Source organism: Streptomyces sp. NPDC043952, from assembly GCF_056435325.1.
Window position 1 is genome coordinate 89,181 of sequence record NZ_JBWKES010000011.1, and the last position, 115,343, is coordinate 204,523.

The 115,343-nt window shown below is 71.6% G+C and carries 97 protein-coding genes, 1 tRNA gene and 1 pseudogene (2 of these 99 cut by a window edge); 55 read left to right on the forward strand and 44 right to left on the reverse strand.

Annotated elements, in window-relative coordinates:
* Together nhaA and acs are read right to left on the reverse strand one after the other, a co-directional pair.
* Positions 1-7: the 5' portion of a Na+/H+ antiporter NhaA gene (gene nhaA / locus AC069R_RS15515; RefSeq protein WP_478767313.1), read on the reverse strand. It extends 1,436 nt beyond the left edge of the window; only the first 7 of its 1,443 coding nucleotides appear in the window; the start codon lies at positions 5-7; its stop codon lies off the left edge, out of view.
* A gap of 205 nt (positions 8-212) precedes the next feature.
* Positions 213-2,171, reverse strand: coding sequence for an acetate--CoA ligase (gene acs, locus AC069R_RS15520; RefSeq protein WP_478767314.1), 1,959 nt, complete (start codon positions 2,169-2,171; stop codon positions 213-215).
* 358 nt (positions 2,172-2,529) lie between these two features.
* Between acs and AC069R_RS15525 the strand changes: the two genes are divergently transcribed.
* Positions 2,530-3,801: a polysaccharide deacetylase family protein gene (locus tag AC069R_RS15525; protein WP_478767315.1), complete on the forward strand. Its 1,272-nt coding sequence runs from the start codon at positions 2,530-2,532 to the stop codon at positions 3,799-3,801.
* Positions 3,802-3,928: 127 nt separating this feature from the next.
* Here the strand turns inward: AC069R_RS15525 and AC069R_RS15530 are convergent, their stop codons facing one another.
* Positions 3,929-4,996: an ATP-binding protein gene (locus AC069R_RS15530; protein ID WP_478767316.1), complete on the reverse strand. Its 1,068-nt coding sequence runs from the start codon at positions 4,994-4,996 to the stop codon at positions 3,929-3,931.
* 101 nt (positions 4,997-5,097) lie between these two features.
* Here AC069R_RS15530 and AC069R_RS15535 point away from each other — a divergent pair, with 101 nt between their 5' ends.
* Positions 5,098-5,922 (forward strand): Fic family protein, encoded by an 825-nt coding sequence (locus tag AC069R_RS15535; protein WP_478767317.1) that lies wholly within the window; start codon positions 5,098-5,100, stop codon positions 5,920-5,922.
* A gap of 396 nt (positions 5,923-6,318) precedes the next feature.
* On the opposite strand, the gene AC069R_RS15540 is transcribed toward AC069R_RS15535, so the two are convergent.
* Positions 6,319-7,149 (reverse strand): HAD family hydrolase, encoded by an 831-nt coding sequence (locus AC069R_RS15540; RefSeq protein WP_478767318.1) that lies wholly within the window; start codon positions 7,147-7,149, stop codon positions 6,319-6,321.
* Positions 7,150-7,750: 601 nt separating this feature from the next.
* Here AC069R_RS15540 and ssd point away from each other — a divergent pair.
* From ssd to AC069R_RS15575, 7 genes are all read left to right on the forward strand, one after another.
* Positions 7,751-8,848: a septum site-determining protein Ssd gene (gene ssd / locus AC069R_RS15545; RefSeq protein ID WP_478767319.1), complete on the forward strand. Its 1,098-nt coding sequence runs from the start codon at positions 7,751-7,753 to the stop codon at positions 8,846-8,848.
* A 56-nt stretch (positions 8,849-8,904) separates the two neighbouring features.
* Positions 8,905-10,218 carry a TadA family conjugal transfer-associated ATPase gene (locus AC069R_RS15550; RefSeq protein ID WP_478767415.1) on the forward strand — a complete coding sequence of 438 codons (1,314 nt, stop codon included), beginning with the start codon at positions 8,905-8,907 and terminating at the stop codon, positions 10,216-10,218.
* 7 nt (positions 10,219-10,225) lie between these two features.
* Positions 10,226-11,071 carry a type II secretion system F family protein gene (locus tag AC069R_RS15555; protein WP_478767416.1) on the forward strand — a complete coding sequence of 282 codons (846 nt, stop codon included), beginning with the start codon at positions 10,226-10,228 and terminating at the stop codon, positions 11,069-11,071.
* A gap of 34 nt (positions 11,072-11,105) precedes the next feature.
* Positions 11,106-11,888 (forward strand): type II secretion system F family protein, encoded by a 783-nt coding sequence (locus AC069R_RS15560; protein ID WP_478767320.1) that lies wholly within the window; start codon positions 11,106-11,108, stop codon positions 11,886-11,888.
* 128 nt (positions 11,889-12,016) lie between these two features.
* Entirely contained in the window at positions 12,017-12,154 is a 138-nt protein-coding gene (locus tag AC069R_RS15565; protein WP_397987225.1) for a DUF4244 domain-containing protein, read from the forward strand.
* 22 nt (positions 12,155-12,176) lie between these two features.
* Positions 12,177-12,515, forward strand: a complete 339-nt coding sequence (locus AC069R_RS15570) for a TadE family type IV pilus minor pilin (RefSeq protein WP_478767321.1) — start codon at positions 12,177-12,179, stop codon at positions 12,513-12,515.
* Positions 12,512-13,024 (forward strand): Rv3654c family TadE-like protein, encoded by a 513-nt coding sequence (locus AC069R_RS15575; RefSeq protein ID WP_478767322.1) that lies wholly within the window; start codon positions 12,512-12,514, stop codon positions 13,022-13,024. The genes AC069R_RS15570 and AC069R_RS15575 overlap by 4 nt, the downstream gene beginning before the upstream one ends.
* Before the next feature lie 143 nt (positions 13,025-13,167).
* Here the strand turns inward: AC069R_RS15575 and AC069R_RS15580 are convergent, their stop codons facing one another.
* Positions 13,168-15,744 (reverse strand): DEAD/DEAH box helicase, encoded by a 2,577-nt coding sequence (locus AC069R_RS15580; protein WP_478767323.1) that lies wholly within the window; start codon positions 15,742-15,744, stop codon positions 13,168-13,170.
* 81 nt (positions 15,745-15,825) lie between these two features.
* Between AC069R_RS15580 and bldG the strand changes: the two genes are divergently transcribed.
* The 11 genes from bldG to AC069R_RS15635 all read left to right on the forward strand — a co-directional run bounded on the left by bldG (position 15,826) and on the right by AC069R_RS15635 (position 32,979).
* Entirely contained in the window at positions 15,826-16,167 is a 342-nt protein-coding gene (bldG, locus tag AC069R_RS15585; protein ID WP_010986038.1) for an anti-sigma factor antagonist BldG, read from the forward strand.
* A 203-nt stretch (positions 16,168-16,370) separates the two neighbouring features.
* The gene (locus AC069R_RS15590) at positions 16,371-16,808 is read left to right on the forward strand and encodes an ATP-binding protein (protein ID WP_478767324.1); all 438 of its coding nucleotides are present in this window, start codon (positions 16,371-16,373) and stop codon (positions 16,806-16,808) included.
* 317 nt (positions 16,809-17,125) lie between these two features.
* Positions 17,126-19,537 (forward strand): sodium-translocating pyrophosphatase, encoded by a 2,412-nt coding sequence (locus AC069R_RS15595; RefSeq protein WP_478767325.1) that lies wholly within the window; start codon positions 17,126-17,128, stop codon positions 19,535-19,537.
* Positions 19,538-19,753: 216 nt separating this feature from the next.
* Positions 19,754-20,386: a small secreted protein gene (locus AC069R_RS15600; RefSeq protein ID WP_478767326.1), complete on the forward strand. Its 633-nt coding sequence runs from the start codon at positions 19,754-19,756 to the stop codon at positions 20,384-20,386.
* 136 nt (positions 20,387-20,522) lie between these two features.
* A complete protein-coding gene (locus AC069R_RS15605; RefSeq protein WP_478767327.1) occupies positions 20,523-22,043 on the forward strand; it encodes a DUF7059 domain-containing protein in 1,521 nt (506 codons plus the stop codon).
* A gap of 717 nt (positions 22,044-22,760) precedes the next feature.
* The gene (locus tag AC069R_RS15610; RefSeq protein ID WP_478767328.1) at positions 22,761-22,958 is read left to right on the forward strand and encodes a hypothetical protein; all 198 of its coding nucleotides are present in this window, start codon (positions 22,761-22,763) and stop codon (positions 22,956-22,958) included.
* Between the two features lie 268 nt (positions 22,959-23,226).
* A complete protein-coding gene (topA, locus tag AC069R_RS15615; RefSeq protein WP_478767329.1) occupies positions 23,227-26,061 on the forward strand; it encodes a type I DNA topoisomerase in 2,835 nt (944 codons plus the stop codon).
* Positions 26,062-26,174: 113 nt separating this feature from the next.
* The gene (gene tmk / locus AC069R_RS15620) at positions 26,175-29,585 is read left to right on the forward strand and encodes a dTMP kinase (RefSeq protein WP_478767330.1); all 3,411 of its coding nucleotides are present in this window, start codon (positions 26,175-26,177) and stop codon (positions 29,583-29,585) included.
* A gap of 146 nt (positions 29,586-29,731) precedes the next feature.
* Positions 29,732-30,937, forward strand: coding sequence for a DNA polymerase III subunit delta' (locus AC069R_RS15625; protein WP_478767331.1), 1,206 nt, complete (start codon positions 29,732-29,734; stop codon positions 30,935-30,937).
* 246 nt (positions 30,938-31,183) lie between these two features.
* Positions 31,184-32,794: an alpha/beta hydrolase gene (locus tag AC069R_RS15630; RefSeq protein ID WP_478767332.1), complete on the forward strand. Its 1,611-nt coding sequence runs from the start codon at positions 31,184-31,186 to the stop codon at positions 32,792-32,794.
* Between the two features lie 108 nt (positions 32,795-32,902).
* A tRNA-Thr gene (locus tag AC069R_RS15635) sits at positions 32,903-32,979 on the forward strand.
* A gap of 43 nt (positions 32,980-33,022) precedes the next feature.
* Here the strand turns inward: AC069R_RS15635 and AC069R_RS15640 are convergent.
* The 15 genes from AC069R_RS15640 to AC069R_RS15710 form a co-directional block, all read right to left on the reverse strand.
* On the reverse strand, positions 33,023-34,420 hold the full coding sequence (locus AC069R_RS15640) for a tyrosine-type recombinase/integrase (RefSeq protein ID WP_478767333.1): 1,398 nt from the start codon (positions 34,418-34,420) through the stop codon (positions 33,023-33,025).
* A gap of 65 nt (positions 34,421-34,485) precedes the next feature.
* On the reverse strand, positions 34,486-34,689 hold the full coding sequence (locus AC069R_RS15645; protein ID WP_478767334.1) for a helix-turn-helix domain-containing protein: 204 nt from the start codon (positions 34,687-34,689) through the stop codon (positions 34,486-34,488).
* A 458-nt stretch (positions 34,690-35,147) separates the two neighbouring features.
* Positions 35,148-36,620: an ATP-binding protein gene (locus AC069R_RS15650; protein WP_478767335.1), complete on the reverse strand. Its 1,473-nt coding sequence runs from the start codon at positions 36,618-36,620 to the stop codon at positions 35,148-35,150.
* 2 nt (positions 36,621-36,622) lie between these two features.
* The gene (locus AC069R_RS15655; RefSeq protein ID WP_478767336.1) at positions 36,623-37,477 is read right to left on the reverse strand and encodes a bifunctional DNA primase/polymerase; all 855 of its coding nucleotides are present in this window, start codon (positions 37,475-37,477) and stop codon (positions 36,623-36,625) included.
* Positions 37,474-38,166, reverse strand: a complete 693-nt coding sequence (locus tag AC069R_RS15660; protein ID WP_478767337.1) for a class I SAM-dependent methyltransferase — start codon at positions 38,164-38,166, stop codon at positions 37,474-37,476. The genes AC069R_RS15655 and AC069R_RS15660 overlap by 4 nt, the downstream gene beginning before the upstream one ends.
* Before the next feature lie 90 nt (positions 38,167-38,256).
* Complete coding sequence (locus tag AC069R_RS15665; protein ID WP_478767338.1) at positions 38,257-38,694, reverse strand: NUDIX domain-containing protein; 438 nt, start codon at positions 38,692-38,694, stop codon at positions 38,257-38,259.
* 25 nt (positions 38,695-38,719) lie between these two features.
* The gene (locus AC069R_RS15670) at positions 38,720-39,313 is read right to left on the reverse strand and encodes a hypothetical protein (RefSeq protein WP_478767339.1); all 594 of its coding nucleotides are present in this window, start codon (positions 39,311-39,313) and stop codon (positions 38,720-38,722) included.
* An 8-nt stretch (positions 39,314-39,321) separates the two neighbouring features.
* On the reverse strand, positions 39,322-39,525 hold the full coding sequence (locus tag AC069R_RS15675; protein ID WP_478767340.1) for a hypothetical protein: 204 nt from the start codon (positions 39,523-39,525) through the stop codon (positions 39,322-39,324).
* A 237-nt stretch (positions 39,526-39,762) separates the two neighbouring features.
* Positions 39,763-41,925 carry a hypothetical protein gene (locus AC069R_RS15680; protein WP_478767341.1) on the reverse strand — a complete coding sequence of 721 codons (2,163 nt, stop codon included), beginning with the start codon at positions 41,923-41,925 and terminating at the stop codon, positions 39,763-39,765.
* Between the two features lie 96 nt (positions 41,926-42,021).
* A complete protein-coding gene (locus tag AC069R_RS15685; protein ID WP_478767342.1) occupies positions 42,022-44,028 on the reverse strand; it encodes a hypothetical protein in 2,007 nt (668 codons plus the stop codon).
* A gap of 86 nt (positions 44,029-44,114) precedes the next feature.
* On the reverse strand, positions 44,115-44,450 hold the full coding sequence (locus AC069R_RS15690; RefSeq protein ID WP_478767343.1) for an RRQRL motif-containing zinc-binding protein: 336 nt from the start codon (positions 44,448-44,450) through the stop codon (positions 44,115-44,117).
* A complete protein-coding gene (locus AC069R_RS15695; protein ID WP_478767344.1) occupies positions 44,450-45,457 on the reverse strand; it encodes a DUF2637 domain-containing protein in 1,008 nt (335 codons plus the stop codon). Before AC069R_RS15695 ends, AC069R_RS15690 begins: the two co-directional genes overlap by 1 nt.
* Positions 45,454-46,050 carry a hypothetical protein gene (locus AC069R_RS15700; protein ID WP_478767345.1) on the reverse strand — a complete coding sequence of 199 codons (597 nt, stop codon included), beginning with the start codon at positions 46,048-46,050 and terminating at the stop codon, positions 45,454-45,456. The genes AC069R_RS15695 and AC069R_RS15700 overlap by 4 nt, the downstream gene beginning before the upstream one ends.
* The gene (locus tag AC069R_RS15705; RefSeq protein WP_478767346.1) at positions 46,047-46,310 is read right to left on the reverse strand and encodes a DUF6284 family protein; all 264 of its coding nucleotides are present in this window, start codon (positions 46,308-46,310) and stop codon (positions 46,047-46,049) included. The genes AC069R_RS15700 and AC069R_RS15705 overlap by 4 nt, the downstream gene beginning before the upstream one ends.
* Positions 46,311-46,401: 91 nt before the next feature.
* Complete coding sequence (locus AC069R_RS15710; protein ID WP_478767347.1) at positions 46,402-46,854, reverse strand: protein kilB; 453 nt, start codon at positions 46,852-46,854, stop codon at positions 46,402-46,404.
* 775 nt (positions 46,855-47,629) lie between these two features.
* Between AC069R_RS15710 and AC069R_RS15715 the strand changes: the two genes are divergently transcribed.
* Positions 47,630-48,397 (forward strand): GntR family transcriptional regulator, encoded by a 768-nt coding sequence (locus tag AC069R_RS15715; RefSeq protein WP_478767348.1) that lies wholly within the window; start codon positions 47,630-47,632, stop codon positions 48,395-48,397.
* Complete coding sequence (locus AC069R_RS15720) at positions 48,394-49,002, forward strand: GNAT family N-acetyltransferase (protein ID WP_478767349.1); 609 nt, start codon at positions 48,394-48,396, stop codon at positions 49,000-49,002. Before AC069R_RS15715 ends, AC069R_RS15720 begins: the two co-directional genes overlap by 4 nt.
* A gap of 1,089 nt (positions 49,003-50,091) precedes the next feature.
* Here AC069R_RS15720 and AC069R_RS15725 read toward each other — a convergent pair.
* The 4 genes and pseudogenes from AC069R_RS15725 to AC069R_RS15740 form a co-directional block, all read right to left on the reverse strand.
* On the reverse strand, positions 50,092-50,964 hold the full coding sequence (locus AC069R_RS15725) for a pentapeptide repeat-containing protein (protein ID WP_478767350.1): 873 nt from the start codon (positions 50,962-50,964) through the stop codon (positions 50,092-50,094).
* An 879-nt stretch (positions 50,965-51,843) separates the two neighbouring features.
* Positions 51,844-52,905, reverse strand: coding sequence for a type II toxin-antitoxin system antitoxin DNA ADP-ribosyl glycohydrolase DarG (darG, locus tag AC069R_RS15730; protein WP_478767351.1), 1,062 nt, complete (start codon positions 52,903-52,905; stop codon positions 51,844-51,846).
* A gap of 37 nt (positions 52,906-52,942) precedes the next feature.
* On the reverse strand, positions 52,943-53,602 hold the full coding sequence (gene darT, locus AC069R_RS15735; RefSeq protein ID WP_478767352.1) for a type II toxin-antitoxin system toxin DNA ADP-ribosyl transferase DarT: 660 nt from the start codon (positions 53,600-53,602) through the stop codon (positions 52,943-52,945).
* Positions 53,603-54,238: 636 nt separating this feature from the next.
* A pseudogene (locus AC069R_RS15740) lies at positions 54,239-55,128 on the reverse strand (aldo/keto reductase).
* Positions 55,129-55,532: 404 nt separating this feature from the next.
* On the opposite strand from AC069R_RS15740, the gene AC069R_RS15745 reads away from it, so the two are divergent.
* Entirely contained in the window at positions 55,533-56,426 is an 894-nt protein-coding gene (locus AC069R_RS15745) for a glycosyltransferase family 2 protein (protein WP_478767353.1), read from the forward strand.
* 633 nt (positions 56,427-57,059) lie between these two features.
* The gene (locus AC069R_RS15750) at positions 57,060-60,194 is read left to right on the forward strand and encodes an AfsR/SARP family transcriptional regulator (protein WP_478767417.1); all 3,135 of its coding nucleotides are present in this window, start codon (positions 57,060-57,062) and stop codon (positions 60,192-60,194) included.
* 183 nt (positions 60,195-60,377) lie between these two features.
* Here AC069R_RS15750 and AC069R_RS15755 read toward each other — a convergent pair whose 3' ends face one another.
* Together AC069R_RS15755 and AC069R_RS15760 are read right to left on the reverse strand one after the other, a co-directional pair.
* On the reverse strand, positions 60,378-62,084 hold the full coding sequence (locus tag AC069R_RS15755; RefSeq protein ID WP_478767354.1) for a bifunctional 3'-5' exonuclease/DNA polymerase: 1,707 nt from the start codon (positions 62,082-62,084) through the stop codon (positions 60,378-60,380).
* A gap of 48 nt (positions 62,085-62,132) precedes the next feature.
* Positions 62,133-62,876: a Clp protease N-terminal domain-containing protein gene (locus tag AC069R_RS15760; RefSeq protein ID WP_478767355.1), complete on the reverse strand. Its 744-nt coding sequence runs from the start codon at positions 62,874-62,876 to the stop codon at positions 62,133-62,135.
* A 114-nt stretch (positions 62,877-62,990) separates the two neighbouring features.
* On the opposite strand from AC069R_RS15760, the gene AC069R_RS15765 reads away from it, so the two are divergent.
* Positions 62,991-64,130 (forward strand): DUF2786 domain-containing protein, encoded by a 1,140-nt coding sequence (locus AC069R_RS15765; RefSeq protein WP_478767356.1) that lies wholly within the window; start codon positions 62,991-62,993, stop codon positions 64,128-64,130.
* Positions 64,131-64,154: 24 nt separating this feature from the next.
* Here the strand turns inward: AC069R_RS15765 and AC069R_RS15770 are convergent, their stop codons facing one another.
* Both AC069R_RS15770 and AC069R_RS15775 read right to left on the reverse strand, forming a co-directional pair.
* Complete coding sequence (locus AC069R_RS15770; RefSeq protein ID WP_478767357.1) at positions 64,155-64,673, reverse strand: DUF4232 domain-containing protein; 519 nt, start codon at positions 64,671-64,673, stop codon at positions 64,155-64,157.
* A gap of 169 nt (positions 64,674-64,842) precedes the next feature.
* Positions 64,843-65,334 carry a hypothetical protein gene (locus AC069R_RS15775; protein WP_478767358.1) on the reverse strand — a complete coding sequence of 164 codons (492 nt, stop codon included), beginning with the start codon at positions 65,332-65,334 and terminating at the stop codon, positions 64,843-64,845.
* Between the two features lie 386 nt (positions 65,335-65,720).
* Here AC069R_RS15775 and AC069R_RS15780 point away from each other — a divergent pair, with 386 nt between their 5' ends.
* Complete coding sequence (locus tag AC069R_RS15780; RefSeq protein WP_397984749.1) at positions 65,721-65,990, forward strand: DUF397 domain-containing protein; 270 nt, start codon at positions 65,721-65,723, stop codon at positions 65,988-65,990.
* A gap of 88 nt (positions 65,991-66,078) precedes the next feature.
* Here AC069R_RS15780 and AC069R_RS15785 read toward each other — a convergent pair whose 3' ends face one another.
* A complete protein-coding gene (locus AC069R_RS15785; RefSeq protein WP_478767359.1) occupies positions 66,079-66,576 on the reverse strand; it encodes an ATP-binding protein in 498 nt (165 codons plus the stop codon).
* Positions 66,577-66,920: 344 nt separating this feature from the next.
* Between AC069R_RS15785 and AC069R_RS15790 the strand changes: the two genes are divergently transcribed.
* The 3 genes from AC069R_RS15790 to AC069R_RS15800 all read left to right on the forward strand — a co-directional run bounded on the left by AC069R_RS15790 (position 66,921) and on the right by AC069R_RS15800 (position 69,937).
* Positions 66,921-67,745: a helix-turn-helix domain-containing protein gene (locus AC069R_RS15790; RefSeq protein WP_471062900.1), complete on the forward strand. Its 825-nt coding sequence runs from the start codon at positions 66,921-66,923 to the stop codon at positions 67,743-67,745.
* A gap of 75 nt (positions 67,746-67,820) precedes the next feature.
* The gene (locus AC069R_RS15795) at positions 67,821-69,281 is read left to right on the forward strand and encodes an aldehyde dehydrogenase family protein (RefSeq protein ID WP_478767360.1); all 1,461 of its coding nucleotides are present in this window, start codon (positions 67,821-67,823) and stop codon (positions 69,279-69,281) included.
* Between the two features lie 113 nt (positions 69,282-69,394).
* Positions 69,395-69,937, forward strand: a complete 543-nt coding sequence (locus AC069R_RS15800) for a DinB family protein (RefSeq protein WP_478767361.1) — start codon at positions 69,395-69,397, stop codon at positions 69,935-69,937.
* 55 nt (positions 69,938-69,992) lie between these two features.
* Here the strand turns inward: AC069R_RS15800 and gad are convergent, their stop codons facing one another.
* A complete protein-coding gene (gad, locus tag AC069R_RS15805) occupies positions 69,993-71,399 on the reverse strand; it encodes a glutamate decarboxylase (protein WP_478767362.1) in 1,407 nt (468 codons plus the stop codon).
* Positions 71,400-71,577: 178 nt separating this feature from the next.
* Between gad and AC069R_RS15810 the strand changes: the two genes are divergently transcribed.
* A complete protein-coding gene (locus AC069R_RS15810; protein WP_478767363.1) occupies positions 71,578-72,339 on the forward strand; it encodes a MerR family transcriptional regulator in 762 nt (253 codons plus the stop codon).
* Positions 72,340-72,447: 108 nt separating this feature from the next.
* Positions 72,448-73,479, forward strand: a complete 1,032-nt coding sequence (locus AC069R_RS15815; protein ID WP_478767364.1) for a DedA family protein — start codon at positions 72,448-72,450, stop codon at positions 73,477-73,479.
* A gap of 14 nt (positions 73,480-73,493) precedes the next feature.
* Here AC069R_RS15815 and AC069R_RS15820 read toward each other — a convergent pair whose 3' ends face one another.
* Together AC069R_RS15820 and AC069R_RS15825 are read right to left on the reverse strand one after the other, a co-directional pair.
* Positions 73,494-75,149, reverse strand: coding sequence for a threonine/serine exporter family protein (locus AC069R_RS15820; RefSeq protein ID WP_478767365.1), 1,656 nt, complete (start codon positions 75,147-75,149; stop codon positions 73,494-73,496).
* 114 nt (positions 75,150-75,263) lie between these two features.
* On the reverse strand, positions 75,264-75,755 hold the full coding sequence (locus AC069R_RS15825; RefSeq protein ID WP_397984741.1) for an inorganic diphosphatase: 492 nt from the start codon (positions 75,753-75,755) through the stop codon (positions 75,264-75,266).
* A 124-nt stretch (positions 75,756-75,879) separates the two neighbouring features.
* Here AC069R_RS15825 and dacB point away from each other — a divergent pair, with 124 nt between their 5' ends.
* From dacB to folE, 6 genes are all read left to right on the forward strand, one after another.
* On the forward strand, positions 75,880-77,436 hold the full coding sequence (gene dacB, locus AC069R_RS15830) for a D-alanyl-D-alanine carboxypeptidase/D-alanyl-D-alanine endopeptidase (protein ID WP_478767366.1): 1,557 nt from the start codon (positions 75,880-75,882) through the stop codon (positions 77,434-77,436).
* Positions 77,437-78,075: 639 nt separating this feature from the next.
* The gene (locus AC069R_RS15835; protein WP_478767367.1) at positions 78,076-79,209 is read left to right on the forward strand and encodes a zinc-dependent metalloprotease; all 1,134 of its coding nucleotides are present in this window, start codon (positions 78,076-78,078) and stop codon (positions 79,207-79,209) included.
* 192 nt (positions 79,210-79,401) lie between these two features.
* Positions 79,402-80,469, forward strand: coding sequence for a tRNA lysidine(34) synthetase TilS (gene tilS / locus AC069R_RS15840; protein ID WP_478767368.1), 1,068 nt, complete (start codon positions 79,402-79,404; stop codon positions 80,467-80,469).
* Between the two features lie 111 nt (positions 80,470-80,580).
* On the forward strand, positions 80,581-81,120 hold the full coding sequence (gene hpt, locus AC069R_RS15845; protein ID WP_478767369.1) for a hypoxanthine phosphoribosyltransferase: 540 nt from the start codon (positions 80,581-80,583) through the stop codon (positions 81,118-81,120).
* A gap of 220 nt (positions 81,121-81,340) precedes the next feature.
* Complete coding sequence (ftsH, locus tag AC069R_RS15850; protein WP_397987221.1) at positions 81,341-83,380, forward strand: ATP-dependent zinc metalloprotease FtsH; 2,040 nt, start codon at positions 81,341-81,343, stop codon at positions 83,378-83,380.
* 122 nt (positions 83,381-83,502) lie between these two features.
* On the forward strand, positions 83,503-84,108 hold the full coding sequence (gene folE / locus AC069R_RS15855; RefSeq protein ID WP_478767370.1) for a GTP cyclohydrolase I FolE: 606 nt from the start codon (positions 83,503-83,505) through the stop codon (positions 84,106-84,108).
* 36 nt (positions 84,109-84,144) lie between these two features.
* Here folE and AC069R_RS15860 read toward each other — a convergent pair whose 3' ends face one another.
* From AC069R_RS15860 to AC069R_RS15885, 6 genes are all read right to left on the reverse strand, one after another.
* A complete protein-coding gene (locus tag AC069R_RS15860; RefSeq protein WP_478767371.1) occupies positions 84,145-84,636 on the reverse strand; it encodes a DUF3180 domain-containing protein in 492 nt (163 codons plus the stop codon).
* Between the two features lie 80 nt (positions 84,637-84,716).
* Positions 84,717-85,328, reverse strand: a complete 612-nt coding sequence (folK, locus tag AC069R_RS15865; RefSeq protein WP_397984735.1) for a 2-amino-4-hydroxy-6-hydroxymethyldihydropteridine diphosphokinase — start codon at positions 85,326-85,328, stop codon at positions 84,717-84,719.
* On the reverse strand, positions 85,325-85,684 hold the full coding sequence (gene folB, locus AC069R_RS15870; RefSeq protein WP_037660356.1) for a dihydroneopterin aldolase: 360 nt from the start codon (positions 85,682-85,684) through the stop codon (positions 85,325-85,327). Before folB ends, folK begins: the two co-directional genes overlap by 4 nt.
* A 271-nt stretch (positions 85,685-85,955) precedes the next feature.
* The gene (locus tag AC069R_RS15875) at positions 85,956-86,492 is read right to left on the reverse strand and encodes a nuclear transport factor 2 family protein (protein ID WP_478767372.1); all 537 of its coding nucleotides are present in this window, start codon (positions 86,490-86,492) and stop codon (positions 85,956-85,958) included.
* On the reverse strand, positions 86,489-87,391 hold the full coding sequence (gene folP / locus AC069R_RS15880) for a dihydropteroate synthase (protein ID WP_478767373.1): 903 nt from the start codon (positions 87,389-87,391) through the stop codon (positions 86,489-86,491). The genes AC069R_RS15875 and folP overlap by 4 nt, the downstream gene beginning before the upstream one ends.
* Positions 87,392-87,459: 68 nt before the next feature.
* Entirely contained in the window at positions 87,460-89,274 is a 1,815-nt protein-coding gene (locus AC069R_RS15885; protein ID WP_478767374.1) for a phosphatidylglycerol lysyltransferase domain-containing protein, read from the reverse strand.
* Positions 89,275-89,502: 228 nt separating this feature from the next.
* On the opposite strand from AC069R_RS15885, the gene AC069R_RS15890 reads away from it, so the two are divergent.
* From AC069R_RS15890 to AC069R_RS15900, 3 genes are all read left to right on the forward strand, one after another.
* Positions 89,503-90,627, forward strand: a complete 1,125-nt coding sequence (locus AC069R_RS15890; protein ID WP_478767375.1) for an alpha/beta hydrolase — start codon at positions 89,503-89,505, stop codon at positions 90,625-90,627.
* Positions 90,628-90,723: 96 nt separating this feature from the next.
* The gene (locus tag AC069R_RS15895) at positions 90,724-92,160 is read left to right on the forward strand and encodes a hypothetical protein (RefSeq protein WP_478767376.1); all 1,437 of its coding nucleotides are present in this window, start codon (positions 90,724-90,726) and stop codon (positions 92,158-92,160) included.
* 85 nt (positions 92,161-92,245) lie between these two features.
* Positions 92,246-93,397 carry an NADH-quinone oxidoreductase subunit D gene (locus tag AC069R_RS15900; protein ID WP_478767377.1) on the forward strand — a complete coding sequence of 384 codons (1,152 nt, stop codon included), beginning with the start codon at positions 92,246-92,248 and terminating at the stop codon, positions 93,395-93,397.
* 108 nt (positions 93,398-93,505) lie between these two features.
* Here the strand turns inward: AC069R_RS15900 and AC069R_RS15905 are convergent, their stop codons facing one another.
* Positions 93,506-94,528 (reverse strand): SAM-dependent methyltransferase, encoded by a 1,023-nt coding sequence (locus AC069R_RS15905; RefSeq protein ID WP_478767378.1) that lies wholly within the window; start codon positions 94,526-94,528, stop codon positions 93,506-93,508.
* A gap of 118 nt (positions 94,529-94,646) precedes the next feature.
* Between AC069R_RS15905 and AC069R_RS15910 the strand changes: the two genes are divergently transcribed.
* On the forward strand, positions 94,647-95,852 hold the full coding sequence (locus AC069R_RS15910; RefSeq protein WP_478767379.1) for a sensor histidine kinase: 1,206 nt from the start codon (positions 94,647-94,649) through the stop codon (positions 95,850-95,852).
* 31 nt (positions 95,853-95,883) lie between these two features.
* A complete protein-coding gene (locus tag AC069R_RS15915) occupies positions 95,884-96,555 on the forward strand; it encodes a response regulator (RefSeq protein ID WP_478767380.1) in 672 nt (223 codons plus the stop codon).
* Positions 96,556-96,592: 37 nt separating this feature from the next.
* Here the strand turns inward: AC069R_RS15915 and AC069R_RS15920 are convergent, their stop codons facing one another.
* The gene (locus tag AC069R_RS15920; RefSeq protein WP_478767381.1) at positions 96,593-97,831 is read right to left on the reverse strand and encodes a threonine aldolase family protein; all 1,239 of its coding nucleotides are present in this window, start codon (positions 97,829-97,831) and stop codon (positions 96,593-96,595) included.
* A 185-nt stretch (positions 97,832-98,016) separates the two neighbouring features.
* On the opposite strand from AC069R_RS15920, the gene AC069R_RS15925 reads away from it, so the two are divergent.
* From AC069R_RS15925 to AC069R_RS15970, 10 genes are all read left to right on the forward strand, one after another.
* Complete coding sequence (locus AC069R_RS15925; protein WP_478767382.1) at positions 98,017-99,051, forward strand: Rossmann-like and DUF2520 domain-containing protein; 1,035 nt, start codon at positions 98,017-98,019, stop codon at positions 99,049-99,051.
* Positions 99,048-100,049, forward strand: a complete 1,002-nt coding sequence (gene panC, locus AC069R_RS15930) for a pantoate--beta-alanine ligase (RefSeq protein ID WP_478767383.1) — start codon at positions 99,048-99,050, stop codon at positions 100,047-100,049. The genes AC069R_RS15925 and panC overlap by 4 nt, the downstream gene beginning before the upstream one ends.
* On the forward strand, positions 100,046-101,743 hold the full coding sequence (locus tag AC069R_RS15935) for an L-aspartate oxidase (RefSeq protein WP_478767384.1): 1,698 nt from the start codon (positions 100,046-100,048) through the stop codon (positions 101,741-101,743). The genes panC and AC069R_RS15935 overlap by 4 nt, the downstream gene beginning before the upstream one ends.
* Before the next feature lie 29 nt (positions 101,744-101,772).
* Entirely contained in the window at positions 101,773-102,750 is a 978-nt protein-coding gene (gene nadC / locus AC069R_RS15940) for a carboxylating nicotinate-nucleotide diphosphorylase (RefSeq protein ID WP_478767385.1), read from the forward strand.
* Between the two features lie 5 nt (positions 102,751-102,755).
* A complete protein-coding gene (locus AC069R_RS15945) occupies positions 102,756-103,553 on the forward strand; it encodes a type III pantothenate kinase (RefSeq protein ID WP_397984720.1) in 798 nt (265 codons plus the stop codon).
* Between the two features lie 117 nt (positions 103,554-103,670).
* Complete coding sequence (locus tag AC069R_RS15950; protein WP_478767418.1) at positions 103,671-104,276, forward strand: hypothetical protein; 606 nt, start codon at positions 103,671-103,673, stop codon at positions 104,274-104,276.
* Positions 104,277-104,416: 140 nt separating this feature from the next.
* A complete protein-coding gene (locus AC069R_RS15955) occupies positions 104,417-104,596 on the forward strand; it encodes a hypothetical protein (protein WP_478767386.1) in 180 nt (59 codons plus the stop codon).
* Positions 104,597-104,765: 169 nt separating this feature from the next.
* Positions 104,766-105,185 (forward strand): BlaI/MecI/CopY family transcriptional regulator, encoded by a 420-nt coding sequence (locus tag AC069R_RS15960; RefSeq protein ID WP_397987219.1) that lies wholly within the window; start codon positions 104,766-104,768, stop codon positions 105,183-105,185.
* Positions 105,186-105,194: 9 nt separating this feature from the next.
* Positions 105,195-105,728, forward strand: a complete 534-nt coding sequence (locus AC069R_RS15965) for an amino-acid N-acetyltransferase (RefSeq protein ID WP_397984718.1) — start codon at positions 105,195-105,197, stop codon at positions 105,726-105,728.
* Positions 105,729-105,942: 214 nt separating this feature from the next.
* Positions 105,943-106,278 (forward strand): histone-like nucleoid-structuring protein Lsr2, encoded by a 336-nt coding sequence (locus AC069R_RS15970; RefSeq protein ID WP_478767387.1) that lies wholly within the window; start codon positions 105,943-105,945, stop codon positions 106,276-106,278.
* Between the two features lie 60 nt (positions 106,279-106,338).
* On the opposite strand, the gene AC069R_RS15975 is transcribed toward AC069R_RS15970, so the two are convergent.
* Positions 106,339-106,968 (reverse strand): SCO3374 family protein, encoded by a 630-nt coding sequence (locus AC069R_RS15975; RefSeq protein ID WP_478767388.1) that lies wholly within the window; start codon positions 106,966-106,968, stop codon positions 106,339-106,341.
* A gap of 460 nt (positions 106,969-107,428) precedes the next feature.
* Here AC069R_RS15975 and AC069R_RS15980 point away from each other — a divergent pair, with 460 nt between their 5' ends.
* Positions 107,429-109,951: an ATP-dependent Clp protease ATP-binding subunit gene (locus tag AC069R_RS15980; RefSeq protein ID WP_397984716.1), complete on the forward strand. Its 2,523-nt coding sequence runs from the start codon at positions 107,429-107,431 to the stop codon at positions 109,949-109,951.
* A 94-nt stretch (positions 109,952-110,045) separates the two neighbouring features.
* Here the strand turns inward: AC069R_RS15980 and AC069R_RS15985 are convergent, their stop codons facing one another.
* Entirely contained in the window at positions 110,046-110,678 is a 633-nt protein-coding gene (locus AC069R_RS15985) for an HAD family acid phosphatase (protein WP_478767389.1), read from the reverse strand.
* A gap of 457 nt (positions 110,679-111,135) precedes the next feature.
* On the opposite strand from AC069R_RS15985, the gene AC069R_RS15990 reads away from it, so the two are divergent.
* Entirely contained in the window at positions 111,136-111,684 is a 549-nt protein-coding gene (locus AC069R_RS15990) for a M23 family metallopeptidase (RefSeq protein WP_478767390.1), read from the forward strand.
* Positions 111,685-111,749: 65 nt separating this feature from the next.
* On the opposite strand, the gene AC069R_RS15995 is transcribed toward AC069R_RS15990, so the two are convergent.
* Positions 111,750-112,349: a TetR/AcrR family transcriptional regulator gene (locus AC069R_RS15995; protein WP_478767391.1), complete on the reverse strand. Its 600-nt coding sequence runs from the start codon at positions 112,347-112,349 to the stop codon at positions 111,750-111,752.
* Between the two features lie 125 nt (positions 112,350-112,474).
* Here AC069R_RS15995 and AC069R_RS16000 point away from each other — a divergent pair, with 125 nt between their 5' ends.
* Positions 112,475-114,037, forward strand: a complete 1,563-nt coding sequence (locus AC069R_RS16000) for an MDR family MFS transporter (protein ID WP_478767392.1) — start codon at positions 112,475-112,477, stop codon at positions 114,035-114,037.
* A 233-nt stretch (positions 114,038-114,270) separates the two neighbouring features.
* Here the strand turns inward: AC069R_RS16000 and cseC are convergent, their stop codons facing one another.
* Positions 114,271-115,343, reverse strand: the 3' portion of a protein-coding gene (gene cseC / locus AC069R_RS16005; RefSeq protein ID WP_478767393.1) for a two-component system sensor histidine kinase CseC. The gene runs 286 nt beyond the window's last position; only the last 1,073 of its 1,359 coding nucleotides appear in the window; its start codon lies beyond the right edge, outside the window — the gene reads right to left on this strand; its stop codon occupies positions 114,271-114,273.

Genomic DNA, 115,343 nt, shown 5'->3' on the forward strand with positions numbered 1-115,343 from the left:
CGGTCACGGTGGGGGCCTCCGGGAGTGGGCAGGACGGCTTGCCTGCCGACCAGACTTCCCGGCGCACCTCGGATGGATCTTGTTGAGTTCTTGACGCTTTGGTTACTTTACCTAACTTCTCCGGCGAGGGAAAGACAAGCGGGACGGATGGGCCCTGACGTGCGCGAGGGGCGCCCGGCGGGTGCCGGGCGCCCCTTCACCGTCGTACCGGGTCAGTCCTCGCTGGGGGCGGCGGGGAGCTTGGACTGGATGAGGTCCATGACGCTGGAGTCGGTCAGCGTCGTCACGTCACCGAGCTGGCGGTTCTCGGCGACGTCGCGCAGCAGGCGGCGCATGATCTTGCCGGAGCGGGTCTTGGGGAGTTCGGCGACGGGGAGGATCCGCTTGGGCTTGGCGATGGGGCCGAGGGTGGCGCCGACGTGGTCACGGAGGCCCCCGATCAGGGACTCGTCGTCCGCCGACGCCGTACCGCGCAGGATGACGAAGGCGACGATGGCCTGGCCGGTGGTCTCGTCGGCGGCGCCGACCACCGCCGCCTCGGCGACCGCGGGGTGCGAGACGAGGGCGGATTCGACCTCGGTGGTGGAGATGTTGTGGCCGGAGACCAGCATCACGTCGTCCACGCGGCCGAGGAGCCAGATGTCGCCGTCCTCGTCCTTCTTGGCGCCGTCGCCGGCGAAGTACTTGCCCTCGAAGCGGGACCAGTAGGTGTCCTTGAAGCGCTGGTCGTCGCCCCAGATGGTGCGCAGCATCGACGGCCACGGCTCGGTGAGCACCAGGTAGCCGCCACCGCCGTCGGGCACCTCGTTGGCCTCGTCGTCCACGACGGTGGCGCTGATGCCGGGCAGCGGACACTGGGCGGAGCCGGGCTTGGCGTCGGTGACGCCGGGCAGGGGCGAGATCATCATGGCGCCGGTCTCGGTCTGCCACCAGGTGTCCACGACCGGGGTGCGGTCGGCGCCGATGTGCTTGCGGTACCAGATCCACGCCTCGGGGTTGATGGGTTCGCCGACCGAGCCGAGGACGCGCAGGCTGCTGAGGTCGAACTTGGCGGGGATGTCGTCTCCCCACTTCATGAAGGTGCGGATCGCGGTGGGCGCGGTGTAGAGGATGGACACCTTGTACTTCTGGACGATCTCCCAGAAGCGGCCCTGGTGGGGGGTGTCGGGGGTGCCCTCGTACATGACCTGGGTGGCGCCGTTGGCCAGCGGCCCGTAGACGATGTACGAGTGGCCGGTCACCCAGCCGACGTCGGCGGTGCACCAGTAGACGTCGGTTTCGGGCTTGAGGTCGAAGACGGCCCAGTGGGTGTAGGCGGCCTGGGTGAGGTAGCCGCCGGAGGTGTGCAGGATGCCCTTGGGCTTCCCCGTCGTACCCGAGGTGTACAGGATGAACAGGGGGTGTTCGGCGTCGAAGGCCTCGGGGGTGTGCTCGGCCGGCTGGGCGGCGAGGAGGTCGTGCCACCACACGTCGCGGGTGTCGTCCCAGGCGACGTCCTGGCCGGTGCGGCGGACGACGAGGACGTGCTCCACGTTGCCGGCCTTCTCGACGGCCTCGTCGACGGCGGGCTTGAGGGCGGAGGGCTTGCCCCGGCGGTAGCCGCCGTCGGAGGTGATGACGACGCGGGCGTCGGCGTCCTTGATGCGGGTGGCCAGCGCGTCGGCGGAGAAGCCGCCGAAGACGACGGAGTGGGCGGCGCCGATCCGGGCGCAGGCCAGCATGGCGATGGCGGTCTCGGGGATCATCGGCATGTAGACGGCGACCCGGTCGCCCTTGCGCACGCCGAGCTGGAGGAGGGCGTTGGCGGCGCGCGAGACCTCGTCCTTGAGTTCGGCGTAGGTGAGGGCTCGGCTGTCGCCGGGTTCGCCCTCGAAGTGGATGGCGACGCGGTCGCCGTGGCCGGCCTCGACGTGCCGGTCCACGCAGTTGTAGGCGACGTTGAGCGCGCCGTCCTTGAACCACTTCGCGAACGGGGGGTTCGACCAGTCCAGCGTCTCGGTCGGTTCCTTGGCCCAGGTCAGTCGGCGGGCCTGGGTGGCCCAGAAGCCGAGCCGGTCAGCCTTGGCCTGCTCATACGCCTCCGCCGTGACGTTGGCGTGTGCGGCCAGGTCGGCGGGGGGCGCGAACCTGCGTTCTTCCTTCAGCAGGTTGGCCAGGCTCTCATTGCTCACGACATCCGCCTTTCGAGGGTGTCCGATGTGTCCCAGGCCACAGCTCATCAGACGTCAGGGGCCGGTGACAAGGGTCGGCGGAAAAATTGGTTTAGACCTGTGCGCGCCGGAAGGGAAGGGGTGGAGCAACGGTTCGTAAAGGACGGGCAATGCCACGTAAAGATCATTCATAACATTCCGGGGCAAATGGTCTAGGTGATCCCCCGCGATGGTGGATAAATCATTTGATCGGCTTGTCATCCTTATTCCTCCTCGGGTCCGTGTGATCTTGGGCGGTGCCGTCGGTTCAAACCCGGTGGATCACCACAAAAAGCCCTCGTCAGCGTTCGTCTGAGAGAAGGAAGAAGGTGGGCGGAACATGGCCGCCAACCAGAGGATCGCCGTCGGCGTGGTCGCCGCGGCCTGTGCTGTCTCGCTCGCGGCGTGCGGGACCGGCACCCATGGCGTGCAGGAGAAGACATCCGGACCGCGGAAGGGGGCGCCCGCGGCACCCGCGCCCAAGAGCGTGCTCCGGCTGATCGGCGACGGATCGACCGCGTACACCGGTGCGCAGCCCCATCTGCCCAGGCCCGAGCGGCTGAAGCCCGGTCAGAAGCCTCCGCAGTTCGTCGTCTTCTCCTGGGACGGCGCGGGCGAGGACAGCCAGAAGCTGTTCTCCCACTTCCGCAAGGTCGCCAAGGAGAACAACGCCAATATGACGTTCTTCCTCAGCGGTGTTTATCTGCTGCCTGAGGACAAACGCGACCTCTACAAGCCCCCGCAGCACTCGCCGGGCAGCTCCGACATCGGCTTCAACGACCAGCAGGGGATCAGCGACACCGTCAAGCAGGCCCGGCTCGCCTGGCTGGACGGCAACGAGATCGGCACCCACTTCAACGGCCACTTCTGCGGGCCCGACGGCGGGGTCGGCACCTGGTCGGTGGACGAGTGGAAGAGCGAGATCGCCCAGGCCAAGCAGTTCGTGGAGAACTGGAAGACGAACTCCGGCATGAAGAACGCGGCCCCGCTGCCCTTCGACTACGACAAGGAGCTGATCGGCGGCCGCACCCCCTGCCTGGAGGGCCAGAAGAACTTCGTGCAGGCGGCCCGCCAGCTGGGCTTCCGCTACGACTCCAGCGGGGTCGACAACCAGCTCTGGCCGAAGAAGAAGGAAGGCCTGTGGGACCTGTCGATGCAGCTGGTCCCCTTCCCCGGACACAACTTCGAAGAGTTGACCATGGACTACAACTACATGATCAACCAGTCGGGCACCCAGACCCAGGGCGACCCCGACAAGTTCGACGCCTGGGGCGACCAGGTGCGCGACAGCCTCCTCCAGGGCTTCGACCGAGCCTACGACGGCAACCGCGCGCCCCTGGTCATCGGCAACCACTTCGAGTCCTGGAACGGCGGCACGTATATGCGCGCCGTCGAGGACGTGGTGAAGAAGGCCTGCAACAAGCCCGAGGTGCGCTGTGTCTCCTTCCACCAGCTGGCCGACTGGCTGGACGCCCAGGATCCCAAGACGCTGGAGAAGCTGCGGAGTCTGAAGGTGGGCGAGGCCCCCAAGCAGGGCTGGGCGTCCTTCCTCTCCGGCCGCCCGGCCCCGGCGCCCAAGGGAGTCCCCGGAGCGCCGGCCGTCAAGGGGTAGCTGCCGGGCGGTGGTTGTCAGGAGTCGTCAGGCGGGAGTCTGCCGCGCGGGAGCTGCCGGGTGGGGGCTTGCCGCGCGGGAGCTGCCGGGCGGCAGCTGTCGGGCGGCAGCTGTCGGGCGGGAGTTGTCAGGCGGGCGTCGACACGCCCGCCTCGGCACCCGCTGCGACGCCGCTCGCTGTGACGCCGGCCTCGACGCCGCCCGCCGCGACGCCCGCTTCGAGGTCTTCGACGCCTTCGCCGAGGACGAAGCCGGGGTCGACCTGCGCCGCCAGGTCGAGCCCGGTGCGCTCATTGCCCCACGACTCGGCGTTCTTCAGGTGGAAGTGCACCATCTGGCGCATGTAGCGCTCCGGGTCCCGCCGCTCGTACATGGCGTCCGCGGTGGCCCGCAGGGTCGCGAGCGCACGGGCGTTGGCCTCCTCCAGGAGGTCGAACCGCGGCGGGCGGCCCTTCTCCATGGCCCGCACCCAGTCCGAGCGCCCGACCGTGACCAGCAGGTCGTCCCCGACCTCCGCGCGCAGGAAGTCGATGTCGTCCTGCTCCTGGATCTTGTTGCCGACGACCTTCAGGGCGATGCCGTAGTCGCGGGCGTACTCCTTGTACTGGCGGTAGACGGAGACGCCCTTGCGGGTCGGTTCGGCGACCAGGAACGTCATGTCGAAGCGGGTGAACATGCCGGAGGCGAAGGAGTCCGAGCCCGCGGTCATGTCGACCACCACGTACTCGTCGGGGCCGTCGACGAGGTGGTTCAGGTACAGCTCCACCGCTCCGGTCTTGGAGTGGTAGCAGGCGACGCCGAGATCGGCGTCGGTGAAGGGGCCGGTGACCATCAGGCGGACGGCGCCGCCGTCGAGCTCCACCGGGCGCGCGCAGGCGTCGTAGACCGGGTTGGGCTCGCGCACCCGCACCAGCCGCGAGCCCCGCCCCGGCGGGGTCGTCTTGATCATGCTGGCGGCGGAGGCGATGCGCGGGTTGCCGCCGCGCAGATAGTCCTTGATCAGCGGCAGCCGCTCGCCCATGGCGGGCAGCGCGGCCGCCTCGGCCTCGTCCAGGCCGAGCGCGGGGCCGAGGTGCTGGTTGATGTCCGCGTCGATCGCGACGACGGCGGCCTTGGCCTGGGCGAGATGGCGGATGAAAAGGGAGGAGAGCGTGGTCTTGCCACTCCCGCCCTTCCCGACGAAAGCAATTTTCATGTTCACCAAGCGTAGTTGAGTGATAGCTGTATGTGGCATGACTGAGTGAAGAAGACCACTCCTTCGTGGGGTCTGCCGGTCGGGTGCGTAGGGTCGTACTCATGAGTACGACAGGCGCGAACGCCGATCCGCTCGCGGCCCTGGGCGCACTGCCCGGCGTGGCCGAGTCCGTGGAGTCCGTGCGCAAGGCCGTGGACCGGGTCTACGGGCACCGGATCATGCGGCGCCGCAGCAACGAGATCACCTCCGAGGCCGCCCTGCGCGCCGCCCGCGGCTCGGCGGCGCTCTCCGGCGCCGACTGGGCGCTGGAGGAGGTGCGGCGGCGCACCGACTTCGGCACCGACGACGAGGCGCGGGTCATGGGCGCGGCCCTGCGGCTGACGGCCGAGGCGGGTCAACTGCTGTCCATCTGGCGGCAGTCGCCGCTGCGGGTGCTGGCCCGGCTGCACCTGGTGGCCGCGGCGAGCGACGAGAGCCGGGTCGGCCGGCCGCGCCAGGCCGGCGAGGCGGTGGACGAGCCGCTGGTCGAGATGCCGCTGCCGGACGCGCGGGAGGTCTCCGGGCGGCTGGACGGACTCGCGGACCTGATCATCGCGGGCAGCTCCGCCCCGGCCCTGGTGACGGCGGCCGTGGTGCACGGCGAACTGCTCGCACTGCGCCCCTTCACCTCGCACAACGGGCTCGTCGCGCGCGCCGCCGAGCGGATCGTGCTGATCGGCAGCGGCCTGGATCCCAAGGCGATCTGCCCGGCCGAGGTCGGCCACGCCGAACAGGGGCGCGCCGAGTACCTGGCGGCGCTGGACGGCTATGTCTCGGGCACTCCCGAGGGCATGGCGGCCTGGATCGCACACTGCGGGCGCGCGGTCGAGTTCGGGGCGCGGGAGTCGACGGCGGTGTGCGAGGCGCTTCAGCGCGGCGCGGCCTGAGGTTTCGCGGCCGGGCGCGGGCAGAGGCCGGCCGGGTGCGGACGAAGATGCGGCGGTACGAGTGCTCGTACCGCCGCTGGCATGAACGCCCGGTTACCAAGCGTCCTCGATAACTCGCCCATCAGGACGGGGACTTTGCCCGTACCTGGTGCGGCTGGCCCGTAATCGACGGGTCGACGTCGCGTGGGTGCCCGGTGTTCATGCGGTGGTCCGTGGGCCATTTGCGTAGTGGTTGGGGATCCTCTCGGATGTCCATGGTCGCGCGGGCCGCTGATTTCTTTGTACCGCGCGGTGCGGACAAGCGGAACCCCTGCCCGCACTTCTTTACTTTCGGGTGCAAGCAGGGGCGAAAAGGGCGCTCAGGGGCGCGCGGTACGTGCCGTCAGCCGGGGCTCGTCATACGGTGCCCCGGCGCCGGTTGGCGTACCAGACGAGGCCGGCCGTCGCGGCCGCCGCTCCCACGGCCGCCGCCGCGACCAGTGCGGGGCGCGGCGGCACGGAGAGGGTGGGCAGCCGCTTCTTGAGCGGGACGGGGCGGCGGAACTCCAGGACCGGCCAGTTGCGCGCGACGGCCTCGCGGCGCAGCGCCCGGTCCGGGTTGACGGCGTGCGGGTGCCCGACCGCCTGGAGCATCGGCAGGTCGGTCGCCGAGTCGCTGTAGGCGAAGCAGCGGTCGAGGTCGTAGCCCTCGGAGGCGGCCAGTCCGCGGATCGCCTCCGCCTTGGTCGGGCCGTAGGCGTAGTACTCCACCTCGCCGGTGAAGCAGCCGTCCTCGCCGACGACCATGCGGGTGGCCACCACCCGGTCCGCGCCCAGGAGTTCACCGATCGGCTCGACCACCTCGGCGCCGGAGGTGGACACGATCACCACGTCCCGGCCGGCCGTGTGGTGCTCCTCGATGAGCGAGGCGGCCTCGTCGTAGATGATCGGATCGATCAGGTCGTGCAGGGTCTCGGCCACGATCTCCCGCACCTGCTGCTGGTTCCAGCCCCGGACCATGTCCGAGAGATAGGCGCGCATCCGCTCCATCTGGTCATGGTCCAGACCGCCGGCCAGGAACACGAACTGGGCATAGGCGGTGCGCAACGCGGCCCTGCGGTTGATCAGCCCGCCTTGGTAGAAGGACTTGCCGAAGGTGAGTGTGCTGGACTTCGCAATGACTGTCTTGTCCAGGTCGAAGAAGGCCGCCGCGCGGGGCAAGGAGTGGTTTTCCACGCCCCTGAGCATAGGCGCCCACCATTCGGCGTAAGGTGGGGCGTGTGGGTTTGCCTGAGAAGGCTCTCGGGTACACCATGGAAGTCACGGATCGTTCGCGACCGTGCTAACCCGGTCCGGCTCCTCCCCCCCCGAGTCGGCCGTGGGGACGACCCCCGCTCTCCCCCCCGGCGGGGGTCGTCGCATGTCCGGACGGGTTTTTCCGCCTCTTTCCTTCCCTCGTACGGCCGAGCGGCCGGCGCTTCCGCGTCGCGACCGCCGCTTTCGCGCGCCCATGATCCGTTACTCCGGGTAATCGTAGGGCTGCGCTGTGGATGCCGCACAGCGGTCGGTACCGGCGTCACCGGTTCGGGTGACGCAGTTATTCACAGGGCCTGAGTTGTCCACGGTTTTCGACCAAGATCCACACGATTTCGCGGATCGGCGCACGGTGATTCCCACGCGCTCCCGCCGCGGCGAGTTCACGGCCGGTTCCGTTTGCGGGAGGCGTATGGCCGATTCCGGTCGGCCGTTCATGTCGCCGTTCATGACGTTCATATGGAAGCCGCCCGCCGGTTCTCCACATGTCGGGAAATCGCGTGGCCGCGGGGCCGCGCGGCGAAGGGGGAACACCGTGTCCGGAACCATCACCCATGACCCACCGGCCGCCCGCGGCGGCGGTCCGCTCATCGTCACCGAGGACGCCGCGCTCCTGGACGACCTGCTGCGCCTGTGCGCGGCCGCGGGCGCGACACCCGAGGTGCACCACGGCGTCCCCGACCAGGGCGACACCTGGGCGGCGGCCCCGCTCGTGCTGGTCGGGGACGACGCCGCCCACCGGCTGCTCGGGGCCGCGCGCCGGCGCCAGGTGGTGTTGATCGGCCGGGACAAGGAGGACCCGGACGTATGGCGGCGCGGCATGGAGATCGGCGCCGACCATGTGCTGATCCTCCCCGAGGGCGAGCAGTGGCTGGTCGACCGGATCGCCGATGTCGCCGAGGGGGTCGGCCGCCCGGCCCTCACCGTCGGCGTGATCGGCGGCCGGGGCGGGGCCGGCGCGTCCACCCTGGCCTGCGCGCTCGCCGTCACCGCCGCCCGCGAGGGGCTGCGCACCCTGCTCGTGGACGCCGATCCGCTCGGCGGCGGCCTTGATGTGCTGCTCGGCGGCGAGGGCGCCGAGGGCCTGCGCTGGCCGGCCTTTGCCGCCTCCCGCGGCCGGGTCGGCGGCGGCGCCCTGGAGGAGTCGCTGCCCGCGCTGCACTCCCTGCGGGTGCTCAGCTGGGACCGGGGCGACTGCGTCGCCGTGCCGCCGCAGGCCGTGCGCGCGGTGCTCGCCGCCGCCCGGCGTCGCGGCGGTGCCGTCGTGGTCGATCTGCCGCGCCGCCTGGACGACGGGGTCGGCGAGGTCCTCGCCCAGCTCGACCTGGCCCTCCTCGTCGTCCCCGCCGAACTGCGGGCACTCGCCGCGGCCGGCCGGATCGCCACCGCCGTCGGCATGGTCGTCCGCGATCTGCGGGTCGCGGTGCGCGGGCCGTACGCGCCCGGTCTGGACGACCGCGAGGTGGCCCGCCTGCTCGGCCTGCCGCTCGCGGGGGAGGTGCCGGTGGAGCCCGGCTTGCTGCGGCCGAGGGGCGGCGCGAAACCGCCGGGCGCGAGCGGACGCGGCCCGTTGGCCCGGTTCTGCACGGGGTTCTGGGAGCGGGCGCTGGTGGAGTCCGGGGGTGCGAGGTGAGCGGGCTCGGGGGGCGTGAAGTGAGCGGGGTCCGGGGGCATGGGACGAGCGGGGTCCTGGGACGCGGGGCGAGCTTCGACGTGCCCGGCCAGGCCGCCCTGCTCGACGGGGTGCGCCGGCGGCTCGCCGAGAGCGGCGCCGAACCCACCCCGGCGCGGGTCGCGCAGGCGCTGCGCGCACAGGGGCGGGTGCTCGGGGACGCCGAGGTCCTCGGGGTGGCCGAGCGGCTGAGATCCGAACTGGTCGGCACCGGGCCCCTGGAGCCGTTGCTCGCCGATCCCGAGGTCACCGACGTACTGGTGTCCGCGCCCGACCGGGTGTGGGTGGACCGGGGCGGCGGCCTGGAGCTGACGCCGGTGACCTTCCCCGACGCGGCGGCGGTACGACGCCTCGCGCAGCGGCTCGCCGCGGTGGCCGGACGCTGGCTGGACGACGCCCGGCCGTGGGCGGACGCCCGGCTCCCCGACGGCACCCGGCTGCACGCGGTGCTGCCCCCGGTCGCCGTCGGCTGTACCTGTCTGGCCCTGCGGGTGGTACGGCCGCGGGCCTTCACCCTCGCCGAACTGGTGGCGGCCGGCACGGTCCCGCCCGGCGGCGACCGGATCCTGCGCGCCCTGCTGGCCGCCCGGCTGTCCTTCCTGGTCAGCGGTGGCACCGGCAGCGGCAAGACGACGCTGCTCAGCGCCCTGCTGGGCCTGGTCGGCGCGGATGAGCGGATCGTGCTCGCCGAGGACTCCGCCGAGCTGAGACCCGACCATCCGCATGTCGTCCGGCTGGAGACCCGGCCCGCCAACCAGGAGGGCGCGGGCCTGGTCACCCTTGAGGACCTGGTGCGCCAGGCCCTGCGGATGCGGCCGGACCGGCTGGTCGTCGGAGAGGTGCGCGGGCCCGAGGTCGTCCATCTGCTGGCCGCGCTCAACACGGGCCATGAGGGCGGCTGTTGCACGGTCCACGCCAACACGGCCGGGGACGTACCGGCCCGCCTGGAGGCGCTGGCCACGGCCGCGGGGCTCGACCGCGCCGCCCTGCACAGCCAGTTGGCGGCGGCCCTGTCCGTGGTGCTCCACCTGGTGCGGGACCGGTCCGGACGGCGCCGGATCGCGGAGGTGCACGTCCTGGAGCGGGACGCCACGGGGCTGGTGCGGACGGTGCCCGCGCTGCGGTGGGGTGAGCGGGCGTTCGTGCGGGAGAAGGGGTGGGGGCGGTTGGCACGGCTGCTGGGTGGGGCCGGGGAGTTCGAGGACGGCTTCGGTGACGGCGTCGGCGGCGGCGAGGGTGACGGGCCCGGCGACAGCTTTGGCGGCGATGGTGACGGCTTCGGTGGGGGCGAGGGTGACGGGGGCTTCGGTGGGGGCGAGGGTGACGGGTGAGATGTCGATGGGGGCCGCGCTGATCTGCCTCGGCGCGCTGGGATGGCTGCTGTGCGAGCGGCACCACGGGACGCGGCGGGCGCGGCTGCTGCTGGCCGGGGGCGGGGGACCGGGGGCCGGTCCGTCGGTACAGGACCAACTCGTCTCGGCGTTACGGCGGTTGCGTGCCCGTTGGGGAATCGAGTGGTGGGCCCTGGCCGCCGGGCTGCTGCTCGCCCTGCTGGGCGCCTCGGTGATTCCGGTCGTCGCGGGAGCGGCCGGGGTGCCCGTGCTGCGCCGGGTGCGGCTGGCCGGGGAAGCGAGACGCGACCGGGAGCAGCGGGTGGACCGGGTGATCGCCCTGTGCGGGGCGTTCGCCGGTGAGGTGCGGGCCGGACGGCAGCCCGGCGAGGCGCTGCTGCGGGCGGCGCGGGACTCGGGCGGGCTGGGCGAGGCAGAGGCAGCCGTGGTCGCGGCGGCCCGCTTCGGCGGGGACGTGCCCGGCGCCCTCGCCGCGGCGGCCCGGCAGCCGGGCGCCGAGGGGCTGCTCGGGCTGGCCGCGTGCTGGCGGGTGGCCGTCGACCAGGGCGCGGGGCTCGCGGCCGGCCTCGACCGGCTGGACGGCGCCCTGCGTGCCGAGCGGGACCAATGTGCGGATCTACGCGCCCAGTTGGCGGGCGCCAGGGCCACCGCCGTCCTGCTCGCCGCCCTTCCCGCCCTCGGCCTCCTGCTCGGCGCGGCCATGGGCGCCGCCCCGCTGCGGGTCCTCCTGCACAGCGGCCCCGGCCTCGGCTGCCTGCTGACCGGCGCGGTGTTCGAGACGGCCGGGCTGTGGTGGTCCGCGCGGATCGTGCGGGCAGCGGGGGCGGCGTGAGCGGCTGGTCCGGGACGCGGAGAGAGGTGAGGGCGTGAGCGGGGATGTCGTGCACAGGCTGGGGACGGCCGCGGTCCTGGCGCTGGCGCTCGGCTGGGGCGGCCGGCTGGTGGTGTCGGTCCGGCGGGGACGCCGGGCGCGGCAGCGGGCGGCCGGGCTGCTGGCACCGGGGGCCGGGACGGAGAAGCCGCCGCCCTGGCCCGTCCTGGACGCGGTACGGCGATGGCTGCCGCCCGTGGGCGCGGCGGGCGGGGTGTGGGTGCTGGTCGGCGGCGCCGTCGGGGCTTTGCTCGGGCTCGGCGTCGGTGCCGTGCTCTGGCGCTGGCGGGCCCGTCAGGTGGCCGGGAGCGGGGCGACGGCCGTCGATACCGCCGAGGCCGCGCGCCAACTGCCGCTCGCCGCCGATCTGCTGGCGGCCTGCATCGCGGCCGGCGCCGGGCCGGTGGTCGCCGCGCAGGCGGTGGGGGAGGCCCTGGGCGGTCCCGCGGGGCGGGCGCTGGCGCGGGGCGCGGCGGAGGTGCGGCTCGGCGGCACACCGGCGGACGCCTGGCGCGACCTGGCCGCGCTGCCGGGCGCGGGCGCCCTGGCACGGCTGCTGGAGCGGGCCGACGAGTCGGGGCTGCCCGCCGCCGCTCCGGTGGCCCGTATCGCCTCGGACACCCGCGCGGAGTGGAGCCGCACCGCGACGGCACGGGCCCGGCGGGCGGCCGTACTGATCTCCGCGCCGGTGGGGCTGTGCTTCCTGCCCGCCTTCGTGGCGCTCGGGGTGCTGCCCGTGGTGATCGGACTGGCGGGCGGGGTGATGGCGGGGAGGTGAGGGGCGGCGGTGGACGCCGTGGAAGACGACCGACCAGAACGTACATGTGAGGCAAGGGAGTTGAAGTGAACAGGAAGATCGTCAAGGTGCTGGCGGGGGTGCGGCGGGTGTGCCGTCGGGACTCCGGGATGGTGACCTCCGAGTACGCGATGGGGATCATCGCGGCCGTCGGATTCGCGTTGCTGCTCTACGAGGTCGTCACCAGCGGCCAGGTGCGGGCGGAGCTCCAGTCCATCGTGAAGAAGGCCCTCAGTGCGCGGATGTGAACGGGGCTCGGACGGTGGGTTCGTGACGGCGGAGGCGGCCATGGTGCTGTGCGTGCTGGTGGCGTTCACGATGGCGCTGGTCTGGGGGCTGCTCGTGGCGGCGGCGCAGATCCGGTGCGTGGACGCGGCCCGCGCCGGCGCACGGGCCGCCGCCCGCCAGGACCCGCCCGCCGCGGTGCTGTCGGTGACCCGCCAGGCGGCGCCGCGCGGGGCCCGCGTGACGGTCGGGCGGGAGGGCGACCAGGTCCGGGTGACGGTGGTCGCGAGACCGCCGGTGCTCGGCGGGCTGCCCTTCGAACTCCGCGAGGAGGCCGTGGCGTTGGCGGAGGAGACGGTCGGAGAGAGGGGTGCGGTGCCGTGAGGCGGCAGGGGGCGCGGGCATGGAGCCGCTGGAATCGGGCGCGGGCCCGCGGCCGGCACTGGAGTCGGGGCCGGGACCGGGTTCCGGCTCGGCGGCCGGCGGGACGGTACGGCTCCGACCGGGGTTCCGCCTCCGTCTGGGGGCTCGGGGCGATCGCGGTGCTCTGCGTGGTGTTCGGCGCGGTGCTGGCGCTCGGGCACGCCGTCACCGTCCGGCACCGGGCGGCCGGCGGCGCGGACCTGGCGGCACTCGCGGCCGCGGACCACTGGGCCGAGGGCGGCGGGCCGGCCTGCGCCCGAGCCGGCCGGGTGGCGTCGGCCCAGGGGGTACGGCTGGTGCGCTGCGCGGTCGAGGGCGAGATCGCGGACGTGACCGCGGCCTCGGGAAGCGGCCCCTTCACGGCGGAGGTCCGCTCCAAGGCCGGCCCGGCAGGCCCACCGCCCCCCGCCCCGCCGGAACCCGCTCGGCAGCTCCTCGAACCGCCACACTCCGCCCCGGAGAACCGGTGACGCGGGCACCGGGCGAGCCCGCCCACCGGCACTCGGGCCGCCGCTCCAGGTGCGCAGGTACTCGGGGCCGCCGGTTCCAGGCCCCGTGGCCCCGGCCTGGTTGTCAAAGCGTCCCCGTCACCCGATCCGCTCTGCCCCCGGCGTCAGCCCCCCCGTCCCGAAGCGGGCGCCGGTTCCCCCGGTGGGGTTTCTGGCTCCGGCTTCTCCTCCGGTGGTTGTGGTGCGTCGCGCAGCAGGGTCGTCAGGAGGCGGACCGCACCGCGTTTGTGGAGGGGGTCGTTGCCGTTGCCGCACTTGGGGGACTGGATGCAGGAGGGGCAGCCGGCATCGCACTCGCAGGAGGCGATGGCCTCGCGGGTGGCGGTGAGCCAGGCGCGGGCGGTGTGGAAGGCGCGCTCGGCGAATCCCGCGCCGCCGGGGTGGCCGTCGTACACGAAGACCGTCGGAAGGAGGGTGTCGGGATGCAGCGGCACGGAGACGCCGCCGATGTCCCAGCGGTCGCAGGTCGCGAAAAGCGGCAGCATGCCGATGGAGGCGTGCTCGGCGGCGTGCAGGGCGCCGCCGAGGATCTCCGGGCTGATCCGGGCCTCGTCCAGCTGGTCCTCGGTGACCGTCCACCACACCGCGCGCGTGCGCAGCGTACGGGGAGGGAGGCCGAGTTTCGTCTCGCCCAGCACCTCGCCGGTGATCAGGCGCCGGCGCAGGAAGGAGACCACCTGGTTGGTGACCTCGACGGAGCCGTAGCAGAGCCGGCCCGCGCCCCAGGGGATCTCGGTGTCGGTCTCCAGGACGGAGATGGCGGTGGTGTCGCGGGCGACCGTGGAGTACGGCGGCTCGGCCTGCTCGACCAGGGCGACCGACTCCTCCAGGTCCAGGGAGCGCACCAGATAGGTGCGGCCCTGATGGAGGTGGACCGCGCCCTCGTGGACGGTGGAGTGCGCGGCGGCCTCGTCGACCGTGCCGAGCAGGCGCCCCGTGCCCTCCTCCACGATCTGCACCGGGCGCCCGCCCGCGCCGCGGATGTCGGTGAGGTCGGCGGCCCGTTCCCGGCGGGTCCAGTGCCAGGCGCGGGTCCGCCGGCGCAGCAGCTTCGCGGCCTCCAGCTGCGGCAGTACGTCCGCGCAGGCGGGACCGAACAGGACGAAATCCTCCTCGGTCAGCGGGAGTTCCGACGCGGCGGCGCACAGGTGCGGGGCGAGGACGTAGGGGTTGTCGGGGTCGAGGACGGTCGACTCCACCGGCCGGTCGAACAGGGCCTCCGGGTGGTGGACGAGGAAGGTGTCCAGCGGATCGTCCCGCGCGACGAGGACCGCGAGGGCGCCCTGCCCGGAGCGTCCCGCGCGCCCCGCCTGCTGCCACAGGGAGGCCCGTGTGCCCGGATAGCCGCAGATCACCACCGCGTCCAGCCCGGAGACGTCCACGCCCAGCTCCAGGGCCGTGGTGGCGGCGAGCCCGAGGAGTTCCCCGGAGTGCAGGGCGCGTTCCAGGGCGCGCCGCTCCTCGGGGAGGTAGCCGCCGCGATAGGCGGCGACCCGCCGGGCCAGGGAGCGGTCGACCTCGGCCAGTTTCTCCTGGGCGATCACCGAGATCAGCTCGGCGCCGCGCCGGGAACGTACGAAGGCGACCGAGCGCACGCCCTGCACGGTCAGGTCGGTCAGCAGATCGGCGGTCTCGGCGGTGGCGGTGCGGCGTACCGGCGCGCCCTTCTCGCCGTGCAGCTCGGTGAGCGGCGGCTCCCACAGGGCGAAGACCAGCTCGCCGCGCGGGGAGGCGTCGTCGGCGACCTCCACCACCGGCAGACCGGTCAGCCGGCGGGCGGCGACGGCGGGTTCGGCGGCGGTCGCGGAGGCCAGCAGGAAGACCGGGGAGGAGCCGTAACGGGCGCAGACGCGGCGCAGCCGGCGCAGCACCTGGGCGACGTGCGAGCCGAAGACGCCCCGGTAGGTGTGGCACTCGTCGATGACGACGTACTTCAGCGACTTCAGGAAGGAGGCCCAGCGCGGGTGGGCGGGCAGTATCCCGCGGTGCAGCATGTCGGGGTTGGTGAGGACGTAGTTGGCGTATTGGCGTACCCACTCGCGTTCCTCGTACGGGGTGTCGCCGTCGTACACGGCGGGGCGGACCGCGCTGCCCAGCGGTTGTGAAAGTTCCTTCACCGCCCGGCACTGGTCCGCCGCGAGCGCCTTGGTGGGGGAGAGGTACAGCGCGGTGGCGCCTCGGCCGCCCGCCCGTCGCCCGTCACCACCCCCGGCAAGCGCTTCGCGCTGCTGTGTCCATCGGGTGGGTGCTCCGGAACCCTCCAGAAGGGTGGACAGCACGGGCACGAGGTACGCGAGGGACTTGCCGGAGGCGGTGCCGGTGGCGACGACCACCGAATCGCCGTCCAGGGCGTGCTCGGCGGCCAGCGCCTGGTGCGCCCAGGGATGCTCGATGCCGCACTCCTGTACGGCCGCGATCACCTCGGACCGAATCCGGTCAGGCCAGACGGCATGGCGGCCCGTGCGCGGGGGCAAGTGCTCCGTATGAGTGATGCGCGCAGCCCGGCTCGGACCGGAGGCGAGCCTGTCCAGGACAGCGCCCGGCGACGGGCGGGACGCCGGGTCCGGCACGGGTCGATCGGATCGGTGATTCTTGGCCATCGGCACCGAGTGTGTCACTGGCGTGACGGACAATGGAGTCAAGGCGTCGTACACGCACGCCGGTAAGTGATTGAATGCCATCGCGGCTGGCGTTGCGTCCCGAGGGCCGCACGTCAAGATGCCCGAGGGGCGACCGCTCGATAGCAAGGTGCTGGAGGATCCGTGGACCTGTCCCTGTCGACCCGTACCGTCGGCGATCGTACGGTCGTCGAGGTCGGTGGCGAAATCGATGTATACACCGCGCCCAAGCTGCGCGAGCAGCTGGTCGAGCTGGTGAATGACGGCAATTTCCACCTTGTCGTCGACATGGAGGGCGTGGACTTCCTCGACTCCACCGGACTCGGCGTGCTGGTCGGCGGCCTGAAGCGAGTGCGTGCCCATGAGGGCTCGCTGCGCCTGGTCTGCAACCAGGAGCGCATTCTCAAGATCTTCCGTATCACCGGCCTCACCAAGGTGTTCCCGATCCACACCTCGGTCGAGGAAGCGGTGGCGGCCACCGACTGACCCGATCCGGCCGACCCTGCCGCCGACGTCTGCCCGCGGCGGGGCCGCCGGTGGGTCATGCCCGGTTCCGGCCGTCGTGCCCTGTCTCGCACCCCGTAGGGGGCTGTGCCGGGTGCGTCCGGGTGGATCCGGGTATCGAAGTTCATGAGGGGCGGGTCCGGCGAGCCCGCCCGACCGCAGTCCCGTAGTCGTGAGGGGGATGCATGGCCACCGTCGAACTCCGCTTCAGCGCGCTGCCCGAGCACGTCAGGACCGCCCGCCTGGTGGCGGCCGCGGTGGCACGCAGGGCCGGAGTGGACGAGGCCGTTCTGGACGAGGTGCGGCTCGCCGTGGGCGAGGCGTGCTCCCGTGCCGTGGGGCTCCACCAGACCAGCGGCATCGACGCGCCGGTGAAGGTGGCGCTGATCGAAGAGGAGAAACAGTTCTCCATCGAGGTCGGCGACGAGGCTCCGCACGCGGTTCCCGCCGAGCAGGTGACCCATGGCGCCGCCGCGGACGCGGACGTGGAGGCCGAGGAGGACGAGATGGGCCTCGCGGTCATCAGCGGCCTCGTGGACGACGTCGAGGTCACCACCGGGGAGAACGGCGGACTGATCCGCATGACCTGGCCCGCCGCCTCGTCGACGGTCACCGTCGGCTGAGGCCGTCCCGCCACGCGACGACCCGAACACACGACCGGATCAGGGCCCTGCTCGGCAGGGCCCTGATCGTGTTTCAGGCAGATCATTTCCGGCGCCTCCCGGAATTCGTGAAGGAATTCACGATCAATAGCCGTATCATTCGATCAAGATTCCATGGGATCGACGGCGTCCGTCAATGCTTTTGAGGCATTACCTCTTTCGAAGTCGGTCACCGGTGCATGCAGGCCACTTCCGTTTACCGTGCTCTTTTGGCATCACCCTGGGGTACCTACAATCCGTCCACATCTTGAGCTCAGCCCAAGCGTCAAGGAGGACGAATGGCGGGGCTTTCTTACCCCTCTGAGTTTGACCACCCCACATACCTCGCGGCCGCGGTACTCACCAACGGCAACAGGGTCATCGTGGCCGTCATCGCGGCGGTGGCCCTCGCCGCGCTGGTGGTCGCGGGGATCCTGGTGCGCCAGGTACTCGCCGCGGGCGAGGGCACCGACAGCATGAAGAAGATCGCCGAAGCGGTCCAGGAAGGCGCCAAGGCGTATCTCGCCCGGCAGCTGCGCACGCTCGGCGTATTCGCCGTCGTCGTCTTCTTCCTGCTCCTGCTGCTGCCCGCGGACGACTGGAATCAGCGTGCCGGGCGCTCGGTGTTCTTCCTGATCGGCGCGGTGTTCTCGGCCGCCACCGGCTATATCGGCATGTGGCTCGCGGTACGCAGCAATGTGCGGGTCGCCGCCGCGGCACGGGAGGCGACTCCGGGCGAGGGCGAACCCGAAAAAGACCTCACGACCGTCTCGCACATCGCGATGAAGATCGCATTTCGCACGGGCGGTGTGGTCGGCATGTTCACGGTGGGCCTCGGCCTGCTGGGCGCCTCCTGTGTGGTGCTGGTCTACGCCGCCGACGCGCCGAAGGTCCTGGAGGGCTTCGGCCTCGGCGCCGCCCTGATCGCCATGTTCATGCGAGTCGGCGGCGGCATCTTCACCAAGGCCGCGGACGTCGGCGCCGACCTGGTCGGCAAGGTCGAGCAGGGCATCCCGGAGGACGACCCGCGCAACGCCGCCACCATCGCCGACAACGTGGGCGACAACGTCGGCGACTGCGCGGGCATGGCGGCCGACCTCTTCGAGTCGTACGCCGTCACCCTCGTGGCCGCGCTGATCCTCGGCAAGGCCGCCTTCGGCGACTCCGGGCTCGCCTTCCCGCTGCTGGTGCCCGCCATCGGCGTGATCACGGCGATGATCGGCATCTTCGCGGTCGCCCCCCGGCGCGCCGACCGCAGCGGCATGACCGCGATCAACCGCGGCTTCTTCATCTCCGCGGTGATCTCCCTCGTCCTGGTCGCCGTCGCCGTCTTCGTCTACCTGCCGTCGAGCTACGCCGGCCTCAGCGGAGTGACGGACGCGGCGATCAAGGGCAAGGACGGCGACCCGCGGGTCCTCGCCCTGGTCGCGGTGGCCATCGGCATCCTGCTCGCCGCCGTCATCCAGCAGCTGACCGGGTACTTCACCGAGACCAACCGGCGCCCGGTCCGCGACATCGGCAAGACCTCCCTGACCGGTCCCGCCACCGTCGTCCTGTCCGGCATCTCGGTCGGCCTGGAGTCCGCCGTCTACACCGCGCTGCTCATCGGGCTCGGCGTGTACGGCGCGTTCCTGCTCGGCGGTACGTCGATCATGCTCGCGCTGTTCGCGGTCGCGCTGGCCGGCACCGGCCTGCTCACCACGGTCGGCGTGATCGTCGCCATGGACACCTTCGGGCCGGTCTCCGACAACGCCCAGGGCATCGCCGAGATGTCCGGCGACGTCGAGGGCGCGGGCGCGCAGGTGCTCACCAACCTGGACGCGGTCGGCAACACGACCAAGGCGATCACCAAGGGCATCGCGATCGCCACCGCGGTGCTCGCGGCGTCGGCCCTCTTCGGGTCGTACCGCGACGCGATCACCACCAATGTGCAGGACGTCGGGGAGAAGCTCAGCGGGCCCGGCGCGCCGCTGAGCCTGTCCCTGGACATCTCGCAGCCCAACAACCTGGTCGGGCTCATCGCGGGCGCCGCGGTCGTCTTCCTCTTCTCCGGACTGGCCATCAACGCCGTGTCGCGGTCGGCGGGCGCGGTGGTGTTCGAGGTGCGGCGGCAGTTCCGGGAGAAGCCCGGAATCATGGATTACACGGAGAAGCCCGAGTACGGCAAGGTCGTAGACATCTGCACCAAGGACGCCCTGCGGGAGCTGGCCACGCCCGGTCTGCTCGCCGTGATGGCGCCGATCTTCGTCGGGTTCACGCTCGGTGTCGGCTCGCTCGGCTCCTACCTCGCCGGCGCGATCGGCGCGGGCACGCTGATGGCGGTGTTCCTCGCCAACTCCGGCGGCGCCTGGGACAACGCCAAGAAGCTCGTGGAGGACGGCCACCACGGCGGCAAGGGCAGCGAGGCCCACGCCGCCACGGTGATCGGCGACACGGTCGGCGACCCCTTCAAGGACACCGCGGGCCCGGCGATCAACCCGCTGCTGAAGGTCATGAACCTGGTCTCGCTGCTCATCGCGCCCGCGGTGATCAAGTTCTCCTACGGCCATGACAAGAACCTCGGCGTGCGGATCGGGGTCGCGATCCTCGCGCTGCTGGTGATCGGCACGGCCGTGTACATCTCCAAGCGGCGCGGCATCGCCGTCGGTGACGAGGAAGAGGAGAGCACCGAGCGGGTCGCCAACTCGGCCGACGCGGCGGTGGTTTCGTAGGTTTAGGAGAGAACCTGCGCAAAGAGCGGGCGGGCGGTGCGTTCCCTGGGGCGCGCCGCCCGCCCGTTCGCGTGTGCGGGCACGGGTCCCGTCGTATGCGCCGGTGCGACCCTGTCGTGAGCCTTCTCTCGCGCAAAAAGTAATAAAAGGTACTTAGGGGGCGATCGGTGTGCGGAGGGTGTGCGTCCGCCGTGTAGGGTCCGGGGCCCGAGAGCCATGGAAGGGACCAATCCGGTGAACAAGAAGCTCGCGGCCGCACTGTCCGGCGGTGCGGTACTGGTGGCTGCGCTGTCGGGATGCAGCAGCAACAGCGCCCCCAAGGGGCCCGACCCCAAGCTGGTCTCCTGGGCCAAGTCGGTGTGCGACGCCGTACCCGCGCAGGACGCGAAGATCAAGGCGGCCAACGCGGCGATCTCCACGACGGCGGCCGACACGGCCAAGCCCGAGACGCTCCAGAAGACCGACTCCAAGGCATTCCAGGACATGGCCGACGGCTACAAGGCGATCGCGACCGCCGTCAACGAGGCCGGCGCACCCCCCGGAGTCACCGGCGGCGCCAAGCGGCTCGGCGATGTCGTGAAGAGTTTCAACAGCCTCTCGGCCTCCTACGCCGACCTGAAGAAGCAGGTCGACGGCCTGGACACCAAGGACCAGGCGAAGTTCGCCTCCGGGCTGCACGACGTCGCCCAGCAGATGACCGAGCTGGAGAAGAAGCACCAGAGCGGCACCGAGTCCCTGAAGGCGCTCCAGCAGGGCGAGGTCCAGGACGCCATCGCCCAGCAGCCCAGCTGCAAGAAGGTCGCCTCCGCGGCGTCGTCCTCGCCCTCCGCGGCGTCCACGGCGGGCTGACCGGCGCCCGAGGCATGACGTCCGCGGCGGGCTGACCGCGCCCGGCGCGGGTGGGGGACGGCGCGGGTGGGGGATGGCCGCGTGCGCCGGGTTGTGTGCGCCGTCCCCCTCGGCCCGCGCGGGACACAATGGGACCGTGACTGACTCCGCACTCGCCCCCCTGCCCGCCGCCGACCGCCCCGAGGCCGCCGCGCGCCTGCGGGACGCGCTGCTGGCCGCCTCCTTCACCGCCGACGGACTGCTCGAACTGCTCGGCGCGCCCGCGTACGCGGCCCTGGCCCGCAGCGAGACCGTGCCCGCGCTGCGCGCCACCCGTGGCGACACGCCGCTGGAGACCCTCGTACGGCTCCTCCTGCTCCAGCAGCCCGTGCCCCGCGCGCGGGTGGCCGCCGTGCTCCCCGTCGAGGAGGCGGTCGAGGCCGGGTGGCTGGTGCGGGTGGGCGGCGACGAGGTGGCCGCCACGGTGGATGTACGGCCGTACGGCGGTCCCGGCGGCGAGGACTGGTTCATCGTGTCGGACCTGGGCTGCGCGGTCGGCGGCGCGGGGGGCATCGGGCAGCGGGCCGAGGGTGTCGTGCTGGGGGTCGGCGGGGCGTCCACCACGCTCGCCGGCATCACCGTGCGCACGCCGGTCGCCGCCGCCCTGGACCTCGGCACCGGCTCCGGCATCCAGGCGCTGCACGCCTCCCGGCACGCCACGCGCGTGACGGCGACCGACCTCAACCCCCGCGCGCTGCACATCACGGCGCTCACGCTGGCGCTCTCCGGCGCGCCCGCCGCCGAACTGCGCGAGGGCTCGCTGTTCGAACCGGTGCGCGAGGACGAGAAGTTCGACCTGATCGTCTCCAACCCGCCCTTCGTGATCTCCCCCGGCGCCCGGCTGACCTACCGCGACGGCGGCATGGGCGGGGACGACCTGTGCCGCTCGCTGGTCCAGCAGGCGGGGGAACGGCTGACCGAGGGCGGGTACGCGCAGTTCCTCGCCAACTGGCAGCACGTCGCGGGGGAGGACTGGCAGGACAGGCTCAGGTCGTGGGTGCCGCGCGGGTGCGACGCCTGGATCGTGCAGCGCGAGGTCCAGGACGTCACGCAGTACGCCGAGTTGTGGCTGCGGGACGCCGGGGACCACCGCGGGGACCCGGCGGAGTACCAGGCGCGGTACGACGCCTGGCTCGACGAGTTCGAGGCGCGCAAGGTCAAGGCGGTCGGCTTCGGCTGGATCACCCTGCGCAGGAGCGAGGCGGCCGAGCCGTCCATCACGGTGGAGGAGTGGCCGCATCCGGTGGAGCAACCGCTCGGGGACACCATCCGGGCGCACTTCGAGCGCGTCGACTATTTGCGTGAGCACGACGACGCGGCGCTGCTCGCCCACCACTTCAGGCTGGTCGGCGAGGTGGTGCAGGAACAGGTCGGGCTGCCCGGCGCGGAGGACCCCGAGCACGTCGTGCTGCGCCAGCACCGCGGCATGCGCCGGGCCACCAAGGTGGACACGGTCGGCGCGGGCTTCGCGGGCGTCTGCGACGGCACCCTCAGCGCGGGCCGCATCCTGGACGCCATCGCCCAGCTGATGGGCGAGGACTCCATCCGCCTGCGCGACCAGACCCCCGCCCAGATCCGACTCCTGGTGGAACAGGGCTTCTTGGAGCCGGTGACCTGAGGGGACGGCTCGGCGGGGGCGGCGAGGACGGGGGCCGACTGGGCTGGCGCGCGGGGTGGGGTGACTTGGCGGCGCGGCTGCATTCGGGCGGGCGTGTCCGCGTGGGGTCGGTGCGTCCGCCCCGGCTCGGCGAGCTTCGAGCTGGGCGGGCGGCCCCGCGAGGTAGCGGATCGTGCTGTTCGGCAGCGGCCGGGACCCGGAGTACGGCGCCTCGGAACCCGGCCCTGGACCCGTCCGGGACCGCCGCCCTGTTCCGCTCACGGTGAGCCGCGTCTGCCGTGTCCCGGCGGCTGCGGGCGAAGGCGCGTCCGTGTGGTGGTGGGCCGTCCGGCCGTGCGCGGAGGTGGGTTCGCCGTCCACGGTGACCGTCGTACGCGGGGGCGGCCTCCTGCCCCGTGCGGGCCCTCGGACGCAGGCCGTGCCCAGCCCGCCCCCGCGCCGGCAGCCCCGCCGCTCCCAGCGGGCCCCGGACGCGGCAGCGGCCCCCACCTCCGCAGCCCCTCCGCACCCCCCGCCCATGCCGCCCGCAGTCCCACGCGCCCCCCGATTGCAAAACGGCCGGAAAAATATCTGTCGCGAGCCGGACAGGCCGGATCATGATTCCCGGTCCGGTCGGGCGGTTGCCGGTGGTCCGTCGTTCACCCCGTCGTCGCCCGCCCGTCGCCCCCGCGTGTCAGTCTCGCCGCGCCGGGTGGAGTCGGAAGGGGTGGGCGGGGGATGGAGCAGGGGCCGGCGGCGTTCGTGGGGGCGGTGTTCGTGCTGTTCGGAGGGGCTCTCCTGGTGTGGACCGGGGTGCGGCTGCGGCGGGGTGAGGCGGTGGCCCTCGGTGTGAACCGGGTCGCATCCGCCACCCTCGCGAGCGTGGCCGGAACCCTCGCGCTGGCCCTCGGCGGCTACTGCCTCACGCGCCTGTGACGTCGGCGGGTGCCGGCCCGCCGGTGTGCCGCGAGAGTAGGAGGAGCGTCACGCTCCGGACAGACCCGGCAGGGGTACCCGGCAGTCCGGGCGGCAGGAATGCCGGTAGTCGGGTTACCGTTCGAGTGGCCGTTGTGGGCTTTTCCCGTTTGACACGGGGGCGGGATGTACCGTCACACTCCGCAGCGTCACACGTGCCAGCAGTACGTTGCGACCCCGGGACCAAGGCCTGGGGAGGCCACAGCGTCGACCGGAGAGAAGAGCGAAGTTGTCCCCGACCAGCGAGACCGCAGAGGGCGGCCGCCGACTCGTCATCGTCGAGTCGCCTGCCAAGGCGAAGACGATCAAGGGCTACCTCGGCCCCGGCTACGTAGTCGAAGCGAGCGTCGGGCACATCCGTGACCTCCCCAACGGCGCCGCCGAGGTGCCCGAGAAGTACACCGGCGAGGTGCGCCGCCTCGGCGTGGACGTCGAGCATGACTTCCAGCCCGTCTACGTGGTCAACGCGGACAAGAAGGCCCAGGTCAAGAAGCTCAAGGACCTGCTGAAGGACTCCGACGAACTCTTCCTGGCCACCGATGAGGACCGGGAGGGCGAGGCCATCGCCTGGCACCTCCAGGAGGTCCTGAAGCCGAAGATCCCGGTCAAGCGGATGGTCTTCCACGAGATCACCAAGGACGCGATCCGCGAGGCCGTCGCCAACCCGCGCCAGCTCAACCAGAAGCTGGTCGACGCCCAGGAGACCCGCCGCATCCTCGACCGTCTCTACGGCTACGAGGTCTCCCCGGTGCTGTGGAAGAAGGTCATGCCCCGGCTGTCGGCCGGCCGCGTGCAGTCCGTCGCGACCCGGCTCGTGGTCGAGCGGGAACGCGAGCGCATCGCCTTCCGCTCCGCCGAGTACTGGGACCTCACCGGCACCTTCGGCACCGGCCGCGCGGGCGACCCCTCGGACCCGTCGACCCTGGTCGCGCGGCTGCAGACCGTCGACGGACGGCGTGTCGCGCAGGGCCGTGACTTCGACTCCGTCGGGCAGCTGAAGTCCGCGAACACCCTGCACCTGGACGAGGCGACCGCGCGTGCCCTCGCCGCCGCCCTGGAGAACACCCGCTTCTCCGTGCGCTCGGTGGAGTCGAAGCCGTACCGCCGCTCGCCGTACGCGCCGTTCCGTACGACGACGCTCCAGCAGGAGGCCAGCCGCAAGCTCGGCTTCGGGGCCAAGGCGACGATGCAGATCGCCCAGAAGCTGTACGAGAACGGCTACATCACGTACATGCGTACGGACTCCACGACGCTGAGCGAGACCGCTATCGCGGCCGCCCGCGCCCAGGTCACGCAGTTGTACGGCGCCGACTACCTGCCCCCGCAGCCGCGGACGTACGCGGCGAAGGTGAAGAACGCGCAGGAGGCGCACGAGGCGATCCGCCCCTCGGGTGATCGTTTCCGCACGCCCGCGGAGACCGGCCTGACCGGCGACCAGTTCAAGCTGTACGAGCTGATCTGGAAGCGGACCGTCGCCTCCCAGATGAAGGACGCGACCGGCAACAGCGTGACCGTGAAGATCGGTGGCACCGCCGCCGACGGCCGGGACGTGGAGTTCAGCGCCTCCGGCAAGACGATCACCTTCCACGGCTTCCTCAAGGCGTACGTCGAGGGCGCCGACGACCCGAACGCCGAGCTGGACGACCGCGAGCGCCGGCTGCCGCAGGTCGCCGAGGGCGACGCGCTGTCCGCCGAGGAGATCACGGTCGACGGTCACGCCACCAAGCCCCCGGCCCGCTACACCGAGGCATCCCTGGTCAAGGAGCTGGAGGAGCGCGAGATCGGCCGCCCGTCGACCTATGCGTCGATCATCGGCACGATCCTCGATCGCGGCTATGTCTTCAAGAAGGGCACGGCGCTCGTGCCGTCCTTCCTGTCCTTCGCCGTCGTAAACCTTCTGGAGAAGCACTTCGGCCGGCTGGTCGACTACGACTTCACCGCCAAGATGGAGGACGACCTCGACCGCATCGCCCGCGGCGAGGCCCAGGCCGTGCCGTGGCTGAAGCGCTTCTACTTCGGCGAGGGCACCATCAGCGGCGCCGCGGCCGACGCGGGCAACGGCGACGGGGACCACCTCGGCGGCCTCAAGGAACTGGTCACCGACCTGGGCGCCATCGACGCCCGCGAGGTGTCCTCCTTCCCGGTGGGCAACGGCATCGTGCTGCGGGTCGGCCGCTACGGGCCGTACATCGAGCGCGGCGAGAAGGACACCGAGGAGCACCAGCGCGCCGACATCCCCGACGACCTGGCGCCGGACGAGCTGACCGAGGAGCTGGCCGAGAAGCTGCTGGCCGAGCCCAGCGGCGACGTCGAACTGGGCACCGACCCGGCCACCGGCCACCAGATCGTCGCCAAGAAGGGCCGCTACGGGCCGTACGTCACCGAGATCCTCCCCGAGGGCACCCCGAAGACCGGCAAGAACGCGGTCAAGCCGCGCACCGCCTCCCTCTTCAAGTCGATGACGCTGGACACGGTGACGCTGGACGACGCGCTGAAGCTGATGTCCCTGCCGCGTGTCGTCGGCACCGACGCCGAGGGCCAGGAGATCACCGCCCAGAACGGCCGCTACGGGCCGTACCTGAAGAAGGGCACGGACTCGCGCTCGCTCCAGTCCGAGGACCAGATCTTCACGATCACGCTGGAGGAGGCGCTGGCGATCTACGCCCAGCCGAAGCAGCGTGGGCGGGCCGCCGCCAAGCCGCCGCTGAAGGAGCTGGGCGAGGACCCGGTGTCCAAGAAGCCGGTCGTGGTCAAGGACGGCCGCTTCGGGCCGTACGTCACCGACGGCGAGACCAACGCGACCCTGCGCTCCGGCGACAGCGTCGAGGCGATCACCCCGGAGCGCGGCTTCGAACTTCTTGCCGAGAAGCGCGCGAAGGGCCCCGCCAAGAAGACCGCGAAGAAGGCACCGGCCAAGAAGACCGCGCCGGCGAAGAAGACCGCCGCCAAGAAGACGGCGGCGAAGAAGACCACGGCGAGCGCCGCGAAGAAGACGGCGGCGAAGAAGACGACCGCCAAGAAGGCGACGGCGGCCAAGTCCGCGGCTTCCGGCTCGGAGGACTGAGTCCCAGGAGTCCCGTCTCGCCCCGTGCACGCCCCGGCATCACTTTGGTGTCGGGGCGTGTGCATGCCAGGAGTGCGAGGTGTGGTGTCGGCGGCTGCGGATAGGCTGAACGCATGACGCGAGCCGAGCAGCCAACGGCCCACACTCCAGAACCGGACGACGCCCTGGTCGCGGACTCCCGCGAGCGCGCCGTACGTTCCCTGTTGCGCCGACCGCAGTTGCGGCGCCTGTGGAGCGCGCAGCTGGTGAGCGGAGTCGGCGACACCCTCGCCCTCCTCGTCCTGGTCGTCCTCGTCCTCCAGGCGGCGATCGCCCAGGGGGCGTTCGGCGGCGGCTACCGGGGCGTGGCGTTCGCGGTCGCGACGGTCTTCGCCGCCCGCGGCCTCGCCGCGCTGATCTTCGGCGCGGTCCTGCTCGGGCCGCTGACCACGCTCACCGCCGAGGACGGCCCGCTGGACCGCCGCTGGACCATGGCCGGCGCCGACGGTCTGCGCGCCGCGCTGCTGATCGTGGCCCCCCTGTGGATCGACTGGACCCCGGCGAACGCACCGGCCGTGCTGCTGGTCACCGCCTTCGTCACCGGCGTCGCCGAGCGGCTGTGGACGGTGTGCCGGGAGAGCGCGGCCCCCGCCCTGCTGCCCGCCCCGCCGCCGGAGGGCGCGACCGTGCGGCCGCTGCCGGACCACATGGACGCCCTGCGCCGCCTCGCGCTGCGCACCGCCTTCCTCGCCGTACCGCTGGCCGCCGCCGCCCTGGTCGTCGCCGCCCTGTTCAACAACCTGCTGGCCACCGGCGTGCCGTGGTTCGACCAGCACCACGCGGCCCTCGCGTCGTACGTGGCGGCGGGCCTGTTCGCCGCCTCGCTCTCCCTGCTGACCGCCCTGGAGCTGCCCGGCACGCGCACCCCGCGCCCCCGGTCCCCGCTGGAGGGCCTGCGCCGGCCGCGCACCGGCGCCGGTGTCGACAAGGGGCGCACGGGCGCGATCCCGCTGCTCGTCCCCGCCTGCGCCGCCGTGGCCGGTGTCATCGCGGCCGCCGTCTCCGTGTGCGTGCTGCACGCGACCGACCTGGGCGGCGGCCCGGTCCTGTTCGGCCTGCTGGTGCTCGGCCTGACCGGCGGCGTCGCCCTCGGCATCCGTACGGCCCCCGCGCTGCTGCCCTCGCTGTCCCGCCGCCGGCTGCTGGCCCTGGCGATCGCCTTCACCGGCATCGCGCTGCTGGCCGCCGGGCTGGTGCCGGACGTCACCACGGTGGTGCTGATCCTCACCCTGGCGGGTCTCGGCGCGGGCATCGCGGCCAACACCGGGCACGCGCTGCTCGACCAGGAGACCGAGGACTACCGCAGGGCGCGGGTCACCGAGCACCTCCAGGCCGTCGTCCGCGTCTTCATAGCGCTCGGCGCGGTGATCGCCCCGGTGGTCGCCGGGCTGATCGGCCGGCACCGCCTGGAGAACGGCCGGTTCGTGTTCGCGCACGGCGGCGCCTCGTTCACGCTGATGCTGGTCGGCGCCCTGCTGCTGCCGGTGGCCGCGCTGGTGCTCGCCAAGGTCGACGACCGCTCCGGCATCCCGCTGCGCCAGGACCTCAGGGACGCGCTGCTCGGCGGCGACGACCCGGTCGAGGCGCAGGCCGCGAACGGCTTCTTCATCGCCCTGGAGGGCGGCGACGGCGCCGGCAAGTCCACCCAGGCCGAGGCCCTCGCCGAGTGGATCCGCGCCAAGGGCCACGAGGTCGTGCTCACCCGCGAGCCGGGCGCCACCCCGGTGGGCAAGCGGCTGCGCTCGATCCTGCTGGACGTCTCCTCGGCCGGCCTGTCGCACCGCGCGGAGGCGCTGCTGTACGCCGCCGACCGCGCCGAGCACGTCGACACCGTCGTACGCCCCGCCCTGGAGCGCGGCGCGGTGGTGATCTCCGACCGCTACATCGACTCCTCCGTCGCCTACCAGGGCGCCGGCCGCGACCTGTCCCCGACCGAGATCGCCCGCATCAACCGCTGGGCGACCGACGGCCTGGTGCCGCACCTGACCGTGCTGCTGGACGTCGCTCCGGAGGCCGCCCGCGAGCGTTTCACCGAGGCGCCGGACCGGTTGGAGTCGGAGCCCGCTGAGTTCCACGCGCGCGTGCGCTCCGGTTTCCTCACCCTGGCCGCCGCCGACCCCGGCCGCTACCTGGTGGTGGACGCCGGGCAGGAGCCCGAGGCCGTCACCACCGTCATCCGGCACCGCCTCGACACCGTGCTGCCGCTGTCCCAGGCCGAGATCGAGGCCCGCGAGGAGGCGCGCAGGAAGGCCGAGGAGGAGGCGCGCCGCAAGGCCGAGGAAGAGGCCGCGCGCAAGGCCGAGGAGGAGCGCCTGGAGCGTGAGCGCCAGGAGGAGCTGGCCCGGCTGCGCGCCGAGGAGGAGGAGCGCAAGCGCCGCGAGCTGGAGGAGGCGCAGCGCCGCGAGGCCGAGCGGCAGGCGGAGGAGGCCCGGCAGCGGGCGGCCGAGGCGGCCCGGCGCGCCGAGGAGGAGCGGCAGCGGCTGCTCGCCGAGGAGAAGGCCCGCGCCGAGGAGGAGGCGCGCCGCAGGGCCGAGGAGGAGCGCCGCCGCAAGCAGGCCGAGGAAGAGGCCCGGCTGCGCGCGGAGGAGGAGGCCCGCCAGGCCCGGATCCGCGCCGAGGAGGAAGCCAGGCTGGCCAAGGAGCGCGCCGAGGAGCAGGCCCGGCGGCTGGAGGCGCAGCGCAAGGCGGAGGAGGCCCTGCTCCGTGCGGAGGAGGCGCGCCGCCGGGCCGCCGAGGCAGCGGCGGCCGCCGACGCGGCGGCCCGCAGGCCCGGCAGCCCCCAGCCGAAGGCCCCCGGCGTGACCTCGGACGCGGCCACGGTCGCCACTCCGGCGGTGTCGCCGGGCCGGGGTACGGCGGAGACGGGCAGCGGTGTACAGGCGCCGGGCCGGGACGCGGAGGCTCCGGGCTGGGGTGCCGAAGGGACGACGGGCCGGGGTGCCGAAGGGACGACGGGCCGGGGTGTGGAGGAGACGGTGCCGACGCCGGTCGTCTCGCCCGGCCGGGACGAGCCGTCCGCCCGCGGCGCCCGGAACCCGTTCTCCGAGGCCGAGACGACCGCCGAGCTGCCCCAGCCGCCCGCCGTTCCCGGCGCCGCGGACGAGACGGCCGTACTGCCGCAGGTGCCGGCGAGCGCCGCCGAGGAGACCGCCGTACTGCCGCAGGTGCCCGCGAGCGCCGCGGAGGAGACCGCCGTGCTGCCGCAGCTCGGCGTGGACGAGACGGCCGTACTGCCGCCCGTGCGCGACGACGCCCCGGCCGACCGGATGCCGCGCGGCTTCTTCCGCGACGAGCGGCCCGCGGACCCCGACGGCTCCGGGGACCGCACCCGCGAGATGCCCCAGCCCGGCACCGAGAGCGCCCGCCGCCGCCCGCGCCCGGACTGGGCCGAGGAGACCCCGCTGGACGATCTGCCGTCGCTGGCGGACGAGTTGCTGGGCTCGTACGACGACCAGGACGAGCCCCGCAGGAGGCGCCGGGGCTGACCCCGGCCCCCGTCGAGAGCGGCGCTCGCGCCCTGCCGGAGCAGGGGCGGGCGCCGCTCGGCGTTTCCGGTGTGGTCCCGGTTGTCAGACCCCGCCCGCACAATGGAGGTCGGAACGCGGAGTGTGACGGAAGGGCGGCGTGACCCGTGAGCGTGTGGGACGACCTCGTCGGGCAGGAGAAGGTGAGCGAGGTGCTGGGCGCCGCCGCGCGGGACGCCGACGCCCTGGTCACCGCCGCCGCGGCCGACGCGCCGCCGCCGGAGTCGTCCCGGATGACGCACGCGTGGCTGTTCACCGGACCGCCCGGTGCGGGCCGCAACCAGGCGGCGCGGGCCTTCGCCGCCGCCCTCCAGTGCGTGAGCCCCGACCGGGCCCTCGGCGGCGCCCCCGGCTGCGGTTTCTGCGACGGCTGCCACACCGCGCTGCTCGGCACCCACGCGGATGTCACCACGGTCGCCGCGGTCGGCGCCGAGATCCTGGTGAAGGACATGCGGGACACGGTCCGCAAGTCGTTCACCGCGCCGGCGGGCGGCCGCTGGCAGATCATCCTGGTCGAGGACGCCGAGCGGCTGAACGAGAAATCGGCGAACGCCGTGCTCAAGGCCGTCGAGGAGCCCGCCCCGCGCACGGTCTGGCTGCTGTGCGCCCCCTCCATCGAGGACGTCCTGCCGACCATCCGCTCCCGCTGCCGCCACCTGAACCTGCGCACCCCGTCCGTGGCCGCGGTCGCCGACATGCTCGTACGACGCGACGGCGTGGACCCGGTGGCCGCGGCCGACGCCGCCCGCGCCACCCAGGGGCATGTGGACCGCGCCCGGCGCCTGGCCACCGACCCGGCCGCCCGCGAGCGCCGCGCCGCCGTCCTGAAACTCCCGCTGCGCCTGGAGGAGGTCGGCGCCTGCCTGCGGGCCGCCCAGGAACTGGTCGACGCGGCCGCCGAGGACGCCAAGCAGCTCGCCGAGGAGACGGACGGCAGGGAGTCCGAGGAGATGAAGGCGGCGCTCGGCGCGGCCCAGGGCGGCCGGCTGCCGCGCGGCACGGCGGGCGTGATGAAGGACCTGGAGGACATGCAGAAGCGCCGCAGGACCCGCACCCAGCGCGACAGCCTGGACGTGGCCCTCGGCGACCTCACCACCTTCTACCGCGACGTCCTCGCCCTCCAGCTCGGCTCCCGCGTGGCGATCGCCAACGCCGACGCGCAGGACGCCCTGGACCGGCTGGCCCGCGCCAGCACCCCGGAGTCCACCCTGCGCCGCATCGAGGCGATCGCCGCGTGCCGCGAGGCCCTGGACCGCAATGTGGCGCCGCTGCTGGCGGTGGAGGCGATGACGATGGCGCTGCGGGCGGGGTGAGGATGGCGGTGGGGGCGGGCTGACGATGGCGGTGGGGCGGGCTGCCTATGGCACTGGGGGCGTACTGACGTGGGTGGCGGGCTGACGTTGGCACTGCGGGCGTGCTGAGGTCGGCACTGTGGGCAGCGGACTGGCGATGGCGCTGCGGGCGGGCTGAAACCGGCCGCATGGCCACTCCGTCCCCCGTACGGGGCGACAATCGGAACTCCCCGCGTCCACCGCATCGCCCAGCGTTACTCTCGCGGGATGCAGACCAGGTCCTCCCCGTCCCGCCCCCGGACCACGGCACGGCTCACGGCCGCCGCCCTGGCGACCGCGGCCCTCCTCGTGTCCGCGTGCTCCCCCGGCAGCAGCTCGATCAGGCCGTCCTCGGCGGCGTCGGCGCGGACCGGCGCGGCGAGCGTCCCCGACCTGGCCCCGCTGCCGCGCGCGATCCCGGCCGCGCTGGCGCCGTACTACACGCAGCGGCTGACGTGGCGCGACTGCGGCGCCCCCGGCTTCCAGTGCGCCACGATGCGGGCGCCGCTGGACTACGACCGGCCGGGCGCGGGCGACGTACGGCTCGCGGTGTCCCGCAAGGCCGCGACCGGCGGCGGCAAGCGGCTCGGCTCGCTGCTGGTCAATCCGGGCGGTCCGGGCGGCTCGGCGGTGGCCTACCTCCAGCAGTACGCCGGTCTCGGCTACCCCGCCGAGGTCCGCGCCCGGTACGACATGGTGGCGGTGGACCCGCGCGGCGTCGCCCGCAGCGAGCCCGTCCAGTGCCTCGACGACCGTCAGATGGACACGTACACGCAGACCGACGTGACCCCCGACGACCGGGCCGAGCAGAACGCGGTGGTCGCGGCGGACCAGAAGTTCGCGCAGGCCTGCGGGGCGCGCTCGGCGCGGCTGCTGCGGCACGTGTCCACCGTCGAGGCGGCCCGTGACATGGACATCCTCCGCGCGGCGCTGGGCGACCCGAAGCTGAACTACGTGGGGGCGTCGTACGGCACCTTCCTCGGGGCGACCTACGCCGGCCTCTTCCCGAGCCGGGTGGGCCGCGTGGTGCTGGACGGCGCGCTGGACCCCTCCCTCGACTCCCGCACGGTGAACCTGGAGCAGGCCGAGGGCTTCGAGACGGCGTTCCAGGCCTTCACCGAGGACTGCCTGCGGCGCACCGACTGCCCGCTCGGACGCAGGGGTACGACGCCGAAGCAGGCCGCCGACCACCTCAGGAGCTTCTTCCGCAAGCTCGACGGCCACCCCGTCCCGACGGGCGACCGCGACGGCCGCAAGCTCGGCGAGGCGCTGGCCACCACCGGCGTGATCGCGGCGATGTACGACGAGGGCGCCTGGGCGCAGCTGCGCGCGGCGCTGACCTCGGCGACGAAGGGCGACGGCGCGGCGCTGCTCGCCCTCTCCGACAGCTACTACGAGCGCGACGCCGACGGCCACTACAGCAACCTGATGATGGCCAACAACGCGGTGAACTGCCTCGACCTGCCGCCCGCCTTCACCGGCCCCGAGCAGCTGCGGCAGGCGCAGTCCGCGTTCGAGAAGGCGTCCCCGGTCTTCGGCGAGGGCCTGGCCTGGACCTCGCTGAACTGCGCGTACTGGCCGGTGCGGGCCACGGGCGAGCCGCACCGCATCACGGCGCGGGGCGCGGCCCCGATCGTGGTCGTCGGCACCACCCGCGACCCGGCCACCCCCTACCGCTGGGCCCGGTCCCTGGCCCGCCAGCTCTCCTCCGGCCACCTCCTGACCTACGCCGGCGACGGCCACACCGCCTTCCTGCGCGGCAGCACCTGCGTCGACTCCGCCATCGACACCTACCTCCTCCACGGCACCCCGCCGGCCACCGGCAAACGCTGCCCCTAGACCTTCGTACCGGCCCCGGTCCTCCGCTCCCGGAGCCGGTACGAAGCACCCCCGGAAACTGTGTAGACTTACCGACGTTGCCGACCGCACCCTAGGTGCACGCAGCACGCCGCTTTAGCTCAGATGGCCAGAGCAACGCACTCGTAATGCGTAGGTCTCGGGTTCGAATCCCGAAAGCGGCTCCACTGGAACCCCAGGTCAGAAGTTCACTGACCTGGGGTTTTTCGTTCAGCGGAGGCGACGGCGACGCCGGGAGCGGGCCGCACGACTGTCAGCGGTCTCAGTCCTGGTCTCAGTGGGTCCCGCATCGGGCCCGGCCGGTGAGGGCACGAAGAACTCGCCCATGCGCCGCATGGCGTCCTTCGACAGGTGCGATCTGCCCTTCACGTACCGCCGCGTCTGGCTGATCTGGGTGTGCCGAAGGATCTCCATGATCGTGGGCATGTCCACACCCAGCTCGTTCAGGATCGTGCCGGCGGTGTGACGACTCCCGTCGTACAGACGACGGTCATCGATGCCCGCCTCCACGAGCAGCTCCTTGAACTCCTCGTAGTCGGCACGCGGGTCCAGCGGACGCCCGTCTGGCCGCGAGAACACGACCTGGTGTTCCTGCCACAACTCCCCGGCGGCGGCCCGCATCTCCTCCTGCTGGTCCTTGTGATCGAGCAGGAAGGGGATGAAGACGGGCGGGATCGGCACGGCGTTCCGGCTCTTCTTCGTCTTGGGACGGGTGAAGACGAGCCCGCCTCCCTTGCGCTCCGGGCAGGCGCTCGCGTGCTTCGTGCACGTCTTGGTGCACGGCTTCGGGCAGCCCCTCTTGTAGCCCTTGTGCGTGGTGCAGTCCGGCGGGCATGGATCGAAGCGGTGCAGACGTGACCCACAGGCATGCGGGTCCGCGCAGCCGTGCCGCCAGGTGAGGCGCTGTAGCTGCCACTCCGGGTGGAACAGCTCCGCTTCCAGGTCGACGTATGGCCAGCGCAGCCCGAGCGTTTCCCCCTGCCGGAACCCCATGCCGACACCGACGATCCAGCGCATGAAGGAAGGCCGCTTCGAGGCGGCTTCGAGAAACGCTTTGGCCTCCTCCTTGGTAAAGGGGTTGGCTTCGGTCTCATCGATGCTCGGCGGGTCCACGAGCGTGGCGACGTTCTCACCGACGATGCGACGGCGGTGGGCAATCTTCAGAGCGCGGGACAGGATGCGGTGCACCTTCACGACGTGCGAGGGGGCATGGCCGGCGTCGAGCATGGCCCGGTACATCCGCTCCAGGTGCTCAGGCTGCAACTTGTCGATGCGGTGCTTGCCGACGCCCGGAATGATGTCGTTGCGCGTCTTCGACCAGTAGTCGTCCAGCGAGCGCGGCTTGAGCTTCAGGCTCGCGATGTCGGTCAGGTAGGTCTCCATCCACGCGGCCACGGTCGGCTTACGGCCTGCCGCGGGCGCGCGGCCCTGGTCGCGCTGGCGCTCCAGCTCCTTCACCTTGCGCTTGATCACGGCCTCGGTCCGGGCCCGGCGGTGGCGTCGGTCAGGGCTGCCGTCGCCCTTCACGCCCATGGTGACGCGGCCGTGCCACCAACCGTCGGCGCCGAAGTAGATGGACGACTCCATGTTGGACTTGCGGGGGCTCATGTGCTCCTCCATGCGGGAGGCGCCCCGAGCGGGATGCTCGGGGCGCCTCGGGGGACGTGCTTGGGTCAGTTGGGCAGGGGAGAGAGGTTCGCGACGTACGTTTCGAGGTCGGTACGCCGAATCCGGCGTGTGCGGCCCAACTTGATGTACTTCAGGCCGCCTTCGGCCATCAGCTCGTAGACGGTGGAGCGGCCGATGGCGAGTGCTTCGGCTGCTTCCTCGGGCTTGTACAGGAGTCGGTCGACAGGAGCGGCAATCGCGGTGCTCATCCGGTGTCTCCTAACGAGCGGGACTTGGGTGCTGCTCAGGGCTCGCGCTTGTCCGAGGTCGGGATTTCTGCGTCACCCGCGTCATTTGCGTCATTCAGGCTTCTGACCTGCGGTTTTTCGGTGACGCAGGGCATTGAGGGTGCGTCATCGGTGACGCAGGCTGTCCGTCATCGGTGACGCAGGTGACGCGGGGTGACGCAGAGACGGGCCGTCTGCGTCACCCCTGTCTGCGCAGGTCACCCACCGTTTTCGGGGTCTAGGTGACGCAGGTGACGCAGCGTTCCCCACTTAGGAAAAAAAGGAGGGGTTCTGTGGTGGGTGTTGCGCTGCTCAGGGCGTGAAGAAGGAGCGCTTCGCGCACGTCCATTGCAGGCGGCGCCGCCGCCGAACAGCAAGAGGAGCACGCCCCGTCGGGCAACCGGGTGCTCCTCTTGCTCGTACGGCCGTGCCGGCCGCCATCAGAACGCCTGCTGCTCGTGCAGCGTCCGTGCGGCGATGCGGGTCATTTCGAGGTAGCGGCCGTCTTTGGTGCGGCCGGAGTCGATGAGGACACCACGGGCGGCGAGGGTGGGCTGGAGGCGCTTCAGGCGGTCGGAGAGGACTTTGCCGGTGGTGGGCCATCCCTTGGGCAGGGGGCGGAAGTCCTCGCCGGTGTAGAGGCGGGTGAGGCAGTGCAGCCACTCGGTGGAAGTCATCCGCTGCGCTGCACCCGGTTCGATGTCCACGGCGTGCCTGAGGACGGTCTGGGCCAGCAAGTCGCCCTCGATCACGTCGTCGTTGAGATCGTCCAGACTGGCCCGGTAGGCGGTGAGCGCTCCGAGACCGGTCGCCGCGTCGAGCTGCGCGCACAGGTGCGCGAAGTCCGCCATGCGCAGGTCGGTGGGAGTCTCCGCCTCGATCGCGCGGACCTTGACCGTGAGGTCGAGGAGCGAGCCGAGGACGACGGGCAGGACTTCCGCGTACTCCGCCCACAGCTCTGCCTCCGTGCGTCGGACCTTCGGCCGCTCCAGACGAAGGGGCAGGAGCCGTTCCGCGAGGTCGGGACGGATGACACCAACGTCGATGCCGGTCAGGAGCAGGGGGCGGCGGTAGCGGGCGCGGAAGACATCCCCGTCGGTGAACAGGGCGCGCTTGACGTTCTCGGCGCCGGTGACGATGCAGCACATGGCGTCCGACAGCTCCGGCGTCATGTGGGACAGGTTGTCCAGCGCGGTGACCCATCCGGCCGCCACCGCTGTGATCAGGTTCTCCTCGTCCCTGGGAGCACGGCGCAGGTCACCGCTCATGCCCTCGATGACCCGCACGAGCATCCGCCCGCCGGTCGACTTGCCGGCGCCCTGCGGCCCAGTGAGGAACGGCGCGGGGACGGGCACGGACGGGCCGAGACAGCCGATCAGCCAGGCGATGGCCAGGCACTCGGTCTCCGCGGTGGCGAAGTTGCACAGCCTCAGCAGCAGGTCGATGCCCTTGCCGTCGGTGTCCTTGACGGGTAGGGGGAGTTCACCGGTGAGCTGGGTGCGTCGCCAGCACACTTCACGCGGGTCGGGAACGCGGATATCCCAGCCGGCGGGGTGGATACGGACGGACTGGCCGTCGCTGCGGCCCAGGTCGAGCCAGGTCGCGCCGTCGAATCCGGGCGCGACGCGGATGTGAACGGGCTGCACGTCCTCGGTCATCGCGAGTGCTTCGATCAAGTCCAACGCCTCCTTGAGCGCGGTCCCGTTGAACACGCCGACCCCGTCCTTGAACAGGCCGACCATGAGTTCCTGCCGATGGCTGCCCGAGGTGCCCTGGGAGCGGATCGGGCGGGCCACGGGGTGCCCGTTCCGCTGCGCGTACACGGTCCCGTCGGCGGTGCGGAAGTACCGGAAGTGCGATTGCGCGTAGTCGGTGATGACCTCGCGGGCCGGGTTCTTCTCGTCCTCGGCCACGGCTACATCCCCAGAGCGGTACGGGCGTTGGCCCATGCGTCGGTGCAGTGCCGCGGGGACTCGCCCTTGGCCTGCGCAGCAGTGAACAGCCGCGCAAGGTGGGCGTCGGTGAGGCAGCCACACCGGCCATGCGTCGACAGCACCGCGAGGAAGGTCCGGTAGACGGTGGCGTGGATCGCCTCACGGGCCTCGCCAATGCGCTGCTCCGCCATGGCGATCCCACGCTCCAGGTAGGCGGGCGTGCGGTGACGGCACTCCCCGCCCCCGGCCAGCGCGGGCGCGGTGAGGGCTTGTGGCCCCGGCCGGGCGGGGGCGGCCCTCTTCACGATCAGCGCCCGGACAACGTCCGGCAGCTCTGTGATGGTGCCGGTGCCGGGGCCGAGCCACCGGGCATACTGCATGAGGGACTTGATGTCGACGCCTGGCCGCACAGCGTTCGCGGACTGCATCGTGTCCCGGTAGATCCAGTGTTCTCCGCGCGTGGTGGCCACGGTCCGCGTTGCGGGCAGGGCATCACGTGCCCAGGCGATGGCGGCCGGGTTGTCGAGGTCCACGACGGTCAGGCCGGCGCCGCCGGGGTGGTAGGCGACCGCTGCCGCCTTGCGCCACGTCCACGCCCACGCCGGGGAGCGGAGGGCGGTGGGGTCGGTGGTGGCGGCGGCCCAGCCGTGGCATGGCTGCGGGCAGGCGCAGGGGCCGGGGGTCTTCATGTTCGGTCGGCCACCGCACCGGGGCGAAGTCCCGGCGCAGTCGCGGCAGTTCCCGAACGGGAGCTTGCCCGCCCGCAGAGGCAGTACCGGGACACCGGCAGACGCGAGGCTCAGGGCGACGCGCAGGAGATCGGGCGTCGCGTTCATGCGGCTACCTCCAGCACGGGGGCGAGATGGGCGAGGGCGGCGCGGCCGATGTGCTCGGTGTAGGCGGGCGGGATGCACTCGCGGATGCCGTCGCGGTTCATCCACGGCACGCCCAGCACCCGGCGGGCCAGTTCGATGCCGGAGAAGTTGCCGACGAACTGGCCGTAGTGGCCGGGCGGGACTGGACGGCCCATCTTGGCCTGCGGCACCAGGTGCGCCGGGTGCTCGGGCTGGGCAAGGGTGAAGCCCCCGCCGGGCTCGAAGTACCGGTGCCGGTAGTTGGCCAGGCAGAACATCTGCCCGCACAGCATCACCGGCCCGCGCAGCTTCGGCACGGCGCCGCCCACGTTCTCCATCGCCCACGGGCGCCTTGTGGTCTCCAGGGCGGTGCGGGTGGGGGCGATCAGGTCGGGATGCTCGCGGCCCTGGATGCGCTGGCAGGCGGTGTCGTGCTGGCACGGGGGCGAAGCGTGGATGAAGTCGAACTCCGCCCCGTGCTCCAGCACGAACGTGATGGCGTCGGCCTGGACGAACCGGTACGGATAGCGGGGCTGGGGGGCGATGTCGACGCCGGTCACGTCAAACCCGGCGTCGGCGTAGCCCTTGGAGGCCCCGCCCTGGCAGCAGTACAGGTCCAGTAAGCGCGGTCGCCGGCCGGGTACTCGCCGGATGGTGGTGGGTTGGGTCATGCTGGAGGTCTCCAGTTCCTTGAGTGGGTGCTGGTTGGGCAGGGGCGGCCCCGCGACTTTGGCGAGACGAGGGGGCCGCCCTTGGCGTAGTTAGAGGGGGCTGTGCTGCCGGTGCCGGGCTGCGGCCACGATGGCGCTGTGGTCGAACGCGAGGCGGTCCGTGTCGTTGAGGGGCGTCCACCGGACGGCTGCGGCGTCGTCCCCGGCGTGTGCGGTGGTGTCGTCGGGGACGGTCACCAGGTAGGCGGCGGTGACGTACCGGCCGCGCGGGTCGCGGTCGGGGTTGTCGAAGATGCCGATCAGCTTCAGGTCGTCGGGGTGGACGTGGACGCCGGTTTCTTCCAGCAGCTCCCGTGCGGCGGCGGTCCGGGAGGTCTCGCCGGGGTCGACGTGGCCGCCGGGGAGGGCCAGCATCCCCTGGTGCGGGGGCCAGCCCCGTTCGATCAGCAGGACTGCGCCGTCCCGGATGCATACGACATCGGCGGTGTAGCGGATGGTCTCGGGTTCGTTGTGATCTTCGGTGCTCACAGAAGTGGGTCCCTTCCGGTGCTGGTCAGAGCTGGTTGTGGGTGGTGGCCCAGAGGCCGTGGGACGTGGTGGTCACATTGCGCTGGTCCTGGTAGACGGGGCCGGTGTAGTGGTGGTGGGTCTGGATGCGAGCGGTGGTGGCCGAGCGGATGGCGGAGCCGATGGCGACGGCAACGGCAGCCAGAGCGGCGATCGGCAGGGTGACGAACAGGACGGACCTCAGGGACACGGCGGCGAATCCCTGGCAGGCGAGCCAGGTGCCGCAGCCGAGCCCGACGCAGGTGGCGCCGACTCCGATTCCGGCAACGGCCGTGCCCACGGCCCACGCGGGCACGATGCGCCGCTCGGGCTGCGGAACCGGGGGCGTGGGGCCGTATGTCGGCAGCGACGTGCTGTCGGCCGGGCCGGGTCGGTGATCCTGCTGTTCGCGGATGTGCTGCCACACGGCCGTCATGTACGCCGCGTCGTCCACGGGCCGTTCGGGCACGGCGGACTTCGCCGGGGTGGGCTGGTTGGAGGCGTTGAGGAGGCGGGTGGTGTCGGCGTCGAGCAGGTGGGAGATGTCGGTGTGGTCGAGCAGGTCGGAGATCTCGGTGTAGCTCCAGGGCGTCAGCGTCATGACGGGTCCTATCCGAAGGAGTGGCCGAGGCTGGAGATGCCGGCGGCGAAGGCGGAGAAGAACGCGTTGATCGAGGGGGCGGCGCCGCTGGCGGCGAGGAAGTAGCCCAGGGACGCGGCGGTCAGCGCGCCGCCGACGGGCAGGTAGCGGGTGCGCAGCATCACCGCGGTGAGGATGAGGGCGAGGACGAGTCCGCTGATCGAAAGAACCACGAGTGTCACTTTCTGTAGAGCGGCAGGAGGGCCCGGCGTGGGACTCCCACGCCGGGAAGCAGACGGCCGCCGCGAGGCTGTCAGGGGGCGGCTGAGGGGCTTTGCGGGCCTGTTTTCTGTGGGAGTCCCACGCCCACACATGCAGGTCAGCACCTCCCACGGGGGTGTGGGAGTCCCACGGGCCGTGGTGGGGGCTGTGGTGGGTGGTCTGTGGGAGTCCCACAGACCACCCGAGGGTCACGCGGCGTGACGGTCGGCGTAGGCGCGGAGGGCGGCGGCCAGGGTCTCCTGGAGGTAGCCGGGCTTGGGTTCGCCGGTCTCTCCGGCGCGGACGGTGCCCTTGCCGGGGCGCTCGATGCCGACCGCGCGCAGCAGCCGTCCCAGCTCGGTGCCGAGCAGGAGCGGGTCCATGTCCAGTCGGGTGGCGAGGTCGGCGGTGTGCATGCGGCCGCCGGCGGCGACGACGTGCTGGTGTGCGTCGGCCAGCAGTTGCGGGATGGGGTTGGGGTGGTCGGTCAGGTTGCCGGCCTGCTCCAGGACGCGCCCGAACTCTGCCCGGATCGCCTCCGGCCCCTCCTCCGCCGCGGCGGGCGCCGTGGTGGTGGCGGGCGCGGTCGAGGCGGGGGCGTTCAGCAGGGCGGCCAGTGCTTCCGACCCGAACCGGGCCGGCCGCCCGGCGGGGGCGCCGCCGGTGGTCGGGCGCGGGCTGCCGGAGCTGCGGGGCTGTCCCTTTCCGGTGATCGGGGTGCCGTTGACCTCGTCCAGCGGGGGCCGCAGGATCTCCAGCTCGGTGAACGGCAGGGTCGCGGCGGACAGCTTCTTGTCCTTGTAGAGGCGGGGCAGGATGCGGCCCCAGCGGCTCGCGTAGTAGCGGCCCGGTGCCGTGTCCAGCGAGATCGCGTCCACGGCCGGGCGCCGCGCGGCGAGCTTCGGGCTGATGGTGTTGATGGTCTTCGGCTTGATCCGGAAGCACTTGAACGGGGTCGGCTCGGAGTCGACGTCGTCCTGGTCCGGCGCGGAGAGGAACCCGGAGCCCTTGTGAGCGGCGGCCTTGGGGTTCAGCCGGGCGCCACCGGTCGGGAACAGGTGCGAAAGCTCCTCGGGGTCCGAGACGCGCATGCCGATCCGTACACGGGACTGCTTCTTGATGGCGGCGGTGATGACATCCTGGGTGGCCCGCAGGCCGGAGATGACCGTGCGGACGCGGGCGGCGCGGCCGGTGTCGACCACGGTGTCGAGCTTGGCGAGGATGTCGTAGGGCAGTTCGGCGATCTCATCGACCACGATGATGATGGCGGGGACCTGCGGACTGACGGGAATCTTGTCGTCATCGGCGTCGTGCATCAGGTCCTGGTAAGCGGCCTTGCGGGTGTTGATCGCCGCGATCGCCACGTCCAGCATGATGTGGGCTTCTTCGACGGTGTCGGCGGTCCAGTCGATCAGCGGGCGCTCCACCGTGCCGTCAACGGCCCAGGCGCGCAGCCAGGGGAGGCTGATGCCGGCGCCGGTGACGTCCAGGTGCCACACCACGGCGTCCTTGGTGCGCAGGAGCTGGGCGTTGGTGACGTTGATGGTGTTGGACTTGCCCGAGCCGGTCTGCCCGATCTCCAGCGCACACACGTCGGTGAGGGGGAAGTCGGCGGGTTCGGCGTCGGGCAGCAGGCCGAGCTGGATGCGCTGGTAGATGCTGGTCTCGGTGACCTCTTCGGGGAAGTCGATGGTCTCGGCGAGGACGTCCTTGGCGGTGACGCGGATGAGGATCTGGCCGTAGATCTCGCCGTCGAGGATCTGGATGCTGCCGCCCTTGGGCAGCTTCAGGTCCACCGCCAGCTTGCGGATCGCATCCGCCGGGAGTTCCGGGGTGTCGGAGGGCATCAGGACCCGCACGGTGTAGCCGACGTCCCCTGTCCAGGGCCTGACGCCTTCGACGGTGTGGCCGTCGAGGCGGAAGAGGCGGTGCAGGCGCTCGTGCCAGTCCTTGGCTTGCCCGTTGGCCCACTTCTGAAGCCGCCGGGAGGCGCGTTCGGTCCGCGCGGTCTCCTCGGCGCGGACCAGGCCGCGGGCGAGGGTCATGCCGGCCGCGGTTCCGGCCGCCCACCAGCCGGTGGCCGCCCAGGTCAGCACCGTGTGCTCGGCGAGCGCGACCGCGGCCCAGCCGCCGGTGGCCAGCCATCCCGCGCACCGGGTGGCGATGTGCCCGCCGGGGCGGCGCTGGTAGAGGTCGGCGCCGGCCTGTGCTGCGGCGCCTGCGGCCCCGACGAGCAGGGCGTAGGAGCCGGGCAGCCCGGTGGCGGCGCCGACAGCGGCGGCGCTGTAGGCGCCCCCGGCGACCAGGGCCGCGGCGGTGGCAGGGGTGGTGCCCCACGTCCAGTCCAGGGCAGGAGCGTTGCTGGAAGCCATGAGGGATCTCCTTCGGCAGTCGCGCCGGAAGTCGAGGGGAAGCCCGTGGGCCGGGCACCAGCGGTGCCCGGCCCACGAGAGGGGTTCAGGAGAGGGTCAGACGTCCCACATGCCTTCGCCCTCGACGCCGTTGCGCGGGGCCTCGTGCCGGGCGATGTCCGGGGCGTGCAGGCGCCGGAAGTTCGGCATCAGGTCCTGCGCCGCGGAGGCGGCCTGGAGCAGCATGGTGTGCACGTCCGTCAGGGCGTCCACGATGGCCTTGTCCACCGGGTACTTGTCGTTGCTGCGGACCTGGAGCTGCTCCACGGCCGCGGCGACGTTCTCGATGCCGGCGGGGATGCCCTCGAACTCGGCGGCGACCTGGGACATGTGGCCGGGCTCATAGCGGGCGTAGACGTGGGCGATGTCCTGGGTGACGGCCACGAAGTGCGAGGGCTGGTGCTGGTTGAAGCTGCCGTCCTGCCGCCGTTCCAGGATGTTCCACATGTGCTCACCCGGCCGCGGCTCCTCGTAGCGCCGAAGGTCGTGCTCGTGGACCTTGGCGAACAGCGGCCCGACCTCGGCGGCCTTCTGCGCGGCCTGGTGCAGCAGGGCGTAGACCTGGGCGACCAGGTCGGCCATCCGGGCATCGGCCGGGTACTTGTCCGAGGTGTTGATGGCCAGCTGGCGGATGGCCTCGCCGGTGGAGGTCAGTCCCTCGGGCAGGCCCCAGTACTCGGCGGCCACCGCCAGCATCATCGGCGGCTCGTAGTGGGCGTACGCCTCGCGCATGCCCTCGGTCTCCCGCTGGAATACGGACACCAGGTTCCCTCCGAAGTGATCAGACGGCCAGTCGCTCTTGGTGCGGCGGCCGGGCTCGGGAAAGTCGGTCAGGACATCGGGGCGGACCGCGTCGGCGTACTTCGCCTTCGCCTTCCGCATGAGCTTGACGAACACCCACTTGGAGACCGTCACGGCCCAGCGGGTGAACCGGACGCCCCACTTCTTGCCGTTGCGGGGCGCCAGCCGCAGCCACCGCAGCAGACCGCCGAACGTGGCGGCCACGCCCCGCAGCAGCAGGCCGGGGATGTAGACCAGGGCGCCCAGGGCACCGGCGGCCAGCGTGGCACCGGCCGCCCGCAGCAGGAACGGCACGGCCGCCTTCCCCCTCTTCGCCAACTCCCGCCGCGCCGAACGGATCCGCTCCCGCAGCGCCTGACCCGACGGTGACGACAACAGCCCGGACGCCTTCCGCCGCACCGCCGACAACCCGCGAGCAGCCGCACGGACCGCGCGGCCGGTGGCGGCGGCCACCGTGGACCGCGCCCCGCCCCCCGCAGACTTCCTTCCGTCGCCGCCGTGCAGGCCGATGCCACCGGCCCCGCGGGCGGACGTGCCGGCGCCCCCGGAGGCACCGCCCCTGCGGCGGGCGATGCGGTCCAACAGGCCTCGCTTGCCGCCCGTGCCGCCGAAGTTCCCGGCGTTGCCGCGCTGAAGGCTGCTCGCACCCGGCGCCGCGAGCCCCGTTCCGGTGGAGGTAGGGCGCTGAGCACGGCTCTTGGCCAGCGACAGCCCGCCCGCGCTGCCCGAGCCAGAGCCCAGGTTGCCGTGATCGCGCTGCCGGCCGATGCCGGACGCGCGGTGGCCGCCAGCACCGCCGTGTGATCCGCGGGCCCTTCCGGCGAGCGAGCCGCCGCCAGACCCGGAGCGGTGCGGACGCCCACCGCCGAGGCCGAGCGCCCCGTGCGAGCCGCGCCCGCCGCGCGTACTGCTGCGGAAGGAACCGGGCGTACTTCCTGCCCGCCGGGTGCGGCGGGCTCTGCGTACCGCGACTCCGGCCCCGGCCAGCGCCGTGGTGCCGACCACGACCCCGGCCGCGGTCATCGTGCCGACCAGACCCGTCGCCGAGTACAGGGCAGCCGCCCCGGTGGACAGCGCCTCGGCGCCGAACACGGCGGCCGGCAACGCCCGCAGCCCCGGACCAGAACGCCCCCGCGTGGCCTTCTCCTGCTCGGCCGCGGCCTGGGTGATGGTGAACTCGATCGGCACCGACGTGCCGTCCGCAGCCGTAACGGCCGCGGATTCGGAGAAGGAGGTCGTGGCCTCGGTGGTGGTGTCGGACACTGGTACAGCTCCTTCGGAGTGCACGAGAGCGCCCCGGCCGGGCCGTAGGAAGCGGGCCGGGGCGCTCTGCGTATCTGGGACACGAGTCAGGCAGCCTGCGCGGAAGCGTCCGCACAGGCCACACACATGCCGAGCGAGGTAGGAAGGGTGTAGCCCGCGTCCCGCCCGCATTCAGGGCAGGTACGCCGGGCCTGGTTCGCCTTGGCCAGCGCTGCGTGCTTGGCCGGGGTCATGGGCCGGACCGGCTTGGCCTGTTCGATGGAGTAGAGGTAGGCGACCAGCGGGCCGCGGCGGCGGCGCGGGCGCTCGATCTGCGCGACCACGTCCTGACCACCCGGCCGAAGCCCGAGAGCACGTAACTGTCGGACCGTGGCGAGTCCGTCAGGCGCGAGCCGCCACGGGTAGACGGGGATGGCGGCCATCAGCGGCCCGCGATCGCCAGCTCGGCGCCGCCCGCGGCGGGATCGCGGTGCTCGGCGTAGCGGGAGGAGACCCAGCCGACCGACCAGCCGCACAGCTCCGCCGCCGACCGCACGGGAAGCCCTGCACCGAACGCGGCGGCCACGATCTGCCGGGCCTCATCCTCGGGGAGCTTGGTCGTGGCCGGGCCGCGCTCCAGCAGCGCGGCGCGTTCACGCTCGGCCCGCTCCTCCCGCTCGGCCTGTTCACGGCGTTCACGCTCCGCCCGGTCCGCGGCCTCACGGGCACGCCGCTCGGCGCCCTCCCGCTCGGCCCGCTCACGCTCCCGCTCGCGCTGTTCACGCTCGCGTTCACGGCGTTCACGCGCCTCCCGCTCGGCGGTCTCGCGGGCGGTGCGCTCCTCCTGCTCCCGCAGCTGGCGCCGCTCCTCCCGCTCGGCCGCCTCGCGGGCCAACCGGGCTTCGTGTTCACGCTGTTCACGGGCCAGCGTCGCGGCGTGCTCGCGCTCCTCCCGCGCCTGCTGGCGGGCGGCCTCCGCACGCTCGCGGGCGGACTGCTCGGCCCGCTCCCGCTCGGCCCGCTGCTCCTCCTCCAGCCGCTTCACGGCGGCGGTGATGGCGCGGCGGTAGGCCAGCCCGGTCTCCGCGGTGACGATCAGCAGCAGCGGTGCCACCGCGTGCACGGCCACGCCGACCAGGTCGCTTTTCAGGGCGGAGTCGGCGACGTTCAGGGCCAGGGTCATGCAGCCGGTCATCCACCGCAGCACGACCGGCCACCGCCCCCCGTGCCCGCCCAGCCGGGCGAGAACGGCGTCCAGGCGCACGACGATGACGACCGCGGCGTCCACGACCAGGGGCAGGATCGGGGCGGTCCACGCCCACCGGGCGGGGGTGTGCGCGGCGGCGAGCGGGGTCACGGTGAGGACGGAGTAGAGCACCGCCCCGGCCACGATCGCCCACGTGCCCACCGACAGGGCCTTCTCCGCTGAACGGATATGAACGCCGTTCACGCCGCCCCCTCGACAGGCTTCGGAGCGGGCATGTGGAGGCGGCGGAACCCGTTGGAGTCCGGGTTGTATTTGAACGCCTCGCACCGCCACGTGAACGCCGCAGGCGGGCGTTCATCGCAGGGCTTCCAGACGTGGTCCGCAGGCAGGCCGTGGGTGGCGGTGTCGGCGTGGGCGTCCTCGCGGGAGGCGTAGATGGTGTGCGGCTCGCCGTGGTGCAGCAGCACCGTCAGCGACCGCCCCTCCAACGACTCACCCTCCAGCTCGTCGCGGAGCCGGCGGATCTCGATGTCCTTCAACAAGATCTCCTGCTGCGCGGCGGACAGCTCCTTCATCGCGCCGGACAGAAGCACGGCCACCTCGTCCGTGGTGGCCTCCGCCCTCTCCAGCGCGGCCTCGATCTCCGCGACGTGCTCCCGCAGAATCCCGGCGTCACTCTCCGCCCTCTCCAGGCGGGCGGTCAGCTCCACGACGTTGTGTACGTGGCGGCCCAGCGCGGTATCCGCCTGCGCCTGGACCTCCCGCACCCGGATGCGGGCCTGCTCGGCGCCCTGCTCCAGCCGCTGAAGGCGGCCGACGCTCACGATGCGGATCACGCCGCCTCCCCCGCGGTCGCAGCGGACCGGTTGGTCAGCTCACGCCGCGCGGCCAGCACCCGGCGGCGGGCCCGCCGCAGCCGACGCGCACCCAGCTCCGACGGCTCCCGGTCCAGGAGGGCGATCTGCACGTCCAGCAGCTCGACCTCCGCCCGGATGAGCGGCATCTCGGCCTCGATCGCGTCCAGCTCCGCGGCCGTCGGCCCGCGGTCGTACTCGTCGGCGGTAACAACCGCCTGAACAGCAGCGATGGCATGCATGGGTCGTTGTTCCTCTCACAGGGATGGGACGGCCCGAACAGCACCCCCCGGAGCTGCAACTCCGGGGGGTGCGGCCGTTTGTAGGGGTGGATCAGGGGCGGGACAGCAGGTGAGCCGCAGATGCGGCCAGGCTGTCGGCCACAGAGATGGCCGACTCACGCCGCGCCGCCAGCACCTCCGCGCTCCGGGCGCCGCGCATGTCGTACACGGCTCGCACCGCCTCGTTCACGTTGAGACGGAGCTGCGGGAGCAGCACCGTCAGGGCGATCTGCGGGGCGGTGACAGCGGACCGCGTGACGTGGCTCGCCTCACGGGCGGCGGCGATCTCGGCCGGGGCCGCGCCGGACAAGCGCAGATCCTCGCGCACCCACATCGCACGGCGGTGATCCGCCAGCGCGGTGCTCAACTCGGACAGAGCCGTCAGAGCCCGGTCCCGCAACGTCTGCCGACGCTGCAACCGGGCCGCGTAATACTGCTGGACACCGACAACAGCGGCACCCAGCACGGTGCCGATGACCGCGACAACCGCGGCAGCGATCTCCATCGAAATCCCCCTCTCGGGGCCAGACCTTCCGGCTCCCCGCACCCCCGTCCGTACGGCCCCGCACACGGCAGGGTCGGACGGACGGGAGAGGCAGCCGGCCGCGGCGTCAGACGCCGCGAAGCCAGTAAGCGGACCAGGATGAATGTGACGCCGCCAGTCGGTCCGCGGACCGGGGCGCCCAGGTATGTCGTCGGTCCACGACCGACCTCCCGCAGATCGCAGGGACACGGCTTCACCGGTACGCCGTTGCCACGGCGTACCGGTCCCGAGCCGGGAATGTCGGGTGCGTCATCGTCACTGCTCTGACGCCAGCAGGGCGGCCTGCACGAATCGGTGCAGGTTGGCGTGCCGCCGACGACATCACCCGGTCGCCGCGGGGGCGGTCTCACTCTTGCCGCCACGTGCGTTGGGGCCCCGCTGTACTTCCCCACACCCGGAGACCGGGTGGCGCTTGCCAAGCGCATAGAGGGAGAACGGCGTTCATCACGGTGGTTTACCTCCGGGCCCTCGCCCTCGGCACCTACCGAGACCACCGCTCTCGCGTCAGTCCCGCACGATCATTGTTCAGTTTTCAAACAACTGCCGCTTCCGTCGTACTCACCCAGCGAGGCTTTCCGTCGAGCGGGCATACGTGACCAACACTTAGGTGTTGGACCACCTGCTCAGCTTGTTGGTACGAGCTGATGCAGTGATGCTGCACCCACGGACAGTGAGCCGTCAAGAGATTGGGGCCAACATGTACCAACGAGTTGCGCGAGTGCGTCATGATGGGGTCATGAACAAGCAGCCCAAGTACCGGCAGGTGGCCGACATCCTGCGTCGAGAGATCGACAACGGGACCTTCCCGCCGGGGTCCCGGCTGCCGTCCGAGAGTGACCTGCAAACTCGCTTCGACGCTTCCCGGAACACAGTCCGAAACGGGCTCGGTCTGCTGGTCGGTGAGGGGTTGATCGCCTCTAGCCAGGGGCTTGGGTACGAGGTCCGCTCACATGAGGTTTTCGAGTTGAACGCCTCGCGCTTCGAGAACCTGAACTTTCCGCAGAACGGTGACGCGTACAACACGAACGTCATGAACGCTGGCCGACGACCACACCAGACGTTCCGTGTCGAGATGCTGCCGGCTCCGAAGGAGGTGGCGGATCGTCTCCGCGTGGAGGAGGGCACCAAGGCAGTACTGCGCTTCTGTCACCGGTATGTGGACGACGTGCCGTGGTCCACACAGGCGACCTACTACCCAGGCTGGTTGATCGAAGAGTCGCCACGTCTGGCAGAGCCCGGAGATATCGCGGAGGGGACCACGCGCTATCTGGCGTCGCGTGGCATCGAGCAGATCGGCTATTACGACGAGATCGGAACCCGTATGCCCACCCCTGAGGAGGCCCGTCTCTTGGAGATGGGACCTGGTGTCCCAGTGATGCTCTGGACGCGCACGGGCTACTCATCGGACCGACCCATCCGCTGCACTGTCACGACCTTCCGGGGTGACCTGAACCGGATGAACTACGAGATCGGCGACCTCGGCGCCCGAAGCGAGCACACGTGATAATCACAAACGCGGAGGCATCCGACCTGGCCAAGCTGTTGGCCTTCCGCGAAGAGGCGGCGGCTTGGCTGCGCGGCCTTGGGTCCGACCAGTGGAGCCGCCCGTATCCGGCGGACAAGCTCCTGGCCACCATCGAGGCGGGCACGGTGTTCATGTTGCGAGATGGGCCGACGACGGTCGGCACAATCACGCTGACACCCGACGCAGAAGAGGGGCTCTGGACCGACGACGAACTGGCCGAACCTTCGATGTTCGTCAACAAGCTCACCATTGCTCGCGAGTACGCCGGGCAGAACCTCGGTGGCCGGCTGCTCGACTGGGCTGGTGACCGTGCGTACCGCTCGGGAGCGCGATGGCTTCGCCTGGACGCGTGGACGACCAATACGGGACTCCAGCAGTTCTACCTCTCACAGGGGTTCACTCATGTCCGCACCGAGCATGAGGGCACCGCTGTGAATGGTGGGCCAAGGGTGTCCGGATGGCTTGCACAGCGACCTGCGCGGGTCGCGGAGCACGGTTTCATCGATCGCACCGCGGTGGTGCCCTCTGGCGACGCCAGGGGTGCTCTGAAGCACGCGAGGGCTGGAGAGCACCATGATCGGTAAAGCCTTGGCAATGTCTTTTGTGGACGCGATGGCAACGCGGCGCAGTGATGCTGGCGCAGAGTGCTCTCTAGTCGGCCGAGAGCCCCGGTGCGGATGAACGGGGAGTCGCTGGCCTCTTTAGCCGGGCGGTGCACCTGACCCGGATGCTGACATCCTTCCCGCCTGCATGTCTCTCCCGCCGTACCGCGCTTTGCATTGCTAAGCAATGCATGTGGGAGGATAGATAAAACCTACAGCTCAGCCGCACTCTAACGCATCCATAGATGCGCTCAAGTATCAACGCTTTTGCAAAATTGCAAACACTGATCGTGTATGGCTGGATGCGAAGTCGACGGCGTTTGCCTCACTCTGGGGACCACGTCGGGGTGGCGTGGCCAACGAAAGGCGGCCCCCGATGCAGCGGGAGCCGCCCTGACCTTCCCTATCGAAGAGGAAAGAGAGGTCGTTGATGACCCTACCGACTGAGGTCCAGTTATCCGAGGGCGCGGACGATGCCGTGCCCTCGCCATCTGGGAGGCCGCAGCAAGGGCGCTGGAACCGGCGACGGGTTCTTGCGCTTGTTGGCCTTGCCGTCGGCCTAGAGGTCTCCATCACGGTGCTCGTTCACCTGGCGCCTTCGTTGGCTGTTCCGATAGAAGCAGCCAACGGCGTGGTGACGCTGGCCGTTGCTGTAGTCGGCGTATCCGGTGGATGGCAGCGCGACGGCGGAGCGTAAGGGTTCCCTCGGTCCGAGGGATCGGCGCGAGGCCTCTGGAGCCTGTCTCTTTGAGCCGTCGTGGTGGCTCCTACGCGGGCGCGCGCCGCCTTGCGGGCCGGCCTGCCTCTTGCCCCGGCTGGACGCGTCCGGCGGCGCGCTGCGTACATGCGGGCGAAGGTAGGAAAACCCTCTGTGGCTGGGGCGGTCGACTCCACGACTTTAGGCAGCCAATTTGGCGCGAGCCTCGGAGATCATGGCCCAATGGTCGGGTACCAGTGGGCAGGCTCACAAACCTCCCCGATCCGCGGGCTAGCGTAATGGGTCATGATCACTCGCGCCAAATCAGCTTCAGCCCAAAGTCGTTCCGCCGACCGTGTTTTGCAGTTGCACGCCTATTCGCTGAGCCTCTCCTGAACCCGTTCATCATCCAGCATCTCAGAGGGGAGTGTCGTGTGTGTATTGAATCGACTCTTGAGGAGCAATTCCACCTCCAGTCCTGTGACGTCAGTGAGATCGGCCGCGCACAAGTTGGTTCCTGCAATATCTGCCCCCTTGAGATTCGCTCCCTGAAGTTTAGCAAACCCGAGATCAGCTACCGACAGAATCGCTCCTTCTAGATTGACTCCCCTCAAGCTCGCCGTACACATATTGGCGAATTCGAGATCAGCAGCCTTCAAGCACGCTCCATCCAGGTCTATAGATTCAAGGTCCGCTCGACTCTCCTCGTCGTACCCGTAGACTTCAGCGCCGCACACCTTCAGCCCCCGGAGGTCGATAGAAAAGGCACGGTCCAGGCGGCGGGGTCGGCGCGCGATCGCTACGAACGCAGCCATTACATCCTCGTCCACCACCCCGCACGTATGTTCCGCTGCGTGTGCAGTCGGATGCTGCCTCAGGAAGGCCGCCAGCACCTTGGTTACCGTGAATTGATCCTTTGGAGAGTCATGCATGATCCGCTCCAAAGCGTATATTCCCCCAAGTCGTTCGGTCGGAAGTTCAGAAGCGAGTAGCTTCACTGCGGCCACATATCGCTCAGTCACTTGCCCTTCCCGAACGAGATCGGCTTGTTCTCTATCCCTTTCACGCGTGTGTCGAAGGTTGCGATCGGTGTAGTAGAGGCCGAGAGAAGCAATAATCCCCGCTCCTACTGCGACGATGGTCGTTCGGAATCCCGTAACGACCGCTGCTACTCCAGGAGAGAGGTCTTTCCCGAGATGACCTCTGTCGGCCCACCATGGGCCCTTCCAGATGAGCAAAACGAACATGATGGTTCCGGCGCTAGCCGCCACCCATTGCAGACTTCGCCTCATGTAGCACCTCATGTATCAAGGATGCTGCCTTCGGGGCCTCGCCATGCAGAAAATCGCCGAGTTCAGAGGCAGATTTGAGCTCCACCTGGTAGCGATCTCTGATCAAAACGAGCCGCATGTCAGGGTGTGCCCTGTCGGCGGCTGAAACGGCTCGTGCCTCTCGACAGATGCCGAGGACTTCTAGTTAATCCCGCGCCGTCCCTAGCGCGTCCGAGGTCACCCGACACCGACCAAGGCCCCTTGGCCTGGCTCTGCTTCCCCCAGGTGTCCCCCGGCGGAGGGCAGCACAGGGAAGGCCGCAGGTCGTAAGCGGTGAACGGAGCCCGCTGTAAATCTGCCAGCTTCCGGGGTAGACCTGCTCCCGCTGACGGCAGTACATGACGGCAACAGGCGTGCACTCCGCTGAACCTCGGCAACGTTGCCCGCACCCTGCTGCCTCGGGAAGGGCGGCGAAGGCGAGGTCCAACGGCCAGCGGAGTGAACTTCCACACCGCAGGTCAGGGGCCCTGTTCCAACGCTTGACCGGATGGGCGCCCGACATCAGTAGTTGACATCAACATGGGCGCGCACCGGTGTACGTGAGTGGAACGTGCGTCGCCGTGCGGCCGTGCCCGGCCCACGTTGCCCATCGAAGAGACCACCCACCGCGCGGGGTGCACACGCCTACGGATCAGAAGACGTGTCCCGCACTCATTGCTCCGTGCGCGGCCGGATTACCCCCTGTTGGCCAGTGCGCGACTGCCATTCCCTGTAGCGCCAGCGCAGCGCCTCGGGGTGTGGGCGCCGAGGCAGTTCACGAAGGTGCGGAGTGACGATGCCGAGTGCCCCAGATCCCTATACCAGGTCGGCCTCGGACAGGCGTTGCCACGCTGTCTGAACGTGCGCCTCCGTAAAGAGGCGCTCCTTTCGATGATTCCATGCTCTGATGCATGCCGTTACCGATTCAGGGCTTGGCGGAGGCGTCACCAGTTCTTCAGCGGCAAAGAGGACGGTGCTCAAGAGCTCCATACCAAACGCATCTTCGAAGCCTGCTGTTAGAGCTTCGAATCTGGCCGCGATTTTTTCGAACTCGGGGTACTGCTTCAGGAACTGCTCAGCGTCATTGACGGAGTCTTTGTTAAGCTCCAGAATTGCCTGAGCTCCGCTAGTGCCGTCGCCGAAACCGGTGACGAAGTGGCCTTCCATCGCAGAGACCGCCCTGTCAAGGGGCTGCGAGTACGGGCCGTAGATGCCCTTCTCGAATTTTAGTCCCAGCGTTAGATGCAGCTTCTGTAGAAGGTAGGCAACTTTGTGTGCCTCAAGGAGTGAAACGCGTGGTTCAAAAGCAAGGCCGCGTGAAATGCCACTTCTGATATACCGGTCGAGGGCAGCGAGAAACGCTGCGCGTTCACGCGTCATTGGGGGTGCCTGAGTGGCATTTGGCATCGATGAAGCGTTAGGCGCTCCAGACGGCTCGTAAACGCGAACTTCGACCCCAGGAATTGTCCCCAAAGTTTGGCGGATCATTGGCTCAACTTCATGCCATGGAAGTCCGCCATTCCCACAACCTAGCGGTGGTACAGCGATGGACTTGATCCCACGCTCAACGATTTCGTCACGCAGTGCTACGAGCCCCGAGGCGATGTCCTCGATGCGCGATGGTGCGCGCCAGTGGCGCTTCGTCGGGAAATTGATGATGAACCTTGGGCCGCCCACTTGCTCGACCTCGTGTACGTGCATCCGGCCGACCATGACGTCGCTACGATCGCAGGACGCTTTGTAGTCCTTGAAGTTCTCCGGATAGGCTCGCTTGAACTGCAAGGCAATGCCCTTGCCCATGACGCCCACGGTGTTGACCGTGTTAACAAGGGCATCGACATCTGCTAGAAGCAGGTTGCCGGTGCCGCGCGTGATCATTGCTGTCCTTCCTTGGGGCTCGTTCGTTACCGCTAGGTCAGTAGTACCACTCAGGTCTGACACTCACCGGAAGCTCCGCCCCTGCCTCCCGCAGTAGGTGTCGTACTTGCCGAGCGCGATCATGATCGTAGGTTGCCACCTCGTGCACAGCTGTCATGGGTAGATGCCCGTGCACTAGTAGCTCCGCCATGCGCCGACGCATGCGATCACCGTCGTCTGCCGTGTTGTTCCAATACCGTGCAGCCATGATCTCCCAGTCGACAACGCTTGGCATCATGCTCAAGTCGGTGAAGTGCCTGGTGATCGCGCTTGCGCAGTTGCCATCGCTGAAGACGTAAGGCCTGCGGGACTCGGTGACGCCGTCGACGGACGTGACCAGGTAGACGAGTGGAGGCTGCCCCTCCTGGTAGGTGGCCACGCTGCCCCGGCTGATTACGTACAGCATGGGGGAGCGCGGGGCAAAGTAGAACGGGACGTAGTCAGCTGGACAACCGTATGGCGGGACAGTGATCTGTCGCGACCGCCGTTCAGCTTTGACCGCCCTGTCTCCGCACTCTCGCAGCACGCCCCCTCGGCTCTGCATGACGGTGTCCGAGACCAACTGCTTCTCGGCGAGGATGTCACGCAGGTTGCGCACGTGCGTGAAGTGGAACAGCCGTCGTTCCCCAACGTTCATCACAAGAACTGAGTAGATCACAGCTATGGCTGCTGGCGTCAGCTGCTAGACCGTCAACCATGTCTCGTCACAGGGAACTTGACGACAGTCCTTGACGGCAACGGCAGTGGACGTTGCCGTATTCGGACGCACGAACCTGCACTTCGCCGACGGCGGCAGCCGGCCATGCCCCTGGCCTAGACACTCTCGGAAGGAACTTGTAAGGCGAAGGTCACTGGTCCGGATGGCGCACTGCGCGGTCTCATTCCGGGTCTCCTTTGCCGCCCGATCCACCGCAGTCCACATGGGTCCGTCAGTGGGCACGACCACTCCTGAACAGGAACGCAGACGGCTCCACGGATGACTATGGACCCGCCTGGACCAAGATCGGACAACTCGTAATGCGTAGGTCTCGGGTTCGAATCCCGAAAGCGGCTCCGGCAAAAGGCCAGGTCACATAATCCGTGACCTGGCCTTTTTGTTGTTTCGAGGGGTGCCACGTCACCTGGCCGAGTGCCGGGGAGAGGGCGGTCGCCCTGCCGGGGTGGGGGAGAGTCGGGAGCCGTCTTCCAGGGCGAAGACGAGGCACCAAGGAGCTGGCGGATCTGCCGGCCGCCATGTGACGGCCGTTCCGCCCGCGATGTGACGGAAGACGGCGTCCGGCTCAGGCGGAGTTCGTCAGAGGCGGGCCAGATCGTCCGGGGTGAGCGTGATGTCGGCGGCGGACGCCGAGGCGCGGACCGTCTCGGGGCGGCTGGAGCCGGGGATCGCGATGACGGTGGGGGAGAGGTGCAGATGCCAGGCCAGGCAGATCTGCTGCGGGCTCACGCCCTTCTCCGCGGCCAGCTCATGGAATCCGGCGAACCGTGGCGGGGCGTCGGCGTCGGCGCCGGCGCCGAGGGCCGAGGGGCCGTCCAGAGAGCTGCGGGAGATGCCGCCGAGCGGGCTCCAGGGGAGGAAGGCCATGCCGAGTTCGGCGCACAGGCGCAGTTGGGGCTCGCTGTCGCGGACCGCGGGGGAGAACTCGTTCTGCACCGAGACCAGGTCGTCGCCCAGGATCGCGCGGGCCTCGTGGATCTGGTCCACGGTCACATTGGAGAGACCGGCCTTGCGGATCTTGCCCTCGGCGACCAGTTCGCCAGCGCGCCGACGGAATCGCCGAACGGCACCGCCGGGTCGGGCTTGTGCAGCTGGTAGAGGCCGATCGCCTCGACGCCGAGCCGCTTGAGCGAGCCCTCACAGGCCCGCTTGAGGTGCTCGGGCCTGCCGTCGACCGTCCAGGAGCCGTCGCCGGGCCGCCCGCGTCCGCCCTTGGTGGCCACCAGGATGCCGGAGGTGTCCCGGCCGTATGCGGCCAGGGCGCGGGCGATGAGCAGTTCGTTGTGGCCGCGCTCGTCGGCGTGCCAGTGGTAGGAGTCCGCGGTGTCGATGAGGGTCACGCCCGCGTCCAGGGCGGCATGGACGGTGGCGAGGGCGCGGGCCCCGTCGGGCCGGTTCTCGATCGACAACGGCATGGCGCCGAGGCCGACGGCGCCGACGTGGGTGTCGCCGAGGGCGCGGTGCTGCATACGTATGGCTCCGGGGGGTTCGGAAGTCGGGGCTCGGGACTCGGGCTCGGGTTCCGGCGACACGCCGCGAGATGATGATCACCGTAACCTGGACACCGGCCCTGCTCCAGTGACTTCGAAACGGCTCCCCGCACCGGCCCCTGACGCCGACTCACCGATTCGCCACCCCGCCACCCCACCACCCGCCACCGCACCACCCGCCACCCCACCACCCGACACCCCGCCCCCTCCCCTCGGTCATGCCCGGAACTCCGATTCCCCCGCACCCGGCAAAGCGCCGCAAAAAGGATGTAAAGGCGATGGTTGGAGGGCGAACCAGCGGAGGTGGGGCAACATCTTGGTGAACGATGGGCGGCGCACGGTCAGGAACGCGCCGCCGCTGCCGGCCGGATGGGGTGTGGGACGTGGTGGAGCCGAGGATCGCCGTCGCCGTGGTGACGATGGGCAACCGGCCCGCCGAGGTCGACGCCCTGCTCGAATCCGTGGCCAAGCAGGACCTCGCCCCCGCCCGGATCGTGATCGTCGGCAACGGCTGCCGGCTCCCCGAGTTCGCCCGCCGGCTTTCCCTGCCCGGCGAGGTCACCACCATCGACGTACCGGAGAACCTGGGCTGTCCGGGCGGTCGCAACGTCGCCCTCGCCCGGCTGCGTGAGTTCGGGGACGTCGACGTCGTCGTGGAACTGGACGACGACGGGCTGCTCGTCGACGCCGACGTGCTGCGCCGGGTACGGGACCTGTGCGCCGCCGACCCGCGCCTTGGCATCGTCGGCTTCCGCATCGCCGACGAGCACGGCGAGACCCAGCAGCGGCACGTGCCCAGGATCGGCCGCTCCGACCCGCTGCGCGGCGGCTACGTCACCGGGTTCCTGGGCGGCGGGCACGCCCTGAGCATGGCCATGCTGGCCGAGACCGGGGACTGGCCGGCCGAGTTCTTCTTCGCGCACGAGGAGACCGACCTCGCCTGGCGCGCCGCCGACGCCGGCTGGAAGATCCGCTACTCACCCGAACTGCTGCTCCAGCACCCCAAGACCTCCCCGGCCCGGCACGCCATCTACTACCGGGTCAACGCCCGCAACCGCGTCTGGCTCGTACGGCGCCGGCTGCCGCTGCCGCTCATCCCGGTGCACCTCGGGGTGTGGACGCTGCTCACCCTCGCCCGCACCCGTTCCGCGGCCGGGCTCAAGGCGTGGTTCGGCGGGTTCGTGGAGGGGGTGCGGGAGCCGGCCGGTGAGCGCCGCCCGATGCGCTGGCGGACGGTGTGGCGCCTGACCCGGCTGGGGCGCCCGCCGGTGATCTGAGGGGCGCGTGATCCGAGGCGCACGCGGGCGTACGCGCGGGTGCGGAGGCGGGACGGGGTCCCGGTCGTTCACCTCCGCCGACCGGGACCACCCACGTCCCCGGACCCGACCTGCGGCGACACTCCCCCGAGTTACGCGACTGACGCGCGCGCCGTCGGACGGCTCCGATGGAATGATCACATCAAGTCTCACCAACGGATCGCTAACATGTGGCCAATGGCGGGTCGGCGACCGGCAAGGCAGCTGACCGGAACTCGCCCACCGCCAGCAGTGGAAGGCCGGTGACCGGGCGGATGACCGGTCACGGAAGATGGCGGGAAATCGTCGCCGTCCGGGCCAATTTCCGCCAGGAGTACGGCGGGCAGGCGCCCGTCGCGGGGCACGGTCGGCCCCGACCGCGCAGGAAGGCAGTGGAGCGGCGTGAAAGGGCGGCGCGAGCTGCGGTTCGGACTGCTGGGTCCGCTGGTCCTCTATGACCGCCCGTCGTACGACGACCCGAGCGGGCCGGGGACGGCGCACGAGAGGCCGTACGCCACCCCCGACCACACCACCCCCGACCACACCACCTCCGACCGCCCCGCTCTCGACCGCGCGACCCCCGACACCGCTGTCCGCGCCATCGGCAGCCCCAAGATGCGCGCCCTTCTCGCCGCGCTGCTGCTGGAGCCCGGCCGGGTCGTGTCGGTGGAGTCGCTGAAGGACGCGCTGTGGGGCGGGGCGCCGCCGGCCTCCGCGCAGGCGTCGCTGCACAACCACGTCACCAGGCTGCGCCGCCTCCTGGACGACCCCGAACGGCTCAGGTCCGTGCCGCCGGGCTATCTGCTGCGCGTCGAACGGGGCGAGCTGGACGTGGACGTGTTCGACTCCCTGGTCGCCGACGCGCGCGCCGCGCACGCTCGGCAGGACTGGCCGGCCGTCGTACGGTCCTGCACGAACGCGCTCGCGCTGTGGCGCGGCACCCCGCTCAGCGGACTGCCCGACCTCGCCGGCAGCACCCTGGTGCCACGCCTGGAGGAGGCCCGGCTGATCCTGCTGAAATGGCGGTACGACGCCGAACTCGCCCTCGGCGGAACGCGCTTGACGGCACTCGTCCCCGAGCTGTCGGCCCTCGTCACCGAGCATCCGCTCCGCGAGGCGTACCACCGTCAGCTGATGCTCGCCCTGCACCGCACCGGCCGCCAGGCCGAGGCCCTCGCCGTCCACCGCGATCTGCGCGCCCGCCTGATCGCGGAACTCGGCGTCGAACCCGGCCCCGCGATCCGCGAGGCCCATGTCGAGGTGCTGCGCGGGAGCGACGGTGGCGACGCGAGGCCCGTGGAGGACGGGGACGACGAGGACGACGGGAAGGGCGGAGAGAACGAAGGGAACGCGGACGGAGAGAACGAAGGGAACGCGGACGGGGAGGACGAAGGGAACGCGGGTCGGGAGGACGAGGGGCGCGGAGACGGGGACGGAAACGAGCCAAAACCGGTCACTTCGGTGGTTTCGCACCAGGACGTCCGCGAAGGCGACGCACCTCCACCGCACCCCCTCCACACCCCCCAACTACCCCCGCCCCCCGCCCAACTCCCAACCCCGCCCGCCCACTTCACCGGCCGCGCCCCCGTCCACCGCGCCCTGCGGCACGCGCTGATCGAGCCGCCCGCGCCGGGGCCGGCCGTCGCCGTGGTCTCCGGCATGGCGGGGGTCGGCAAGAGCGCCCTCGCCCTGCACGTCGCCCATGAGCTGCGGGAACGTTTCCCCGACGGCCAGCTCTACGTCAACCTGCACGGCGCCACCCCCGGCATGTCCCCGCTCGGCCCCGCGCAGGCGCTCGCCACCCTGCTGCACGACCTGGGCGTCGAGCCCCGCAAGGTACCCGAACACCCGGACACGGCCGCCGCGTTGCTCCGCTCCCTGCTCGCCCCCGCCCGCGTCCTGCTGGTCCTGGACGACGCGGCCGACGCCGCCCAGGTACGGCCCCTGCTCCCGGCCGGCCCCGGCTGCGCGGTGATCGTCACCAGCCGCTCCCCGCTGACCACCCTCGACGGCGCCCGCCGCTTCCCGCTCACCCCGCTGACCGGCGAGGACAGCGCGGCCCTGCTCCGCGCGCTGAGCGGCCGGCCGGGACTGGACGCCGGCCACGCCCTGGTCGAGCTGACCGGCGGACTGCCGCTGGCCCTGCGCGTGGTCGCGGCCCGGCTCGCCGCTCGGCGCGCGCTCACCCCGGACGTGCTCGCCGGTCAACTGGCCGCCAGCGGAGGGCGGTTGCGGCAACTGGAGTACGACGACCTCAGCGTCCGGCGCTCCCTCGCCGTCGCCCATGACGCCCTCGCCGCGGCCGAGCGCGAGGCCGACCGGGACGCGGCCCTCCTCCTGCGCCACATCGGCGCGCTCGACCTGCCGGCCTACGGCGCCCCGCTCCTCGCCCGTCTGACCGGCATCGACGCGCGCCGCGCCGAGGCCGCCCTGGACCGCCTCGTCGACGTGGCCCTCCTGGAGGAGACGGCCTACGGCCGCTGCACCCCGCACGACCTGGTCCGCGAGTTCGCCCGCGAACTGGCCGACGGCGGGGCCGAGTCCCGTACGACCGCTGCCCCCGCCCCGCCCGCCACCACCGCCGACCGGGCTCACGGCCGTACCCGCGACGACGACGCGTCCCCCGACCTCGTCGCCCTGCGCTGGTACGCCGCCGTGGCCGAGCGCGTGCTCGTCGCCATCGTGGAGCCCGGCCTCGACCTGGACGACCGGCGGCGGCCGACCTCCGCGCAGCCGGCGGAGCACGCCGCGGAGGTGGCCGCGCTGCCGTCCTTCGAGTCGGCCGGGCAGGCGTTCGCCTGGGGCGAGACGGAACTGGAGAACGTGGTCGCGCTGGTGGCGCGCAACGCCGACGCTGCCGATCCCCGCAGGCCGGCCCACCTCTCGGTGCTGGTCCGCCTGCTGTTCCCGTATGTGCAGCGCAGTGGCCGGGTCGCGGAGATGGAGGTGCTCGGGCGGGCCGCGCTCGGGGCGGCGCGGCGGCTCGGCGACCCGGAGGCGCAGGCGTACGCGCTCGGCGATCTCGCGGGCCTGCACTTCCTGACCGGCCGGCACAACGACGCCCTCGCCCTGACCGACCGCTGCCTGGAGAGCTGGCGGCGGCTCGGCGTGCCCAGCCGCGTCCGGCGCTGCCTGAACAACCGGGGGCTGCTGCTGGAGGGGCTCGGCCGGTTCGCGGAGTCCGAGGAGACGCTGCGGCAGGGCCTGTCCTACGCGCGGCTGCTGAACGACCCCGTCGGCGAGGCCATCACCCACAGCCATCTCGGCAACCTGTACGAACACACCGATCCGCGCGCCGCGATCGAGCAGCACCGGCGCTCGCTGGCGCTCGGGGAGGCGGCCGGCGCGGTCATCGTGCGGCACTTCGCGCACTGCAACATCGGCTACGCCCACCTTGCCCTGGGCGAACCGGCCGCCGCCGCGCGGCACTTCGAGCAGAGCCTCGGCATCCTCGGCGGGCACGGCGACTGGCACGGTGAGGCGCGGACCCGGCTCGGTCTGGTCCGCGCGCTGCGGCAACTGGGGGAGGACGAGCGGGCGTACACCGAGTGCGGCGAGCTGCTGCGCCGCGCCGACGCCCGCGCCGACCGCTACACGGGCGGCCTGGCCCGCCACCAGCACGGCCTGCTGCTGCACGCCCAGGGCCGCCACCCGGAAGCCCGCACCGCCTGGCACACCGCCCTCACCGCCCTGACCGGCACGGACGAACAGACCGTGATGACCGAGCTGCGACAACTCCTGGCCGAGTGAACCGCTGTATGAGGGGCGTTTGTTCGCAGCGGCGCCGGTCAACCCGCTCATACCCCCACAGTGACACGCGGTCACCCGGCACCGGTCCGCCCGCCGGACGGCGCCCGCCCGCCGGACGGCGGCCGGCCTCCGGATAGCGGCCGTACGCCACACCGCGCCCGCGCCCCGCGTCCGCGCCCCGCGCTACTTGGCGTCCGCATAGCACTCCACCACCGCCGTCGTGAAGGGGAACCGCACCGGTGTCTCGCCGAAGGTCAGGCGGCCGGCGAGGGTGGCTGCCTCGCGGATGGCGGCCACCACGGTGTCGGCCTCCTCGGCGGGGCAGTGCACGATCACCTCGTCGTGCTGGAAGAAGACCAGCTCGGCCCGCAGCCCGGCGCAGGATTGGCGCAGCGCGGCGAGCAGCAGCAGGGCCCAGTCGGCGGCGCTGCCCTGGACGACGAAGTTGCGCGCGAAGCGGCCCCGCGCACGGGAGTTGGCCGAGGCATAGCCCGGCACCCAGGCGGCCTGGCCGTCGGCCGGTGTCTCCGCCTCGTCCGCCGCGGGCCCGACGGGGATGCCCGCCTCCTCCGCCGCTTCCTCGCCGGTGCCCGCGGCCGGCGGGCAGGTGCGGCCCAGCCAGGTGCGCACCAGCCGGCCCTCCTCGCCGGCCCGCGCCGCGTCGTCGACATAGGCGACGGCCTTCGGGAAGCGGCGGCGCAGCGCGGCGAGGTTCTTCAGGCCGTCGCCGGAGGTCTGGCCGTAGACCGCGCCCAGCACGGCCAGCTTGGCCTGGTCGCGGTCGCCGGAGAAGGCGCGGTCGGAGACGGCCTGGTAGAGGTCGCTCTCGCGGCCCGCGACCTCCATCAGGCCGGGGTCGCGGGAGATCGCGGCCAGTACCCGCGGCTCCATCTGGTCGGCGTCGGCCACCACCAGCCGCCAGCCGGGGTCGGCGACCACGGCCCGCCGGATCACCTTGGGGATCTGGAGGGCGCCCCCGCCATGGGTCACCCAGCGCCCGGTGACCGTGCCGCCGGCCTGGAACTCCGGGCGGAAGCGGCCCTTGCGCACCCAGTCCTTAAGCCAGGACCAGCCGTGGGCCACCCAGATGCGGTACAGCTTCTTGTATGCGAGGAGCGGGGCGACGGCCGGGTGGTCGACGGACTGGAGCTCCCAGCGGCGGGTGGACCTCACCTTGATCCCGGCCTGTGCGAAGGCCCTGATCACATCGGCCGGCAGATCGGGGCGGACCCGGCGGCCGAACGCCGCGGAGATCTCGTCCGCCAGCTCCGCGAGGCGGCGCGGCTCGCCCCCGCCCGCATACCGCTCGCCGAGCAGATCGCGCAGCAGCTCGCGGTGGACCCCGGCGCTCCAGGGCAGCCCGGCCCGGTTCATCTCGGCGGCCACCAGGGTGCCGGCGGACTCGGCGGCGGTCAGCAGCCGCATCCGCGCCGGGTCGGCCGCCTTCTCGTGCCGCCGCTGCTGATCGGCGTAGACGGCGAGGAGGTCGGCCAGGGGGAGCGCGCTGCCGGAGGGCTCGAACAGAGGGGACTGGGCGCCCGGTTCGGCCGCCCGCTGCGGAGGATCGGGCGGCACGGGGCCGCCCCGGAGGCGGGCCAGGGCGGCGGCGGCCGAGCGTGGTTCGCCGTACCGCCCCTCGTGGCCCAGCAGCAGGGTCTCGGCGACCTCGATGTCGTAGCACCGCTCCACTCGCACCCCCGTAGCGAGCAGACGCGGGTAGACGTCGGCGGTCGACCGCCACACCCAGCGCGTCACCTCCGGGCGGCTCCGCACCGCCCCGGCGGGGTCCTTCTCCCGCCGCACCGGTCCGGCGGGCAGCCCGTCCGGGCCGAGGGGGGCGACGTCCACGCCACCGTCCTCGGCCGGAGCGAGTGCCCACCGGTCGGCCATGACTGCGAGTGTGGCAGGCACCACTGACAATCGCCGTGACCTGCGGTTTCAGTCCTCGGTGGGGGCCTGCGCGCGCTTTTCGAGAAATGGTGCGAGGACCTTGTCGACGTGCTCCTCGGCCGCGGCCTTGGTGATGCCGAGCCCGCTGAGGACGCCCGTGCCGTTCTCGTGCTCCAGCAGGGCGAGCAGGAGGTGCTCGGTGCCGATGTAGTTGTGCCCGAGCCGCAGGGCCTCGCGGAAGGTGAGTTCCAGGACCTTCTTGGCCTCGGGCCCGTTGGGGACGAGGTCGGGGACCTGTTCGGCGGCGGGCGGCAGCGCGGCGGTCGCGGCCTGGCGTACGGCGTCCAGCGGGACGCCCTGCGCTGTGATCGTCTTCGCGGCGAGGCCCTCCGGCTCGGACAGCAGCCCGAGGACCAGGTGCTCGGGCCGGCCCTCCGGGTTCCGGGCGGCCACCGCTTCGTTGTGCGCGGCCATGACCGCGTCCCGCGCGCGCGGGGTGTAGCGGTTGAAGCCCTGGCTCGGGTCGAGGTCGGCGGACTCCTTCGGCACGAACCGCTTCTGTGCCGCCTGCCGGGTCACGCCCATGCTCTTGCCGATCTCGGTCCAGGACGCGCCCGAGCGGCGGGCCTGGTCCACGAAGTGCCCGATCAGATGGTCCGCCACGTCGCCGAGGTGATCGGCCGCGATCACCGCGTCCTGGAGCTGGTCGAGGGGTTCGTGATGAACCTTCTTGATGGCCCCGATGAGGTCGTCGAGGCGTACGGATGCCGTGATGTTCGGGTTGGTCGCCATGTGTCAACCGTAGGTTGCGCCCCCAGTACTGTCAACCGATGGTTGACAGTGGTTCCGATGTGGCCGCGGCGGCGGCGCGGACTTATCCACAGGCTGTGGAAGCCTCCGGGCGTGATGTCGGCGGGGCGTGGCACGATCGGCGATGTGACCAGTTCTGCCAGCACGGTCGAGCGGGCCTTCCGGGCCGCGCTCTACGACGACACCGACACCGGCCTCGACACCGGCGCCTCCCTGCTCGCCGCCGACCCCGCCGCGGACGCCGAACTCGCCCGGCGCGGCGAGGAGTTCGTGGCGACCGCGTGGCGGCGCGGCTGGGCGCCCGCCGATGTCATACGGCTGGTGCGGCGCGAGCTGGAGCCGCCGCATGTGCACCTGGCCGCCACGCTGATCCGGGCCCAGTCCGGCGGTGACCGGCCGCGCGGGCGCCGCTGGGCAGCCCAGCTCGACGAGCTGCCCGAGGGCCCCGCGCGCGGAGCCGACCGCTTCTCCCATGCCACCGCCGTCCTGGAGCTGTACCGCCTGCTGCTGCGCCTGCCCACCCTGGAACCCCTGGAGGAGGAGACCCGCCGCCCGCACGACCCCGCCGCCGCCCGGCTCCTCGGCCGCATCCGCGCGCTGCTCGCCAAGGCCGAGGCGACCGGTTACCCGGAGGAGGCCGAGGCCCTGACCGCCAAGGCGCAGGAGCTGATGGCCCGGCACAGCGTGGACGAGGCGCTGCTCGCCGCCGCGGCGCCCGCACCGGACGCGCCCGGCGCCTGCCGGATAGGCGTCGAGCCGCCGTACGAACAGGCCAAGGCCGTCCTGCTGGACGCCGTGGCCACCGCGAACCACTGCCGCGCGGTGTGGAACGAACCGCTCTGCTTCTCCACCGTCGTCGGCTTCGAGGGCGACCTGGAAGCCGTCGAACTGCTCTACACCTCGCAGCTGGTGCAGGCCACGCACGCCATGACCAAGGCGGAGGCGGGCCAGCGGGCGGCCGGACGCAAGCGCACCAAGACCTTCCGGCAGTCCTTCCTCGCCGCCTACGCCCACCGGGTCGGCGCCCGGCTCGCGGCCGCCGCCGAGAGTCAGGTCAGCCGGGATCTGCTGCCGGTTCTGGCCACGCGCGAGACGGCCGTCGCCGGCCGCCTGGAGCGGATGTTCCCCGAGACCACCACCACCCGGCTGCGCGGGGTGAGCGACGAGGCCGGCTGGACGGAGGGCGCGGCCGCCGCCGACCGCGCCCAGGTCAGGGCGCGGCCACGGCTGGGGTGAGGCGCGGACCGGACGCCCCGCGGCTCAGTCGCCGGCCTGCTGGAAGGTGCTGACGGAGGCGTTCGGCTTGGTCGCCGCGCCCTGGCCGGCGATCGGGCCGTACTTCCAGGGGAAGCTCTGCACCGTGTCGCCGCCCGGCAGGGAGATCTTCAGCTCGGTGGCCGCGAGGCTGTTGGCGTCGCCGTCCTTGCCGCGCACGTAGGTGATGGTGAAGGACGCGGCGTCGCCCTTGGCGAGCTTCAGCGTCTGCGCCTTCGCGCCCTTCTGGGCTGGCAGCTTCGCGCTCGCGCCGCTCTTGCTCAGGGTGACGCCCGGGAAGTTCTCCAGCGTGCAGGTCTTGCTCTGGTTGGTGATGCTGACCGGCACCTCGCCGGTGTCGCCCGCCGCCGGCGCCACGCTCGCCGCCCCGACCTGGAGGGACACCCCGCCGAGCCGGCAGGCCGAGCTGTTCTTGCCGCCGCTGCCGCTGTTCCCGCCGCCCCCGCAGGCGGTCAGCAGCAGGGCGGCGGCAACGGCGGTGACGGTGAGCGGAAAGGCGCGCATGAGCAGGTCCCATCGAGGTCGTGACGGTGCTCCAGCATCATCGCGCCTGGACGGCGGCATCGTTCGCGCGCCCCTCGCGAATCACCGCTTCAGGTGCTTCCCGGCGGACCGCACCGCGCCGCGGGGGCGTCACCGCGGCGCACGGGGCGTCAACGCCGGGAAGAGGGCGTCACCGCGTGGCGGCGGTCGGCAGTCCGGACGGCAGCTTGCCGCCCTCCGCCTTGGTGTACGTCTCCTGGCCCACCTTGCCCGACCAGGTCACCTTCATGGACGTGCCGTCGACCGAGTCGACCATCCCGGTGGTGCGGTCCTTGCTGCCCTTGGCGCAGGTCAGATGGATCATCTGCATGCCCGACTCGTCGCCCGCGGTGCCGCTGCACACCGTCCCGCCGGTCGCGAAGATCCCGGCCTGCTTGCCGTTGATCACCAGGGCCACGATGGTGCCGCCGCGGGTGGCCAGCCAGCTGCCCTGGAGCTTGCCGGAGGCGCCGCTCACCCCGGAGCCGCCGGCGGACGAGGAGGGCGCGGAGCCGGTGTCCGCCGCGCCCGACGGGCTGGTGGCGGGGTGGGCGTCGCCGCCACCGCCGCCACACGCCGTCAGCGCCAGCGCGCCGACCAGACCCGCGGCCAGGGCCGCGATCCGCACCCGTGCAGTGGCCACCCGTGTAGTGGTCGAAGCAGTCGCCGAAGTCACGTCAGGCTCCCCAAGCTGTATGCGTCCGCCGCCCTCGGCCGGACGGCCCGCAGCAAGCTATCAGCAGCCCTCTGCGGGGGCCTTCCGTGCGCCGGGACTTCCCCGTCCGGGCCGGAACAGGAAGGGCGCGGAACGCGTCTCTTCCTTTGCAGGCGCCGGGACGGCTGCGGGGAAACGGCGGCATACAGCCACACATCGTCAGGTAAAGCGTGCGTCAAGGCTGTAACGAGAAGACCACTCGCCGTGCACGTGCATCTGCTCGTGCGGTTGCACGTGAGGCGGAGGTTATGATCCAGGTCAGTTGACCACCGCATCTATGGCCTCACCAGCCAGTGCACACCGGGGAGCGACCTGTGGACCGCGACGTTGACGGCGTGTTCGGGGGGTACGACGTGTACAACGGCATGGCTGCCACGCAGCTGGACGGAGTGGCCTGGCAGAAGAGCAGGCACAGCAACTCGCAGGGGTCCTGCGTGGAGTTCGCGCGGCTGCCGGGCGGTGACGTGGCCGTGCGCAACTCCCGCTTCCCGGACGGTCCGGCCCTGGTGTACACGCGGGCCGAGATAGAGGCGATGCTGCTGGGGGTCAAGGACGGCGAGTTCGACCACTTGATCGCCGGCTGAGCGGTACGGGGCCGGCACCAGGCAGCGTGTGCCCGACCCCTCGCTCGGCCCGAGGCGCGGCGCCCCTTGCGGCGACGCGCGTAGACGTTCAGGCAGGCTGTTCCACGCGGAACATCGCCCAGACGACCTTCCCCTCCAGCGGGCCGGCCAGCGGCTGCCAGCCCCAGCTGTCCGCGAAGGAGTCGACCAGGAAGAGGCCCCGCCCCGACTCCGCGGAGAAGTCGTCGGAGTCCCGCGGCGCGGGCGTCTCGTGGCTCGGGTCCCGCACCGCGCAGACCAGCCGCTCGTCCCAGCGCATCAAGTGCAGCCGTACCGAGGCGGCTTGCTCCTCGGGGCAGCCGTACCCGCCCGGCAGCGCATGCCGCAGCGCGTTGGTGACGAGTTCGGAGACGACCAGGCAGACATCGTCGAAGCGCTCGCCCGCACCCCACTTGTCGAGGGTGTCGCGGGTGAACCGCCGGGCCTCGCGCACCGCTTCGTACCGCGCCGGCAGAGCACAGGACGCGGCGCTGGACACGGCCGCGGGGTCCAACGGCGGAAGGCCCTGCCGTAACGGCTTGAGCATGGTCGATCCATTCGTCCCCATGCGAGGCACTCCCGGGAATTCGCGGTCGTTGCGATGCAGCGGTGGCGCGGGACCATGGTTTCGGATGGGAAGGGCAGATGCAAGGGCAGATGCACGTGCACGCGACCGAAATGGATAGGCCCGTACCACTTCTTGGCCATTTTTTCTGCCATCTTCATGACGGTTCCCGCCAGTGGTCCGGACCTCTGCCCCCTCCCGCCTGCCGGAAACGGGCCCGATCTCTCCGTTTCCGTAACCGTACGAGTACTGCCCGGAGCGTTTTAGTGGCAGACTGCGGGCCCTGAAGACGGTTGGGGAGGCTGGCGAAGGTGAGCGCGGGAGAGCCCGGATCGGTGGTGCGGCGGATGCTGCTCGGCTCGCAACTCAGGCGACTGCGTGAAGCACGGGGGATCACGCGCGAGGCGGCGGGGTATTCCATCCGGGCGTCCGAGTCCAAGATCAGCCGGATGGAGCTGGGCCGGGTGAGCTTCAAGACGAGGGACGTCGAAGACCTGCTGACGCTGTACGGCATCACGGACGAGGCGGAGCGCCAGTCGCTGCTGTCCCTCGCCCGCGAGGCCAACGTGGCGGGCTGGTGGCACAGTTACAGCGACGTCCTGCCCAACTGGTTCCCCACCTACGTGGGCCTGGAGGGCGCCGCCACCCTGATCCGCGTCTACGAGGTGCAGTTCGTGCACGGCCTGCTCCAGACCGAGGAGTACGCCCGCGCGGTGGTCCGGCGCGGCATGAAGGGCGCGAGCGCCGACGACGTCGAACGCCGGGTCGCGCTGCGCCTTGAGCGCCAGAAGTACCTGCTCTCCGACAACGCCCCCGAGTTCCACATCGTCCTGGACGAGGCCGCCCTGCGCCGCCCCTACGGCGACCGCGAGGTGATGCGCGGCCAGCTCCAGCACCTCATCGACGTCTCCGAGCGGCCGAACGTACGGCTCCAGGTGATGCCGTTCAGCTTCGGCGGGCACTCCGGCGAGAGCGGCGCCTTCACCATCCTCAGCTTCCCCGAGTCCGACCTCTCCGACGTCGTCTACCTGGAGCAGCTGACCAGTGCGCTGTACCTCGACAAGCGCGAGGACGTCGCCCAGTACGAGCAGGCCCTGAAGGAGTTGCAGCAGGACAGTCCGGGGCCCGACGAGAGCCGGGATGTTCTGAGAGGACTACTCCAACTCTCCTGACCCACAAGTAGGATGACGCCTGATCAGACTCAGACCGTGGCCGGAATCCGGCTCCGCTAGCGATTGAGGGATCACATGTCGTCCTATTTCAGCGACCTGGCCCAGCAGTACATCGACGGCGAATGGCGACCGGGCAGCGGTTCCTGGGACGTCATCGACTTCAACCCGTACGACGACGAGAAGCTGGCCTCGATCACCGTGGCCACCGTCGAGGAGGTCGACCAGGCATACCGGGCCGCCGAGCGCGCCCAGAAGGCATGGGCCGACATCAACCCGTACGCGCGGCGCACGGTGTTCGAGCGGGTGCTCAGACTCGTCGAGGACCGCGAGCAGGAGATAGCCGACCTGATCATCGCGGAGCTGGGCGGCACGCGGGTGAAGGCCGGCTTCGAGCTGCACCTCGCCAAGGAGTTCCTGCGCGAGTCCATCCACCTGGCGCTGCGCGCCGAGGGCCGGATCCTGCCGTCTCCGGGCGAGGGCAAGGAGAATCGCGTCTACCGGGTGCCGGTGGGCGTGGTGGGCGTGATCAGCCCCTTCAACTTCCCCTTCCTGCTGTCGCTGAAGTCCGTGGCCCCGGCGCTCGCGCTCGGCAACGGCGTGGTGCTCAAGCCGCACCAGAACACCCCGATCGCCGGCGGCACGCTGATCGCCAAGTTGTTCGAGGAGGCCGGGCTGCCCGGCGGGCTGCTGAACGTCGTCGTCACCGACATCGCCGAGATCGGCGACGCGTTCATCGAGCACCCGGTCCCCAAGGTCATCTCCTTCACCGGCTCCGACCAGGTGGGCCGGCACGTCGCCACCGTCTGCGCCGCGAACTTCAAGCGCTCGGTGCTCGAACTGGGCGGCAACAGCGCGCTGGTGGTGCTGGACGACGCGGACCTCGACTACGCGGTGGACGCGGCGGTCTTCAGCCGGTTCGTGCACCAGGGGCAGGTCTGCATGGCCGCCAACCGGGTCCTGGTGGACCGCTCGGTCGCGGACGAGTTCACCGAGAAGTTCGTCGCCAAGGTGCGCACCCTCAAGGTGGGCGACCCGCGCGACCCGGAGACCGTCATCGGCCCGGTGATCAACTCCGCGCAGGCGAACGCCCTTTCGGGCGTGGTCGAGCAGGCGCTCGCCGAGGGCGCGACGGCGCTGGTGCGCGGCGGTACGACCAACAACCTGGTCGAGCCCTCGGTGCTCACCGGCGTCCCCGCCGACTCCCCGCTGCTCCAGCAGGAGGTGTTCGGACCGGTCGTCTTCCTGGTGCCCTTCGACGGCGAGGAGGAGGCGGTACGGATCGTCAACGACACGCCGTACGGCCTCAGCGGCGCCGTCCACACCGGGGACATCGAGCGGGGCGTCACCTTCGCCAAGCGGATCGACACCGGCATGTTCCATGTGAACGACGGGACCGTGCACGACGAGCCGATCGTGCCCTTCGGCGGCGAGAAGCACTCCGGTGTCGGCCGGCTCAACGGCGAGACGACGCTGGAGGCGTTCACCACGGTCAAGTGGATCTCCGTCCAGCACGGCCGCAGCGGCTTCCCGTTCTGATCTCCCCTTCCGCTTACCGCCGGGCCCTTTAGGACAGGATCCGGCCTAGAGGGCCCGTAGCTTTCCCGGTGTCGGGGCAAGTGCCCCGGTGAACCGAGGAAGGGCGGCCGGTCATGGTCACGCATGTGCCCGCGGAGGAGCGGGGCGACGAGCGGGGAGCGCTGCTGGCGTTCATCGAGGAGCAGCGCGGCGGCATCCGCCGGTCGGTGCTCGGGCTGAGCGAGGAGCAGGCCCGCACCCGGCCGAGCGCGAGCGAGCTGTCGCTGGGCGGGCTGCTCAAGCATGCCGCCGAGGTCGAGCAGATGTGGCTCGCGCGGGCCCGGCAGGAGGAGCCGCCGGTGCGCCGGGACCAGTCCAGCTGGCACGAGAGCTTCGAGCTGGTCGGCGAGGAGACGGTGGCCTCGCAGCTCGCCCACTGGGAGCGGATCGCCGCCGAGACGGAGAAGTTCATCCGCTCCGCCCCGAGCCTGGACGAGACCTTCCCGCTCCCGCCGGACCCCTGGTTCCCGCCGGAAGGGCGCGTCTCCCTGCGCTGGCTCTGCCTCCACCTGATCCGCGAGACCGCCCGCCACGCCGGCCACGCGGACATCATCCGGGAGTCCCTCGACGGGAAGACCGCGTTCGAGCTGGTGGCCCTGGCGCGGGCGGGGGGCTGACCGGAGACCGGGAGGTACGGCGGCCGTCGTACCTCCCCTGTGGAGCCCTGTTCTCCTAATGGTGGAAGCTCGTCGCCGCCCCCCTGTCCCGTGTCAGCGGTTGCTGCTGGCCGCGCAGTTCCGGCAGGAGGCGGGTCAGGTCGGCCAGGAAGAGGTCGGCCAGGTCGTGCGAGAAGCCGTTGCGGCAGACGACGCGCAGGACGGAGAGGTCCTCGCGGTTGGCCGGGAAGGTGTACGCCGGGACCAGCCAGCCGCTCTCGCGCATGCGGCGGGAGACGTCGAAGACGTCGTACGCGGTGACATGGTCGGCCGTGGTCAGCGCGAAGACCGGGAGTTCGTCGCCCCGCGTCAGCAGCCGGAAGTCGCCGAGGCCCTCGATGCGGTCGGCGAGGGAGCGGGCCACGTCACGGGTGGACTGCTGGACCGCGCGGAAGCCCTCGCGGCCCAGGCGCAGGAAGGTGTAGTACTGCGCGACGACCTGCGCGCCGGGGCGGGAGAAGTTGAGGGCGAAGGTCGGCATGTCGCCGCCCAGGTAGTTGACCCGGAAGACCAGTTCCTCGGGCAGCGCCTCCGCGTCCCGCCACAGGGCCCAGCCGACACCCGGATACACCAGTCCGTACTTGTGCCCCGAGGTGTTGATGGAGGCCACCCGCGGCAGCCGGAAGTCCCACACCAGGTCCTCGTCCAGGAAGGGCGCCACCATCGCGCCGGACGCCCCGTCCACATGCACCGGGATGTCCAGGCCGGTGCGCTCCTGGAGGGCGTCCAGGGCAGCGCAGAGGTCGGCGATCGGCTCGTAGGAACCGTCGAAGGTCGAGCCGAGGATGCCGACGACGCCGATGGTGTTCTCGTCGCACAGCTCGGCCGCCGCCTGCGGGTCCAGGTGGTAGCGGTCGCCGTCCATGGGGACCTGGCGCGCCTCCACCTCCCAGAAGTTGCAGAACTTCTCCCAGCACACCTGGACGTTGATCCCCATCACCAGGTTGGGCCGCGCGCCCGGATACCGGTCGGCGTTGCGCTGCGTCCAGCGCCGCTTCAGCGCCATCCCGGCCAGCATGCACGCCTCGCTGGACCCCGTGGTCGAACAGCCCACCGCGGCGGCCGGGTCCGGCGCGTTCCACAGATCCGCGAGCATCGCCACGCAGCGCCGCTCCAGCTCGGCGGTGCGGGGGTACTCGTCCTTGTCGATCATGTTCTTGTCCCGGCACTCCGCCATCAGCACCCCGGCCTGGGGCTCCATCCAGGTGGTGACGAAGGTGGCCAGGTTCAGCCGGGAGTTGCCGTCCAGCATCAGCTCGTCGTGCACCAGCTGGTAGGCGGTCGTGGGGGACATCGGGGCGTCCGGAAGCCGGTGGGTGGGCGGGGCCTCGGTCATGCCGCCGACCGGGTTCGCCTCCCCGAAGAACGGGTTGACGGACAGCACCCGCTCCTGATGCTTCTGCGGACCTTTGTGCAGGGCCATGTCTGCCTCCTCGCCGCCACCTTATGCAAGCCCGCACGGCCCCGACATCCGGAATGACCCGGACGCCTACCCTGATCCGCGGGCCCCGGCATCAGGGGCGCCGCGGACTTGCACCTCACGCCGCGTGAGGCCGCAGGCTGATCGTCGTACCGACCGACGAACGGAAGAGAGCGGACAGTTGAGCTACTCCGTGGGACAGGTCGCGGGGTTCGCCGGCGTCACGGTGCGCACCCTGCACCACTACGACGAGATCGGCCTCCTGGTGCCCGGCGGGCGCACCCCCGCGGGGCACCGCCGTTACACCGAGGCCGACCTGGACCGGCTCCAGCGGATCCTGTTCTACCGGGAGCTCGGCTTTCCGCTCGACGAGGTCGCGGTGCTGCTCGACGACCCGGACGTGGACCCGCGCGCACACCTGCGCCGGCAGCACGCTCTGCTGACCGCCCGGATCGAGAAGCTGCGCCGGATGGCCGAGGCCGTGGAACACGCCATGGAGGCACGCAGGATGGGCATCGATCTGACACCCGAGGAGCGGTTCGAGGTGTTCGGGGACCAGGACCCCGAGCAGTACGCCGAGGAGGCGGAGGCCCGCTGGGGCGGCACCGCGCAGTGGGCCGAGTCCCAGCGCCGCGCCGCGGCCTACGGCAAGGAGGACTGGAAGCGGATGCGGGCCGAGGCGGACGACTGGAGCAAGCGCTACGTCCACCTGGTGGCCGCCGGCGAGCCCGCGACGGGAGAGGCCGCCGGGGCCCTGGCCGAGGAGCACCGGCAGCACATCGGCCGGTGGTTCTACGAGTGCCCGTACGCGATGCACCGCTGTCTCGCCGGGATGTATGTCGCCGACGAGCGCTTCAGGGCGTTCTACGACGCGATGCACCCCGGACTCGCCCAGCACCTGCACGACGCCATCCTGGCGAACGCCGGCCGGCGGGCCTCCTGAGCGGTGACCGGCGGGGAACCCGGAGCGGTCACGTCACGTTGATAGCTTTGTGCGGCCCCACCCGGTCACCGTAGCCGCCCCTTCTCCCCCCTTCAGGAGCCCGGACCCGTGATGACACTCGCCCTAGGCCCGAGCTGGCTCGATCCCAACTATCTGCTCGACACGTACAGCGTCTGGGGTCTGCTGCTCATAGTCTTCGCCGAGTCCGGCCTGCTCATCGGCTTCTTCCTGCCCGGCGACTCGCTGCTGTTCACCTGCGGTCTGCTGATCACCTCGCACCAGCTGGACTTCCCGCTGTGGGGTGCGATCGCCCTGATCTGCGTCGCCGCGATCCTCGGCGACCAGGCGGGCTACATGTTCGGCAAGAAGGTCGGGCCGTCCCTGTTCAACCGGCCCGACTCGCGCCTGTTCAAACAGGAGAACGTCGCCAAGGCGCATGAATTCTTCGAGAAGTACGGCCCCAAGTCGCTGATCCTGGCCCGCTTCGTGCCGGTGGTGCGCACCTTCACGCCGATCATCGCGGGCGTGAGCGGCATGCGCTACCGCTCCTTCCTGACCTTCAACATCATCGGCGGCACCCTGTGGGGCGCGGGGGTCACCCTGCTCGGCTCCTGGCTCGGCAACATCGGCTTCGTCAAGGACAACATCGAGGCGATCCTGGTCCTGATCGTCCTCGTCTCGGTGGTCCCGATCGCGATCGAGTACCTCAGGGCCCGCAGCAAGAGCAAGAAGGCCCCTGAGGAGCAGCCCCGCCCCGCCGCCGGGGCACCGCGGTTCCCGCAGCCGCCGGTCATGGACGACGCCACGACCCGGCTGCGCCGCATCGAGCCGGACGAGCGCTACGGGCAGCAGCCGTACGGCGGGCCGCAGCAGTACGGCGACCAGGGGCATGAGCAAGGGCACAACCAGGGCTACGGCGGCCAGGAGCACGCTCACCAGGGCTACGGCAGCCAGCCCCAGCCCCAGTACCAGCAGCCCCAGTACCAGCAGCCTCAGCCCCAGTACCAGCAGCCCCAGCAGCAGGACTGGAACCAGCACCAGCCCCAGCAGCCGTACTACGACCCCCGGCAGTACCCGCAGCAGGGCCGGAATCAGCACCAGGGCCAGGACCAGTACCCGTACGACCACCGCGAGCAGTAGGCGGCCCGAGCCGCTCAGAACCCCCTGGTCCGCTTGGCGGCCCGGCGCTTCCCCGGCGAGCCCACGCGCAGGAACAGCCGGAAGATCTCCGAGCCCAGGTTGACCCCGATCGCGATCGCCATGGCCAGCGACGCCGCGTTGGCCAGCGACACCAGCCCCTTGTCCACGTTGTTCTGGGCCATGTTCAGCAGCCCGAAGTAGGTCGCGGAACCGGGCAGTAGCGGCCCGATCGCCGCCGTGGTGTACGGCAGCGCCGAGGCGAACCGGTAGCGGGACAGCAGCTGCCCGAACAGTCCGACCAGGCCCGCGGCGACGGCCGTGGAGGCCACCGGCGAGATGCCGGCGACATAGTGCATCGCGCCGTACACGCTCCAGGCGACGCCTCCGTTGAGGGTCACCCAGAGCACGGTGGACCGTTCCTGCTGGAGCAGCACCGCGAAGGTCAGCGACAGCAGCATGGAGGCCGCGATCTGGACCAGGGGCCGCTCGGAGATGTGCAGCGCCGCCTCCGGGTTGAGCTTGCCGCCCACCTTCACACCGAAGTACAGGACGAGCAGCACACCGGTGACGATGCCGACGAAGAAGTACAGGACTTCCAGGAGGCGGGCGGAGGCGGTGATGTAGAAGCCCGTGAGGCCGTCCTGGACGCCCGCCACCAGCGCCCGTCCGGGCAGCAGCGCGAACAGCCCACCGGTGATCACCGCGGACGCCTTCACGTCCACATGGGCCAGCGAGAACGCCACCCCGATCGCCGCGGGCGGCATCGCGGCCACCGTGAACTGGTAGAACTCCGGCAGCCCGCGCCCCGCGCACAGCCAGGCGAGGCGGTCGCCGAGCATCGCGCCGACCGCCGCCGCGAAGAACACGATGAGATCGCCGCCGACGAGGATCGAGGCGGCCCCCGCCAGCAGCCCGCTGGCCAGGGACAGCGCCCAGCCGGGGTAAGGGTGCCGGTTGCGGCGTATCTCCGCGAGCCGCCGGTACGCCTCCTCCAGGGAGACATGGGTCTCCGGGTCGGTCAGATCGTCCACCAGGCGGAAAACGGCCGCCAGGCGGGTGTAGTCGGTGCCCCGGCGCCGTACCGTCCGCGACGCCGTCACCGGGTCCTCGACCAGGGACGGCTGATGCGAGATCGACAGCAGGGTGAAGGTGACGTTGGGCTCGCAGCGGTCCAGGCCGTAGGACCGGCACACCGCGAACATCGCGGCCTCCACGTCCTCCGCGCCCTCGCCGCCCGCCAGCAGCAGCTCGCCGATACGCAGGGTCAGGTCCAGCACGCGCGGGACGGCCGGGCCGCTCTCCTCCTCGTGCTGCACCGGCTCGGGCGCGGGCCGGTCCGCCACCGACATGCGCAGCATGGTGCGCATCCGGTCCTGCCAGGGCGCATCCTTGATCAGGCTGACCAGCGGCACCCCGGTGGCCGGCGTGAACGCGGACACGCCGCCCTGCGGGCCGTACGTGCTCGGGGTGCTGAACGCCGAGCCCTCCGGCTCCCCGGCCGGCGGCTGTGGCGTGAGCAGCCCCTGCGGCACCTGGAACTCGGAGGTCGTCTCCGGCTCGCCTCCCGTCTTCGGGACGTCGAGTCCCTTGGGGATGGCGAACTCCGATGTGATCTCCGGGTCGTACCGCGCCTCGTCCGATCGGGGCTTGCGGTCGTCCGCCTCCGTCACCTCGCCCCTTTCCTGAACGACACGTTCCGCTGGCCTCAGTATGCGCATGCACCGCGCGCGGACATGCAAACGGGCCGCACACCACGGCGTGCGGCCCGTTCGGTGAACCGGGGGTCAGTGACCGCCCTGCTCCTTGAAGCGCTTGTAGGACCGCTCGATCTCCTGCTCGGCCTCGGTACGGCCGACCCAGTTGGCGCCCTCGACCGACTTGCCGGGCTCCAGGTCCTTGTAGACCTCGAAGAAGTGCTGGATTTCCAGGCGGTCGAACTCCGACACGTGGTGGATGTCGCGCAGGTGCTCCACCCGCGGGTCCGTGGACGGCACGCACAGCAGCTTGTCGTCGCCGCCGGCCTCGTCCGTCATGCGGAACATGCCGATCGCGCGGCAGCGGATCAGGCAGCCCGGAAAGGTCGGCTCGTCCAGGATGACCAGCGCGTCCAGCGGGTCGCCGTCCTCGCCGAGGGTGTTCTCGACGAAGCCGTAGTCGGTCGGGTAGGCGGTCGAGGTGAAGAGGCGACGGTCCAGACGGATCCGACCGGTCTCGTGGTCCACCTCGTACTTGTTGCGCGAACCCTTCGGGATCTCGATCGTGACGTCGAACTCCACCGGTGGCTCCTTCATGATCAGCACATAGTTCTGGTGGTTAAGTGTCCCTCACGCAGGTGTGTGATCGCGAAAGGGGCTGGTGGTCGTGCCGGAGCTCGGGCCTTGGCGGACCGCGGGACCGCGGGTGAGGCGGCTCGCGAGCGCCGTACGACCGCGCCTCGCGCATGCCGTGAGAACGGCGAAGCCGCAGGTCACACGGCTGGTGTCCACGGTACGACCGCTGCTCGCCGACCTCCCCCGTCCGCGTTCCCTCAGCACGCTGCAGTACACCGCGGGCGCCGCCACCGCCGGCCTGGTGCTCACCGCCGGCGTGGTGACCCTGTCGGGCCCGTGGGACGCCACCGGTCAGCGTACGGCCGAGCGGGACCGGGCGGCCGCCCTCGAACACGCACGTGGCGCAGATCACGGACCCGGCCCGGCGGCGGGCGCGCCGCGGCCCGCGCCGAGCGCTCCGGCCGTCCTGGCGGGCCTGGGCGCCGCTACCGGCCCCGTGGACACCCGGAAGGCCCCGGCGGGCGGTGGCAAGGCCCTGGCGAACGTCCTGGGGCCGCTCCTGGGCTCCGCCGCGCTCGGGGACGGCCACGCGGCGGTGGTGGTCGACGCGGCCACGGGCCGGCGGCTGTACGGCGTCGCACCCGACAAGGGGCTCACGCCCGCCTCCACGACCAAGCTGGCCACCGCGGTCGCCGCGCTGAACGCGCTCGGCCCGGACCACCGCTTCACCACCCGCGCCGAGCTGCTGGGCGACACGCACACGCTCGTCCTCGTCGGCGGCGGCGACCCCACGCTCACGGCGCACGCGAAGGCCGACGGATGGGCGAGCCTGCGGACCCTGGCGACGAGGACGGCACAGGCACTGCGGGAACGCGGCATCCACAAGATCACACTGTCGTACGACACGACGCTCTACTCCGGTTCCGCCCTGCATCCCATAGGGGTCAACGAGAACCTGGCGCCGGTCAGCGCCCTCACCGCCGACGAGGGCCGCAGGAACGACTCCACCAGCGGGCCCGCGCCCCGCGTCGCCGACCCGGCGAAGGACGCGGCGCAGAAGTTCGCGGGCTTCCTCAAGGCGGCCGGCGTCGAGGCGACCGGGGCCGGTCCGGCCAAGGGCACCGGCGGCACCCGGACCGTCGCGAGCGTCTCCTCGCCGCCGCTGTCCGCCCTGGTCGAGCGCATGCTGACCAACAGCGACAACGACATCGCCGAGGCCCTCGCCCGGCAGACCGCCCTCGCGAGCGGGCAGCCCGGCAGCTTCGCCGGGGGCGCCAGGGCGATCGCCGGGCAGCTGCGGAAGCTGGGCCTGCCGCTGACGGGCACGTCCTTCCACGACGGCAGCGGCCTCGACCGCGCCGACCGGCTCACGGCCGACCTGCTCACCGCGATCCTGGTCAAGGCCGGCGCCCCCGGCCATCCCGGCCTGCGCCCGCTGCTCACCGGCCTGCCCATCGCCCACTTCACCGGCACGCTGGCCGGCCGCTACGCCGACGGCGCGGCCGGCCTGGTGCACGCCAAGACGGGCACCCTGACCGGCGTCAACACGCTGGCCGGCACGGTCGTCGACCAGGACGGCCGCCTGCTGGCCTTCGCCTTCCTGGCCTCCGGCACGACGGATCCGATGGCCGCCCAGTCGGCCCTGGACAAGACGGCGACGGCCCTGGCGGCGTGCGGCTGCGGCTGACCGGGCCGCCCGCCGCCGTCGCCCCCGGCGGCCTGGCTGCCGTCGTCGCCCCCCGGCGGGCCGGTCGCCGCTGTCCCCCCGGCGGGCCGGCTGCCGCCGTCGCCCGCTGCCGTTGCCCGCCGGGGACCGCCTGCCGCCGTCACCCGCCACCGGCGCTCCCGGAACGGCTGCCGCGGTCGCCCGCCGCGGTCGCCCGCCGGGGCCTGGCTGCCGTCGTCGCCCCCCGGCGGGCCGGTCGCCGCTGTCCCCCCGGAGGGCCGGCTGCCGCCGTCGCCCGCTGCCGTCGCCCGCCGTAGACCGCCTGCCGCCGTCACCGCGGCGGACCCGCTGCCGCTGCCGCCGTCACCGCCCCGGACCGGCCGCCGCCGTCATCGCCGCGCCCCCGGCGGACCGGTCGCCGCGGCCGGTACCCGCTCTGTGCCGCCCGTCCCGGTCGCCCCTGGTGCCCCGTTCCGGTCACCCCCGGTGCCCCGTTCCGGTCACCCCCGGTGCCCCGTTCCGGTCACCCCCGGTGCCCCGTTCCGGTCACCCCCGGTGCCCCGTCCCGGTCGCCTCCGGTGCCCCGTGTCGAACGGCCCTCGCGCCGGTCCCGGTGTCCACGGCCTGCCCCAAGTGGTAGCGCTCACGTACCGTTGACGCATGACAGGCTTCGGAGGCACCGCATCCCCCGGCATGGTCGACTGGAACCTCGCGGTGGCGACCGCGACCCGGCTCGTTCGGCCCGGCCCCGACGTCACCCGTGACGAGGCCCGGTCCGTCGTCGCGGAACTGCGGCGGCACGCGAAGGCCTCGGAGGAGCACGTGAGGGGCTTCACACGGCTGGAGACCGAGCAGAGCCATGACACCCCGGTCCTCGTCGTCGACCGCCCCGGCTGGGTCCGGGCCAACGTCGCCGGCTTCCGGGAGATCCTCAAACCGCTCCTGGAGAAGATGCAGGAACGCCGCGGCGGCACCCCCGGCAGCGCCGTCCTCGGCGCCGTCGGCGGCAAGGTCACCGGCGTGGAGCTGGGCATGCTGCTGTCGTTCCTCTCCTCCCGCGTCCTCGGCCAGTACGAGACCTTCGCCCCCTCCACCCGCGATCTGCCGGCCGGCGCGAACGGCGGCGGGCGCCTCCTCCTCGTCGCCCCCAACATCGTCCACGTGGAGCGCGAACTCGACGTCGAACCGCACGACTTCCGCCTGTGGGTGTGCCTGCACGAGGAGACCCACCGCACGCAGTTCACGGCCGTGCCCTGGCTGCGTGACCACCTGGAGGGCGAAATCCAGTCTTTCCTGGCGGAGACGGACGTCGACCCCATGACCTTCCTGGAGCGCATCCGGGAGGCCGCCCAGTCCCTCGCCGGGGGCCGCCCCGAGGCCGAGGAGGACGACGGCGGCCGCTCCTTCGTGGAGCTGGTGCAGACACCCGCCCAGCGCGAGATCCTCGGCCGCCTCACCGCGGTGATGTCCTTGCTGGAGGGCCACGCCGACTACGTGATGGACGGGGTCGGCCCCAGCGTCGTACCGTCCGTGGCCGAGATCCGCGAGAAGTTCCAGCAGCGGCGTGCCAAGGGTGCCTCCCGGCTCGACCAGGCCCTGCGCAAACTGCTGGGTCTGGATGCCAAACTCAAGCAGTACCGGGACGGCGAACGCTTCGTGCGGGCGGTCACGGACCAGGTCGGCGTCGACGGCTTCAACCGCGTGTGGACCTCGCCCAACACCCTGCCCACCAAGGCGGAGATCGCCAAACCGGCGGACTGGGTCGCGCGGGTGCACCGCAAGGCCGAGTCGTGAAACGCACGCCGGGGTCGTGAATCGAATCCGGCCGACGGCAGTCGAACGCCCCTCCAATCACCCGTCCGAGGGACCGTGAGTCATGCGTAGGCGTGCAATGCTCGGGGAACGGCCAGCTTCTGTCACCATCTACACACTCTGAGTGACCGAATCGGGCTCACCCCCCGGATACTTCATGAAGGGAACCGGACAATGGGTCCCCATCCTGCGGTCGCGGCGATACGCCTGGCGGTCCGCCGCGTCCTCCACGACATCCTGAACACCGTCCCGACCCCCGGCGAGCGCCGGGACCGGGCGGCCGAGCGGCTCCCCTCCCCGCTCGGCTCCACCCTCGTGTCCCCGCCCGCGAGCCCCCTCGTGCTCGTCGCCTGCTCCGGCGGCGCCGACTCGATGGCCCTCGCCTCCGCCCTCGCCTTCGAGGCCCCCCGGCTCGGCCTGCGGGCCGGCGGCATCACCGTCGACCACGGACTCCAGCCCGGTTCCGATCTGCGCGCCGAAGAGGTCGCCCTGCGGATGCGCGGACTCGGCCTCGACCCCGTCGAGTCCGTCTCCGTCGACGTCGGCCGCGCCGGCGGCCCCGAGGCCGCCGCCCGCGACGCCCGGTACGCCGCCCTGGACGCTGCGCTCGACCGCCACGGCGCCGCCGCCATCCTGCTCGGCCACACCCGCGACGACCAGGCCGAGACCGTGCTGCTCGGCCTCGCCCGCGGCTCCGGCATCCGCTCCCTGTCCGGAATGGCCGCGGTCTCGGGGGCCGGCGGCCGTTACCGGCGCCCCTTCTTGCACCTGGACCGGCAGACCGCCCGCAAGGCCTGCATGGTCCAATCCCTGCCCGTCTGGGACGACCCCCACAACGCCGACCCCTCCTACACCCGCTCCCGGCTGCGCCACGAGGGCCTGCCCGCTCTGGAGAAGGCCCTCGGCAAGGGCGTCGTCGAGGCGCTCGCCCGCACCGCCCAGCTCTCCCGCGACGACGCCGACGCCCTGGACTCCTGGGCCAGCCAGGCCGAGGCGTCCGTACGCGACGCCACGGGGCTGCTGGAGTGCGCCAAGCTCTACGCCCTGCCGCCCGCCGTGCGCCGCCGGATCCTGCGCCGCGCCGCCATCGAGGCGGGCGCCCCGGCCGGTTCCCTGTTCGCCCGTCACATCGAGGAAATCGACCGCCTGATCACCGGCTGGCGCGGCCAGGGAGCCATCAATCTGCCGGGCCGGGTCGTCGCCCAGCGGCAGGGTGGCAGACTGGTGATTCGGCAAGGCTGAATCCCGACCGTTCGGAGCGACCCTCCGGCAGCCGGCACGGGGCAGCCGGAGGCCGTGATGACGGCCGTAAGTGCGGGACGACCGAAAGTGATGCGGGTGGACGCGAAAGACATGGGTGCCGACCTCGAGAAGGTGCTCATCAGCAAGGAAGAGATCGACGCCAAGCTGGCCGAGCTGGCCGCGAAGATCGACGCGGAGTACGCGGGCAAGGACCTGCTGATCGTCGGCGTCCTCAAGGGCGCGGTGATGGTCATGGCGGACCTCGCGCGGGCGCTGTCCACCCCGGTCACCATGGACTGGATGGCCGTGTCCTCGTACGGCGCGGGCACCCAGTCCTCCGGTGTCGTGCGCATCCTCAAGGACCTCGACACCGACATCAAGGGCCGCGACGTCCTGATCGTCGAGGACATCATCGACTCCGGGCTGACCCTGTCCTGGCTGATCAACAACCTCGGTTCGCGCGAGCCCGCCTCCCTCAAGGTGTGCACGCTGCTGCGCAAGCCGGACGCCGCCAAGGTCGCCATCGACGTGGAGTGGGTCGGCTTCGACATCCCGAACGAGTTCGTCGTCGGTTACGGCCTGGACTACGCCGAGAAGTACCGGAACCTGCCGTTCGTCGGTACGCTCGCGCCGCACGTCTACGGCGGCTGACCCCGTCACCGGGCTCGTGGGCTGAGCCACTCGGCCCAAGCCCGGTGGGGTGATCGGGAACCCCGGCGGGTCCCGTGCCGTTGAAGCTTGCAGAGACGGGTTTCCCGGCTCTCGAAACGGCTTCGCGCGGCTTCGGGCGCCAAGGCTGGGGTACCGTCGGAAGAACTGTCTTATCAAACTCACTATGGCAGGAGGGACGGGGCGGCACCGCTCCGTATGGATGGACGTGAAGCGATACTTCCGTGGGCCGGTCATGTGGATCGTGCTGGCCGTCCTTGCCGTGGTCGTGTTGATGCAGGTCGTCGGCTCGTCCGGCGGCTACAAGTCGGTGGACACCGGCCAGGTCGTCGCGGCGATCAATGCCAACAGGGTCCAGTCGGCCAAGCTGACCACCGGCGACGAGCAGACCATCAAGGTCACGCTCAAGAACGGTCAGAAGGTCGAGGGCAGCTCCAAGATCCAGGCGAGCTACATCGGCGACCAGGGCGCTCAGCTCGCCGACAATCTCCAGACCAGGTACCAGAACAAGCAGATCCCCGACGGCTACACCATCTCGCCGTCGAAGCAGAACCCGTTCGTCGGCGTCCTGCTCTCCCTGCTGCCGTTCGTTCTGATCGTCGTCGTCTTCCTGTTCCTGATGAACCAGATGCAGGGCGGCGGCTCCCGAGTCATGAACTTCGGGAAGTCCAAGGCCAAGCTGATCACCAAGGACACCCCGAAGACGACGTTCTCCGACGTCGCCGGCTGTGACGAGGCCGTCGAGGAGCTCCACGAGATCAAGGAGTTCCTCCAGGAGCCGGCCAAGTTCCAGGCCGTCGGCGCCAAGATCCCCAAGGGCGTGCTGCTCTACGGCCGTCCGGGTACCGGCAAGACCCTGCTGGCGCGTGCCGTCGCGGGCGAGGCCGGGGTGCCCTTCTACTCGATCTCCGGCTCGGACTTCGTGGAGATGTTCGTCGGTGTCGGCGCCTCCCGCGTCCGCGACCTGTTCGAGCAGGCCAAGGCGAACGCCCCGGCGATCGTCTTCGTGGACGAGATCGACGCGGTCGGCCGCCACCGCGGCGCCGGCCTCGGCGGTGGTCACGACGAGCGCGAGCAGACCCTCAACCAGCTGCTGGTCGAGATGGACGGCTTCGACGTCAAGGGCGGCGTGATCCTGATCGCGGCGACCAACCGGCCCGACATCCTGGACCCGGCGCTGCTGCGTCCCGGCCGGTTCGACCGCCAGATCGCCGTGGACCCGCCGGACCTCCAGGGCCGCCTGGAGATCCTCAAGGTCCACCAGAAGGGCAAGCCGGTCGCACCCGACGTCGACCTGTCCGCCGTCGCCCGCCGTACCCCCGGCATGACCGGCGCCGACCTGGCCAACGTGCTGAACGAGGCGGCGCTGCTCACCGCCCGCAGCGACCAGAAGCTGATCGACAACAAGGCGCTGGACGAGGCGATCGACCGTGTGGTCGCGGGCCCGCAGAAGCGGACCCGGATCATGTCGGACAAGGAGAAGAAGATCACCGCGTACCACGAGGGCGGTCACGCCCTGGTCGCGGCGGCCTCGCCGAACTCCGACCCGGTGCACAAGATCACCATCCTGTCCCGCGGCCGCGCCCTCGGCTACACCATGGTCCTGCCGGACGAGGACAAGTACTCGACCACGCGCAACGAAATGCTCGACCAGCTCGCCTACATGCTGGGCGGCCGGGCGGCCGAGGAACTGGTCTTCCACGACCCGACCACCGGTGCCGCCAACGACATCGAGAAGGCCACCAACCTGGCCCGCGCGATGGTCACCCAGTACGGCATGACCGAGCGGCTCGGCGCCATCAAGTTCGGCGGCGACAACAGCGAGCCCTTCCTCGGCCGTGAGATGGCGCACCAGCGCGACTACTCGGAAGAGGTCGCCGCGCTGGTGGACGAAGAGGTCAAGAAGCTCATCGAGACGGCGCACAACGAGGCCTGGGAGATCCTGGTCGAGAACCGCGACGTGCTCGACCACCTCGTCCTCCAGCTGCTGGAGAAGGAGACGCTGGGCAAGGAGGAGATCGCCGAGATCTTCTCCTCGATCGTCAAGCGCCCGGCCCGGCCCGCCTGGACCGGCTCCTCGCGCCGCACCCCGTCCACCCGCCCGCCGGTGCTCTCCCCCAAGGAGCTGGCACTGACCAACGGTGCGAACGGCACGACGGCCGCGATCAGCACGGTCAAGACCACCGCCACCGAGTCCGCCCCCGTGACGGACCAGACCCCGGAGGAGCGCCCGGAGAGCTGACCGCACCGGTCGCTTCCCGGCCACTCGGGCCCGGAATGAACGCCGCGCCCCCCAGGTTCTAGCCTGGGGGGCGCGGCATTTTTCGTATGCACGCACGTGGGACGACAGGAACGAGGCACCCAATGACCGACCCGGTGACGCTGGACAGCGAGCGCCCCGTCGGCGAGTTCGACGAGAAGCGCGCCGAGAACGCCGTACGCGAGCTGCTGATCGCCATCGGTGAGGACCCCGACCGCGAGGGGCTGCGGGAGACGCCGGCGCGGGTGGCGCGTGCCTACCGGGAGATCTTCGCCGGCCTGTGGCAGCAGCCCGAGGACGTCCTCACCACGACCTTCGACCTGGGCCACGACGAGATGGTCCTGGTCAAGGACATCGAGGTGTACTCGACCTGTGAGCACCACCTGGTGCCGTTCCGGGGCGTCGCGCACGTCGGCTACATCCCGTCGGTCTCCGGGAAGATCACCGGTCTGTCGAAGCTGGCCCGCCTGGTGGACGTCTACGCCCGCCGGCCGCAGGTGCAGGAGCGGCTCACCACGCAGATCGCGGACTCCCTGATGGAGATCCTGGAACCGCGCGGCGTGATCGTGGTCGTCGAGTGCGAGCACATGTGCATGTCGATGCGCGGCATCCGCAAGCCGGGCGCCAAGACCATAACGTCCGCGGTGCGCGGTCAGCTGCGGGACGCGGCGACCCGCAACGAGGCCATGAGCCTGATCATGGCGCGCTGAACCGGGGTTTCGCGGCAGGGTCCGGGGGACCGGCGGTCACGCCGCCGGTTCCGCGCCCTGGGGGTGGTCCTGGTCGTCGTCCTCGGGGAGCTTGCAGACGCGCTCCAGGAAGAGGGCGGCCGCTATGACGGCGAGGCCGGCGAGGACGGAGAACCCGGCGTAGAAGGCCTGGTCGCGGCGGGCCGGGAGGTCGAGCAGCTCCAGCAGGAACACGCCCGTGCCGCCGTACATCCCGGCGACGAGGGCGGCGACCAGGGCGCTGGCCTGGGCGAAGACGACCGCGCGGGCCGCCATCAGCGGGTCGACGCCCTTGGCGCCGGGGCGCCGCTCGCGCTGGGCCTTGAAGCGGGCCCGCAGCGAGAGCGCCGTGGCCAGCAGGACCACGGCGATCAGGGCGAGCACGACGGGTGCGGCCAGGGGGACGCTGGGCAGGGTCCCGATCGAGTTCCAGAGGCGGGCGCCCGCCCAGGACAGGATGCCCGCCACGACGAACACGCCGGCCAGCACCCTGATGCGCAGCTCTCTCACGGTGTCCCTTCAGTTCCCCCGGACCGGGTCCCGGATGATGCCCGGATGTGCGACTGCCGGGTCGTCGTTGACCTTAACGACTACTCGGGCAGTCGGAGTTCCAGGTCCGCGCGTGGCTCGACACCTTCGCGGGTGACGGCGGCGAGCAGGTCGGCCACGGGGCCCCGGCCGGGGAGCTGGGCGGCGGGGTCCACGTCGTGCCAGGGCGCGAGCACGAAGGCGCGCTCGTGGGCGCGCGGGTGGGGCAGGGTCAGCTGCGGGTCGTCGGAGGTGACATCGGCGTAGGCGACGATGTCCACGTCCAGGGTGCGCGGGCCCCAGCGCTCGTCGCGGACGCGGTTGAACGCCTCCTCGATGGCGTGCCCCCGCTCCAGCAGGGAGGACGGCGGCAGGGTGGTCTTCAGGGCCACGACCGCGTTGAAGTACGACGGCTGGCTGCCGGGCTCGACGCCCCAGGGCTCGGTCTCGTAGACCGGCGACACGGCCTTCACGCGGACGCCGGGCGTGTCCTCCAGCGCGTCCACGGCGCCCTGGAGGGTCTCCAGGCGGTTGCCGAGGTTGGAACCGATGGAGATCACGGCCCACTTGGGGTTCTGGAGGGTGGTGTCCGCCGCGTCCACCCGCTCGACGACCGACTGGGGCACCGGCTGGACGGTCGGGTCACTGTGACCCTGGACGAAAGGTCGGGTCATACTCGGCTCCGGGTGATGGTGACGGTCACGTCGTCGAAGGGGACGGTGATCGGGGCGTCCGGCTTGTGGACGCAGACCTCGACCTCCTGGACCCCCTCGTGCTTCAGGCAGGTCTGGGCGATCCGCTCGGCGAGGGTCTCGATGAGGTTCACCGGCTCGCCCTCGACCACGGCCACGACCTCCTCGGCCACGACGCCGTAGTGCACGGTCTTCGTCAGGTCGTCGTCGGCCGCGGCCGGCCGGGTGTCCAGGCCCAGGACGAGGTCCACGAGGAAGGTCTGGCCCTCCTCGCGCTCTCTGGGGAACACACCATGGTGCCCGCGGGCCTTCAGGCCGCGCAGCGCGACACGATCCACGCGAATCACTCCTGCAATCGTCGGGAAGGACCGGCCGTACCGCGTGCGGGCGAGACACCGGTCGCACACGAATCTACCTGCGGGCACCGACAACGCCGGGCTCCAGGGGCGCGGGTTTGGCCGCGAGTGGCCGGGTTCACCGACCGTTCTCCCTGGTGAACCCGGTCGCGTCAAGGGCTGGTGGCCGGTCGTACCCAGGGGTAGGTGATTCCAGCCACTTCCGGGAACCGAACCGGCCGCCCGCCCTCTTCCCGGACCGGTTCCCGCTCGCTCAGGCGAGGGGGCCGTCGTCCGGATCCAGGCCGCCGGCGCCGTCGTCGGCCTCGGAGTCGTCGTCGGTCTCGGCGAGCACCGGCGAGGCGTGGTGCGACCACAGCTTCCAGCCCTCGGGCGTGCGCCGGAACACATTGGTGGCGACGACGAGCTGGCCGACCAGCGGCCCGAGTTCATCGCCGTCCGCCGGGGCGGGACCGCCGCTGAGGATGTTCTCGGTGCAGGTCACCAGCGCGGTGTCCCCGGTGACGGAGACATGGACGTCGGTGAGGAAGAACTGGATGTAGTCGGTGTTCGCCATGATCAGGGCGTACGACCTGAGGACCTCGCCGCGCCCGGTGAGCACCGGCCAGCCCGGATGCACGCAGGAGACCACGCCGCTGTCCGCGGGGTCGTGGTACTCCTCGTCCACGCCCAGGTCGGCGGGGGTGAGCCAGAGGGCGGAGACCTCCTCGAAGTCGCCGCGCTCCAGGGCCTCGTAGAAGGCGGTGTTGGCGGCCTCGACCTGTTCGACGTCGGTGTGCGGGGCGCTCACCGGGCTCCGTCCGTCGTCCGGCCCGTCGTACCGTCCGCCGTCCGGGCCGCTTCGACCGCGCGGGCCACCCTTACGGCGTCCGCGGTGGCGCGCACCTCGTGCACGCGTACGGCCCAGGCGCCGGCCCGCGCGGCGAGCGCGGAGACGGCGGCGGTGGCGGCGTCGCGCTCGCGGGCGGGTGGGGGCGCGCCACCGGGTCCGGCGAGGACGCGGCCGAGGAACCGCTTGCGGGAGGCGGCCACCAGCAGCGGGTGACCGAGGGAGTGCAGCCGGTCGAGGTGGGCGAGGAGGGCCAGGTCGTGCTCGGCCTCCTTGGAGAAGCCGAGGCCGGGGTCGACCACGATCCGGTCGGGCGCGATGCCCCCGGCCAGCACGGCGTCCACCCGGTCGCGCAGTTCGCCGACGACTTCGCGGACGACGTCGTCGTAAACCCCGTGGACGGCGGCGCCCTTGAGGGGGCCGCGCCAGTGCATCACGACGAAGGGGGCACCGGCGTCGGCGACGACCGGGATCATCTCGGGGTCGGCGAGCCCGCCGCTGACGTCGTTGACCAGGGCCGCGCCGGCCTCCAGGGACCGGGCCGCGACCGATGCGCGCATGGTGTCCACGGAGACCACGACGCCCTCGGAGGCGAGTCCGCGCACGACCGGGACGACCCGCCGCAGCTCCTCTTCCTCATCCACCCGGGTGGCGCCCGGACGGGTGGACTCGCCGCCTACGTCCACCAGGTCGGCGCCCTCCGCCACCAGGTCGAGGCCGTGCTTGACGGCCGCGGTGGTGTCGAACCAGCGGCCGCCGTCGGAGAAGGAATCGGGGGTGACGTTCACGACCCCCATGACCGCGCACCGGTCCCAGGCCGGAAGGCCCGCCACTCGGCCGCGCCCGCTGTGGTTGTTCATACGTTCAGCGTAGGCCCCGGACGGCGCCGCCACGGCCCGGAGTGCTCGGGCGGCGCCGGGAAGGGTGATCACGCCGCTCGGGCGTCCCGTTCGGTCACCGCGTGGGCGCACGGGCGTTCGGCGGCCGGGCGGCGGCGGCGCAGGAAGCGGGGCAGCGGCAGGGCCAGGTTGACGAAGCCCTCGGCCTGCATGGTGGCGAAGCCGATGCGGGGCAGGTCGGTGGTGGCGCGGTAGACGATGAAGCGCGGCTCCCAGCGCGGCTGGAACTTGGCGTTGAACTTGTACAGCGACTCGATCTGGAACCAGCGCGAGAGGAACACCAGCAGCCCGCGCCAGGCGCGCAGCACCGGGCCCGCGCCGATCTTCTCGCCGCGCGCGAGGGCGGAGCGGAACATGGCGAAGTTCAGCGAGACACGGGTGATGCCGAACTTGGGGGCGGCCTGGAGGGCGGCCACGATCAGCAGTTCGTTCATGCCGGGGTCGGCGCTGCGGTCGCGGCGCATCAGGTCGAGCGAGGCGCCGTCCTGGCCCCAGGGCACGAAGTGCAGGATCGCCTTCAGGTCGCCGTACTCGCCGGCGTCCTCGTCCGCCTTGTGGGCGGTGGCTATGAGGCAGTCGCCGTCGGACGGGTCGCCGATGCGGCCCAGCGCCATGGAGAAGCCGCGCTCGGTGTCGGTGCCGCGCCAGTCCTCCGCGGCCCGCCGGACGCGCTCCAGCTCCGCGTCGCCGAGGTCACGGACACGCCGTACCCGCGTTTCGTAGCCGGCCCGCTCGATGCGCTTGACCATCTGCCGGACGTTGCGCATGGCGCGCCCGGCGAGCGAGAAATCCGCCACGTCCACCACCGCCTCGTCGCCCAGTTCCAGGGCGTCCAGGCCGGTCTCGCGGGTCCACACCTCGCCCCCGGTCTCCGAGCAGCCCACGACCGCGGGGGTCCAGGAGTGCGCCTTGGCCTCGTCCATGAAGCGCTCGATGGCGCCCGGCCAGGCCTCGACGTCGCCGATGGGGTCGCCGCTGGCGAGCATCACGCCGGAGATGACGCGGTAGGTGACCGCCGCCTTGCCGCTGGGCGAGAAGACGACCGCCTTGTCGCGGCGCAGCGCGAAGTGCCCGAGGGAGTCGCGGCGGCCGTGCTTGGCCAGCAGCTCCCGCAGCCGCGCCTCGTCGTCCTCGGTGAGCTGGGCGGCCGGGTGCTCGGGGCGGAAGGCCAGGTAGATCGTGGTGACGGCGGTGAGCCAGCCGAGCGCGCCGAGCGAGAAGGCGACGGTCCAGGAGGTCGCGCCCTGGTAGTCGACCGGGCCCTCGAAGCCGACCAGTCCGTAGACGACATGGGTGAGCCGGTCGGCCAGGCTCGGGTCGCCCACCGTGCGGTGCGGGTGGACGCTGACGATGACCAGTCCGAGCGCCACCGAACCGGCGCTCATCAGCACGAAGTTGGCGAGCGCCCGCCAGCGGCTGCGCGGGTCCGGCAGGGCCGCGAACTCCCGGCGGTGCCACACCAGCGGCACCAGCAGCACGATCGCGATCAGCACGCCCACCAGCGAGTGCCGGTAGGCCAGTTGGGCCACCGCACCGGCCGGCAGCAGCGCGACCGCCGCGCGCCACGCCCGGCGCTTGCGCCGCCTGAGTCCGTGCGCGAGCAGCAGCAACAGCACACCGGCGCTCAGCGAGAGCGCCGCCGCGAAGGGTCCGAAGGACCCAGGCAGCACCTCGGCGATGGCGTGCATACGGCTGTGCCGGAAGCGCGGGAAGACCCCGGCGGCGATGTCCAGGAGGCCGACGAGGGCGACCGCCCTGCCGACCAGGCCGGGGACGGCCTCGGGGCGCGGGCCGCGCAGTATGCGCCGCGCCCGGCTTGATCGGCCCGGAACCCCGCCCGACATTTCCCCATCTATCCTGACAGACATCGCATCCCGTAGTTCTGCGAGAGACCTTGAACCCGGGCCCGATCGGGCATCCGGTGACATTGCGCCCTCTAGGACGGTGTCTGGGGGAGAGAGGTTCACTCCCCACCGGAAAGTCGGGCCAAAGGCCGAGGAAAGCCCCGGGCAAACCCACGCGAGCGGGCGTGGCGGCGCAACGGGCCGAGAGCGCAGGCAGGAACAGTCTTCATGGGTCTCACGAGCAACAAGGTCCTGATGCTGGCGATCGTGTTCGCCGTGGTGCTGTTCGCGGGCACGGTGTGGCTGTGGCCGCGCCTCGCCCGGCAGAACTGGCGGGCGATCGGCGGGCGCGTCGGACTGCTGCTCGCCACCCAGGTCGCCGTGTTCGCCTCGGTGGGCCTCGCCGCCAACCAGGCCTTCGGTTTCTACGCCAGCTGGGCGGACCTGTTCGGGCAGGAGAACGGCCAGGGCGTGGTCGTCGACCACATAGCGGACGGCGCCGGCAGCCCGGTCCGGGTGGTCTCCACCGCACGGGTCCTCGGGATGGGCAGCGGGGCGCCGCAGGTGTCCGGGCAGGTGCAGAAGGTGGACATCCTGGGCCGTACGACGAAGATCGCGGCGCCGGCGTTCGTGTACCTGCCGCCGGAGTACTTCCAGCCCGGCGGGCGCCACCGCAAGTTCCCGGTCTCCGTCGTGCTGACCGGCTACCCCGGCACCGCGCAGGCGCTGGTGGACAAGCTGCACTACCCGACCACGGCGCAACGGCTCGCCAGGGGCGGCAAGATGCAGCCGATGATCCTGGTGATGCTGCGCCCGTCGGTGGCGCCGCCACGGGACACCGAGTGCGTGGACGTGCCCGGCGGCCCGAAGGTGGAGACCTTCTTCGCCAAGGACCTGCGCGACTCGGTGATGAGCCGCTACCGGGTGGACCCCACGCCCGCGAGCTGGGGCATCATCGGTGACTCGACCGGCGGGTACTGCGCGCTGAAGATCGCCATGCACCACCCGAAGTCGTACGCCGCCGCCGTGGGCCTGTCGCCGTACTACAAGGCCCCGATCGACGCGACCACCGGTGACCTGTTCCACGGTGACAAGAACCTGCGCGATCGTGCCAACCTCTTCTGGGTGCTCAAGCACCAGTCGGCCCCCGAAACGTCACTGCTGGTCACCAGCAGCAAAATCGGTGAGCACAACTACAAGGACACGCTCCGGTTTATCAAGAACGTCCAGGACACGAACGTGACCAGGATTTCTTCGATCATCCTCCCGAGCGGCGGCCACAACTTCAACACCTGGCGGCGGGAGATCCCGGCGGCGCTCCAGTGGCTCGGCGCCCGGCTTGTCTCGCACTGAACGTTTGGATCCTGACGCCCTGTGAAGCGCGCGCGATGGCCGTGTTTTTGCGGGGCGGGGGTCCATCATTCGCCTACGCGCGGTAAGTTTCTGGCCATGCCACGTGGACGCCACCGCCATTCCCCGCCTCTGCACCGGCTGTTGCCCCCCTCCGCGATCGCCGGCGTATCCGTCGCGTGCGCGCTGGGCCCCTGGGTTTTCTCCGAGGCCGCGGTATTGCGCGTGCTGGCCGGGGCCGCCGCGGCGACCGCGATCGCCGGCGCGTTCGTGATGCGCCGCTGGGACATCCACGCGGGCAAACAGGTCGCCGACCTCACCCGCGCGCGGGCCGGCGACGAATGGCGCTTCGAGGAACGGGTCGCCGAGCTGGAGTCCGACCTGGAGGAGTCGCGCGAACTGCGCGCCAAGCTGGAGCAGCGGCTGCGCGCCAAGCGCGCCGAACTGGCGGGCCTGCGCAACGAGCACGCCGCCCTGCTGCGCCGCTACGCCACCGCGGAGACCGAGCGCGCCAGCGCGCTGGAGGGGCGCCGCCTGCTGGAGCTGGAGTCGGGCCCGCCCGCGCTGGAGCCGGCCGGGCGCACGGCGCCCTCGCCGGCGTCCCGGACGGCCTCTCCGGCCCTGCCGCCGGCCCGTGGCGGGGAGCCGGAGGCCGTCGCCGGGACCGGGAAGGCGTACGACGTCTTCTCGGCCGGGGGCGCCAAGCTGTACGGGCAGGCGCTGCGGGCGCTCGCCGCGTTCGAGCGGGATTCCGCCGGGAGCGCCGGGTCCGCCACCGCCGAGGGGGCCGGTGCCAAAGGGGAGGGTGCCGAGGGGGACATAGCCGGGCTGGGCGAGGCGCGGGCCGGGGTCGCGCCGGAGGCCGGGACGGAGGACACGCCGGAAGCCGGGGGTGCGGCGGGCGCTGGGAGCCTTGAGGACGCCGAGGGCGTTCAGAACGTACCGGGCGGCGAGGCGGCGCAGGACCGGCCGCTGACGGCCGAGGGGCACGCGAAGGCCGGCGAGCCCGCGGTGTCGCAGGCGACGGAGGCCCCGGACGCCCCGGACGCCCCCGAGACCGGTAGGGCCCCCAAGGTACCCACGTCTCCCGAGGCGTCCTCGGTCCCCGAGGCCCCTGCGTCTGCCGGGGCCCCCACGACTCCCGAGGCTTCCGCAGTCCCCGCGGCCTCCGCCGCCGGTTCCGCCGTGTCCGCCGCTTCCGAGGCTCCCGTGGGGGCGACCGCCGGGCACTTCACCGTGCCGACCGCCGTGGCCGTCGTACCGGCATCGCCCGCGCGGCGCCCGCTGGCCGAGGGTGGTTTCGACTTCTTCGGCACGCAGAAGGCGGCGCCGAAGGCCGCGCTGGACGCCGTGCAGAACGAGGACCTGGCCGATGTCGTCGGCCAGGAGGCGCTGGCCGTGCACAAGGCCGAGGCGGAGGCGGAGTTCAAGCCCGCCGACGACAGCGCGCGCGGTGTCGGCCAGGTCATCGACCTGACGGCGCACGACGAGACCGAGGTGATCGACCTCCAGGGGCTGCGCAGCGCGGCCTCCTGACGACGGCACGTCCACGGCGAAGGCCCGGCCCCCGCACACAGGGAGCCGGGCCTTCGCGTGTCCCGGCATGGGGGAGACTGGGGGCATGAGTCCTACGACGCAGACCACGGTCGGGATCGGCGGTGCCGCGGAGAGCACCGACATGGTGCTCAACATCGGGCCCCAGCACCCGTCCACGCACGGCGTACTGCGGCTCAGGCTGGTGCTGGACGGGGAGCGCATCGTGCGCGCCGAGCCGGTGATCGGCTATATGCACCGCGGTGCCGAGAAACTCTTCGAGGCGCGGGACTACCGGCAGATCATCATGCTGGCCAACCGCCACGACTGGCTGTCGGCGTTCTCGAACGAGCTGGGCGTGGTCCTCGCCGTGGAGCGGATGCTCGGCATGGAGGTTCCCGAGCGCGCGGTGTGGACGCGCACCCTGCTCGCCGAGCTGAACCGGGTGCTCAACCACCTGATGTTCCTCGGCTCCTACCCGCTGGAACTGGGCGGCATCACGCCGGTGTTCTACGCGTTCCGCGAGCGCGAGGTGCTCCAGAACGTCATGGAGGAGGTCTCCGGCGGGCGCATGCACTACATGTTCAACCGCGTCGGCGGCCTCAAGGAGGACCTGCCCGCCGGGTGGACGGCGCGCGTCCGGGCCGCTGTCGCCGCGGTGCGCTCGCGCATGGACGTCTTCGACGACCTGGTGCTCGGCAACGAGATCTTCCGGGGGCGCACGCGCGGGGTCGGCGCGCTCGCTCCCGAGGCGGTGCACGCCTACGGCGTGAGCGGGCCCATCGCGCGCGGCTCGGGCGTCGACTTCGACCTGCGCCGCGACGAGCCGTACCTGGCGTACGGCGAGCTCCAGGACACGCTGGAGGTCGTCACCCGGAGCGAGGGCGACTGCCTCGCCCGCTTCGAGGTGCTGCTCGCGCAGACGCACAACGCGCTGGACCTCGCGGACGCCTGCCTGGACCGGATCGCGGAGCTGGCGCCCGGACCGATCAACCAGCGCCTGCCGAAGGTGCTGAAGGCGCCCGAGGGCCATACGTACGCCTGGACCGAGAATCCGCTCGGCATCAACGGGTACTACCTGGTCAGCAAGGGCGAGAAGACCCCGTACCGGCTCAAGCTGCGCTCGGCGTCGTACAACAACATCCAGGCGCTCACCGAACTGCTGCCCGGCACGCTGGTGGCGGACATGGTGGCGATCCTGGGCTCGATGTTCTTCGTGGTCGGCGACATCGACAAGTAGCCGACGGCATCGACAAGTAGGCGTCGGTATCGACAAGTAGCCGACGGCATCGACAAGTAAGCGACGGCATCGACAAGTAGGCGGCATCGCCAAGCCAGGCAGGCCGGCTCAGGCCAGCGGGTCCGGGATGCCCACCGGCTGGACCAGCCAGCCGAAGTCGCCGAGGCCGCCCGTGGCGGTGAGTTCGGCGGCCTCCCCGGCACCCGCCAGGGCGCGCACATACCCGGCGGGGTCGGAGGAGGCGAGCGCGAGCGGGGGGCGCGCGCCGGTGATGCCGAGGGCGTGCAGGGCGGCGCGCTGGGTCAGCAGACGCGCCGGGGCCGGGGATGCCGCCGCGCACGCGTCCAGGGCGACATGGGCCGTGATGTCGCAGGTCCCGTCCGGTACCGGGGTCGTCTCGCGGCCCGCGCGGAAGCCGGTGAGGGTGCCGAACGGGGGGCGCGCGCCGATGGTGTGCGCGTAGTCCACGGCCACCGCGAGCCCCCGCGTCACCCGCCCCGCGACCGCTGCCCACGCCCGGTCGCGGGGCAGCCCGATCTCCGCCCGCGCCCCCTCCTCGCCCGGCGGCCACCAGCGCGCCAGCCAGTCCGCGTCCGCGCCGGTCACCGGGGCGCCGAGGCGCTCGGAGCCGTCGGCGCCGACCAGCACGTACCGGGGCACGCCCGCCGGGTCCGTCTCCGCCACGTCCACGGGCACGTTGTCCAGCCACTCGTTGGCGAACAGCAGCCCGGTGATCTCCCGCGGCGGCTCCGCGCGCCAGTCGACGCGTTCGTCCAGGCCCGCGGGGCGGCCGGCGATCTCGACGGCGTACGGCCGCACGCGCGCCGCCACCTCGGCCGGCAGGGCGGCGAGCACCCCGGCGACCAGCTCGCCCCGCCCGGCGGCCATGTCCACGAAGTCCAGCGCCGCGGGCCGTCCCAGCGCCGTGTCGACCCGGCGGAGCAGTTCCGCCACGGCCCGCGCGAACAGCGGCGAGGCGTGCACGGACGTACGGAAGTGCCCGGCGGGCCCCTCCGGTCGCCGGTAGAAGCCGGCCGGGCCGTACAGGGCCGCCTCGGCCGCCGCCCGCCAGCCCCGCGGACCCGCGCCACCGGACGCCTCCCGCTCCTGCCCCGGCCTCTGCTGCGTCACGGCACCAGACTAGGCGCCCAGATGATCATCTCCTCCACCTTGGGGAGTACGTCCGCCGGGCCCGGATCGGCCCTCCGGTTGACCCGTGCGGGCATTCCGTTTCCCTACTCTGGGTTACGTGCAGCGCCTCTACGACTTCCTCCGCCGCCACCCGACCGGGGTCGACTCCTTCTGGGCCGTCGTCCTGTTCGCGCTGTCGGCGCTCAGCGAGGCCAATCTGCGCGGCACGCCCGGCCACCGGGCATCGCTCGGCGCGGGGATCGCCGTCTCCGCCGTGCTGTGCGTCGTCGTCGCGCTGCGCCGCCGGTTCCCGGAGCCGATGCTGCTGCTGGCGCTCGCCACCGGCCTCGCCCAGCTCGTGCTGGACGTGGAGACGGGCGTCGCCGACTTCGCGCTGCTGGTGATCGCCTACACGGTCGCCACCATGGGCGCGCGCTGGGCCTCCCGGCTCGCCCTGGCGGCCAGCTTCTGCGCCGCGGCCATGGCGCAGCTGCGCTGGCCGGCCGAGCACTCCAGTTTCGCCGGGCGGCTCGCCATCGTGGCCTTCCAGACCGTGCCGTTCGCGCTCGCCTGGGTGCTCGGCGACTCCATGCGCACCCGGCGCGCCTACTTCGCCCAGCTGGAGGAGCGCGCGGCCCGCCTGGAGAAGGAGCGCGAGGCGCAGTCGAAGGTCGCGGTCGCCGCCGAGCGCGCCCGGATCGCCCGCGAACTGCACGACGTCGTCGCGCACAACGTGTCCGTGATGGTGGTCCAGGCCGACGGCGCCGCCTACGTCCTGGACGCCGCCCCCGACCAGGCCAGGAAGGCCCTGGAGACGATCTCCTCGACCGGCAGGCAGGCCCTCGCCGAGATGCGCCGCCTGCTGGGCGTGCTGCGCACCGGAGAGCACCAGGAGAGCGGGGAGTACGTCCCGCAGCCCGACGTCGAGCAGATCGACGAGCTGATCGAGCAGTGCCGCAGCTCCGGCCTGCCCGTCGACTTCAGGGTGGAGGGCACCCCGCGCCCGCTGCCCAGCGGGGTGGAGCTGACCGCGTACCGGATCGTGCAGGAGGCGCTCACCAACACCCGCAAGCACGGCGGGCCGAACGCGGGTGCGAGCGTTCGTCTGGTGTACTTCGACGACGGTCTGGGCCTGCTCGTGGAGGACGACGGCAAGGGCGCCCCGCAGGAGCTGTACGAGGAGGGCGGCGCCGACGGCCGGGGGCACGGACTGATCGGGATGCGCGAACGCGTCGGCATGGTCGGCGGCACCCTGGACGCCGGGCCGCGTCCCGGCGGGGGCTTCCGCATCAGCGCACTTCTGCCGCTCAAACCGGCGCACTGAGTCACCGAAGACGGATGGAAGAAGGACCCCGATGACGATCCGCGTGATGCTCGTCGACGACCAGGTGCTGCTGCGCACCGGGTTCGGGATGGTGCTCGCCGCCCAGCCGGACATGGAGGTCGTCGCCGAGGCGGGGGACGGCGTCGAGGCCTTGGAGGCGCTGCGCTCCACCGCGGTCGACGTCGTCCTGATGGACGTCCGCATGCCCAAGCTCGACGGCGTGGAGGCCACCCGGCGCATCTGCGCGCAGCCGGACGCGCCCAAGGTGCTGATCCTGACCACGTTCGACCTGGACGAGTACGCCTTCTCCGGGCTGAAGGCGGGCGCGTCCGGCTTCATGCTCAAGGACGTGCCGCCCGGTGAGCTGCTGGCCGCCATCCGCGCCGTGCACAGCGGTGACGCCGTGGTGGCGCCCTCGACCACGCGGCGCCTGCTGGACCGGTTCGCGCCGATGCTGCCCTCCGGCGGCCGGGACCCCGAGCACAAGGAGCTGGAGCGGCTCACCGAGCGGGAGCGCGAGGTGATGGTGCTGGTCGCGCAGGGTCTGTCCAACGGGGAGATCGCGGCGCGGCTGGTGCTGTCCGAGGCGACCGTGAAGACCCATGTGGGCCGCATCCTCACCAAGCTGGGGCTGCGGGACCGGGTGCAGGTGGTGGTGCTTGCCTACGAGACCGGCCTGGTGCGGGCCGGCGGCCACGGCTGACACCCGCCTCCGCCGCCCGCGCCTTACCGCCGCCGGATCACCCGGCGACCCCCGGCGAGCCCCCTTCCCGCCCCGGCAGCCGCCGCGCGAACTCCCGTACGGCGGCCCGCACATCCTCCGCCGTCCACTCCAGGCCGGACGCCCGCACGGAGACCTCCGTGCGGGCCATGCCGGGGCCCGCGGCGCCGGACCAGTGGCCGGGGAAGAGGGCCACCGAGGTCTCCTCGGCCTGCCGCAGCGCCGCCTCGGCCGGCACCTCGGGCTCGTACGGCAGCCAGACCTGGAACTCGTGGGTGTGCGGCACCTCGGGGTGCACCCGCGCCCAGGCGAGCCCCGCTTCGGCGAACCCCTCGCGCAGCGCGGCGGCGACCACGCGCGCGTGGCGGACGTACTCGGGCAGCCGGGGCAGCGCGCGCTCCAGGCCGATCAGCGCGGACAGCGCGGTCGGGAACTGCTGGAAGACCTGCCCGCCGTACCGGTGCCGCCAGGTCCGCGCCTCCTCGACCAGCGTGCGCGGCCCGGCGAGCGCGGCGCCGCCGAGGCCGTCGAGGGACTTGTAGAACGACACGTAGACGCTGTCGGCCAGGCCCGCGATCTCCGCCAGGGGGCGCCCGAAGTGCTCGGTGCACTCCCACAGGCGCGCGCCGTCGAAGTGCACCACCGCGTCACGCTCCCGCGCCGCCTCCACCAGCTCGGTCAGCTCCTCCCAGGTGGGCAGCACGAAACCGGCGTCCCGGAGCGGCAGTTCGAGCATCAGCGTCCCGAAGGGCTCCGCCAGGTCGCGTATCTCCGCGGCCGTCGGCAGGCTGGTCCCGCTGCCCACGTGCACCGGGCGCAGCCCGCTGACCTGGCTGAGGGCGTCGCGCTCGTGCACCTCGGGGTGGGACAGCGGGTGCAGGGCCACCGCGGGGTTGCCGGTACGGCCCGCCCAGCAGCGCAGCGCCACTTGCTGGGCCATGGTGCCCGTGGGGAAGAACGCGGCGTCCCCGGTGCCCAGCAGCGCGGCGACCCGTTCCTCCAGGGCGGCGACGATCCGGTTGCCGTAGACGTCGGCCGGTTCGTCCAGGTCGTACACCTCCGCGCCCGCCTCCGCCAGGTCCGCGAGGCGGTCGCGGACCGAGTCGCCCGCGGGCGCGTGGCTCAGCCGGCGCGCGCCCCGCCGCCGTACGGCCGCCCACCGCTCCCCGGCCGTGGGCTCCGCCCGCTCCCCGCTCGCAGGTTCCGTCTCCTGCCCGGTCGGTTCCGTGTCCTGGTCCTGCCCGGATGTCTCGGTCATGCCTGGGATCATGCCGCGCCGGGGCCGCGCGTGGCACCGCATATACGGGCGCGACCCGCGTGGTGAAACCCACAGCCTGTGGACAACCGGTCGGCGGCGGACCGAGATAGCGTTAACATGACGAGAAATCGTCCGGTACATCGTCCGGTACCCGAAGCGGACTGGAACGGGAAGGCCGTCGTCGCGTGAGTACAGTCCACCAGCAAGACCACCGGGACCGCCCCGCGCGGCTCACCGTCGGCGTCGTGGGCGCCGGCCGGGTGGGCCCCGCGCTGGCCGCGTCCCTCCAGCTCGCCGGGCATCGGCCGGTGGCCGTCTCCGGTGTCTCCGACGCCTCCCGCAGGCGCGCCGAGGACCTGCTTCCGGGCGTGCCCCTGGTGCCGCCGGCCGAGGTCCTGGAGCGCGCCGACCTGGTGCTGCTCACCGTCCCCGACGATGTGCTGCCCGCCCTGGTCACGGGGCTCGCCGAGACCGGTGCCGTACGGCCCGGACAGCTGCTCGTGCACACCTCCGGGCGGTACGGCGCCAAGGTGCTCGACCCCGCCCTGCGGGCCGGTGCCCTGCCGCTCGCGCTGCACCCCGCGATGACCTTCACCGGCACCCCCGTGGACGTCCAGCGCCTCGCGGGCTGCTCCTTCGGCGTCACCGCGCCCGAGGAGCTGCGGCTGGCCGCCCAGGCCCTGGTGATCGAGATGGGCGGCGAGCCGGAGTGGATCAGCGAGGAGAACCGCCCGCTCTACCACGCGGCCCTCGCGCTCGGCGCCAATCACCTGGTCACCCTGGTCGCGCAGGCCATGGAACTGCTGCGCACGGCCGGTGTCGAGGCCCCCGACCGGATGCTCGGCCCGCTGCTCGGCGCCGCCCTGGACAACGCCCTGCGCTCCGGGGACGCGGCCCTGACCGGGCCGGTCGCGCGCGGGGACGCCGGGACCGTCGCCGCGCACCTCGTGGAGCTGCGCGAGCACGCCCCGGCGGCCGTCGCGGGCTACGTCGCGATGGCCCGCGCCACCGCCGACCGCGCCCTCGCGCACGGCCTGCTCAAGCCGGAACTCGCCGCGGACCTGCTCGGCGCGCTGGCCGACGGCACGGCCACGGGCGCACCCGGCGTACCGCGGACACCCGGCACCGAGAGCGACGACAACGCCGACAACGCCGACAACACCGACAACACCGACGACGGCACCGACGGCCCGACCGGCACCGAGGGGAACGACCGATGACCACCGCCCTGCTCAGCACCGCGCGGGAACTGCACGCCCGCCCCCGCACGGGCCGCCGCGCCGTCGTGATGACCATGGGCGCGCTGCACGAAGGCCACGCCACCCTCATCCGCTCCGCGCGCGAGATCGCCGGCCCGGACGGCGAGGTCGTCGTCACCGTCTTCGTCAACCCGCTCCAGTTCGGCGCGGGCGAGGACCTGGACCGCTACCCGCGCACCCTGGACGCCGATCTGAAGGTCGCCGAACAGGCCGGTGCGGACGCCGTGTTCGCGCCCTCCGTGGACGAGGTCTACCCCGGCGGCGACCCCCAGGTCCGCGTCACCGCGGGCCCGATGGGCGAACGCCTGGAGGGTGCCTCCCGGCCCGGCCACTTCGACGGCATGCTGACCGTCGTCGCCAAACTGCTCCACCTCACCCGCCCCGACGTCGCCCTCTACGGCCAGAAGGACGCCCAGCAGCTCGCCCTGATCCGGCGCATGGTGCGGGACCTGAACTTCGGCATCGAGATCGTCGGCGTGCCGACCGCGCGCGAGGAGGACGGGCTCGCGCTGTCCAGCCGCAACCGCTTCCTGTCGCCCGACGAGCGCCGCACCGCCCTCGCCCTGTCCCGCGCGCTGTTCGCCGGCCGCGACCGGCACGCCGCCCAGGAGGCGCTGCGCGCGCGGGCCCGCGAGGTGCCCGCCACCCAGGCGCGCGCGGAGGCGCTGAGCGCGATAGGGGAGTCCCGCGCGGCCGCCGACGCGCACGCGGTGGCCACCGCCGCGCCGGGCGGCCCGGCCGCCGTCCGCGCCGCCGCCCGCCAGGTCCTGGACGAGGCCGCGCACTACGACCCGCCGCTCGAACTGGACTACCTCGCCCTGGTCGACCCGTCCGACTTCACCGAGATCGGCGACGACTTCGCCGGCGAGGCCGTACTCGCCGTCGCGGCGCGGGTCGGCGCCACCCGGCTGATCGACAACCTCCCGCTCACCTTCGGCACCCTCGGAGCCGCCTCGTGACCAGCACCGGCATACGACTGCACGCACCCGCCCCCGGCTGGGCCATCGCCGCGGACGTGGTCGTCGTCGGCTCCGGCGTGGCCGGGCTGACCGCCGCCCTGCGCTGCGAGGCCGCCGGGCTGAGCACGGTGGTCGTCACCAAGGCCCGCCTGGACGACGGCTCCACCCGCTGGGCCCAGGGCGGCATCGCGGCCGCCCTCGGCGAGGGCGACACCCCCGAACAGCACCTGGACGACACCCTGGTGGCGGGCGCCGGCCTGTGCGACGAGGCGGCCGTACGCCTCCTGGTCACCGAGGGCCCGGACGCGGTACGACGGCTCATCGAGACCGGCGCGCACTTCGACGAGTCCGCCGGGGGCGGCCTCGCCCTCACCCGCGAGGGCGGCCACCACCGGCGCCGGATCGCGCACGCGGGCGGCGACGCCACCGGCGCCGAGATCTCCCGCGCGCTGGTCGAGGCGGTCCGCGCGCGCGGCCTGCGCACCATCGAGAACGCGCTCGTCCTGGACCTGCTCACGGACGCCGGGGGCCGCACGGCCGGCGTCACGCTGCACGTCATGGGCGAGGGCCAGCACGACGGCGTGGGCGCCGTGCACGCCCCCGCGGTGGTCCTCGCCACCGGCGGCATGGGCCAGGTGTTCGCCGCCACCACCAACCCGTCGGTGTCCACCGGCGACGGCGTGGCGCTCGCGCTGCGCGCCGGCGCCGAGGTCAGCGACCTGGAGTTCGTGCAGTTCCACCCGACCGTGCTGTTCCTCGGCACCGACGCCGAGGGCCAGCAGCCGCTGGTCTCCGAGGCGGTGCGCGGCGAGGGCGCCCACCTGGTGGACGCCGGCGGCACCCGCTTCATGCTCGGGCAGCACGAACTGGCCGAGCTGGCGCCGCGGGACATCGTCGCCAAGGCCATCATGCGGCGGATGCAGGAGCAGGACGCCGAGCACATGTTCCTGGACGCCCGCCACTTCGGCGCCGAGATGTGGGCGCACCGCTTCCCGACCATCCTGGCTGCTTGCCGGGCCAACGGCATCGACCCGGTCACCGAGCCCATCCCGATCGCCCCGGCCGCCCACTACGCCTCCGGGGGCGTGCGCACCGACGACCACGGCCGCACCACCGTGCCGGGCCTGTACGCGAGCGGGGAGTGCGCCTGCACCGGCGTGCACGGCGCCAACCGGCTCGCCTCCAACTCCCTCCTGGAGGGCCTGGTCTACGCCGAGCGGATCGCCGCGGACATCGCCGCCGAGCGCGCCGCCGACGGCCTGCGCGCGCGGGTGCCCGAGCCGGTCCCGCACACCGGCAGGCCCGCGCACCCGCTGCTCGCCCCCGAGTCCCGGTTCGCCATCCAGCGGATCATGACCGAGGGCGCGGGCGTGCTGCGCAGCGCCGGGTCCCTCGCGGGGGCCGCCGAGCAGCTCCAGCGGCTGCACACGGACGCCCGCGACGCGCTGGACGTGCACGGCAAGACCGCCGAGCCCGGCGTGGACACCTGGGAGGCCACCAACCTCCTGTGCGTGGCCCGCGTCCTGGTCGCCGCCGCGCTGCTGCGCGAGGAGACCCGCGGCTGCCACTGGCGCGAGGACTTCGCCGAGCGCGACGACGCCAACTGGCGCCGCCACATCGTCGTCAGGCTCGATCGCGACCGTTCGCTGGCGGTGCGCCCCACCGACACCGCAGACTTCCCCCCTATCAGGTAATGCCCAGCGCTTCAGGAGCAGTGACAGACGTGAGCACCGACGACCTTCCCCTCGTGACGACCGGCGGCTGCGGCGACGGCTGCGGCTGCGGCGCGGAGCACGACGAGGAGTACCTGGAGTGCGGGCTCGACCCCGTGCTCGCCGAGCTGCTGGCCGATGCCGGGCTCGACCCGGTCGAGGTCGAGGACATCGCCACCGTGGCCATCCAGGAGGACCTGGCCGGCGGGGTGGACGTGACCACGGTCGCGACCATCTCCGAGGAGGCCGTCGCCACCGGTGACTTCACCGCGCGCGAGGCGGGCGTCGTGGCCGGGCTGCGGGTCGCCGAGGCCGTGCTCTCCGTGGTCTGCACGGACGAGTTCGAGGTCGAGCGGCACGTGGAGGACGGCGACCGGGTCGAGGCCGGGCAGAAGCTGCTGTCCGTCACCACCCGCACCCGCGACCTGCTCACCGCCGAGCGCAGCGCGCTGAACCTGCTGTGCCGCCTGTCCGGCATCGCGACCGCGACGCGCGCGTGGGCGGACGCCCTGGAGGGCACGAAGACCAAGGTCCGCGACACCCGCAAGACGACGCCGGGCCTGCGCGCCCTGGAGAAGTTCGCGGTCCGCGCGGGCGGCGGCGTCAACCACCGCATGTCCCTGTCGGACGCGGCCCTCGTCAAGGACAACCACGTGGTCGCGGCCGGCGGCGTCGCCGAGGCATTCAAGGCCGTACGGGAGTCCTTCCCGGACGTGCCGATCGAGGTCGAGGTCGACACGCTGCACCAGCTGCGCGAGGTCGTGGAGGCGGGCGCCGACCTGATCCTGCTGGACAACTTCACGCCCGGCGAGTGCGCGGAGGCCGTGGGCATCGTGGCCGGGCGGGCGCTCCTGGAGGCCTCCGGCCGCCTGACGCTCGCCACCGCGCGCGCCTACGCCGACACGGGCGTCGACTTCCTCGCCGTCGGCGCGCTCACCCACTCCTCGCCGATCCTGGACATCGGCCTGGACCTGCGGGAGGCGGAGTAACGGCCATGCTGCTCACGATCGACGTCGGCAACACGCAAACCGTCCTCGGCCTGTTCGACGGCGAGGACATCGTGGAGCACTGGCGCATCTCCACCGACGCCCGCCGCACGGCGGACGAACTGGCGGTGCTGCTCCAGGGCCTGATGGGCATGCACCCGCTGCTCGGCGACGAACTGGGCGACGGCATCGACGGGATAGCGATCTGCGCCACCGTCCCCTCGGTCCTGCACGAGCTGCGCGAGGTCACCCGGCGCTACTACGGCGACGTCCCGGCGGTCCTGGTCGAGCCGGGCGTCAAGACCGGCGTGCCCATCCTCACCGACAACCCCAAGGAGGTCGGCGCCGACCGCATCGTCAACTCGGCCGCGGCGGTGGACCTGTACGGCGGTCCGGCGATCGTGGTCGACTTCGGTACGGCGACCACCTTCGACGCGATCTCCGCGCGCGGCGAGTACGTGGGCGGTGTCATCGCCCCCGGCATCGAGATCTCCGTCGACGCGCTCGGCGTCAAGGGCGCCCAGCTCCGCAAGATCGAGGTGGCCCGGCCGCGCAGCGTGATCGGCAAGAACACGGTCGAGGCCATGCAGGCGGGCATCGTGTACGGGTTCGCCGGCCAGGTCGACGGGGTGGTGGGCCGGATGGCGCGCGAGCTGGCGGACGACCCGGACGACGTGACGGTGATCGCGACGGGCGGGCTGGCGCCGATGGTGCTCGGCGAGGCATCGGTGATCGACGAGCACCAGCCGTGGCTGACGCTGATCGGGCTGCGGCTGGTGTACGAGCGGAACGTGTCGCGGCTTTAGCGGAACGTGTCGCGGCTTTAGAGGGAAACCCTCGCGACACATCATCCCGTTGTGACGCTTTTGTCCGATTAGCGGTAGCGTCGCCGCATGCCCACGCCATACGGATCCCGCGGCGGCATGGCGTTCGGCGCGGAGGAGCTGCGTGTGCTCCGCCGCGCCCTCGCCCTCGCCCTTCACCCCGGCCGCACGTCCGCCCAGGACGTACAGGACTGCCTCCGCCTCGCCGAGTCGCTCGACGAGGCGATCCACGAGGGGGTGAGACTGCGCGCCTTCCTGCTGGCCGATCTGGACCGCTACCGGGCCGCGCTGCCGGGTACCGCGGCCGGCTACTTCACCCTCCTGGAGGAGGCGCTGGGCGCCGCGTACCGGCCGGTGCCGGACGACCTCGCGGCGCTGCGGGCACTGCGCGGGAACCCGAGGGCGGCGGCGCTGCTGGAACGCTGCCGGGCGCTCGCGGAACAGGACGTACGGGCCCGCTTCGCGCAGGGCGCGCGCAGGGTCCCGGCACCGGCGGTGCCGCCCGCGCGCACGCGCCTGCTGGCCCTGTCGGGCGGCGCCGGGCGCCCGTCGGAGGACGCCGGCAAGCAGCCCCCCAAGCCCGCCCCGAAGCCGGCCCCCGCCGAGCGCCCCGACCCGGCCGCCCCCAAGCGCCCCATCCCCACCCCCGGCGAGGTCTTCCCGCGCCGCAAGCCCCCGGCCCCGCCGCAGCAACTGGTCTGCTGACCCGCACCGGGGCGCCCACCGGCGGCGGGCGCCCGCCCGGTGACGGCCGTTCTCCGTGGTCGGCGGCATGTCCGTACAGCCGCCTCGGCGTACCCCCACCCCGCCCGATTCGCCCGGTAGGGCATGGCTACTCTGGTCGCATGGACTATGTCTCCGCGCTTGTGCCCCCGGTCGTGATGGCCGTGTTCTTCATCGGTGTGGTCCGGGTGATCGTGAAGACCCAGGGCGGGGCGGCCAAGGCCAAGGAGGACGCGGCCGTCGACGCCGCCATCGCGCGGGCGGAGGCGGCCGGCGGCACATCCGCCGCGACCGACGCCTGAGCCGCCCCGAGGGACCGCCGAGGGTCAGGGGGGAAGCGCTATTTTCCCTAGACACGCCCTTTTTGTCCTGGTTCGTAAGGTTTCGCCACGTCTGGCACGCCATCGCCAGGATCTCCCACTATTGTTCTGAGCTGTGCCTCGCCCCTTGGGAGAACTCGAAGACGCGGTCATGACGCGGGTGTGGAAGTGGAACCGCCCGGTGACCGTTCGAGAAGTCCTGGAAGACCTCCAGCAGGAACGCACCATCGCGTACACCACCGTGATGACGGTTTTGGACAATCTCCATCAGAAGGGCTGGGTCCGCCGCGAGGCGGAAGGACGGGCCTATCGATATGAGGCCGTCTCCACCCGCGCCGCCTACGCCGCCGCCCTCATGAACGACGCCTGGTCGCAGAGCGACAACCCCGCCGCCGCACTCGTCGCGTTCTTCGGGATGATGAGCGAGGAACAGCGCCAGGCCCTTCAGGACGCCGTACGCATCGTCCAGGGACCGGAAACCCGGCAAGCCCCCGAAGCCGCCGAACCGCGGGCCGCACAAGCGGAGCAACAGGAGAACCCCGGCTCGGCTCAGGACGCCGCCGGGCGATAGCGTCCGCCCATGTCCGCGAAGCACCCCGAAGTCTCCGCAAAAGCCATCACGGTCCGCCGGGCCAGGACCGGCGATGTGCCGGCCGTGCGCCGGCTCCTCGACGCCTACGTCCAGGGCCGCATCCTGCTCGACAAAGCCACGGTCACGCTTTACGAGGACATCCAGGAGTTCTGGGTCGCGGAACGGGACGACAACGCCGAGGTCGTCGGCTGCGGCGCGCTGCACGTCATGTGGGAGGACCTCGCGGAAGTCCGCACTCTCGCGGTGAAGCCCGGCCTCAAGGGCGCGGGCGTCGGCCATCAGTTGCTGGAGAAGTTGCTCCAGACCGCGCGCTGGCTCGGTGTTCGCCGGGTTTTCTGCCTGACCTTCGAAGTCGACTTCTTCGGGAAGCACGGCTTCGTCGAGATCGGCGAGACACCCGTCGACACCGATGTCTACGCGGAGCTGCTGCGTTCCTATGACGAGGGCGTCGCGGAGTTCCTCGGACTCGAACGAGTGAAACCGAACACCCTGGGCAACAGCCGGATGCTTCTGCATCTGTGATCGTCTTTGCCCGGCGACTATGCGCGGTGCCCTATGTCCGAAACGCGCATCTTTCCGGCCGCTGCCCCCTCCCCACCGCTCTCCCAGGGGTTTGTGTTTTTCCCGCAAAAGCGGTTTGCTTTCCGACGTATCGCAGTACTGCATATAACAGGGGCGGCGAAACGGGCGGACGCGCGCACCCTGACCCTCAACGTTATCGATGAAAGGAAATCCGGTGGCACAGAAGGTTCAGGTCCTTCTTGTCGACGACCTCGACGGCGGCGAGGCGGACGAGACGGTGACGTTCGCGCTGGACGGCAAGACGTACGAGATCGATCTCACGACCGCCAATGCGGACAAGCTGCGCGGCCTTCTCGACCCTTATGTCAAGGGTGGCCGTCGCACCGGTGGCCGTGCCTCCGGCGGCCGCGGAAAGACGCGCGCCGCCGCCGGCGGCAACCAGGACACCGCGGCGATCCGCGCCTGGGCCAAGGAGAACGGCCTGGAGGTCAACGACCGCGGCCGCGTCCCCGCCTCCATCCGCGAGGCGTACGAGAAGGCCAACGGCTGATCGGCCGAAGCGGCCGGATATCGGTACGACCATCAGTACGGCACGACCGTCAGTACGGCGCTACGGCGAGACCGGCACCCCGCCGCATTCCCGCCGCAGCCGGACGCGGTGACACCACGCTGCCACCGTGTCCACCAGCCGTACGAGATCCGGGGCGCTCCCCTCGCGCCCCACGCCCGGCATCGCGGGCAGCGGGGCATCCGCCTCGCGTCCCGGCACAGGGGGCCGCAGCCACACGGCGGCCCCCTTCGGGCTGCCGGACGGCGGCAGCGGCCGGCCGGGCGGCAGGGGCGCCTGAAGGACGTCTCCCGCCCCCAGGGCCCGCAGATCGAGCGCCACGGCGCCCCACTCCAGCCAGTCCAGCAGCCCCGGCAGCTCCTCCGCGCAGCCCGCGGCCACCAGCAGCCGCATCCGGTCGCCCCGCAGGGCCACCGGCGAGCCCGGCGCGAGATGCCGCAGCGCCCGCGCGCCCGCCTCGGCCGGCACGTCCAGGACGTCGAAGCGCACCCCGGCCGGCAGCCCCGGCGGCGGTCCGGGCACGGTCGGCCAGCCCAGCTCGTGCTCGTACCAGCGCCGGACCTCGCGCCACCCCGGCCCGCGTCCGCGCACACCGGGCGCACCGGGCGCTCCCGGTTCGACGGGGCGGCGGGGAAGGGGGACCGTGGAGGTCGTGGAGACCGTGCCAGTCATGCCGGGTGCAACAGGCGGGACAGGCGGCGAGTTACGCTGAGTGCCCCACTGATCGCACAGCGTGCCGGAAAAGCGGGCGCCCGGTGGGATGGGGAGCCGCAAGGTTGTTCGCCCATAGCGGAGGGAACCGGTGCGCTCGGCATGGAGTGTCAGTCCCCGCGGGTAAGACATGCCTAGTGGGAGGGGGCGACGCGTGGGCGCGGCGGTCTCCCGTTCGCCATCGGCGTAGTGGCGAGTGGGGTAACTGCCTGGCCTGCGGGAACATCGTCTCGCACCATCGGGTTGGAGCAGATGTCGGCGTTCGCGGTCAGGAGGCAGCAGCTTGTCTCCGCGAGAGCGGAGGTGATCCGGACGGTGTCGGCAGTTGGAATGAGCGGTCCCCGCTTGCGGGACTAAGCTGCGGAAGGACAGAGAGGGGAGCGTCCCCTTACTGCCTGACCGCTCTGAGGAGCGATTAACGATGTTCGAGAGGTTCACCGACCGCGCGCGGCGGGTTGTCGTCCTGGCTCAGGAAGAAGCCCGGATGCTCAACCACAACTACATCGGCACCGAGCACATCCTCCTGGGTCTCATCCACGAGGGCGAAGGTGTCGCCGCTAAGGCCCTGGAGAGCCTCGGCATTTCGCTTGAGGCGGTCCGTCAGCAGGTGGAGGAGATCATCGGTCAGGGCCAGCAGGCCCCGTCCGGCCACATCCCCTTCACCCCCCGTGCCAAGAAGGTCCTGGAGCTGTCGCTCCGCGAGGCCCTTCAGCTGGGCCACAACTACATCGGCACGGAGCACATCCTGCTCGGCCTGATCCGTGAGGGCGAGGGCGTCGCCGCCCAGGTCCTGGTCAAGCTGGGTGCCGATCTCAACCGGGTGCGGCAGCAGGTCATCCAGCTGCTCTCCGGTTACCAGGGCAAGGAGACCGCCACCGCCGGCGGCCCGGCCGAGGGCACCCCCTCGACCTCCCTGGTCCTGGACCAGTTCGGCCGGAACCTCACCCAGGCCGCCCGCGAATCCAAGCTCGACCCGGTCATCGGGCGCGAGAAGGAGATCGAGCGGGTCATGCAGGTGCTGTCCCGCCGTACCAAGAACAACCCGGTGCTGATCGGTGAGCCCGGCGTCGGCAAGACCGCCGTCGTGGAGGGCCTCGCCCAGGCCATCGTCAAGGGCGAGGTGCCCGAGACGCTGAAGGACAAGCACCTGTACACGCTGGACCTCGGCGCCCTGGTCGCCGGCTCCCGGTACCGCGGTGACTTCGAGGAGCGCCTGAAGAAGGTCCTCAAGGAGATCCGCACCCGCGGCGACATCATCCTGTTCATCGACGAGCTGCACACGCTGGTCGGTGCGGGTGCCGCCGAGGGCGCCATCGACGCGGCCTCCATCCTCAAGCCGATGCTGGCCCGCGGTGAACTCCAGACCATCGGTGCGACCACGCTGGACGAGTACCGCAAGCACCTGGAGAAGGACGCGGCCCTGGAGCGCCGCTTCCAGCCCATCCAGGTCGCCGAGCCGTCCCTGCCGCACACCATCGAGATCCTCAAGGGCCTGCGCGACCGGTACGAGGCGCACCACCGCGTCTCCATCACCGACGAGGCGCTGGTCCAGGCCGCCACCCTGGCCGACCGCTACATCTCGGACCGCTTCCTGCCGGACAAGGCCATCGACCTGATCGACGAGGCCGGCTCCCGGATGCGCATCCGCCGGATGACCGCGCCGCCGGACCTCCGCGAGTTCGACGAGAAGATCGCCGGCGTCCGCCGGGACAAGGAGTCCGCGATCGACTCGCAGGACTTCGAGAAGGCCGCCTCGCTGCGCGACAAGGAGAAGCAGCTCCTGGCCGCCAAGGCCAAGCGCGAGAAGGAGTGGAAGGCCGGCGACATGGACGTCGTCGCCGAGGTCGACGGCGAGCTGATCGCCGAGGTCCTCGCCACGGCCACCGGCATCCCGGTCTTCAAGCTGACCGAGGAGGAGTCCTCCCGCCTGCTGCGCATGGAGGACGAGCTGCACAAGCGGGTCATCGGCCAGGTCGACGCCGTCAAGGCGCTGTCCAAGGCGATCCGCCGTACGCGTGCCGGTCTGAAGGACCCGAAGCGCCCCGGTGGCTCGTTCATCTTCGCCGGCCCCTCCGGTGTCGGTAAGACCGAGCTGTCCAAGGCGCTCGCCGAGTTCCTCTTCGGCGACGAGGACGCGCTGATCTCCCTCGACATGTCGGAGTTCAGTGAGAAGCACACGGTCTCGCGTCTCTTCGGCTCGCCCCCCGGCTACGTGGGCTACGAAGAGGGCGGCCAGCTGACCGAGAAGGTGCGCCGCAAGCCGTTCTCCGTCGTCCTGTTCGACGAGGTCGAGAAGGCCCACCCTGACATCTTCAACTCGCTGCTGCAGATCCTGGAGGACGGCCGCCTGACCGACTCCCAGGGCCGGGTCGTGGACTTCAAGAACACGGTCATCATCATGACGACCAACCTCGGCACGCGGGACATCTCCAAGGGCTTCAACCTGGGCTTCGCGGCCTCGGGTGACACGAAGACCAACTACGAGCGCATGAAGAACAAGGTCCAGGACGAGCTCAAGCAGCACTTCCGGCCCGAGTTCCTCAACCGCGTGGACGACGTGGTCGTCTTCCCGCAGCTCACGCAGGAGGACATCCTGCGGATCGTCGACCTGATGATCAGCAAGGTGGACGAGCGCCTGAAGGACCGGGACATGGGCATCGAGCTCTCCCAGTCCGCCAAGGAACTGCTGTCCAAGCGGGGCTACGACCCCGTGCTGGGCGCCCGGCCGCTGCGCCGTACGATCCAGCGCGAGATCGAGGACAGCCTCTCCGAGAAGATCCTCTTCGGCGAGCTGCGCCCCGGCCACATCGTGGTCGTGGACACGGAGGGCGAGGGCGACTCCGCGACCTTCACCTTCCGCGGCGAGGAGAAGTCGGCCCTGCCGGACGCCCCGCCGATCGAGCAGGCGGCGGGCGGCGGCCCGAACCTGAGCAAGGACGCGTAAACCCGCGGCGCTTCAGCCGAAGGGGCCGGTGCTTTTGGCACCGGCCCCTTTCGGTTTTCCCGCGCGGCGGGTAACGGCCGGCTTCGGAATGCGCTTACGAGAGCTGGCCGTTGTAGTCGGGCAGTTTGAAGGTCTGGTCGGCGTGGCCGCCGGAGAGGTCGGTCGTGCTGTTGCCGATGTTGGCGATGATGTCGTAGCCCCTGTTCTCGATGGCGACGCGCTGGGCCGTCTTGTAGTCCGCGACGTTCTTGAAGAGGTCGAACAGGCCGCGCACGTAGATGCCGGAGACCTGGTAGCCGTCGTACTCGAGGTTCCACTTGGTGGGCGCCTCGATGATGCCCGGCCGGGCGGTCACGAAGAAGAGGGCGACGCCGTGCTCCTGGGCGTACCGGGCGACGTCGAAGACCGGCTTGTTGGCCGTCTGGGGGACCGTGAAGCCCAGGTCGGTGTCCAGCGTGGTGTTGTCGATGTCGAAGACGATGGCCTGCTTGTCGCCCGGCTTGGCGGCGGCGATGCGCTGCTTGAGGTAGGGCAGGGCCTGGTCCATCACGGTCTGGCAGTCGTTCTGCCAGGTGGCGAAGTCGACCTTGCCGGTCGTGGCGCTCGCCGCCGCGGTGGTGGCCGGGGCCGTGGTGGCGTCCGCTGCGCGGGCCGGGGCGGCCACGGCGGCCAGGGCGGCCACGGAGACGGCGGTCACGGTGAGGCGGCGCGCCAGGGGGCTGGTCATCGGTGGGGGTTCCTCTCACATCACGTATGCGGTGCCGGATGGCAGGTGCATGATCTGTGGTGCGGATGGCGTGAGGGGAACCGTAGGGTTACCGAACGGTAGGCGGATAGGGGTCTGCATCACATTCACAGCCCCGTCGGAGCGCGAAGCCGGTGACATGCCGCACAGGCGATTTATCCCTTACTAGCCCCGATAGTGGGATCCACCAGGCGGGTAAAGCGCGGGCAAAGCACTCGTAGATCCCTGGTTTCGGGTGGAAACGGGCACGTCGCGCGGGGGGCTTCCGGGTCGGCGTGGGGGCTGTCAAGGCGGTAGGTGGTTTTGGGCCCATCTACTACTGGGCGCCGTAGATGCCCCACTTCCGCCCGGATGGGGCGATCGGTTACCAAGGGATGGCCGCAGCGGCGAACACCTGTCCGCCGGGCGGCCGACCTGTCCCCGAGTTCACGAGGTCTCGATGTTCCAGCGCTTCACGTCCCGTGCCCCCCGTACGTCCTCGCTCCGTACCCGTGCCGCCTTCCTGGCCGCCGGTGTCGCTGTCCCGGTCGTGCTGGGCGCCGGAGTCGCGAGCGCCGCTCCGTCGGCGGCCTCCTGGGTGGACCCGGTGAAGAAGTACTCGCTCTCCGCGGGCTTCAACCAGTCCGGCGCCCACTGGGTCGCCAAGCACAGCGGCCAGGACTTCGCCGTGGCCACCGGCACCGAGGTCGTCGCCGTGCACGGCGGCACCGTGGTCAAGGCCGGCCCCAACGGCGCCGGTGACGGTCCCGCGTACGGCAACGCCATCGTGATCAAGCACGAGAACGGCGTCTACTCCCAGTACGCGCACCTGTCCCGCGTCGACGTCAGGATCGGCCAGAAGGTGAAGACCGGCCAGCACATCGCCCTGTCCGGCTCCACCGGCAACTCCACGGGTCCCCACCTGCACTTCGAGATCCGTAAGACCTCGAACTACGGCTCCGCGCTCAACCCGGTGCCGTTCCTGAAGGGCAAGGGCGTCCGCGTCTGAGCCGAGCGGGCCCCACTGGGCCGAGCCCTCCGAGCCGTCCGTGTCGAGTGAGTCGACCGGGCGGCTCAGTCGTCGGCGTGGGCGTGCTCGTGTGCCTGGGTGACCAGGTCGAGGGCGACCTCCAGCACGGCCTGGCGGCGCTTCTCCACGTCGTCCACCAGGTCCTGCATCACGAACATCCCGGCGTGCAGGGTGAACAGCGCGCTGAGCGAGCGCACCTGGTCGACCAGTTTGGCCTCCGGGTCCATGAGGATTTCCCGCAGCCCGTGCATGCGGTCCTTGAAGGTCTCGCCGATGCGCAGCTCCCGCACCGTCGCCTGGTTCTCCTGCATGAAGCGGAAAAGCGGCTCCGCGTGCGAGAGCGCCTCGCTGTAGCGCCGTACGATCTCCTGCTTCGTCTCCAGGTTGTGCGGCTGGCCGCGACCCCACTCGATCAGGTCGGTGATCGGCTGCGTCAGGTCCTCGAAGAGGCTGACGATGATCTCTTCCTTGGTCTTGAAGTGGTAGTACAGGGCCGCCTTGGTGACGTCGAGGCGCTCGGCGATCTCGCGCAGCGAGGTCTTCTCGTACCCCTGCTCGGCGAAGAGTTCGATCGCGACGTCCTGGATGCGCTGGCGGGTGTTGCCGCGGCGCTGCTGCTTGGTGCCGTCCATGGTGACGCCCATCCTCGTACTCCTCGCGCTTCCGCGGAAACTTACTTGACGCCCGGCTAGTTGGCCGTCTACTTTAAGCAGTGTACTAACTAGCCGGGCGGCAAGTAAGTAGCCGACCAGGGGGAAGCAGGGAAGAGATGGCGGACACGGTGGAGAGCCCCCCGGAGGGCAAGAAGCAGCGGAGCGTGCGTGTCGTACTGCTCGCGCTCATGATCGCGATGATGCTCGCGATGCTCGACAACATGATCGTGGGCACGGCGATGCCCACCATCGTCGGCGAGCTGGGCGGCCTGGAACACCTGTCCTGGGTGGTCACCGGCTACACCCTGGCCACCGCGGCCTCCACCCCGATCTGGGGCAAGCTCGGCGACATGTACGGGCGCAAGGGCGCCTTCCTCGGCTCGATCGTGATCTTCCTGATCGGCTCCGCGCTCAGCGGCATGGCCCAGAACATGGGCGAGCTGATCGGCTTCCGTGCCGTGCAGGGCCTCGGCGCCGGCGGTCTGATGGTCGGCGTCATGGCGATCATCGGTGACCTCGTGCCGCCGCGGGAGCGGGGCAAGTACCAGGGCATGATGGCCGCCGTGATGGCGCTGGCGATGATCGGCGGTCCGCTGGTCGGCGGCACCATCACCGACAACTGGGGCTGGCGCTGGTCCTTCTACATCAACCTGCCGCTCGGCGCGGTCGCGCTGGTGCTGGTCAGCGTGGTGCTGCACCTGCCGAAGAAGCGGGCCAAGGCGGGCATCGACTACCTCGGTGTCGTCCTGCTGACCGTCGGCATCACCTCGATCGTGCTGGTCACCACCTGGGGCGGCAGCGAGTACGCCTGGACCTCCGCGCGGATCATGGAACTGATAGCCATCGGCGTGGTGGCGCTGGCCGGGTTCGTGTTCTGGCAGACGAAGGCCGCCGACCCGGTGCTGCCGCTGCACATCTTCCGCAGCCGCAACTTCACCCTGATGTCCGTGATCGGCTTCATCACCGGCTTCGTGATGTTCGGCGCGACGCTGTTCCTGCCGCTGTACCAGCAGGCGGTGCAGGGCGCGTCGGCGACCAACTCCGGTCTGCTGCTGCTGCCGATGCTCGGCGCGATGCTGGTGACGTCGATGGTCGCGGGGCGGGTCACCACCAACACCGGGCGCTACAAGGTGTTCCCGGTCGCCGGCGGTGTGCTGATGATCGCGGGCCTGTACCTGCTGTCGCTGATGGACACCGGTACGAGCCGCTTCACCTCCGGCGTCTACATGGCGGTCCTCGGCCTCGGCATGGGCTGTCTGATGCAGATCACCATGCTGGTGGCGCAGAACAGCGTGGAGATGAAGGACATGGGCGTGGCGTCCTCCTCGGCGACGCTGTTCCGTACGCTCGGCTCCTCGTTCGGCGTCGCCATCATGGGCGCGCTGTTCAACAACAAGGTCAAGGACGTCATGGCCGAGCGGGCGGGCTCGCTGGGCAAGGGCGTCACGGAGCAGTCCGCGCAGCTGGACGCCAAGAGCCTGGCGAAGCTGCCGCCGCTGGCCCGTGAGGCCTACCAGCACGCGGTCTCCGCGGGCACGCACTCCGCGTTCCTGCTGGGCGCCGCGATCGCCGTCCTGGTCCTCATCGGCGCCCTCTTCGTCAAGGAGGTCCCGCTGCGGGGTGGCCCGCAGGCGGCGAAGCCGGAGGAGAAGGCCGTTCCGCTGGTCGAGGCGGTCTGACGCGGGACGCGGTACGACGAAGGCCCCCGGCGGTGTCCTTGGGTTCTAACGGTCCTCGCAACACCCGCGATCTGTGGGAGTTGCGAGGACCGTGGCCGTTGAAGTACCGGGGCACCGCAATGCCCCGAAAGGGGCGCGGGGAACTGCGCGAACGACCCCCACCGGCCCGCGGCCGACGACGAACCGAACCGCCCCCACTCAACCGGCGCCCCCCATTCAACCGGCGCCCTCACTCACCCGGCGCTCCCGCTCAACGGCAGCATCGGATAACTCCCCGTATTCGTCGGCGCATGCTCCGGCAGCCACAGCACCGCCACCGCGCCCTCCGCCGGGAGGTCCGCCGGGACGCCCGTGGGGCGGATGTTGCGGAAGGTGAGGCGCGCGCCGAGGACGCGGGCCTGGCCCGCGGCGATGGTCAGGCCCAGGCCGTGGCCCTGGCCGGCGCGGTCCATGCTGCCGGTGCGGAAGCGGCTCGGGCCCTCCGCCAGGAGCTCCTCGGGGAAGCCGGGGCCGTGGTCGCGGACCCGGATCACCCGGCCCTCGACGCTCACCTCGATCGGCGGCCGTCCGTGCCGCGCGGCGTTGGCCAGCAGGTTGAACAGCACACGTTCGAGGCGGCGCGGGTCCGTCGTCACCTCCGACTCGTGCACCACCCGTACGACGACGTCCGGATCCTTCGCCGCCACCCGCCGCGTGACGAACTCGCCCAGCATGATGTCCTGGAGCTCGGCCCGCTCCGAGGCGCTGTCCAGGCGGGCCACCTCCAGCACGTCCTCCACCAGCGTGCGCATCGCCTTCGCCCGGTCCAGGACCAGCTCCGTGGGCCGGCCCGGCGGCAGCAGCTCGGCGGCCGTCAGCAGCCCCGTCACCGGCGTGCGCAGCTCGTGTGCGATGTCCGCGGTGACCCGCCGCTCGGCCTCCAGGCGCTGGCGCAGCGCGTCCGCCATCGCGTCCACCGCGCGCGCGAGGTCGTCGGTCTCGTCCCGTACGACCCCGCCGATGGCCTCCCGCACCCGTACCTCGGTCTCGCCCCGCGCGACCCGGTTCGCCGCGGCCGCGGCCTTGCGCAGCCGGCCGGAGAGCTGCCCGCCGATCAGCACGCCGAGCGCGCTGCCGCCGAGGACGACCGCGATGGACCCGATGACCAGGGCCTGGTCCAGGTCCTTCATCACGTCCATGGAGCGGTCCGGGAAGTGGCTGTGCAGCGACAGCACATGCCCGTCCTTGGCCGGTACCGCCGCCCAGATGTCCGGCGGCCCCGAGCCGCGGTCGGAGACATCGCTCGCCCGGCGCCCGGCCATCACCT

Coding starts and splice junctions, on each gene's coding strand:
- AC069R_RS15705 (WP_478767346.1), bottom strand. CDS start 46,310: ATGCATGCCATCGCTGCTGTTCAGGCGGTTGTTACCGCCGACGAGTAC.
- AC069R_RS15900 (WP_478767377.1), top strand. CDS start 92,246: ATGAGTCCTACGACGCAGACCACGGTCGGGATCGGCGGTGCCGCGGAG.
- AC069R_RS15885 (WP_478767374.1), bottom strand. CDS start 89,274: ATGTCGGGCGGGGTTCCGGGCCGATCAAGCCGGGCGCGGCGCATACTG.
- hpt (WP_478767369.1), top strand. CDS start 80,581: ATGGGTGCCGACCTCGAGAAGGTGCTCATCAGCAAGGAAGAGATCGAC.
- AC069R_RS15710 (WP_478767347.1), bottom strand. CDS start 46,854: ATGGAGATCGCTGCCGCGGTTGTCGCGGTCATCGGCACCGTGCTGGGT.
- AC069R_RS15790 (WP_471062900.1), top strand. CDS start 66,921: ATGCTGCTCGGCTCGCAACTCAGGCGACTGCGTGAAGCACGGGGGATC.
- AC069R_RS15595 (WP_478767325.1), top strand. CDS start 17,126: ATGGCGGGGCTTTCTTACCCCTCTGAGTTTGACCACCCCACATACCTC.
- AC069R_RS15590 (WP_478767324.1), top strand. CDS start 16,371: ATGGCCACCGTCGAACTCCGCTTCAGCGCGCTGCCCGAGCACGTCAGG.
- AC069R_RS15715 (WP_478767348.1), top strand. CDS start 47,630: ATGAACAAGCAGCCCAAGTACCGGCAGGTGGCCGACATCCTGCGTCGA.
- AC069R_RS16000 (WP_478767392.1), top strand. CDS start 112,475: ATGGCGGACACGGTGGAGAGCCCCCCGGAGGGCAAGAAGCAGCGGAGC.
- ftsH (WP_397987221.1), top strand. CDS start 81,341: ATGGACGTGAAGCGATACTTCCGTGGGCCGGTCATGTGGATCGTGCTG.
- AC069R_RS15955 (WP_478767386.1), top strand. CDS start 104,417: ATGGACTATGTCTCCGCGCTTGTGCCCCCGGTCGTGATGGCCGTGTTC.
- AC069R_RS15945 (WP_397984720.1), top strand. CDS start 102,756: ATGCTGCTCACGATCGACGTCGGCAACACGCAAACCGTCCTCGGCCTG.
- AC069R_RS15980 (WP_397984716.1), top strand. CDS start 107,429: ATGTTCGAGAGGTTCACCGACCGCGCGCGGCGGGTTGTCGTCCTGGCT.
- folP (WP_478767373.1), bottom strand. CDS start 87,391: ATGAACAACCACAGCGGGCGCGGCCGAGTGGCGGGCCTTCCGGCCTGG.
- AC069R_RS15895 (WP_478767376.1), top strand. CDS start 90,724: ATGCCACGTGGACGCCACCGCCATTCCCCGCCTCTGCACCGGCTGTTG.
- AC069R_RS15795 (WP_478767360.1), top strand. CDS start 67,821: ATGTCGTCCTATTTCAGCGACCTGGCCCAGCAGTACATCGACGGCGAA.
- AC069R_RS15580 (WP_478767323.1), bottom strand. CDS start 15,744: ATGGCATTCAATCACTTACCGGCGTGCGTGTACGACGCCTTGACTCCA.
- AC069R_RS15995 (WP_478767391.1), bottom strand. CDS start 112,349: ATGGGCGTCACCATGGACGGCACCAAGCAGCAGCGCCGCGGCAACACC.
- AC069R_RS15765 (WP_478767356.1), top strand. CDS start 62,991: ATGTCGGCGGGGCGTGGCACGATCGGCGATGTGACCAGTTCTGCCAGC.
- AC069R_RS15985 (WP_478767389.1), bottom strand. CDS start 110,678: ATGACCAGCCCCCTGGCGCGCCGCCTCACCGTGACCGCCGTCTCCGTG.
- darG (WP_478767351.1), bottom strand. CDS start 52,905: ATGATCACGCGCGGCACCGGCAACCTGCTTCTAGCAGATGTCGATGCC.
- AC069R_RS15920 (WP_478767381.1), bottom strand. CDS start 97,831: ATGACCGAGACATCCGGGCAGGACCAGGACACGGAACCGACCGGGCAG.
- gad (WP_478767362.1), bottom strand. CDS start 71,399: ATGGCCCTGCACAAAGGTCCGCAGAAGCATCAGGAGCGGGTGCTGTCC.
- tilS (WP_478767368.1), top strand. CDS start 79,402: ATGGGTCCCCATCCTGCGGTCGCGGCGATACGCCTGGCGGTCCGCCGC.
- AC069R_RS15670 (WP_478767339.1), bottom strand. CDS start 39,313: ATGACGCTGACGCCCTGGAGCTACACCGAGATCTCCGACCTGCTCGAC.
- AC069R_RS15835 (WP_478767367.1), top strand. CDS start 78,076: ATGACAGGCTTCGGAGGCACCGCATCCCCCGGCATGGTCGACTGGAAC.
- AC069R_RS15565 (WP_397987225.1), top strand. CDS start 12,017: ATGGTGACCTCCGAGTACGCGATGGGGATCATCGCGGCCGTCGGATTC.
- AC069R_RS15800 (WP_478767361.1), top strand. CDS start 69,395: ATGGTCACGCATGTGCCCGCGGAGGAGCGGGGCGACGAGCGGGGAGCG.
- AC069R_RS15540 (WP_478767318.1), bottom strand. CDS start 7,149: ATGCTCAGGGGCGTGGAAAACCACTCCTTGCCCCGCGCGGCGGCCTTC.
- AC069R_RS15660 (WP_478767337.1), bottom strand. CDS start 38,166: ATGACCCAACCCACCACCATCCGGCGAGTACCCGGCCGGCGACCGCGC.
- AC069R_RS15535 (WP_478767317.1), top strand. CDS start 5,098: ATGAGTACGACAGGCGCGAACGCCGATCCGCTCGCGGCCCTGGGCGCA.
- AC069R_RS15690 (WP_478767343.1), bottom strand. CDS start 44,450: ATGGCCGCCATCCCCGTCTACCCGTGGCGGCTCGCGCCTGACGGACTC.
- AC069R_RS15960 (WP_397987219.1), top strand. CDS start 104,766: ATGACGCGGGTGTGGAAGTGGAACCGCCCGGTGACCGTTCGAGAAGTC.
- AC069R_RS15915 (WP_478767380.1), top strand. CDS start 95,884: ATGACGATCCGCGTGATGCTCGTCGACGACCAGGTGCTGCTGCGCACC.
- AC069R_RS15645 (WP_478767334.1), bottom strand. CDS start 34,689: ATGAGCACCGCGATTGCCGCTCCTGTCGACCGACTCCTGTACAAGCCC.
- AC069R_RS15680 (WP_478767341.1), bottom strand. CDS start 41,925: ATGGCTTCCAGCAACGCTCCTGCCCTGGACTGGACGTGGGGCACCACC.
- folE (WP_478767370.1), top strand. CDS start 83,503: ATGACCGACCCGGTGACGCTGGACAGCGAGCGCCCCGTCGGCGAGTTC.
- AC069R_RS15755 (WP_478767354.1), bottom strand. CDS start 62,084: ATGGCCGACCGGTGGGCACTCGCTCCGGCCGAGGACGGTGGCGTGGAC.
- AC069R_RS15785 (WP_478767359.1), bottom strand. CDS start 66,576: ATGGGGACGAATGGATCGACCATGCTCAAGCCGTTACGGCAGGGCCTT.
- AC069R_RS15890 (WP_478767375.1), top strand. CDS start 89,503: ATGGGTCTCACGAGCAACAAGGTCCTGATGCTGGCGATCGTGTTCGCC.
- AC069R_RS15640 (WP_478767333.1), bottom strand. CDS start 34,420: ATGAGCCCCCGCAAGTCCAACATGGAGTCGTCCATCTACTTCGGCGCC.
- AC069R_RS15750 (WP_478767417.1), top strand. CDS start 57,060: ATGCGCGCCCTTCTCGCCGCGCTGCTGCTGGAGCCCGGCCGGGTCGTG.
- AC069R_RS15760 (WP_478767355.1), bottom strand. CDS start 62,876: ATGGCGACCAACCCGAACATCACGGCATCCGTACGCCTCGACGACCTC.
- AC069R_RS15655 (WP_478767336.1), bottom strand. CDS start 37,477: ATGAACGCGACGCCCGATCTCCTGCGCGTCGCCCTGAGCCTCGCGTCT.
- AC069R_RS15975 (WP_478767388.1), bottom strand. CDS start 106,968: ATGACTGGCACGGTCTCCACGACCTCCACGGTCCCCCTTCCCCGCCGC.
- folK (WP_397984735.1), bottom strand. CDS start 85,328: ATGACCCGACCTTTCGTCCAGGGTCACAGTGACCCGACCGTCCAGCCG.
- AC069R_RS15770 (WP_478767357.1), bottom strand. CDS start 64,673: ATGCGCGCCTTTCCGCTCACCGTCACCGCCGTTGCCGCCGCCCTGCTG.
- AC069R_RS15630 (WP_478767332.1), top strand. CDS start 31,184: ATGCAGACCAGGTCCTCCCCGTCCCGCCCCCGGACCACGGCACGGCTC.
- AC069R_RS15610 (WP_478767328.1), top strand. CDS start 22,761: ATGGAGCAGGGGCCGGCGGCGTTCGTGGGGGCGGTGTTCGTGCTGTTC.
- AC069R_RS15725 (WP_478767350.1), bottom strand. CDS start 50,964: ATGTTCGTTTTGCTCATCTGGAAGGGCCCATGGTGGGCCGACAGAGGT.
- AC069R_RS15530 (WP_478767316.1), bottom strand. CDS start 4,996: ATGAAAATTGCTTTCGTCGGGAAGGGCGGGAGTGGCAAGACCACGCTC.
- AC069R_RS15965 (WP_397984718.1), top strand. CDS start 105,195: ATGTCCGCGAAGCACCCCGAAGTCTCCGCAAAAGCCATCACGGTCCGC.
- panC (WP_478767383.1), top strand. CDS start 99,048: ATGACCACCGCCCTGCTCAGCACCGCGCGGGAACTGCACGCCCGCCCC.
- AC069R_RS15525 (WP_478767315.1), top strand. CDS start 2,530: ATGGCCGCCAACCAGAGGATCGCCGTCGGCGTGGTCGCCGCGGCCTGT.
- AC069R_RS15600 (WP_478767326.1), top strand. CDS start 19,754: ATGGAAGGGACCAATCCGGTGAACAAGAAGCTCGCGGCCGCACTGTCC.
- AC069R_RS15950 (WP_478767418.1), top strand. CDS start 103,671: ATGGCGTTCGGCGCGGAGGAGCTGCGTGTGCTCCGCCGCGCCCTCGCC.
- AC069R_RS15555 (WP_478767416.1), top strand. CDS start 10,226: ATGGGGGCCGCGCTGATCTGCCTCGGCGCGCTGGGATGGCTGCTGTGC.
- tmk (WP_478767330.1), top strand. CDS start 26,175: ATGACGCGAGCCGAGCAGCCAACGGCCCACACTCCAGAACCGGACGAC.
- AC069R_RS15990 (WP_478767390.1), top strand. CDS start 111,136: ATGTTCCAGCGCTTCACGTCCCGTGCCCCCCGTACGTCCTCGCTCCGT.